General features: G+C 35.7%; 66 protein-coding genes, 1 tRNA gene and 1 pseudogene. 34 read left to right on the plus strand and 34 right to left on the minus strand.

All coding sequences use genetic code 11. The features are described from left to right. Window positions 1-370: 370 nt before the first annotated feature. From DWZ63_RS12755 to dnaA, 9 genes are all read right to left on the minus strand, one after another. A tRNA-Ser gene (locus DWZ63_RS12755) sits at window positions 371-458 on the minus strand. 133 nt (window positions 459-591) lie between these two features. Beyond that, complete coding sequence (locus DWZ63_RS12760) at window positions 592-1,125, minus strand: Fe-S-containing hydro-lyase (protein WP_055946610.1); 534 nt, start codon at window positions 1,123-1,125, stop codon at window positions 592-594. A 249-nt stretch (window positions 1,126-1,374) separates the two neighbouring features. Beyond that, window positions 1,375-2,217: a fumarate hydratase gene (locus tag DWZ63_RS12765; RefSeq protein WP_118500072.1), complete on the minus strand. Its 843-nt coding sequence runs from the start codon at window positions 2,215-2,217 to the stop codon at window positions 1,375-1,377. A gap of 81 nt (window positions 2,218-2,298) precedes the next feature. Next, window positions 2,299-4,794, minus strand: coding sequence for a DNA gyrase subunit A (gene gyrA / locus DWZ63_RS12770; RefSeq protein ID WP_118500073.1), 2,496 nt, complete (start codon window positions 4,792-4,794; stop codon window positions 2,299-2,301). Window positions 4,795-4,900: 106 nt separating this feature from the next. Beyond that, window positions 4,901-6,823: a DNA topoisomerase (ATP-hydrolyzing) subunit B gene (gene gyrB, locus DWZ63_RS12775; protein ID WP_055946620.1), complete on the minus strand. Its 1,923-nt coding sequence runs from the start codon at window positions 6,821-6,823 to the stop codon at window positions 4,901-4,903. A gap of 49 nt (window positions 6,824-6,872) precedes the next feature. Then, on the minus strand, window positions 6,873-7,958 hold the full coding sequence (gene recF / locus DWZ63_RS12780; protein ID WP_055946624.1) for a DNA replication/repair protein RecF: 1,086 nt from the start codon (window positions 7,956-7,958) through the stop codon (window positions 6,873-6,875). Window positions 7,959-7,969: 11 nt separating this feature from the next. Beyond that, window positions 7,970-8,182 carry an RNA-binding S4 domain-containing protein gene (locus tag DWZ63_RS12785; RefSeq protein ID WP_055946629.1) on the minus strand — a complete coding sequence of 71 codons (213 nt, stop codon included), beginning with the start codon at window positions 8,180-8,182 and terminating at the stop codon, window positions 7,970-7,972. A 17-nt stretch (window positions 8,183-8,199) separates the two neighbouring features. Further along, the gene (gene dnaN / locus DWZ63_RS12790; RefSeq protein ID WP_055946632.1) at window positions 8,200-9,300 is read right to left on the minus strand and encodes a DNA polymerase III subunit beta; all 1,101 of its coding nucleotides are present in this window, start codon (window positions 9,298-9,300) and stop codon (window positions 8,200-8,202) included. Between the two features lie 347 nt (window positions 9,301-9,647). Beyond that, window positions 9,648-11,027: a chromosomal replication initiator protein DnaA gene (dnaA, locus tag DWZ63_RS12795; RefSeq protein ID WP_022015502.1), complete on the minus strand. Its 1,380-nt coding sequence runs from the start codon at window positions 11,025-11,027 to the stop codon at window positions 9,648-9,650. Between the two features lie 920 nt (window positions 11,028-11,947). On the opposite strand from dnaA, the gene rpmH reads away from it, so the two are divergent. The 11 genes from rpmH (at window position 11,948) to DWZ63_RS12855 (ending at window position 22,810) form a co-directional block, all read left to right on the plus strand. After that, the gene (rpmH, locus tag DWZ63_RS12800) at window positions 11,948-12,082 is read left to right on the plus strand and encodes a 50S ribosomal protein L34 (RefSeq protein ID WP_022015501.1); all 135 of its coding nucleotides are present in this window, start codon (window positions 11,948-11,950) and stop codon (window positions 12,080-12,082) included. A 60-nt stretch (window positions 12,083-12,142) separates the two neighbouring features. Further along, on the plus strand, window positions 12,143-12,484 hold the full coding sequence (gene rnpA, locus DWZ63_RS12805) for a ribonuclease P protein component (protein ID WP_055946637.1): 342 nt from the start codon (window positions 12,143-12,145) through the stop codon (window positions 12,482-12,484). Then, window positions 12,481-12,693 carry a membrane protein insertion efficiency factor YidD gene (gene yidD / locus DWZ63_RS12810; protein WP_022015499.1) on the plus strand — a complete coding sequence of 71 codons (213 nt, stop codon included), beginning with the start codon at window positions 12,481-12,483 and terminating at the stop codon, window positions 12,691-12,693. Before rnpA ends, yidD begins: the two co-directional genes overlap by 4 nt. 38 nt (window positions 12,694-12,731) lie before the next feature. Beyond that, the gene (gene yidC, locus DWZ63_RS12815; protein WP_118500074.1) at window positions 12,732-14,057 is read left to right on the plus strand and encodes a YidC/Oxa1 family membrane protein insertase; all 1,326 of its coding nucleotides are present in this window, start codon (window positions 12,732-12,734) and stop codon (window positions 14,055-14,057) included. Window positions 14,058-14,126: 69 nt separating this feature from the next. Beyond that, window positions 14,127-14,927 carry an RNA-binding cell elongation regulator Jag/EloR gene (gene jag, locus DWZ63_RS12820; protein ID WP_055946643.1) on the plus strand — a complete coding sequence of 267 codons (801 nt, stop codon included), beginning with the start codon at window positions 14,127-14,129 and terminating at the stop codon, window positions 14,925-14,927. 81 nt (window positions 14,928-15,008) lie between these two features. Further along, window positions 15,009-16,427: a tRNA uridine-5-carboxymethylaminomethyl(34) synthesis GTPase MnmE gene (mnmE, locus tag DWZ63_RS12825; protein WP_055946646.1), complete on the plus strand. Its 1,419-nt coding sequence runs from the start codon at window positions 15,009-15,011 to the stop codon at window positions 16,425-16,427. A gap of 16 nt (window positions 16,428-16,443) precedes the next feature. After that, window positions 16,444-18,312 carry a tRNA uridine-5-carboxymethylaminomethyl(34) synthesis enzyme MnmG gene (gene mnmG, locus DWZ63_RS12830; protein ID WP_118500075.1) on the plus strand — a complete coding sequence of 623 codons (1,869 nt, stop codon included), beginning with the start codon at window positions 16,444-16,446 and terminating at the stop codon, window positions 18,310-18,312. A 252-nt stretch (window positions 18,313-18,564) separates the two neighbouring features. Beyond that, entirely contained in the window at window positions 18,565-19,284 is a 720-nt protein-coding gene (gene rsmG, locus DWZ63_RS12835) for a 16S rRNA (guanine(527)-N(7))-methyltransferase RsmG (protein WP_055946652.1), read from the plus strand. 1,268 nt (window positions 19,285-20,552) lie between these two features. After that, window positions 20,553-21,314: an AAA family ATPase gene (locus DWZ63_RS12845; protein WP_022015492.1), complete on the plus strand. Its 762-nt coding sequence runs from the start codon at window positions 20,553-20,555 to the stop codon at window positions 21,312-21,314. Between the two features lie 21 nt (window positions 21,315-21,335). Next, window positions 21,336-22,280, plus strand: a complete 945-nt coding sequence (locus DWZ63_RS12850) for a ParB/RepB/Spo0J family partition protein (protein WP_055946755.1) — start codon at window positions 21,336-21,338, stop codon at window positions 22,278-22,280. 2 nt (window positions 22,281-22,282) lie between these two features. Then, window positions 22,283-22,810 (plus strand): DUF4446 family protein, encoded by a 528-nt coding sequence (locus DWZ63_RS12855; RefSeq protein ID WP_055946655.1) that lies wholly within the window; start codon window positions 22,283-22,285, stop codon window positions 22,808-22,810. A 322-nt stretch (window positions 22,811-23,132) separates the two neighbouring features. Here the strand turns inward: DWZ63_RS12855 and DWZ63_RS12860 are convergent, their stop codons facing one another. The 6 genes from DWZ63_RS12860 to DWZ63_RS12885 all read right to left on the minus strand — a co-directional run bounded on the left by DWZ63_RS12860 (window position 23,133) and on the right by DWZ63_RS12885 (window position 33,214). Next, entirely contained in the window at window positions 23,133-23,876 is a 744-nt protein-coding gene (locus DWZ63_RS12860) for a GTP pyrophosphokinase family protein (RefSeq protein WP_022015489.1), read from the minus strand. A gap of 198 nt (window positions 23,877-24,074) precedes the next feature. Beyond that, window positions 24,075-25,091: a glycosyltransferase family 2 protein gene (locus DWZ63_RS12865; protein WP_022015488.1), complete on the minus strand. Its 1,017-nt coding sequence runs from the start codon at window positions 25,089-25,091 to the stop codon at window positions 24,075-24,077. A 187-nt stretch (window positions 25,092-25,278) separates the two neighbouring features. After that, window positions 25,279-27,402: a carboxypeptidase-like regulatory domain-containing protein gene (locus DWZ63_RS12870; RefSeq protein WP_118500076.1), complete on the minus strand. Its 2,124-nt coding sequence runs from the start codon at window positions 27,400-27,402 to the stop codon at window positions 25,279-25,281. A gap of 72 nt (window positions 27,403-27,474) precedes the next feature. Next, on the minus strand, window positions 27,475-28,896 hold the full coding sequence (locus tag DWZ63_RS12875; RefSeq protein ID WP_182431521.1) for a leucine-rich repeat domain-containing protein: 1,422 nt from the start codon (window positions 28,894-28,896) through the stop codon (window positions 27,475-27,477). A gap of 287 nt (window positions 28,897-29,183) precedes the next feature. Next, window positions 29,184-30,236, minus strand: a complete 1,053-nt coding sequence (locus DWZ63_RS12880) for a hypothetical protein (protein WP_147353234.1) — start codon at window positions 30,234-30,236, stop codon at window positions 29,184-29,186. Between the two features lie 467 nt (window positions 30,237-30,703). Beyond that, the gene (locus DWZ63_RS12885; RefSeq protein ID WP_055946666.1) at window positions 30,704-33,214 is read right to left on the minus strand and encodes a hypothetical protein; all 2,511 of its coding nucleotides are present in this window, start codon (window positions 33,212-33,214) and stop codon (window positions 30,704-30,706) included. 300 nt (window positions 33,215-33,514) lie between these two features. Here DWZ63_RS12885 and DWZ63_RS12890 point away from each other — a divergent pair, with 300 nt between their 5' ends. Further along, the gene (locus tag DWZ63_RS12890) at window positions 33,515-33,931 is read left to right on the plus strand and encodes a hypothetical protein (protein ID WP_055946669.1); all 417 of its coding nucleotides are present in this window, start codon (window positions 33,515-33,517) and stop codon (window positions 33,929-33,931) included. Here DWZ63_RS12890 and rsmI read toward each other — a convergent pair. The 11 genes and pseudogenes from rsmI to DWZ63_RS12945 form a co-directional block, all read right to left on the minus strand. Then, entirely contained in the window at window positions 33,923-34,774 is an 852-nt protein-coding gene (gene rsmI, locus DWZ63_RS12895) for a 16S rRNA (cytidine(1402)-2'-O)-methyltransferase (RefSeq protein ID WP_118500091.1), read from the minus strand. The two genes, DWZ63_RS12890 and rsmI, sit on opposite strands and share 9 nt — an antisense overlap. A 22-nt stretch (window positions 34,775-34,796) precedes the next feature. Beyond that, window positions 34,797-35,561, minus strand: a complete 765-nt coding sequence (locus tag DWZ63_RS12900) for a tRNA1(Val) (adenine(37)-N6)-methyltransferase (protein ID WP_055946675.1) — start codon at window positions 35,559-35,561, stop codon at window positions 34,797-34,799. 293 nt (window positions 35,562-35,854) lie between these two features. Then, window positions 35,855-36,775: pseudogene (locus tag DWZ63_RS12905) on the minus strand (stage 0 sporulation family protein); the annotation flags it as partial. Between the two features lie 18 nt (window positions 36,776-36,793). Continuing rightward, on the minus strand, window positions 36,794-37,783 hold the full coding sequence (gene holB / locus DWZ63_RS12910; protein WP_022015479.1) for a DNA polymerase III subunit delta': 990 nt from the start codon (window positions 37,781-37,783) through the stop codon (window positions 36,794-36,796). A 14-nt stretch (window positions 37,784-37,797) separates the two neighbouring features. Further along, window positions 37,798-38,238 (minus strand): YaaR family protein, encoded by a 441-nt coding sequence (locus DWZ63_RS12915; RefSeq protein ID WP_022015478.1) that lies wholly within the window; start codon window positions 38,236-38,238, stop codon window positions 37,798-37,800. An 87-nt stretch (window positions 38,239-38,325) separates the two neighbouring features. After that, window positions 38,326-38,955: a dTMP kinase gene (gene tmk / locus DWZ63_RS12920; protein WP_055946678.1), complete on the minus strand. Its 630-nt coding sequence runs from the start codon at window positions 38,953-38,955 to the stop codon at window positions 38,326-38,328. 35 nt (window positions 38,956-38,990) lie between these two features. Then, the gene (locus DWZ63_RS12925; RefSeq protein WP_118500077.1) at window positions 38,991-41,093 is read right to left on the minus strand and encodes a hypothetical protein; all 2,103 of its coding nucleotides are present in this window, start codon (window positions 41,091-41,093) and stop codon (window positions 38,991-38,993) included. Window positions 41,094-41,242: 149 nt separating this feature from the next. Beyond that, entirely contained in the window at window positions 41,243-42,418 is a 1,176-nt protein-coding gene (locus DWZ63_RS12930; protein WP_118500078.1) for a DnaJ domain-containing protein, read from the minus strand. Between the two features lie 40 nt (window positions 42,419-42,458). Next, window positions 42,459-43,760, minus strand: a complete 1,302-nt coding sequence (locus tag DWZ63_RS12935; RefSeq protein WP_022015474.1) for a UDP-N-acetylglucosamine 1-carboxyvinyltransferase — start codon at window positions 43,758-43,760, stop codon at window positions 42,459-42,461. 364 nt (window positions 43,761-44,124) lie between these two features. Further along, entirely contained in the window at window positions 44,125-45,984 is a 1,860-nt protein-coding gene (locus DWZ63_RS12940; protein ID WP_118500079.1) for an AAA family ATPase, read from the minus strand. A 107-nt stretch (window positions 45,985-46,091) separates the two neighbouring features. Further along, the gene (locus DWZ63_RS12945; protein ID WP_118500092.1) at window positions 46,092-46,817 is read right to left on the minus strand and encodes a flavin reductase family protein; all 726 of its coding nucleotides are present in this window, start codon (window positions 46,815-46,817) and stop codon (window positions 46,092-46,094) included. Window positions 46,818-47,183: 366 nt separating this feature from the next. Here DWZ63_RS12945 and DWZ63_RS12950 point away from each other — a divergent pair, with 366 nt between their 5' ends. Continuing rightward, window positions 47,184-47,525 carry an Ig-like domain-containing protein gene (locus DWZ63_RS12950; protein WP_022015471.1) on the plus strand — a complete coding sequence of 114 codons (342 nt, stop codon included), beginning with the start codon at window positions 47,184-47,186 and terminating at the stop codon, window positions 47,523-47,525. Between the two features lie 162 nt (window positions 47,526-47,687). Here DWZ63_RS12950 and DWZ63_RS12955 read toward each other — a convergent pair whose 3' ends face one another. Next, window positions 47,688-50,204 carry a hypothetical protein gene (locus tag DWZ63_RS12955; RefSeq protein ID WP_147353236.1) on the minus strand — a complete coding sequence of 839 codons (2,517 nt, stop codon included), beginning with the start codon at window positions 50,202-50,204 and terminating at the stop codon, window positions 47,688-47,690. Window positions 50,205-50,429: 225 nt separating this feature from the next. Between DWZ63_RS12955 and DWZ63_RS12960 the strand changes: the two genes are divergently transcribed. From DWZ63_RS12960 to DWZ63_RS12990, 7 genes are all read left to right on the plus strand, one after another. Next, a complete protein-coding gene (locus DWZ63_RS12960; RefSeq protein ID WP_118500081.1) occupies window positions 50,430-52,244 on the plus strand; it encodes a sensor histidine kinase in 1,815 nt (604 codons plus the stop codon). A gap of 178 nt (window positions 52,245-52,422) precedes the next feature. After that, a complete protein-coding gene (locus DWZ63_RS12965) occupies window positions 52,423-53,289 on the plus strand; it encodes a hypothetical protein (RefSeq protein ID WP_055946697.1) in 867 nt (288 codons plus the stop codon). Between the two features lie 367 nt (window positions 53,290-53,656). Next, entirely contained in the window at window positions 53,657-55,120 is a 1,464-nt protein-coding gene (locus DWZ63_RS12970; RefSeq protein ID WP_055946699.1) for an ABC transporter permease subunit, read from the plus strand. A gap of 14 nt (window positions 55,121-55,134) precedes the next feature. Further along, entirely contained in the window at window positions 55,135-56,100 is a 966-nt protein-coding gene (locus tag DWZ63_RS12975) for a carbohydrate ABC transporter permease (protein ID WP_082440860.1), read from the plus strand. Window positions 56,101-56,331: 231 nt separating this feature from the next. Continuing rightward, window positions 56,332-57,117, plus strand: a complete 786-nt coding sequence (locus DWZ63_RS12980) for a DUF624 domain-containing protein (RefSeq protein WP_182431523.1) — start codon at window positions 56,332-56,334, stop codon at window positions 57,115-57,117. 192 nt (window positions 57,118-57,309) lie between these two features. Then, on the plus strand, window positions 57,310-59,022 hold the full coding sequence (locus tag DWZ63_RS12985; RefSeq protein ID WP_055946707.1) for a hypothetical protein: 1,713 nt from the start codon (window positions 57,310-57,312) through the stop codon (window positions 59,020-59,022). A 244-nt stretch (window positions 59,023-59,266) separates the two neighbouring features. Next, window positions 59,267-61,096, plus strand: coding sequence for a methyl-accepting chemotaxis protein (locus tag DWZ63_RS12990; protein WP_182431524.1), 1,830 nt, complete (start codon window positions 59,267-59,269; stop codon window positions 61,094-61,096). A 392-nt stretch (window positions 61,097-61,488) separates the two neighbouring features. On the opposite strand, the gene DWZ63_RS12995 is transcribed toward DWZ63_RS12990, so the two are convergent. Then, on the minus strand, window positions 61,489-63,222 hold the full coding sequence (locus DWZ63_RS12995) for a methyl-accepting chemotaxis protein (RefSeq protein WP_118500084.1): 1,734 nt from the start codon (window positions 63,220-63,222) through the stop codon (window positions 61,489-61,491). A 418-nt stretch (window positions 63,223-63,640) separates the two neighbouring features. On the opposite strand from DWZ63_RS12995, the gene DWZ63_RS13000 reads away from it, so the two are divergent. Both DWZ63_RS13000 and DWZ63_RS13005 read left to right on the plus strand, forming a co-directional pair. Further along, complete coding sequence (locus DWZ63_RS13000; RefSeq protein WP_118500085.1) at window positions 63,641-64,609, plus strand: alpha/beta hydrolase; 969 nt, start codon at window positions 63,641-63,643, stop codon at window positions 64,607-64,609. A gap of 2 nt (window positions 64,610-64,611) precedes the next feature. Further along, entirely contained in the window at window positions 64,612-66,825 is a 2,214-nt protein-coding gene (locus tag DWZ63_RS13005) for a M56 family metallopeptidase (RefSeq protein WP_182431525.1), read from the plus strand. A gap of 105 nt (window positions 66,826-66,930) precedes the next feature. Here the strand turns inward: DWZ63_RS13005 and DWZ63_RS13010 are convergent, their stop codons facing one another. Beyond that, window positions 66,931-67,551 carry a GDSL-type esterase/lipase family protein gene (locus DWZ63_RS13010; protein ID WP_022013251.1) on the minus strand — a complete coding sequence of 207 codons (621 nt, stop codon included), beginning with the start codon at window positions 67,549-67,551 and terminating at the stop codon, window positions 66,931-66,933. A gap of 234 nt (window positions 67,552-67,785) precedes the next feature. Beyond that, window positions 67,786-68,889, minus strand: a complete 1,104-nt coding sequence (locus DWZ63_RS13015; protein WP_055946720.1) for a C40 family peptidase — start codon at window positions 68,887-68,889, stop codon at window positions 67,786-67,788. A 680-nt stretch (window positions 68,890-69,569) separates the two neighbouring features. Between DWZ63_RS13015 and DWZ63_RS13020 the strand changes: the two genes are divergently transcribed. After that, complete coding sequence (locus tag DWZ63_RS13020; RefSeq protein ID WP_182431526.1) at window positions 69,570-70,046, plus strand: DUF402 domain-containing protein; 477 nt, start codon at window positions 69,570-69,572, stop codon at window positions 70,044-70,046. Window positions 70,047-70,081: 35 nt separating this feature from the next. Here DWZ63_RS13020 and DWZ63_RS13025 read toward each other — a convergent pair whose 3' ends face one another. The 3 genes from DWZ63_RS13025 to ispE all read right to left on the minus strand — a co-directional run bounded on the left by DWZ63_RS13025 (window position 70,082) and on the right by ispE (window position 72,960). Next, complete coding sequence (locus DWZ63_RS13025) at window positions 70,082-70,927, minus strand: YitT family protein (protein ID WP_118500088.1); 846 nt, start codon at window positions 70,925-70,927, stop codon at window positions 70,082-70,084. Window positions 70,928-71,073: 146 nt separating this feature from the next. Further along, the gene (locus DWZ63_RS13030) at window positions 71,074-71,766 is read right to left on the minus strand and encodes a hypothetical protein (protein ID WP_118500089.1); all 693 of its coding nucleotides are present in this window, start codon (window positions 71,764-71,766) and stop codon (window positions 71,074-71,076) included. Window positions 71,767-72,090: 324 nt separating this feature from the next. Then, window positions 72,091-72,960 (minus strand): 4-(cytidine 5'-diphospho)-2-C-methyl-D-erythritol kinase, encoded by an 870-nt coding sequence (ispE, locus tag DWZ63_RS13035; RefSeq protein WP_118500090.1) that lies wholly within the window; start codon window positions 72,958-72,960, stop codon window positions 72,091-72,093. Window positions 72,961-73,335: 375 nt separating this feature from the next. Between ispE and DWZ63_RS13040 the strand changes: the two genes are divergently transcribed. The 11 genes from DWZ63_RS13040 to DWZ63_RS15800 all read left to right on the plus strand — a co-directional run bounded on the left by DWZ63_RS13040 (window position 73,336) and on the right by DWZ63_RS15800 (window position 82,337). Beyond that, window positions 73,336-74,004 (plus strand): F0F1 ATP synthase subunit A, encoded by a 669-nt coding sequence (locus tag DWZ63_RS13040; RefSeq protein ID WP_182431528.1) that lies wholly within the window; start codon window positions 73,336-73,338, stop codon window positions 74,002-74,004. Between the two features lie 103 nt (window positions 74,005-74,107). Continuing rightward, window positions 74,108-74,338: an ATP synthase F0 subunit C gene (atpE, locus tag DWZ63_RS13045; RefSeq protein ID WP_022013259.1), complete on the plus strand. Its 231-nt coding sequence runs from the start codon at window positions 74,108-74,110 to the stop codon at window positions 74,336-74,338. Between the two features lie 144 nt (window positions 74,339-74,482). After that, window positions 74,483-74,935, plus strand: coding sequence for a F0F1 ATP synthase subunit B (gene atpF / locus DWZ63_RS13050; protein ID WP_055946732.1), 453 nt, complete (start codon window positions 74,483-74,485; stop codon window positions 74,933-74,935). After that, entirely contained in the window at window positions 74,913-75,431 is a 519-nt protein-coding gene (gene atpH, locus DWZ63_RS13055; RefSeq protein ID WP_022013261.1) for an ATP synthase F1 subunit delta, read from the plus strand. The genes atpF and atpH overlap by 23 nt, the downstream gene beginning before the upstream one ends. After that, on the plus strand, window positions 75,428-76,936 hold the full coding sequence (gene atpA / locus DWZ63_RS13060) for a F0F1 ATP synthase subunit alpha (RefSeq protein ID WP_347474860.1): 1,509 nt from the start codon (window positions 75,428-75,430) through the stop codon (window positions 76,934-76,936). The genes atpH and atpA overlap by 4 nt, the downstream gene beginning before the upstream one ends. A 16-nt stretch (window positions 76,937-76,952) precedes the next feature. Beyond that, window positions 76,953-77,855, plus strand: coding sequence for an ATP synthase F1 subunit gamma (atpG, locus tag DWZ63_RS13065; RefSeq protein WP_022013263.1), 903 nt, complete (start codon window positions 76,953-76,955; stop codon window positions 77,853-77,855). Window positions 77,856-77,877: 22 nt separating this feature from the next. Next, entirely contained in the window at window positions 77,878-79,275 is a 1,398-nt protein-coding gene (gene atpD, locus DWZ63_RS13070; RefSeq protein WP_022013264.1) for a F0F1 ATP synthase subunit beta, read from the plus strand. 138 nt (window positions 79,276-79,413) lie between these two features. Beyond that, window positions 79,414-79,827: an ATP synthase F1 subunit epsilon gene (gene atpC / locus DWZ63_RS13075; protein WP_022013265.1), complete on the plus strand. Its 414-nt coding sequence runs from the start codon at window positions 79,414-79,416 to the stop codon at window positions 79,825-79,827. 365 nt (window positions 79,828-80,192) lie between these two features. Beyond that, window positions 80,193-81,287: an AAA family ATPase gene (locus DWZ63_RS13080; RefSeq protein ID WP_055946737.1), complete on the plus strand. Its 1,095-nt coding sequence runs from the start codon at window positions 80,193-80,195 to the stop codon at window positions 81,285-81,287. Next, a complete protein-coding gene (locus DWZ63_RS13085; RefSeq protein WP_055946741.1) occupies window positions 81,288-82,025 on the plus strand; it encodes a DUF3226 domain-containing protein in 738 nt (245 codons plus the stop codon). Window positions 82,026-82,181: 156 nt separating this feature from the next. Beyond that, a complete protein-coding gene (locus DWZ63_RS15800) occupies window positions 82,182-82,337 on the plus strand; it encodes a hypothetical protein (RefSeq protein WP_156335839.1) in 156 nt (51 codons plus the stop codon). A gap of 73 nt (window positions 82,338-82,410) precedes the next feature. On the opposite strand, the gene DWZ63_RS13090 is transcribed toward DWZ63_RS15800, so the two are convergent. Further along, on the minus strand, window positions 82,411-83,381 hold a 971-nt coding region (locus DWZ63_RS13090; RefSeq protein WP_182431527.1), incomplete at its 5' end, for a PD-(D/E)XK nuclease domain-containing protein.

Raw genomic sequence — 83,381 nt, forward strand, 5'->3', positions numbered from 1 at the left:
TTACTGTTCAATTATCAAGGTTCCAGGTCTTTATCTGACCTTTTTTACACTGACATTTCTTTATCAGTGTTACTGACTTGCTGTTTGCGTCAGCAATATATATCTTATCACTTTTGCTTTAGCTTGTCAAGAACTTTTTTATTTTATTTTTTGAAATCTTTCAAAAAATAAAATTTTGGAAATCTTTTTGATTTCCTGCTTTCGCACCAACAAGAAACTTTTTGCTTTCACGCTTTGTTTCTTATCGCTTTTTGCGACAGCGATATGTATCTTACAACATCTTTTCGACATTGTCAAGAACTTTTTTCAATCTTTTGTATCTCGTCTCACGACCGTCCAATAAATTGAAATTTAGTGGAATAAACCACAACGGAGAAAGAGGGATTTGAACCCTCGCGCCGCGTGAACGACCTACACCCTTAGCAGGGGCGCCTCTTCAGCCTCTTGAGTATTTCTCCATTCAGCGTTTTTCCGCTGAGCAATACCTAGTATATCAATTTTATGACTACTTGTCAATCACTTTTTTTATTTTTTTTATTTTTTATTTGCCCTTTTTGAGCTTATATAACATTTTACTTTACAACATGATAACTATTTATGTGACTCATACATATTATTCTTTTTATTATCTATTACAACTATTGCCGGCAGATTTTCTACTTCGAGTTTTCTTATAGCTTCTGTTCCAAGATCATCATATGCTATTACTTCCGCTTTTTTTATGCATTTTGATAATAATGCACCGGCCCCACCTATTGCTGCAAAATATACTGCATTATTCTTATACATTGATTCTATGACATTATCTGAACGCTTTCCTTTGCCAATCATTCCCTTTAATCCATGCTCAAGCAGCAATGGTGTATATTTGTCCATTCGGCTGCTTGTAGTTGGTCCTGCTGAGCCTATGACCTGTCCTTCTCTCGCCGGAGATGGTCCGAGATAATAAATTATGTTATTCTTAAGTTCAAATGGTATGTTCTCACCATTTTTTATTGCTTCATACATTCTCTTATGTGCCGCATCTCTCGCAGTATAGATTGTTCCCGTTATATATACACAATCTCCTGCTTTTAATGAATTTACAATTTCATTATCTATTGGTGCATTTATATATCTGTCCATTTTATCCCTCATTTCCTTATATTTCGTTTAATTATTTTTTCTAAAACTCAATTTTCCTGACTTTTAACATTAAAATATTTCTTGCTTTTGGCACGGTCAATCTCAAATTTCCATCCGCCATAAAAACATTTTTTGCTCAGAAACAAATTTCAAGCCCTTATATACAATACTTATGAATCACATTTTTGCAATATTTTTTGTGCATAGCATATGTAAGCCATAAATTTCAGGTGTGAAAATTTATAATTTTTACAATATTCTCTTTTTATGACGGTTTACATGACAGCACATATTTATGGCAACAGGAAGTCCCGCTATATGTGTCGGGTAAGTCTCGATATTTACACCGAGTGCCGTTATCTTACCCCCAAGTCCACCTGGTCCTATATTAAGATTGTTTATCTCGTCTAAAAGTTCATTTTCAAGTTCTGCGACATATTCTATGCTGCTTTCACTGTTTATATCTCTTGTGAGTGCTTTTTTGGCAAGCAGTGCACATTTCTCAAATGTTCCGCCTATTCCTACTCCGACCACCACAGGAGGGCACGCATTTGGTCCTGCAAGTTTTACTGTCTCTATAACGGCATTTTTAACCCCCTCTATGCCATCGGCTGGCTTTAACATACATACCCTGCTCATATTTTCGCTTCCAAATCCTTTTGGTGCCACGGTTATCTCTACTTTGTCACCCGGAATTATCTCATAATGTATTATTGCAGGTGTGTTGTCTTTTGTGTTTTCTCTTATAAGCGGGTCTTTTACTACTGACTTTCTTAAATACCCCTCTGTATATCCCTCTCTGACACCCTGATTTATGGCATCCTCAAGACTTCCGCCTGTTATATGTACTTCCTGACCGATTTTTATAAATACGACTGCCATACCTGTGTCCTGACATATTGGAATCTGCTCCCTTTCAGCAATTTCCATGTTTTCTTCAAGCTGGCTCAATATTTTTTTTCCAATTTCTGAATTTTCGACTGCTGCCGAATTTATTATTTTATTTTTTACATCATCCGAAAGTATATAGTTCGCTTCTATACACATTTCCTTAATGTTCTTTGTGATTTCATCTGTTGAAACTTCTCTCATTTTATCCCTCTTTCTTAGATTAAATCTTTTTAATATATTTCAATATAGCCCGGTCATATTAAACCGGGCTAATAAGATTTATTATTTTATTTCATCTTCCTCGATAAGACCATTCTCAACTTCTTCAGGAATTGTTTCTCTTACACGAGTCATACTTGCTACAACGACTTCTTTATTTTCCGAATCCATCTCGATCATCTTTACGCCCGATGTGATACGCCCAAGAACTGACACTTCACTTACCATAAGCTGTATGATTATACCCTCTGTATTGATAATCATAACTTCTGTATCTTCATTTACGGCTTTGGCTGCAACTACATTACCTGTCTTTTCGGTAATCTTATAGCACTTAATTCCTTTTCCGCCACGGTGCTGTACGGTAAATTCATCTATATCCGTTCTCTTGCCCATTCCGTACTCTGATACTATAAGCATATGCGTTCCCTGGGTATTTAACTGCATTGCGACTACTTCATCATCATATGAAAGATTCATACCTATAACACCCATAGATACTCGTCCTGTCGTTCTTACATCATTTTCATCAAATCTGATACACTGACCATGCTTTGTGACAAGAAAGATGTCCTTTGTGTTGTCAGTGACTTTAACTTCTATCAGATCATCGTCCTCCCTGAGGTTTATCGCCTGAAGTCCTGATTTTCTAATATTGACATATTCCATTATGGATGTTTTCTTTACAATACCTTTCTTTGTTGCCATAAAGAGATATTTATTTTCGTCATAATCACGGAGCGTTATAACCGCTGTTATCTTCTCCTCAGGCATAAGCTGAATAAGATTGATTATTGCTGTTCCTCTCGCTGTACGGCCACATTCAGGTATCTGATACACCTTAAGCCTATACATTCTTCCTTTGTTTGTAAAGAACATTATATAGTGGTGTGTCGTTGTCATAAGCATATTTTCGATATAATCATCATCTATCGTCTGCATTCCCTTTATGCCCTTACCGCCACGGTGCTGGCTCTTAAAGTTGTCTACTGACATACGCTTGATATATCCGAGTTTTGTCATTGTGATGACCGTATTTTCGTTTGGTATAAGGTCCTCCATTGATATGTCAAATTCATCATATCCGATAGATGTTCTTCTGTCATCACCGTATTTGTCACGGATTTCAATAATCTCTTTTTTGACAACACCAAGTAATACCTTGCGGTCTGCAAGGATTGCCCTGTATTCTTCAATTACTTTCTTTAATTCTGCATATTCATTTTCAAGTTTTTCTCTTTCCAGACCTGTGAGTGCACGAAGACGCATCTCGACAATGGAGTTTGCCTGCGGTTCAGACAGAGAAAATCTATCCATAAGCTTTTCTTTAGCCTCTGCTGCTGTTTTTGAGGCTCTTATAAGCTGTATTACCTCGTCTATGTTGTCGAGGGCAATAAGCAGTCCCTCTACGATATGTGCTCTTTCCTCAGCCTTGTTTAAGTCATACTGCGTCCTTCTGGTAACGACTTCCTCCTGATGTTTCAGATAATACTGAAGCATCTGCAAAAGGTTCATTACGACAGGCTCATTATTTACAAGTGCAAGCATGATAACACCAAATGTGTCCTGTAACTGGGTATGCTTATAAAGCTGGTTAAGAACTATGTTTGGATTTACATCTCGTCTAAGCTCGATACAAATACGCATACCCTCTCGGCTTGTCTCATCTCTAAGGTCTGTTATTCCGTCAACTCTCTTATCCCTGTGAAGCTCGGATATTTTTTCTATGAGTTTTGCCTTGTTTACCATGTACGGAAGTTCAGTCACAACAATTCTGTTTTTGCCGTTTTCCATAGGCTCTATGTTTGAAACAGCACGAACTCTTATCTTGCCCCTTCCTGTTCTGTAAGCCTGCTCAATGCCGCTTGTTCCAAGTATCTCTGCTCCCGTTGGGAAATCAGGTCCTTTTATTATTTTTAATAATTCTTCTATCTCAGTTTCTTTGTCTATCTCATAGTTGTCTATTATCTTTACGACACCGTCAATAACCTCACGGAGATTGTGAGGCGGAATATTTGTTGCCATACCTACTGCGATACCACTTGTTCCGTTTACAAGAAGATTCGGAAATCTTGACGGAAGTACAACAGGCTCTTTTTCAGTCTCATCGAAGTTCGGTATAAAATCAACAGTATCTTTCTTGATGTCTCTAAGCATCTCTATTGAAATCTTGCTAAGTCTTGCCTCAGTGTAACGCATGGCTGCTGCCCCATCACCGTCAACCGAGCCAAAGTTTCCATGTCCGTCAACAAGAGGGTATCTTGTAGACCAGTCCTGAGCAAGATTTACAAGTGCTCCATAAATAGAGCTGTCACCGTGTGGATGATATTTACCCATAGTATCACCGACAATACGGGCACATTTACGGTGTGGCTTGTCAGGTCCGTTATTTAATTCTATCATGGCATACATAATACGCCTTTGAACAGGCTTTAGACCGTCCCTTACATCCGGTAAAGCTCTCGCAGCTATTACCGACATTGCGTAATCTATGTATGAGGTCTCCATGGTCTTTTTAAGGTCAACTTCATTAATCTTATCAAAGATATTTTCGTCCATTTTCATCCTCATTTCTGCATTTTGCTGATTTTCATACTAATCCTGTGCTGTTTTGCACACAACAAGTTTGTGCAAAGCACAAATCCTGAATATATTGATTTTTACGCTATATATCTAAATTTCTTACATACTTAGCATTTTCCTCAATGAACTGGCGACGCGGCTCTACTTTGTCGCCCATCAATGTATTAAATACTACATTCATTTCCGCCTCAGAATCATTGTCCATGTTTACACGGAGAAGTATTCTCTTTTCAGGGTCCATTGTTGTATCCCAGAGCTGCTCTGCATCCATCTCTCCAAGACCTTTGTAACGCTGTATCTTGTTATTGCTGTCTCGTCCTATCTCTGCAAGTATCTGTGCAAGCTCATTGTCATCATAAGCATAGTGCACGACCTTGTTTCTCTCTACTTTGTAAAGAGGCGGCTGTGCAAGATATACATGTCCCTGCTTGATAAGTTCAGGCATAAATCTGTAAAGGAATGTAAGCATAAGTGTTGCAATATGAGCACCGTCTACATCGGCATCAGTCATTATGACTATTTTATCATATCTTAGCTTTGATATGTCAAAATCCTCCCCGATACCAGTACCAAATGCCGTTATCATTGCTTTTATTTCATTGTTTACAAGAATCTTGTCAAGTCTTGATTTCTCAACATTCAATATCTTACCACGAAGCGGAAGTATCGCCTGTGTTGCCCTGTTTCTTGCAGTCTTTGCACTTCCACCGGCTGAATCTCCCTCGACTATGTAAATCTCGCAATTCTTTGGGTCTTTATCACTGCAATCTGCAAGTTTTCCCGGAAGACTTGTGCTTTCAAGTGCAGTCTTTCTTCTTGTAAGATCTCTTGCCTTTCTCGCAGCATCCCTTGCTCTCTGTGCAAGTATAGCTTTGTCACAGATAATCTTTGCAATCTGAGGATTTTGCTCAAGGAAGTAGGTAAGCTGTTCACTCATTACACTCTCAACAGCACCTCTCGCCTCACTGTTTCCAAGTTTCTGTTTAGTCTGACCTTCAAACTGAGGTTCAGAAATCTTTATACTGACGATTGCTGCAAGTCCCTCTCTAATATCCTCACCGGCAAGATTAGGCTCGCTGTCTTTGAGAAGTTTGTTTGTTCTCGCATAATCGTTAAAGCACTTTGTAAGGGCATTTCTAAAGCCTGTAAGATGTGTTCCTCCCTCAGGTGTCGTGATATTATTTACAAAGCTGTATGTACTTTCTGTATATGAATCATTGTGCTGCATTGCAACTTCAACATATATGTTGTTTTTAATTCCCTCACAGTAGATAACATCATCATAGATTGGTGTCTGACTTTTATTTAAATAGTCAACATACTCCTTAATACCGCCCTCATAGTGAAAAGCTCTTATCTTAGGCTCTTCAAGTCTTTTATCTATAAGTATTATCTTTATTCCCTTTGTAAGAAATGCCATCTCACGAAGTCTCTGCCTGAGCGTATCAAAATCAAAAACAGTTTCTTCAAAAATTTCTTTGTCAGGTAAAAATACAACCTCTGTTCCTCTCTTTGTCGTATCTCCGACCACTTTGAGCGGATACATTACTTTTCCACGCTCATATCTCTGCCTATACATTTTTCCGTCCTTGTGAATTGTAACCTCAAGCCATTCCGACAAAGCATTTACAACAGATGCTCCTACACCGTGGAGACCACCTGATACTTTGTATCCACCGCCTCCGAACTTACCTCCGGCATGAAGGATTGTAAATACAACTTCTACCGCAGGCAGTCCTGCTTTTTTGTTTATACCTACAGGAATTCCACGACCATTGTCCTTTACACAGATGGAATTATCCTCATTTATTGATACCTCTATCTCCGTACAATATCCAGCCAGCGCCTCATCAACCGAATTATCTACTATCTCATAGACCAGATGATGAAGTCCTCTTACAGATGTACTTCCAATATACATACCAGGTCTTTTACGCACAGCCTCAAGTCCCTCTAATATCTGAATCTGGTCTGCACCGTATTCACCATTAACTTCTGTTCCCATCTTTTCCTCCATTTCCTGCTAACTGCATTACTTCTAAATACTCTCCACTTTATTTTTCTATCTTTACTGTACCATCTGTCACTTTAAAAATTCTGTCTAAAGCAAGACTTTTGTCTATAAATTCTTCAAGTCCGGTACAGGTAACTATCGTCTGTATGTCACTTATGCTTTCCATCAAAAAATTTTGTCTGTTCCTGTCAAGCTCTGACAACACATCATCAAGTAATAATACAGGTGTATCACCTATTATCTTTTTTACAAGTTCTATCTCCGCAAGTTTTAAAGACAAGGCACAAGTTCTTTGCTGTCCCTGTGAACCAAATCTGCGAATATCTATATCTCCATTCATGAAACATATATCATCTCTGTGAGGTCCAACACCTGTATTACAAAAATGCAAATCCTTTTTTCTTGTCTGCTTAAGCTTGTCTGCAAAATTTTCCCATGATACATCCGGCTCATAAAAAACTTCAACCCGCTCTTTTCCGCCGGTCAGCCTTGAATTGTATTTAGTCACAATCTCAGAAAGCATCTGTAAAAATTTTGTACGGGTTTTTATTATCCTGATACCATAATTTACAAGCTGTTCGTCCCATATATCAAGCGTATCAATAAGTGACGGCTCATAAATCATCTGTTTTAAAAGCTTGTTTCGCTGGTGAAGCACTTTATTGTATTCTCCAAGATCATAAAGATATACATTGTCAAGCTGTGACAATTCGAGATTTACAAATCTTCTCCTCTCTGACGGTCCATTCTTGACTATTTTTAAATCCTCCGGTGAAAAAAAGATGATATTTACCATGCCTAACAGCTCACTTGACCGTCTGATAGGTATTCCGTCAATCGCAATTCCCTTCGCCTTATTTTTTCTAAGATGCATATCTATACGGTGTGACACTCCACGCTTGGTTATAAACATACGGATATGAGCTTCGTCACAGCCTATTTTTATGAGTTCCTTATCATTACTTCCCTTATGAGATTTGGTAGTTCCGGCTACAAAGACAGATTCCAGTATGTTGGTTTTTCCCTGAGCATTGTCACCATACAAAATATTAGTATGCTCATGAAAATCAAGTCTGGCAGAATCATAATTTCTGAAATTTCCCACCTCTATTGAATCAATCTTCATAACATTCCACCTTACTCCCCGATAACAGTAACTTGCTTTCCGTCATACTCAAATACATCCTGAGGATAAAGTTTTCTTCCCCTTCTTGTATCAACTTCGCCATTAACTTTAACCTCACCATTTTGAACGACTATCTTTGCTTCAACACCTGATGATACAAGATTTGCAAGTTTAAGAGCCTGACCAAGTTTTATAAATTCATCACTAATCTGTATTGCTTCCATTTCAGCCTCCAATCATTTTAATTAAAATTAACAGGTAATATGAGATAAATATAGCTTTCATCCTTATCTCTGATAAAGCACGGAGCTTTTGGATTTATCATATAAAGCGTAATCTCCTCATCATCTATAACCCTTAATGCATCAATTAAGAATCGTGGATTAAAGCCGATAAGAATATCTTTACCTTCCTTAACTGCATCTATTTCTTCATCCATAGAACCAATAGACGAATTCATTGCAAGTCCCATACTATTGTCCTTTATATCAATAATAACAGGTTTCTTTTCAGATTCCTTCATGAGAAGAGTTGTTCTGTCAATACTGTCGAGCATTTCTTTTTTATTTACAGTAATCTTAGTTTCATAATCACTTGAAAGCATCTTATCTATTTTATAATACTCACCCTCTATAAGTCTTGAGAGAACTACTGTATTTTCAAATTCAAAAAGTATATGCTTGTCCGTAAAATAAATCTTAACAATATCATCAACACCTCCATTAAGAATCTTGTTAATCTCAATGAGCGTTTTACCTGGAATAATAACGCTGATATTGTCATAGGAGTTGTTTAACTCAACATTTCTTATAGATATTCTATGTCCATCAAGAGAAACAACCTTTAATTTATTATCAGTAATCTCAAATAATTCGCCTGTCATAACTTTAGTATTTTCATTATCAGAAATACTAAAGACAGTCTGTCTGATAATATCTTTAAGCGTAAATTGAGATATTTCTACATGTTTTTCTTTAACAATCTGTGGGAGGTATGGAAATTCATCTGTAGGTTTAGCTGCAATATTGAACTTTGCCTTTCCACATTTAATAAATAATTGATAGTTTTCATTAACATTAATCTCTACCTGCTCAGATGGTAATTTACGAATAATGTCTGAAAATACTTTTGCTCCTATAGCAACATTACCTTCTTCAACAATTTGACCTTCAATTACAGTTTCAATACCAATCTCAAGGTCATTGGCAATAAGCTTAATAATATTATTCTCAGCTTCAATAACAAGACATTCTAAGATTGCCATAGTTGATTTCCCCGGAATAGCTTTAAGAACAATATTTATACCATCGAGTAATTTACTTTTATCACAAATGATGTTCATTGTGTATAACTCCCTTCAAAACTTTTTTAGAAAAAAAATAAAAAATAATAATAGTAAATTCAGCAGTAGCAGCAGTAGGGGGTGTTGATAAGTTGAAAAGTACCTCAAACCACTGTGGATACTGAATTAGTCAGTATGGATAACTATCTTAACAAAATCTGAATTGATGTTGATAACTGATAAATTATCCACAATTACAAAAGTGAAAATTGGGAAAATGTTAATCTGTATCAACAAAAATTGTCGATATGTCAATTTTATATCAACAAACATACACAGATTACATCCATAGTCGGATATAAACTGTAAATGTTATTACTTATATAAAGTAAAACTTAATTAAAAGATCATTGAGGGTCAATTTTCTTATTCAGGACATCAAGAGTTTTTATAAGATCCTCATTGTTGTCCGGATCATTTAATTTCTTCTCTATTATTTCAATACCATGAAGTATAGTAGAATGATGTCTGTTGCCAAGTTTATTACCAATTTCTGCAAGCGGACTGCTTGTAAGCTGGCGGCATAAATACATACAGATATGACGAGGAAATGCAATATTTGAATTACGCTTAGTAGACATAAGGTCTTTAACTGTAATTCCAAAATGATCTGCAACAGTCTCGGTAATATAATCAATGGTTATTTGTCGTTTCATATTCGGATTTATCATATCTGACAAAGCTTCTTTGGCAAGTTCCATTGTGACTTCTTTACCGCATAGGTTTGAAAAAGAGATTACTTTATTTATGGCACCCTGTAACTCTCGTATGTTTGATATTATATTAGAAGCAATGTAATCTAATATAGAATCGTCTATAGCAATATTTTCCTCGATGACTTTTTTGCGGAGAATCGCCATTCTTGTCTCATAGGTAGGCGTTTTTATATCAACAGTAAGTCCCATCTCAAAACGGGAACGAAGACGTTCTTCTAGCGTAGTCATTGTAGAAGGATGTTTATCGCTGGATATGATAATTTGTTTTCCTAAACCATGAAGATGATTAAATGTATGGAAAAATTCAAGCTGCGTAGCTTCTTTTCCTTCAATAAACTGAATATCATCTATAAGGAGTACATCAACCGTTCTATATTTATTTCTAAAATCCTGACGTGCCGTGGAATGTTCATTTTTGCTGTCTCGAACGGCATCAACTATTTCGTTTGTAAAAGTTTCGCTTGTAACATAAACGACCTTTTTGGTCTTGTCGTGCTCCAAAATATAGTTGGCGATGGCGTGCATCAGATGGGTTTTACCGAGTCCGGCACCTCCATATATAAAAAGAGGGTTGTAAGTATCACCGGGTTCTTCGGCTACTTTCAAAGATGCAGCATGGGCATAGTCATTGTTGTCGCCGACAATAAAAGTGTCAAAGGTGTAGTTTGGGTTAATGGATGGGTTCAACCTCACTTTTTTTTCTTCTTTTTCAGGCATATTAGTGGAATTTTTGGCATCAAGCTCAGTTAAAGAAATGTAGGTAAGTTCATAATGAACATTAGTAACTTCTTCAATCGCAACAGAAAGAAAAGTGTTGTATTTCTGTTCAATAAACTGTTTGCTGTTGCTTCCAATGCTTGTATCATCTATTAATATGGTAATAGTATTGTCTTTTACGCCATACAAACTTAATTTTTTAATGAAAGTACGATAGGATACATCAGAAATATCAAAATCCACTTTCATCCGCTCAAGGATTTCGTCCCATCTTTCATAAAGTTCATTTTCCAAGACTTTGTACCTCATTTCTTAAAAATTTCCAAAATGTTAATAACCTATCTAAATAAAGATAAAATAGGCACTAATAACACATCATATATAATCATTTTATCTCAAAAAGGCATAAAATACAAGTTATTATCAACAAAAGTGCATAGATGTTAATAAAAACTGTTGATATGTTGTTAATAATGTTGAAAATGAAGTTAAAACTGAAATTTATAACTAATTAACAGTTATCAACACTAAATTAACAAAAATTGTGCATAACTTGTTATTTATTAGAAAAGACAAAAAAACACGAAATTTCGGCAAAAAAGTGGATAATGTTAATAACTTTGTGGATAACTGTTGAAAGTATGTTGCATAGAGGGAGAGTTATCCACAAATTGTGCACATTTTGTTCATAACTCTTGACGAACATACATTTTATCAACATTCTCAAATACAGTATTTATAGGACTTTACACTATATAAACAGCTATGTTAATGATGTTGATTATTAATGTGGAATATTAATTGTGGAAATAGAAATAAAAAAGTTTCTTCCTATTATAATATGTTATTGATACAATCAACATATAAACAATTTTTTTGATTAACAGTATTAACTTGTGAATAAAACTGTTGAAAATGTGTTAAATAATGTGATTTTAATGTTAATATTAACAGTGTTTATATTAATCGGATATATGGGTAAATATTGTTATTTTGGAATGTTTAAATTTATCATGCTATATAAATATCTGTGTACCAGCGGAGTTTATAAAACTAATAGCACTGGTTTTATTAAATTCGTAACAGTTCAGCCTTTCATTTCTTAAATTCATCTAAAATCAAGAATTTTACTTGACGAATTGCTCTTTTGCTAATATAATATGTGATATGCGTGATTATATGCGTAGAAGTAGAAATAAAGGAGGTGTTTTGTAATGAAGATGACATTTCAGCCAAAGAAAAGATCAAGATCAAAGGTTCATGGTTTTAGAAAGAGAATGCAGACAGCTAATGGAAGAAAAGTATTAGCAAGCAGAAGAGCAAAAGGAAGACATAAGTTATCCGCATAGGTCGCATTTATGTGACCTTTTCTTCTATCATAAAGATTTGCCTTTGTAGAGGGAAAAGTTGTGTTTATATCGATTTCAAAAAATTTTGAATTTTTAAATGTATATCATCATGGTAAATCCTATGCCAACAGATATTTGGTTATGTATATACTAAAAAATGGCAGCAGTAATAACAGATATGGGATTACAGTCAGTAAAAAAGTTGGAAACAGTGTTGTCAGGCATAGGGTTACCAGATTGATAAGAGAGAGTATCAGATTAAATGAAGAAAAGTTTGCCAGGGGTTATGACATTGTTATAATTGCTAGAAATACAGCTAAAGGTAAAAAGTATAGTGATATTGCAAGTGCATTTTTACATTTGGGTAAGATGCATAAAATTTTAAGAGATGATCAACTATGAAATCAATACTTGTATTTATAATAAAAATATATCGTAAATATATATCTCCCTTGAAAGGAAGACCGACGTGTATATATACACCTACTTGTTCGCAATATGCGATAGAAGCACTGGAAAAGTATGGTTTTTTTAAAGGGAGTTTTTTGGCTGTAAAAAGAATTTTGAGGTGTCATCCTTTTGCGAAGGGCGGGTACGATCCGGTTCCTTGAGATTCCCCTTTGATTTGGCACAGGAGGACTTATAATTTATGAATGTAATTTTAACAACTTACCAAGGTGCTATTTTAGGACCGATAGCGAGAGTTCTGGGTTATATTTTACAGGCATTATATGCTTTATTGGCGAATTTCGGTATTGAGAATACAGGAATTTGTATGATTTTGTTTACATTTTTGGTAAATGGTCTGATGATGCCAATGCAGATCAAACAGCAGAAATTCTCAAAAATGTCGATGATAATGAATCCTGAAATTCAGGCGATTCAGAAAAAATATAAAAATAAGAAAGATCAGGCATCACAGCAGAAGATGTCTTTAGAAACTCAGGCAGTGTATCAGAAATATGGAGTAAGTCCGGCAAGCGGATGTCTGCCTATGCTGATAACATTTCCTATATTATTTGCGTTATATCGTGTTATTTATAATATTCCGGCATATGTACCTCAAGTATATGATGTTTACAGCGGAATCGCACAGCAGATTAAAAGTGCGGGAGTAAGCGTTGAGCAGCTCTCAAAGATGGTTTCATCAAGCACATATGTTGTTACAAATGCTGTATCAGCAGCAAAAAATAGTGATAATATAAGTTATTTTGTAGATGTACTTGGACAGTTCAATACGAATGCATGGACACAGCTTGCAGCAAAGTGCCCTGATTTAAAGACAGCTATTATGGAAGTAGCAGAAAAATCAAAGCATATCAACACATTCTTAGGGTTGAATATTGCAGATACTCCGGCAATAAAGAGTGTAAGTGTTATTATTCCGATTTTATCGGTGGTGACACAGATACTCAGCACGAAGATAAGTATGGCAGGAACACAGCAGCCGGATGCATCAGACAATCCTACGGCACAGTCTATGAAGACTATGAACAATGTAATGCCATTTATTACCGGTCTGATGTGTTTTATGTTCCCAATAGGTGTTGGTATATACTGGGTTGCAGGTAATGTATTTCGTATATTCCAGGGAATTGGAATAAATGTCTATTTCTCAAAGATAGATATGGATGCCGAGATGGCAAAAAATGTTGAGAAGAATAAAAAGCGCATGGAAAAGATGGGGCTTGATCCTAATAACACAATGCAGGATATAGCTAAACAGAGGACGAGTTCCATTAACAATAAGACCACGCAGGCTAAGAGTTCAAATAAAAACAGCGGGATAAATAAAAATGCAAATACAGTCAGTAAAAAAGACTCACCTAATAATGGCGGAAACAAGAATTATAAAAAAGGCAGTATAGCGGCTTATGCAAATATGCTGGCTCGTGATACCGGTGACAAAGATAAGAAAGAATATCGTATAAATTCGCAGAGCAGCGGTAAAAGCCAGACAGGGAAGAAAAAGTAAGGTTGTTGTTTATAACACTTAGTGTGAATATCAATAATCGCATTGACTGTTATGGAAATGGAGGAGAATATGTCAGATTGGAGAGAATTTACAGGAAAAACAGTTGATGATGCATTGACAAATGCATTGGTTGAACTGGAAACTACAAGTGACAAAGTGGAATATGAAGTTTTAGAAGAAGGAAGTTCAGGAATACTTGGATTATTCAGTAAAGCTGCTGTTATCCGTGTCAAAAAGCTTGATGATATAAGAGAAACAGCGGTAGAATTCTTAAATGATGTATTCAAGGCAATGGAGATGAATGTCGATATTGAAATTGAATATAATGAAGTTGAAAATCAGATGAATATTGAACTTTCAGGAGATGAGATGGGGATGCTCATCGGTAAGAGAGGCGTTACACTTGATTCGCTTCAGTATCTTGTAAGTCTTGTGATAAACAAAAAGACAGAAGAGTATGTTAAAGTAAAGATAGATACAGAAAATTATCGTCAGAGAAGAAAGGAAACTCTTGAAAATCTTGCAAGAAATCTTGCACATAAGGTTAAGAGGATTCATAAGAGTGTTATTTTAGAGCCGATGAATCCTTATGAGAGAAGAGTGATTCATTCTACACTTCAGAATGATAAATATGTTGAAACTCACAGTGAAGGTGAGGAGCCATATAGAAAAGTTGTTATTTCTTTAAAGCCGGGCTTTGAAAAGGAATACGACAAGAAGAAAAAGTATGGTTATGGTAATAAATCAAGATACAGAAATAATGGTGGTTATAAAAAGTATAATAATTCATATAGGAAAAATTATAACAGATACGATGAAAATAAAGATGTAGTTCTTGATGAAACAAAAAATGCAACAGACGGAGAATAGTTGCTGGCAGATGGTAACTATGAATAAGGAAAGGGGCTGGTTTTCAGTCCCTTTTGCTTTATATTAAATTTGGAGGTTTTGATGCATACAAAAACTATTGCGAGTATTGCAAGTGGAATGGGCGGTGGAATAGGAGTAATAAGAATAAGCGGAGATGATGCTATGACTATCGCCGGTAAGATATTTAGAAAAAGAAGTCAGATAGACCTGTCATCAGAATGTGAGAAAGAAGATGTGCAGTCTGATGATAAATTTTTTGAAAAAACAGATACACATACGATACATTATGGATTTATCGTTGATGAGGGGAAAGTTGTAGACGAGGTTATGGTTTTGGTTATGAAAAAACCTAACAGTTATACAAGGGAAGATGTGATAGAGATTGATTCACACGGAGGGCCATTTATAGTAAAAAAGATTTTGGAAACGGTACTGAAAAACGGGGCTGCTCTTGCTGAGCCGGGTGAATTTACCAAAAGGGCATTTTTTAATGGAAGAATAGATCTTGCACAGGCTGAGGCTGTAATGAAGCTTATATCATCTGAAAATAATTATGCTTTAGACAGTGCACTGAGCCAGCTTGAAGGAAATTTATCAAAATATATTGAAGATATAAGGCAGGATATACTTTATGATATGGGATATATAGAAGCTGCACTTGACGACCCTGAACATTATGACCTTGGAAAGTTTAGGTTTGAATTAAGAGATAAACTTGAGAGGGATAAAGATAAGCTTAATGAGCTTGTTGAGCATTTTGATGATGGCAGAATGAAGTCAGAGGGGATAAATACGGTTATAGTAGGAAAACCAAATGCCGGAAAGTCTTCGCTTATGAATCTGCTTCTCGATGAGGAAAGAGCCATTGTCACAAATGTAGCAGGTACGACAAGGGACATTCTTGAGGAGCGAGTTAAGCTTGGGGATGTTATTTTAAATCTTGTGGATACGGCAGGAATACATGAAACGGATGATGTTGTAGAAAATATCGGTGTAAATAAAGCAATAGAGTATGCAGATAAATGTGATTTTATAATATATGTTGTTGATTCAAGTGAAAAACTGGATGATGCAGATTTCCAGATAATTGATATATTGCAGCAGAAAAAGGGTGTAATATTAATGAATAAGTCTGATCTTAACCCGGTTACGACTGTCAACGATATTCAAAAAAGGCTTGACTGGGAATGTATTACATTTTCTAATGAGACAAAACAGGGAATGAAAGAGTTAGAAGATTATGTTAATAATTCATTCCTTGACGGAGATATATCGTTTAACGATCAAGTACATTTGACAGGTATAAGGCATAAAGAGGCGGTTATGGCTGCAATAGAAAGCATAGATGCCGTGCTGCAGGCAATAGACGATGAAATGCCGGAGGATTTCTTTACAATAGATATGATGGATGCTTATAAGGGACTTGGTCTGATAAACGGTGAAACGGCATCAGAGGATTTAGTCAATAAAATATTTAAAGAATTTTGTATGGGAAAATAAGATGGAGGTTAAGAAAATGCCATATACTTATGAAAGTTATGATGCGGTTGTAATAGGTGCAGGTCATGCCGGCTGCGAAGCTGCTTTAGCGACAGCAAGGCTTGGCTTAAAAACGCTTATATTTACGGTTAGCGTTGACAGTATTGCAATGATGCCGTGTAATCCAAATGTAGGTGGAAGTTCAAAAGGGCATTTGGTTAGGGAGATAGATGCGCTCGGTGGCGAGATGGGAAAAAACATAGACAGGACATTTATTCAGACGAAAATGTTAAATATGTCTAAAGGTCCGGCTGTTCACTCTTTAAGGGCACAGGCTGATAAAAAAAATTACAGTAATTCAATGAGAAGAGTGCTTGAAAATACGGATAATCTCACGATAAAACAGGGTGAGGTTGCACAGGTGCTTGTGGAAGATGGAAAAGTTGCGGGGGTTAAGACAACTTCTGATGCAATTTACCCTTGCAATGTTGTTATCATGTGTACGGGAACATATTTAAAGGCAAGATGTATATATGGTGATGTAAGCCAATATACAGGTCCTAATGGACTAAGTGCGGCTAACAGTCTCAGTCAGTCGCTTTTAGACCTCGGAATAGAGCTTAGAAGATTTAAAACGGGTACACCGGCAAGAGTTGATAAGAGAACGATTGACTTTTCTAAAATGGAGGAGCAGAAAGGTGATGAAAATATAGTTCCGTTTTCATTTACAAACACACCTGAAGAGTTGGAGAGAGAGCAGGTATCGTGCTGGCTTACCTACACTAACGAAGAAACACATGAAATTATTAGAGAAAATATTGACAGGTCGCCAATGTACTCTGGAAATATAAAGGGAACGGGTCCCAGATATTGTCCGTCAATAGAGGATAAAGTTGTTAGATTTGCTGACAAAAAAAGACATCAGGTATTTTTAGAGCCTGAGGGTCTATACACAAATGAGATGTATATAGGTGGAATGTCAAGTTCACTGCCAGAGGATGTGCAGTACAGAATGTACCATACAGTTCCGGGGCTTGAACACGCAGCAATCGTGAGGAATGCTTATGCTATCGAATATGACTGTATAAATCCGTTGCAGTTAAAAGCATCATTGGAATTTAAAAATATATCAGGATTTTTCAGTGCAGGACAGGCAAATGGAAGCTCAGGATATGAGGAGGCAGCAGCCCAGGGGATAATTGCAGGAATAAATGCGGCAAGAAAGTTCTTGGGAAAAGAACCGGTCGTTTTGGACAGATCGCAGGCATATATAGGTGTACTTATAGATGATCTTGTGACAAAGGGTACAAATGAGCCGTACAGAATGATGACATCAAGAGCAGAGTACAGGCTTTTGCTAAGACAGGATAATGCAGATATGCGTCTGACGGGAATAGGTCATGAGATAGGTCTTATAGATGATGAGCGTTACGAAAAGCTGCTTGAAAAAGAAAGACTTATTGAAGAAGAAGTGGAGAGGATGAAAAAGACAACTGTAGGTGCGAGAGCAGAAGTTCAGGAACTTCTTGCAAAATATGAAAGTACACCGTTACAGTCGGGAACAACTCTTGCGGAATTATTGAAAAGACCGGAATTGTCATATGAGATAATCAAGGATATAGACAAGGACAGAAAAGAACTTCCGGAAGATGTAAAAGAACAGGTAAACATTGAACTCAAATATGAGGGCTATATAAAAAGACAGTTACGACAGGTAGAGCAGTATAAAAAACTTGAAAATAAAAAAATACCTGAAGATATTGATTATGATGATGTTTATAGCCTTAGAAAAGAAGCGGTCCAGAAACTAAAAGAATTAAGACCGGCATCGGTGGGACAGGCATCAAGAATATCGGGAGTATCACCGGCGGATATATCGGTGCTTCTTATATATCTTGGAAAGTGATTTTTGTAAACAACGGTGATATACTGCTGAGATTAGATAAGAAAGTGATTTTTTTTGATGGTATAAATCAGGTGTATTGTTAAGTGTTTGAAATAATAATTATAAAATACAGATTGTCTATGTCTGCTGGCTTGATTGCAAAATTAAAACGAGCTTTAATCGTATGGTTTAATTATAAAATAAATGTTATATTTAATTGCCTGATTTGGTTATAAAGTAAAGATTATCTTTTTTTGGAAGAGAGGTGGAATAATGGGTGAAAAGTTAAAAGAAATTCTAAAAGATGGAGCGTTGGCAGCAGATATTGATTTGACTGATAGTCAGCTTGATAAGTTTGAAAAGTTTTATGAACATTTGATAGAAAAAAATAAAGTGATGAATCTTACTGCTATTACTGATGAGAGAGATGTGGTTTATAAGCATTTTATTGACAGTATTGCATTGATTAAAAAGATTAACTTTGACGGTAAAAAAGTTATTGATGTGGGAACAGGAGCAGGGTTTCCGGGAATACCACTTGCTATCGTGACTGACAATGCAGAATTTGTTCTTATGGACTCGCTGAATAAAAGAATAAAATTTTTAAACGAAGTAATAGAAATCTGTGATTTGAAAAATGTTACAACAATTCATGCGAGGGCGGAGGAACTAGGAAGAGATACGGAGTATAGAGAAAAATTCGATTATTGTGTTTCGAGAGCTGTTGCAAATATGTCTACACTTTTGGAATATTGCATACCGTTTGTGAGAGTAGGAGGTGTATTTGTGTCATATAAATCCGGTGATGTGACAGAAGAAATTGAATTATCAAAAAATGCTCAAAAACAATTGTTTTGCAGGATAAAAGATGTTATTGGCTTTTCAATCCCAAATACAGATATAAGCAGAAGTTTTGTCGTGTTTGAAAAGAAAAAGGAATTAAATAAAAAATATCCGAGACAGGGCGGTAAGCCTAAAAAGAGTCCATTATAAAATGGTTCATTTGTATCACCCAGATGGAACTAAACAGAGAATATTAATATTTTGTGTTTTGCTGCCAGCAACAGCGGATAGTGTTAAGGACAAAAAAGAGATGGTTGTGAATATCTGTTTAGAGTAATTAACTATTTTAGATAGTTAATTACTATCCAAAAATATTGTTTGAAATATAAGTTTGATTTTTAAGTTTTAGCATTTCTGCAGAACTTTGGAAAAAGGGATAATTTGAAATTTCAAATATAGTCAATTTTTTGCTTAAAAATAGTAACAGTTCTACCATAAAAAGGTACTTAACAATACAATGAACAAGCTCATTGTATTGCCAATTATCTTTTTATGTCTGAACTGTTACTAAAAATATATAAATATTTGTGAAGGACAGTAGAAGATTATTAATAAAAATGGTATAATGTTTCACGTGAAACATTATACCGTTTTTGAATTTGAAAATCAGTGTAGTGTATCTCAGATTTTAAGTTAAACGACATAGAGTGGATTTTCGGTACGCACGGTGGAAAAATGTGCAAAAGAATGTGGCGGTTTACAGTTGACGCAATGAAGCAGATGAAAATTTATACAAATTATTTGGTGAAATATTAATGTTACATTATATCAGGGAAGGAAAGACAAAATAAATTAATGGGACAAATAACAATATTAGTTAATTATAAGGTAAAACATGAAACCAGAGAGATATTTGTTAATGAAGTAATCGAAAGTGAAATCTTAGACAAAATAAAAAAAAGAAGATGGATTTATTTCTTATGAATATTTTTATAATGTAACAAATTCTGATGGTTTACTTCTGGTAGAAAAGTGGATATCTGAAGAAAAACAACAACAGCATTTAAAAACAGAACATATGAAAAAGTTAAAAGCTATTAAGGAAAAGTATATATTAGAGACTGATGTGCAGAGTTTTAGAGAATAAATGGATAGAAGCACAGAGTTGATTTTAAAAAAAGAACTATTACTAAATAAAAAAATAAGTATTTGTATTTAAAAAAAGTTCTGTTTGTTGTAAAATAGAAAATGTCAAAAATAAAATACAGCTAGTGAAACCAAATAATATTGATAATATTATAATGTTTCACGTGAAACATTATAACATTATCAATATTACTATTTTACTGTACAGGAAAATGCTCGTAAAGTAGTGTGGCATCAACGAGAATAGCGAAACAATTCTTGGAGAGCAAAACGCTGGTTTTACTCTTTTTTACGGCTGATATTTAACAAGATAAAAGAAATGAGGTGAAAAAATGGGGAGAATAATTGCAATATCAAATCAAAAGGGTGGTGTAGGTAAAACTACTACTGCAATAAATTTATCAGCTTGTCTGGCTGAAAAAGATAAAAAAGTTTTGACGATTGATATGGATCCTCAGGGAAATACAACGAGTGGGTTGGGAATTGACAAAAATGAAGTTGAAGATACGAGTTATGAAGTCCTGTTAGGCGAGGCTAAGATAGAAAATGCTATAACTAAATCAATTATGGATGGGTTATTTGTAGTTCCGTCAGAAAGAGGCTTGGCCGGAGCTGAAATTGAACTTATTGGGAAAGTAGACAGAGAGTTTATATTAAAAAAGGAAGTTGAAAGAATAAAAGATGACTATGATTTTATTATAATTGACTGTCCACCATCATTAAATACGCTTACTGTTAATGCAATGACTACGGCTGATACGGTGATAGTACCTATTCAATGTGAGTATTATGCATTAGAAGGACTCAGCGAATTAATGTACACAATCCAGCTTGTTAAAGAGAGATTAAATAATGAACTTGAAATTGAGGGAATCGTATTCACTATGTATGATGCAAGAACTTGTTTGTCATTACAGGTTGTAGAAAATGTAAAAGAGAATATCGATAAGAAAATATATAAATCAATTATTCCAAGAAATGTAAGGCTTGCGGAGGCTCCAAGCTATGGACAGCCAATTAATTTGTATTCGCCCAGATCCGCTGGAGCGGAAGCATATAGGGCTTTAGCAGATGAGGTTATTGCAAGAAAATAAGTTATGAAAGGAAAACATATTATGGCTAAGAAAGGTCTTGGAAAAGGTATCGATGTATTGATACCGCAGGCAAAAGAAAAAACTAAGTCAGAAAAAGAAAACATAAAGACAAAAGAAGTTATCAAAGAGGTTGTTAAGGAAGTTATTAAAGAGGTTGATACCATAGATATTAATAAAATAGAACCTAATAAAAATCAGCCTAGAAAGAGTTTTGATGAAGATTCTATACATGAACTTGCTGAGTCAATTAAATTGAGGGGGATCATTCAACCACTTGTAGTGCAAAAGGGCGAAAAAGGGTTATATACAATTATTGCAGGAGAGAGAAGATGGAGGGCTGCAAAAATAGCCGGACTTAAGGATATTCCGGTAGTTGTGAAAAATTACAGCAATCAGGAAATAATGGAGATTGCACTTATTGAGAATATTCAAAGAGAAGACTTAAATCCCATTGAAGAAGCAGAGGCATATGAACAGCTTATAAAGGAATATAATCTGAGACAGGATGAAGTTGCTGAAAAAGTGTCAAAGAGCAGGGTGGCTATAACTAATTCACTCAGACTTCTCAAATTGGATGAGAGAGTAAGACGGATGGTTATTGAGGAAAAATTAAAAAGTGGTCACGCAAGAACGCTTATTCCAATAGAAGATGGGGATTTGCAATATGAAATTGCACAGAAAATTTTTGATGAAAAGTTAAGTGTAAGAGATACAGAAAAACTTGTTAAGAATATTTTGAACGGAAAGAGTAAGAAAAAAGAAAATAAAAAACAGGTAAATTCTCAGGAAGAAATAATTTATAAGAGATTTGAAGAAGATTTAAAAATGACTTTTGGAACAAAAGTTAATATTAACAGAAAATCAAAAGATAGGGGAAAAATTGAAATTGAGTATTATTCACAGAGTGAATTTGAAAGAATACTTGAATTAATTCATGGAATTAAAGACGAGAGAGAGGCAGACTAAAAATGAAATTATTTAATGAATTTGGAATTGATATTGGATATGTTGTGTTAGGTATGGCAGGGGTAATATTGCTTATGTTTATTATGCTAATTGTGACAATGGCAAAAAACAGCAGTACAAGAAAAAAATATAAAAAATTTATGGCTGGCGAAAATGGAAAAAATCTCGAAAAAGCTATTTTAGATAAGTTTTCGACAGTAGATGTGCTGGAGGCAGAAGTTCATGAACTTAGTGAGAGAGTTGAAAATGTATCTGGGCGACTTGTTTCGTCATATCAAAAAATAGGACTTGTAAAATATGATGCATTTAAGGAAATAGGTGGAAAACTTAGTTTTGTACTTGTTTTGCTTACTGAAGAGGACAATGGTTTTATTATAAATTCTATGCACAGTTCAAGAGAAGGCTGTTTTACATATGCTAAAGAAGTTGTAAACGGAGAAGCCTTTGTGATTTTATCTGAAGAAGAACAGCAGGCTCTCGAGGAGGCAAAATCAAATATCGGTCTTAAGAAGTTTTCAGATGGAGAGTAATATATATATAAATTGTTCTGGAGAGTGAAATACAATAATTTTTTAGACCGAGAGTAATATATAAAAAGTTTTTTACCGGAGAGTAATATATAAAAAGTTTTCTGTTTGAAACTGAAATAAGAATATATGAAATAAGAGTATATGAAATATATAAAAAAGGTTGCTGGAAAATTCAGCAGCCTTTTAATTTTAGTGTATATTCGTAAATATAATTTTATAAATAACATTATAAGAATATCAGGAAAATGGCTTCTGATATTCTTATAAGTAAATAAATATATGTGTTATGCTTTTTTAAAATAAATGTAGCATATATGCAGCACTATTCTGATACTACACTGCCATATAGAGATTTTAATTCTGATGGAATAGTATCAGATTTTTCTTTTGAAATATGTGCAGGCAAGTCATCTGTAACAAATGAACCGCCGTTAAAATCATCGTGATAGTGTTTTACATCTTCGTTGATAGAAAACATTTTCTGGTCAAGAAATGAGATAATATTTGCACATTCTTTAAGTTCTTCTCTGATACCATCAGGAGCTTTTCCGTCAAATTTGTAATATATCTTATGCTCAAGGCTCGCCCAAAAATCCATAGCTATTGTGCGTATCTGTATTTCAACCTTTGTATCTATTTTGTCATTAGAAAGAAAAATAGGAATAGATACTATCATATGGTAGCTTGTATATCCATTAGGTTTTGGATTGGCGATATAATCTTTGACACGCAGTACAGTTACATCGCTTTGCTTGGCTATAGCATCTGCTATACGGTATATGTCTGAAGTAAAGGTACAGATGATGCGTACCCCTGCAACATCATTTACATATCTGATAATATTTTCTACGGTAAGCTCTCTGTTGTTTATACGCATTTTACGAGCTATACTGTCAGCAGATTTAATACGCGAAGATATGTGTTCTATCGGGTTATACTGATGAGCTAGTTTAAATTCGTTATTTAATATTTCTATCTTGGTACATATTTCTTTTAATACTGCATCGTAAAGCAGTAATGCTCGCTGCCATTCTTCTTCTTCATCATAATATATTGGTACTTCCATAAAAACCCCCCTTGATATAAAATGTACTACTAACCGTTTGAAAAGTAAGTTTGGTATTAATTAGCTGAAAACAAAATAAAAAGATTTTTGTTTTGTGTTTTCAGTTTAAAATATAAACTTGATATTAGTTAATTGGAAATATCAAATTAACTAATAGTGTTTAGCTGTTTTTAATTTAAAATATAAGCCTGGTATTATTTAATTGAAACCGTAAATTTTGTTACAAAAACGATATCCAAGAATAATCACCTGTCTTCCGACTTTGCTCTTTAATTGTAATGGTCTGCCAAATTTTTTGTTTGTTATGTCTCGATACACACGCTTGCTGTTGCTTTTTAAATAATCCCAAAGTTCCTGTCTTTTTCTAAGACTTTCAGGTGTACCGTCTTTAACAAGCAGAGCAGAACTGACTATCATCATCATAGCGAGATATTTTGTCATGTATGATTGTAACTTTTTATTTTTTATTGATGAAAGATCATGAGAGTCAATCATAAGCTTGGTAACTTTAAGCTGCTGGTCGATTCTTTTTATCATAATGGCTTCATTTACAGACTGGTCTTCACGCCCGATAAAATACCTATACAGATCTACATCGAGGTAAAAGATAGTGTTTACATATGGTAGTGGAATGTAGGCGTATAAGTTATCAACATAAAATGTATGCTCAGGTAATTTGAGGCTGCAATCTCTTAAAAGTTTTGTTCTGTAAATTATGGAATGCATAAGTAAATTTTGACTCATTTTAAAATGTTTTACATCTTTCCAGCCTATAAATTCATTGCATGGAATTGCACTGTGATAATTAATAGCCTTATGTTTATGTGCACTAGGTTTTTCATATACATAATTGCTTATAAGCATATCAAGTTGTTTGGAATCAGTTACAATTTCGCGTAAAAAGTCAAGAACTTTGACAAGGCTCTCTTTATCGAACCAGTCGTCACTGTCTAAAACTTTGAAGTAAAGACCGGTGGCATTTGCAAGACCCGTATTAACAGCCGAGCCATGTCCGCCATTTTCTTTATGGATGGCACGCACGATTCCCGGATATTTTTTTTCATACTTAAGTGCTATATCAAGAGTGTTGTCCGATGAACCGTCGTCAACAACGAGAATTTCAATGTCATCCCCACCTATAAGTGCTGAGTTAATAGCTTTTTCCATGTATTCCTGTGAGTTATAACTAGGAATAGTTACGCTTAATAGTTTCATAATATCTCCAATCATTATTTATTAATTGTAATCTTCCCTGCTGAAAGTCAGGAAGAGGTTCCAACTGTTAGCTGGGTTATTTATAGTTTACTTTAACACTATTATATAATGAAATTGAATTATATTAAAGGAAATAATTCTTAATTATTTATAACATTTGTGATTTATAACTTTTTAGCAAAAAAAATTAAATACCGATGTCAAATGATTCAGAGTCAGTGTAAATAATATAGCCGGATGATGCCTGAGATAATTTTTTTTGCAATAGGGTTGAGGAGAACGATGAAAAGAATGTGCTTTTGATTTTTCCATAGCTGTCATAAGTACATAAAACGGTATTTTTATAACTGCTGTCCTGTGGAAGATTAGCTGCATTCAAAAGTATGTCGGAAAGAATTGGAAGTTGTTTTGATTTTATGTCAAATGCATTATTGTCTGAAAAAATCAGAGAGTCATCATCAAAATGCATAATGCCATTTTCAATTTTAAATGGAGCAAGAATGTCTGACAAAATTATGTTGTTAGTATAATCTAAAGCCCTAAAAACTGCATAATAAAAATTACCGTTTTTAAGATAGAGTTCTGATGAGTTTATCTTTGATGCAAAATTGGCAGGTGTGTTCTCACAAAAATTAAAATAACATAAAGGAGCCGGTATGCCAATCTGGTATAAATCAGCATGATAATAATTTATCTTTTCTAAATCAATATTACTGCCCGGATTAAGGGGCAGTAAGGATAACGGAAAAATGGTTTTGTTAGTTTGGTTTAGAGTTATATCAAATATGAGGTTGCATGAAGTAAAGTTATCAAATGAAAAATAAAATTCACAGTCAGCTTGAAGGCTTTTGTTAGCAGAACTAAAAATTTTCACATGATATTTTTTCTGATATAAAAATGGATAACTAAATGCTGGATAGTTTTTGGCTTCTATATTTTCTTTATGAGAAATATTTTTATTTGTTGAAGAAAGTGTAATAATGTCAGCATCGGACAGAAGCTTTTTTGAAGTGAGTGCATCATCCGGTGAGATAAAAAGTCCGCCTGACTCATCAGTGGTAAAAGTCTGAGGGTTGCTATAAGCATCAGCGGTTGAATTGTTTGACAAAGCGTTGGCAGTTGTATCAGATAACAAAGTATCGGCGGTTGAATTGCGTGATAAATTGTTAGAGGTTGTATCAGATGATGAAACACCAGCAGTTGCATCACATGAAGAAATTTCGAGCTTTACAGGCTGTTTATCATATGACCGTATATTAAAATATGCAGACAGTAAAAAGCTGTTTTTGTCCGAAGTTTCCTTTTTATGCATTACAATGTTTTTACAGACAGATTTTGGGATTTTCAAGTAAATATCTTTTATTGTGCGAGTATAGTAATTGTTGCATGATACAGTTAGCACAACAGTTTCAGGTTTTGGAAAACGAACATTATAATAACCGTTTTTGTCACTTGTTGTATTTACGGTAAAATTATTGTTGGATATAGTTATATTTGCATTTTCAACCGGATTTCCTCCGGGAGTCATGACAAAACCTGTTACAGACTGACCAACAAAGTGTTCTGCATAGTTAATGTTTAGTTTGCGTGAAGAAAGAGAGCAGGACATAGTATAAGTTCCATCCATTGTTCTATCACCGGGAGTAAGCTGTTTTACAGCGTCATTATCAAGTTCATAGGTGATATATCTGCCGTTAGCAGATAAATTTTTAAACTGTCCTTTTAGCTCATGTTTCTGTTTTACAAGTTGTATATAAGATGATTTAACTTCGGATGTCTGCATAATTTTTGCTGCTTTTAATTTTACGGTATAGTTTATACTGTTGACATAAGTTGATGGGAGAGAAAATGGTATTTCAGAGGTATCTTTTTTGACCGTTTTCGAAGCTTTTATTTTAACTGTTTTTTTGAGCGTAAGTTTTTGATTTTTATTAATATCAGTAACAAAAGCTTTAATGGTTACGCTGCCTTTTTTGCGTGGATATAAAATACCGGAGTTTTGATTTATTGTTGCTAATTTGTTGTTGCTGACAGCAAATTTTATTTTTGCTTTTTTAGGAGGATTGACAATATTGTATTTGTAAGTTTTTCCGATATATATAGCATTATATCTGTTTTCAAAGCTTGTTTTGGTTGTTTTTCCGTGAGAGATTATAGGGGGAAATGTCAGTAATAAAGCCAGCGAAAAAATAGCACAAAAACTCATATTAATAAATAAAAAAAATATTGCACCGTTTGCTCTCAATGTACAGTGGTTAATTGATTTAAATATTGTCGGGTGTATCGTCTTTTTATTAGTTGTTTTTCTCATATAAAGTTCTCCTTTTTATTGATTTTAAAATATAATTTAATGCCTTTTTAAGTGTAACTTTTTGGTTATGGACTAATATATTATTTCACAATCAGGCAAACTTACTTTTAATTTTTTTATGGTACTTTTAGTGACTGCAGTTTCATTAATACATAATAGCTTTAGCGTTTTTAGTTCATATAAGGCAGAGAGGTTTTTAAGTTTTTTGTTATTGGATATATCGAGGTTCTCAAGGTTTTTTAGTTCCTTTAAGGAAGTTATGTCATCAATTAAGTTTGAAGATATAACAAGTGTTTTTAGATTGAAAAGCTGTTTAAGAGAGTCGATATTTTTTATACGGTTGTCAGATAAATATAGTTCTCTGACTGATACAAATTCAGATAATCTGCTTATGTCAGAGATATTATTATTGTTCGCTGAAATAATAGTAACAGAGTTAATATCAAAGTTAATATTAAGTGTACTTTTAATACAATCTTCAGATAATAAAGTAATATTCTTGTCCTCAATATCAATTTCTTTAACAGAAGATTTATTGATGTTGTCTTTCTTAATTTTTGAGTTATCGACATTGTCATTGCAATCAATTTTTGTGGTATTAGTGTTTTTGTCATTGCAATCAATTTCTGTAGAATCAGTGTTTTTGTTACTATTATCAATTTCTGCAGAATCAGTGTTTTTGTTATTAGTTTTATTTTCTTCGATAATTGCAACAGGTTCTTTTGTCTCATAGGAGATGGATATATTTTGGATGTTGTGGGCTGCAATTTTATCGGCATTATTAGGAGTGTAAAAAATTTTATACAGACTCAGTATTGGTAAAATAACGGCTAATAAAATAGCAACAGTCATAAATGCAGGCGAGTTAATAATTTTTTGTATTGTAGGAGTAGGTTCTTCAATATGTGGTTTCACCATTGGTCTTGTTTTTGTATTATTGAAAGGGTTATTTTCTGAATTAAAACTAATATAATATTTTATTTCGGAAATATCGTATTCAGCTTTAAAAGAGAGCAGTTCAGTTTTAAAAGCATTGATAGATGGATAACGATATTCCTGGATTTCAGAGGATGCTTTATTCAAAATATCAAAAAAATATTCAGGAATGTCCGTTGTATCTTGAACCGGATGGTCTTTAGCAGAAGTGTTATATCCGTGGCAAAGACTCAGAATTGTTTTTGCAAGTGAATATTCGTCAGACAGTTCATTTATCTGTACCAAATTTTTGGAATATGCTTTAAATTCAGGAGGAGAGTAGCCTTCTGTAAAATAAATATTGCGGCGTATTTTATTATTACTTTTTTTCTGGGAAGATGAAAAGTCACCAATACAAAAAGTATTATCATCATTAAGATATATATTATTTGGTGATATATCCAGATGAAGAATATTGCTTGAGTGAAGCCTGATAATGCCGTCGCATAAGTCTAAGGCAAGGGTCAGAAGTTCATCAAAACAAAGTTTACTATAAATTATCTTATCTATAACAGACAATTTATAAGGATATACTGAAACAGTAAAATTCTGGTATTTTTCTACTGAAACCGGGGTAAGCAGGTGTGTATCATTTATATGTGAAACTGCCTTTAAAATGCAATGTTGTTTATGAACATATGGGGTTATCTTGATAATGCGGAGATTACCACTATTAGTCTGTTCAGACTTATAAACAAAACAGTCATGAGTTATGTATATCAAGTCGGTTATCGGATATTTTTTTAAAAGTTTTTTAGGTGCATTATTTAAAAACATAGTTACCTCCTTTTTTATAAAAGAATTATTTATGTAACGCGAATTGTGCATATTGCCTTTTTGCATACGGTCCTGTCTTTTATTGTAAGTGTTATAATAGCTAATCCCTTGTGGTGTGCTGTTATTTTATGTTTGTTCGTTGAGACAATATTTGTATTACTGCTTGTCCATATTATCTTGGTTTCGTTTGTTACTTTTATATTTGTTCTATATGCAAGAAATGTATTTTTAGTGCTTTTAAGTGTAATAAATTTAGTATTAAATTTTACATATTTATTATTTACATTTTGATTTTTAGTCTTATTTTTATCAGTTGTTTTATGATGTGCAATATTGTTTTTGCTCCTATTTTTATCAGTTATTTTATGATGTGCAATATTGTTTTTGCTCTTATTTTTATCAGTTGTTTTATGATGTGCAATTTTATTTTTGTTGCTTTTTTTGGCTGCTGCGTTGTTGTTTGTTTTTCTGCGTGATTTATTGTTTTGGTTATGTATATTATTTTTTTTAGGCTTGCTTTTTTGAACTGTTTTTTTGTATATTGCAGTTATGTTTTTCTTGTTTTTTGTAGTGCTTTTTTTAGTTGCGTGTGTTTTGGTATCTTCCTTATTTGCAGCTTTTTTTATTATGCGTTTTTTAGTATCTTTTTTATATGTCTTTTTTTTAGTGCTACTTTTGGTTATGCTTTTTTGTGTGTTGCGTTTGGCAATGCCTTTTTTATCAGCATTATTATTATTATTACTTTTTGGTGTCGTAATATTTTTGGTATAAATAATTTCTATATTGCTTGTTTTTCTGCTGCCTGCCGTTATATAAATACGGGTGGCAGAGGGGGCTTTTGCTAATAATTTTTTTATATCTATATAGAAATAATTTTGATGTCTTATAATATTGGTGTTTATTTCGTTGTTTGCATCATCAAAAAATTGTATTTCATTGGTGGTTAATTTACCTGATACACATTTTATACAAAATAGATTTGTGGCAGCAGGGTTGTTGATATAATAGTAATTTACTGAATTGTTTTTTATGGTATCTTTATATAATATATTTTGCTTTAGCTGTGCCGAATTTGTAAGCATATAGTGGGTTTCAGATAATGTAAGTGTTTGTTTTACGGCATCAGAACTAAACACCGTTGATATATTTGTGTTGTCAGTTTTTGTATGACAGAATGTTTGTATAGGTGGTGTTATTATAAAAAATGTGATTAACATTGTGATAAAGACGGCGGATAAATTTGCTGCCGTTTTTATATGATATTTTTTTGAACTTTTTATGTTACAAAAAAATAATATAAATGATAATTTTGAATGTGTGTGGTACATAGCTTTCCTTTCCACACATCATCTAATAAAAATAAGATGGTCATATTCTATTATATATAGTAAGAGTTTTCCAGCTTAAAATCATACAAAAAAAATATTTTTTTTTGTGAAATGTTCACAAAAAATTATTATGAGGAACATATATTCGTGGAACGACACTCTGAAAAAGCAAAGTAAAAAGCCGGTTTGAATTTCCAAATCGGCTTTTTTTTATTTGTTTTTTACATATAACTTGCAAATCTATATCCAGCATCCTTAAATGTATGCTCAGCAGAAGTTAGTGAAGTAGTATTCTTTTTGTGTGTTACAGGGTCTAACCATGTAACAGTCGATGTTGTGTAACCTGTTATGACAACTGCGTGTGAGTCGCTTAGCATACCAATCACAGGTTTACCGCTGCTTACAAAATACAATACTTCGTCAAGGGTACAGCCGGTAAGATCAGCAGGTTGTTTTATATGTGTTTTTAGCATTGACATTATCGAACTGCCTTTTAATGAACTTTCGTCTGTTTCTGACTGGGCTGCCTGCAACAGCATAAGAACTGCTGCTTTTTTGCTGTCTGCGGTGTCAGGATATGACATACCGGATACTTCTTTTGATATGAACTTTCCACCTCTTTCCCAGACAACATGGGACCTGTTATCCATTACGACCCCCATCTGCTCATCAGCCTTTTGAATTGCTTTTGCAGGGGTTGTAAAGCTTGCTGTAACTTCTCCGTAGGCATATATATAATATTTAAATGAGCTGCTGCTCTCGTCAGCGAGATGAAGAGTGGTGTTTTCTGTCACCATTACATGTTTTGCCTTTTGTATTTCAGGTGTTTTTTTCATTTTGTAACCTGACGGCAGGCATATATATTTTTCGGCGAGTGACTGTTTTGTAATTCTTGATGCAACATGAACAGTCTTTTTTGTCGCTTTTTTCTGGTTCAATATACTATCAGGATTTGTCGGTTTAAAACCGTTGCCTGTTTTTCTGACTCTTTTTAAGGTTATTACATTATTCTCAACGGTTGCCGAAATAACATAAATATTTTTGTTTTTATATTCACGCATGATATTTCCGTTGCAATCGGAAATGACGAGTTTGTATGCAGGTTGTGTGGTTTCTCCGTTTGAGCCTTCATAAATGTCTTTATTTTTGACAAAGCCGTAAACCACATTTGCATCAATAGTTCCGAGGACTACGATACTTTGATTTTCCGGTGCGGTTACTTCAAGTTTATTTGCCGTATCAAGATTTAATATTGTAATCTTTTGCGAGTAATCCGACTTTGACGCATTAGACCAGACAAAGCATTTTGCATCTTCCATCATTGAAAAATTATCTTTTGCTATATTTTTGGTAAGCAGTTCGTATTTTTTTGATGAAATGTTATATGCATACATGACATTGTTCATTGAGAAGTAGAAAATATTTTGTTTATTAACATAGCAATATTTTCCAAAATCCTCTTTTAACTGCTGATATGTTGTCTCAAGCGGAATATATACACGCTCTGTAATAAGATTTTTGGCAGGGTCGTAATTGTAAAGTATTACAGCAACACGCCCCTCATAATCACCGCAGTTCATATAACCATAGACAACAAAATTGATTGTATTATTGTCATCAAAATTAAGGATTTTTATATTGTGCTGGTCATAGGTGTCTCTTAAGTAATCAGTTTTTTTCTGTGCAAAAGAAAATACTTCGTGGAGATTGTCTTTATCCATGTCGTAGTACCAGAGTGAACCATTGCGGACAAATGCAAGCTCATTTGCCCTATCGTTTAAAGTCAACTGAAAGTTGCTTTCATTGGATACACCTATTTTAAACTGGCTTTTTCTGACGGAAGTAAGTTTTGGATTAAAGACTGCTTCCATCGTACGCCTGAAATTTAACAGATAAAGTCTGCTGCCAGAATAGCGTACACGATAAAATTCTTTTACAAGAAAAGTTTCGCTGCCGGATGAAGTTTTAGCCCTTACATAATAAACATATTGTATTGCGGCTGTCTCAACATTTACCTCCTTTATTGTAGGAATTGTCTCGGAGAGAAGTTTTGGCTTTAATTTGCCCCATGTAACGAGCTCAGGAGAGGAATTAATCCCTACATTGGCATACGATTTGTTTGTTGATGTATTGCTTTCAAGGTATTTTGCGTATTTAAAGGATTTGCCGGGATTAAATGTCGCATTATGAAAGCCTGTAACAAATTCGAGTTTCTGTTTAAGGAAGAAATCAGTATCGTAATATTTTATTCGTGTATAGTAATGGATTTTTTTGCTTAAATTGGTCGTAAGTACAATATCCATTCCATATTCGGTACTTGTATCAATACTTTCCGACAACTTTATTTTAAGCGTTTTAAGTCCTTTTTTATTATCAAAAGCAGTAAGAGTGTCTGACTCGATTACTTTATTGTTTGTAATATCTTTGAGATTGAAAGTAAGTTTTTTTACTTTTGTCTGATTTTCTTTAAATTTAACAATAAATGATTTGTCAGCTTCAAGAGGTGTAATACATTCTCTTACATTGGAACTGTTTAATTCGCTGCTGTAACCGTGCAAAGTGTTTACGGTATATCCATTGCCTATTTCAAGGTACATTATTGGAAATGTTGCTGTCTGAAGCGTTGTGGCACTTGATGTGCCCGCTGAAGCCTCCGGTATCATTTTTCTAAATAAAAAAATTGAAAGACCAAATATTAAAAATAATGCAAAAAATTTATATATATGTTTCAAAATATACCTCCTGATTTTTATTATTTATATGAGTAAGCAGCGAAACGAATTGTTAATATCCATGGCACTTACTGTGTGAATAGTAATTTTATTTATATTTTTTTTTGTGAAACTGCTTAATATAAAAAAAGAAAGTAAGCTGTTCCGTACAATAAATTAGTATAGTGTTTTTTGAGCAAAAAGGCAATGAACTTAATGAAAACTTAAGCATATAATATGTTAAAAAATGTTTTTTATGTTATGGTGTGATAATAATTTTCATATTATATGTAAAAAATGCCAGCGGAAATGAGGTTTATTGTGAAAGAAAACATAATAAGAGGGATGTATGATAATGGAAATCTGATGATATATGCAGCAGCAGACGGTGTGAAAGATAATAAAAATTCCTATGTTTGTTCGGAGTGTGTTTCGGAAAAAGGCGAAAAAAAGTATGACTATCTTATGCCTGTCAATCTTAGAATAATACTTATGTATGTCAATAATGAATGTGATAAATATGAGTATGATGGAAGCCCAATGTTTGATGAGCTGCCTGATAAGAGATTTATTGACGGAATTGTTGAAAGAGTTTTAAAAGATTATAAGAATAATGAGAAAGATAACATAAATTTTGTGGATAAAAACCCTGATTTGTTAATCTATGCACTTTTGTCAGGCGTGATTGTTTATAGAAAAAACAGACACGCCTGCATATCAAATAATAAATTATTTTAAGAGGGTATTATATACTTCTCTTTTTGGGATGCCTCTGTCGAGTGCGACCTGTTTCATGGATGATTTTTTATCCATTCCCTGTGAAAGATAAATATCCATATGTTCCTGTATGGTGATTTTTTCCCATTCCTGTATCGACTGTTTTTCCAGTTCTTTATGGGAGATACCTTCGATAACCATGACATATTCGCCTTTTGGCGGAGTCTGCCCGTAATATTCGATTGCCTGACTTAAGGTCATTTGCTGTACAGTTTCGTGCAATTTTGTGAGTTCTTTACAAAATGTTATCTTGCGGTCACCAAGATATGAGTAAAGTTCTGAAAGTGTTGCTTTCAAATGGTGCGGTGCTTCATATATTATAATGGTGCGTGTTTCTTTTTTTAAGGAGTCGAGTATTGCACGGCGTTCTTTTTTGTCAACAGGAAGAAATGCTTCAAAACAGAATCGCCTTGTTGAGAGACCGGAAAGTGTGAGAGCAGTAACGCAGGCACAGGCTCCGGGTAAGGAAGTGACTGTTAAGCCGGCTTCATATGCCTGTTTGACGAGTTCTTCTCCGGGGTCGGATATACCCGGTGTTCCGGCATCTGTAACGAGTGCAATATCTGTTCCGTTTGTTATTTTTTCGACAAGATATTTTGCTTTTTTAATTTTATTGTATTCGTGGTAACTTGTCATTGGAGTTTTTATCTCAAAATGATTTAACAGTTTTATCGTATTTCTTGTGTCTTCGGCGGCAATAAGGTCTACTTTTTTTAGTGTTTTAAGAACTCTGAATGTTATGTCTTCAAGATTGCCTATAGGTGTTGCACAGAGATAAAGTGTGCCGGGAGTGGTGGTATTCATATCAGTTTTCCTTTCATTTGATTTAAGGTGTATGCTGCTGCAAACCATATATCTCTAATAATTGTTCAGTGTATTTTCCAGGTGTTTCATAAACTATTATCGGAGGTTCAAATTTGACAAAAGGTTTTCCGTTTTTTACAGCTTCGATAAGCAGCATATTAGGCTCTTTTGATACAAAAGGATGAACCATGCAGATGCGTTTTGTTTCAAGCTTATATTTAGCTAATGTACAAATTATCTCGGTCATTCTGAACGGGCGGTGTACCATATAGAAACGCCCCTGTGTCTTTAAAAGTTTTGAGCTTTCTCTTGCAATGTCATCGAGATTGCATAATATTTCATGTCGTGCTATTGCTTTTGGAATATCCGGATTTTTAATGCCGTGATTGTCATTCATATATGGGGGATTTGTTGTGACAGCATCAAAAACAGCCGCACCGAAATTTAGTGAAGCTGTTTTAATATCGCCATGAATAATATCTATTTTTTCGTCAAGACCGTTTAAGTTTACACTTCTTTTTGCCATATCAACGCTTTCATCCTGAATTTCAAGAGCACTGATATGTGCCGGCTCAGCTTTTGCGGATAGGAGTATCGGAATGATACCTGTACCGGTACCTAAATCAAGAACTTTGTCTTTCTTTCGTATGGTTTTGGCACAAAATGATGACAGCAGAACCGCATCCATGCCAAAGCAGAATTTTTCGGGATTCTGTATTATGTGTAAACCGTTTAGCTGGAGATCATCAAGGCGTTCTCCGTTCTTTAAATAATTTTCTTTTTCCATATTAACCCTCATTGTATTTCTTATTCAGGTTTAATGTTGTTGTAGCCATTACCATAACCGCCGTTTCCGCCGGATGATTTGTGATAATTTTTGCGTGGCTGATTATTGTTATTATTGTTGTTGTGACGATAGTTATTGTTATCACGCTCACGGTTATAGTGTTTACCTTTTTTTCCTGAAAAATTTTCAGCCGGTTTATTTTTTGTATCCGGATATTTAGGGCGTTTATTGAAATTCTTTTTCTGGTAGTGATTGTTTTTGTACTTTTTATTCTGTTCTTCTTCTTCGGTCATATCTTCAATATCGCCTTTTTCCATCTGCTCAAGTTCTTTTAAGGCATTTTCGTCTAATTCCTCATCGGGTAAAGCTTGTCCCGGCGATACGGAAGTTCTTGAAGCTGATTTCTCAAATTTAAGGTCGTCAACATGATATTCACGGACTTCTTTTTCGTCATTGTCTTTTGTGATAATTACTTTTACAAGCTGTTTTAATACACTTACGCTCTGCACAATACCGTTGTAACCGTCTATGGTTTTTACATCTTCATTTATGTGAGGGAGTTTTGCATTGAGATATTCGTAGGCTTCTTCCTCGTTTTTCAGACAACACATAAGTCTTCCGCATACACCTGATATTTTGCTTGGATTAAGCGAAAGATTTTGTTCCTTTGCCATTTTGATAGACACAGGGGCGAAATCTGAAAGATATGTGTGGCAGCAGAGTGGTCTTCCGCATATACCTATGCCACCTATAAGTTTTGTCTCATCACGAACACCAATCTGACGAAGTTCTATTCTTGTTCTGAAAATAGAAGCAAGGTCTTTTACAAGTTCTCTGAAATCTATTCTGCCATCTGCCGTAAAGTAAAATAGAAGCTTGTTTTTATCAAAGGTGTATTCACAGTCGATAAGTTTCATCTGAAGTTCATGCTTTGCTATTTTTTCAAGGCATATTTTATATGCTTCTTTTTCTTTTTCTTCGTTCTCAGCGTGTATTTCATAATCACTCTCTGTTGCTATTCTGATAACATCTTTTAATGGCTGGACAACTTTGTCATCAGTGACTTCTTTTTGACCGAGAACAACAAGTCCGTATTCTATTCCTCGTGCCGTTTCAACTATGACATGATCGCCTTTTTTTATATCAAGTCCGTTTGGGGCAAAATAGTACACTTTGCCGGATTTACGGAACCTTACTCCAATAATTAAAATCATTTTTTCCTCCATATACAATTAATCTTTCATTGCAAGAATCATTAATTCTATTGTCACATCAAAGTTTACATTTGCTTTGAGACGAACTTTTGCCTTGTCAATGGCAGCAATAATGTTTTCAATATTTTCATAATCGCGTTTTGTTGCCTGCTCGGAAATGGCAGAATATTCATCGCTGTATAATAAAAGATTTGCATCTTTTGTAACTTTAAACATAAGTACATCGCGATACCATAAAAGCATAAGGTCAAGATAATCATTTATATCATTTTTGTGCGTTGAAAATTCTTTAATTGTATCTATTATTGAAGCAATATCCATTGAGTCGAGATTTTTAAGTAATTTTAATACCTGATTTTTCATCTCTATAAAATCACTTGAACTTGCAAAACGGATTGCTTTTCCTATATTTCCCTGACAATAATTTGCTGCTATCTGTGCCTGTTCGGGTTCTAATTGAAATTTATTTTCAAGGTAGGTGCATATTTTGTCTTTTTCTACAGGATTCATCGTGAGAGTGACACAACGCGATCTTATTGTTGGTAAAAGACTGTCGCAATTTTCCGTGAGCAATATAATAATTGCATACACGGGTGGTTCTTCTATTGTTTTTAAAAGTGCGTTCTGTGCCTGCTCAGTCATTTTATTTGCATCAGGTATAATGTAAATCTTATATTCGCTGCTGTATGGTTTAATGGAAATATCGTTGTTGAGCTGCTCTCGAATATCATTTACACTTATGCTGGTCTTGTCATGAGTGATATATTTAATATCAGGGTGATTGTGCGATTCAGCCTGTTTGCATGATGTGCACACTCCGCAGGCATCAGTATCGTCTGTTTTTGACTGGCACTGAATTGTCTTTGCGAGTGCAGAAGCAATAGTCTGCCGTCCTGAACCGTATTCTCCGTTGATTATATATGCGTGTGACAGATTGCCTGTTTTGATAGCTGTCTGCAAATGTTTTTTTATACTTTCCTGGCCAATAATGTCTTTAAAGTTTGCCATAACTAAACCTCCAATTATGTGATAATATCAAGTATCAGACCTCGAATCTCATCAATTTTTCCAAGTATCGCCAAGTGGTCTTTTTCTTCTTTGAGAAGTTCTGCGGCCAGTTCGTCTAAGGTCTGATTTATCTGCTTTACAATACCATATACACGGTGGCGGCCTTTTTTGTCGAGAAAATTTTCGCGGCTGAATTCATGTGTATGTGAGGCTATCTCGTTCATAAATTCTTTGATGAGCCTGCGGTAGTTTTTCATATCTCTTATGTCCATGCGTTTGCCGAGTTTGTCACCCTGCTGGGTTATCTCCTCCATCATGGTAAAAAGGGTAGCCTGAAGTTCCTGCTCTTCTATGGTACTAAGCAGAGTAAAGCGAAAGGAACCATCTGATTCGTTTGTTTTTGCAGCCTGTTCAATTTGCTGTAACTGCTGCATAGGTGTTATTTTAAGATCCAAACAGGTGCCTCCTTTCATTTTTATGTATATTATTGTACCACAAATTTATATGAGGTAGCAATCTTTGGAAGATATATAAGTATTTTCTTATTTGTAAAAATGAGCGACTTTATCCCAGATCTCAGCAGAAATATCTTCTATTGAATTGTTTCCATCAATAACAATAATATTTTCTGTTTCTTTTAATTTTTCTATCAGTTCGAGATAACGGTTTCTTACTTCTGTAAGTCTTTTTTTGTTTTCAAAGAGCTCCGTTTGGAAACGGCCGTTTTGCATACGGTCGAGTGTTATCTCAGGGTCTACATCAATATATATGTGACAGTCAGGGCGGAGAGTATCAAGTGATATGCGGTTTAACTCCATCACCCATTCGAGCGGGGCTTTCACGCTCTGGTATGCATAGTTTGAGAGCACAAATCTGTCAGATATTATGGATATGCCCTCATCAATTTTTGATTTCAGACCGTTTACGGAGTTGTTAATATGGTCAAGTCTGTCTGCAGCAAAAAGTGCTGCCAGAGCCGCTTCGTCCATCTTCATTCGTCCGGTAAGGCACTGGCGGATCATGACACCGACAGGACCATCTGATGGCTCACGGGTTTCTAAACATTTTGTCCCCGTGTTCTCAATTTTTTGTTTGAGGAGATTTATCTGTGTGGTTTTGCCACTCCCGTCAATTCCCTCAAATACAATAAATTTTCCCTTTTTTGATGCCATGTCCGTTTTCCTCCGTGTGTTTAATTTGATGTTTTTTACTCTTTTAATCCTAATGTAACAGTGTAATTTTTGCTTGTGCCATCTTCAAAAGTTACTGTAAACAGCCATGTTTTGTTGTCTTTTGTTGCAGGCTCAGTAATATGTTTCACTGCTATATTTGCGTTAGGTGTGTTTACCGCATTGTAAGTTTTTTGTGTTACGGTGCAGGTTACATTTGTGAGATCGCTCAGTGCGACAGGGTTTACGGCAGTATTACTGTATTCTGTTGCACCGGCTGCAATGTACTGTGCGGCAGTAAATGTTGTTTCAAATGATGAATCTGCGGCTTTTATATCTGTTATCCGGTTTGTCGTTGTTCCGAGTTTGACAACGATATTGTCAATAATTGTGCTTGTGTCAAGCTGTGACGGTGATAATGTAACCGGTACATTTACAAGTGTGTGGTCTGTGTCACCGAGATCAATGGTGAATGTCCAGTTCATGCCACCGTCAATTGTCTCAACATTTGTAACCTTGTATTTTGATTTTTTGAGTACATATGTAAAGCTGCCGGCTGTAAGACTTGAAAAATCAGTACCATAGTCAATATATCCGCCATAGCTGTCATAGAAACTGCATGATAATGAGTTGGTATTTACAACACCATTTATTGTTTTATCATTGTGTGTGTAAGCAATGCTTCTAAAAATCTGGCTTGCTTTGAGTGTATCAAGGTCAGGAAGATCACTTGTATCTTCTTTTACTGTTACTTTAAAGCTTCCGATTTTTGTTTTATCTGACTCACCGGAAACAGTTTCGTAAACTGATATTGAAGTTATTCCAACCTTGAGTGGTGATATAACAAGATAATCCTGATCCTGTTTGTCCCCACCTGTCGTGACAGTACAGATTGATGTGTTGGCAGATTCATAATGATACAGTTTTGTATGGTTACGGCAGTCAACAGGGTAATCACCGTAAACATCACCGTCAACCATTGTTGTAAAACCGTTTAGTGAAAGTGATTTCTTTATTGATGCAGTAGTAACCGTTACCTGAACTGTCTCAGGAAGAGTGGTTATCTGGTTGTTATAATATTCTTTTACTTCAACGGTGGTGGTTCCGTAATTAACGGCAACCATATCATTTGATATTATATTTGTATCTTTAGGTGTGAAGAAATAAGACGCACCGGCACGAGGGTTTGTAATGCTTATTCCTTCGTAATCAGATGCCTGGATGGTTGAACCAAGCCCTACTGTTATACTCTGGTCTGAAGCAGATATAAATGGCTCGTTTGTGAGTTCAACTTTAAATGTTCCGAGAACTCTTTTAATGCCGTCGGGAGTTGTCTCGGTAAGCGTGATATTGCTGGTCTGGACAGTGTTGCCGGTTGTGGTTGATATAACTCCACTGTCATTTAGCTCAAAAAGCTCCGGATGGTCTGAAGTAAAGCTGTATGTAGCTGTGCTGTCAATATTTTCTACAATGTCATCGATTGGAAGCTGTTTTAAATATGCGAGTTTAAATGAGTCAGCACGAAGAGAAGCTCCCATTACAGTAAGTTCCATATGACCTATAGTGCGGCTTTTTTTGTTGTAAACTTCGTGGATTGACAGATTTGTATAACCTGCTTTCAAACAGGTTATAGCACCGCTTGTCACGGCACTGGCAACTTTTGAGGATGTGTTTGTAAAAAGATATTCAGCCGATTTGTTTACGCTGTTTAGATAATCAGACGGCTGGAATACATCACCTACAGTAGCAGTGAATTTTTTGTAGCTGCTTTTTAATGACGCTTTTTTGACAGTTACCTTAAATGTACCTACAGACTTAAATTCTTTTTTATATTTGTATCTTACGCTTATTTTCGCCGTACCTTTACCGCATCCGGTAATAGAACCTTTTGCAGATACTTTGGCTATTGATGTTTTGTTTGAAGTATAAAAATAAGTAGCATTTTTAAGTTTGTTTTTAAGTGAGATAGTGTATTTTCCGTTTACATATATTGTTGCTGATTTTGTTTTTAAAGTTGTTTTTTTTGTAGCTGCCGATGACTCTGACGGAAGGTAAAGAGCAGCGGCGGCTATTATTAAAATACTTAAAACGGCTATTTTAAATATTTTATTTGTCGTTCTTTTTGCAGTAGTCATATTCATACTTAGTCCCCCTTATTTATGTGATGTACTCTAGGTATCTTCTTAAACCGGGTCATTTCGGATGCTTTTCCGATATACTGTTTCAATTTTCTCGTTGTATATCGAAAATCCATCTCGAAATTCTTCGTTCAGAAGATTCAGAGAGTACATTATGTATTGTTCATTTTTATCGTGTTCTGCTGTTTACTGACATTCGACGATATGGTAAAAACGGTATCTTCAAGAGAATGAATCCGGTTGTATTGCAATATTCCTGCATTTACGGTGAAAGGCTCGCTCTGCCGTATTTTTATTGACTTTAAAAATTTATTTACGGCTGCTTCTGCCTGTTTTTCATTTGTCTCGGCAAAAAGACATACTATCTGCTTATTTCCGAGACGGCCTATAATGTCATTTATACGACATTCCGTTTTTAAAATACTTGCACATTGGCAAAGACAGTAGATTTCACGCTCCGGTCTGTAGCAGTCTATCTGAAAGACGGCAAAACTGACCGGATTATGGTAGCGTTTATGTCGTTCTATCTCTTTAAATGAATCGTCATAAAAGCCTTTTTCACTTAGCAGTCCGGTAAGTGGGTCTGTTCTTGATACAGCATTATTATAAATCATAATCGGGTCATAATTTTGTCTTCTTGATGCCATCAGCTTAAATTTTAATGTTGCTTGTTTAAGAGAGTGCATACCGAGACATACTTTCCATGAATTTCCGTCATATGCAACATATTTGTGAGACATATTTTGGGAAGTCTGTGAAAGCTGAAGGTCGGTATCAGTTATCGTGACTGCAAATTCCTTTACAAAAGGATATACGGTACCTTCAATGCGGCATTTGCTATAATTTTTATAAAAAGAAATTCTGTAATCCTGCATCTCAAAACATGAATTTACTGCATCTTTCCAGGCAGAAAATTCGTCAAGGGTAAAGTGTTCCTGGTCCTCAAGAGTGAGACAGGCATAAGCGTTTTTCCAGTTTTTTGTAAGAAGTGCATGAAAAAATCTGTCAAGTACATCCTTTGCCGATATGTCTGATAAAGATGCATTAAAAGCAGAAGCGGGGTGAACCTGTCTTGAGCGGTCTGTACGGTTTTGAAGCCAGAGTTTATGATAGGTTGTCCGTTTGTCAGGATTTGAAAGTATGCTGTAGGCTTCGTTTATATCGAGCATTCTTTTGTCTTCATTTGGGTTGTGGCTGGTATCAGGATGATACAGGGTACAGAGCTTGCGATAAGCTGCTTTAATGACATCAGGAGAAGCGTCATAATGCACCTGTAAAATCTGATAATAATCTTTAAATAAATGCCTGATTTTAATACACCCCCTCATTATAAGCAAGGGCAAGCGTGATGCTTGCCCTTATATAGGTTTAACCGACTTTTAATTTAAATTTCATCACGGCACGTTCATCATCAACCGGAATCTTTTCCATGGACGCACCTAGAGCGGTTATTTTTCCCTCAAAGTTTTCGTAACCGCGTTCGATAAAGTGTATTGAATCAATAGTAGTGTAGCCTTCTGCAACAAGACCGGCAACGACGAGTGCAGCACCGGCACGAAGGTCAGGGGCAGAAATAGCCGCACCTGTAAAGCCCTCAACACCCTCGATAATGGCAACATTGCCCTCAACTTTTATTGAAGCTCCCATACGGGCAAGTTCATCAACATATTTAAAACGGTTTTCAAATATGCTTTCCGTAACCGTACTTGTACCCTCTGAAAGAGCGAGAAGAGTGGCAATCTGTGGCTGCATATCCGTAGGAAATCCAGGATATGGGAGAGTCTTTACCTGAGTGTGACCGAGACGGTGGTCGGCAGATACACGGACTGCATCATCGTATTCCTCAACGGTTGCACCGATTTCGATAAGTTTAACGGAAATTGCCTCTAAATGTTTAGGGATAACATTTTTGATAAGGACATCACCGTGAGTTGCGGCAGCAGCGACCATAAAAGTACCAGCTTCAATCTGGTCGGGAATTATAGAATACTCGCTCGAATGAAGTTTGCTCACGCCATTTATACGGATTTTGTCTGTACCGGCACCTTTGATGTCTGCACCCATACTGTTTAAGAAGTTTGCAACATCAACGATATGTGGCTCCTTTGCAGCATTTTCAATGACTGTACGGCCTTCTGCCATACATGAAGCAAGCATAATGTTTATCGTTGCACCTACTGATACAACATCGAGGAATATATGATTTCCAACGAGTGAGTCAGCAAATGTGTTTATCATGCCATGTTCAATGGTAACTGTTGCACCAAGTGCCCTAAAGCCCTTTAAATGCTGGTCAATAGGGCGACTTCCTATGTCACAGCCGCCAGGGAGAGCTACCTGTGCTTTGTTGTATTTTCCGAGTAACGCACCTAAAAGATAGTAGGATGCACGGATTTTTCTGATTGAATCATAATCTATGGTGATATTACCTATGGTACTACCGTTAATCTTGACAGTGTGAGAGTTGATACGCTGAACTGTTGCACCGATTCCCTCTATTGCCTGTAATAATACATTTATGTCACGGACATCAGGCAGATTTTCGATAGTTACTGTTTCGTCTGTCATAATAGCAGCGGCAAGAATACCTAATGCTGCATTTTTTGCACCTCCGATTGTTACCTCACCTTTGAGAGGGGTGCCACCTTTTATAATATACTGATTTTCCATTTTACACCTCATTAGAACGGATTTTTATTTATTTTTCTATCTATATTAAGTCTGTTATATTCAAGTAAATCTTTTTTTATACATATCTGTACTTTTGTAAAAATATAGCTGCCAAACACACATAAGTGTGAGCAGTATATATATGTGTTGGTAAAATGCCCTGAAAAACAGTGATTTAATCACAATAGGCAGAGTTCAACACATAAAACTATTATAGTCAAATGTACAGTTATGTCAACCTAAATTTTATTAAGAAAAGTTTAAGTCTTTGTAACAGTTCAGCACAAAAAAGATAATTGGCAATAAATAAGCTTGCTTATTTTATTGTTTATTATCTTTTTAGGTAGAACTGTTACAAAGTATTTTATTTCTTTCTGTTTTCAAAATAAACAAAAGCATCTATAGCATCAAATATATCTTTAAAGGTGTCTCTTGGTGCAACATCAATATATTTTTGTAATATTTCCTGTTCTGCCGTTCCATGATACCTGCCGTAAAATATATCGAAAAGATTATGACCGCGTACATAAATTTTTATGTTTTCAATGTTGTCTTTTATGTCTTGTTTTGTCTTTATGTGTTTGCCGATGACACGCTGCATTTTTTTGACACTTGTAAGCTTATACAGATAGTCCTTATACTTTTTGAAAAGTATGTTATAAAAATCTTCTTCTGATTTTATTACTCCTATCCTTGACATTATTTTTGGGTCGAGAAAATAATTTTCAAAGGAATAATATTTTAATATAAGAACATTTTTTGGCTCTACTCTCGGCAGGTTTCCAACATCTTCTTTTGCACGCTGTGTGTAGTAACTGCACAACTGTTTTTTTAGATATTTTGGATTTTTGCCGTCGCTGTCCCTTATCATAAGGAACTGGTCTTTAAGGTAAAGTTTGTTTATATATTTAAGGTTTGCGTAAGTTTTTATATTGGTGCAACTGTTTGTCGGAATTATTGTAATCCTCTGCAACTGCCCGTTTTCGTCATAAATCTCAGAGTAATATTTTTTGAGCAGGAGAGGCAGACGGTTGCTGTCCTGTTTGCCCTCAACGATAAATACAAAACTGACATTCATAAGGTCGTTTGCCGTATATCCGAGGTCATTGAGTATCATGTCAATGTCAGTATTTTTTCTTATATCAGTATAATATTCTTCATTTAATATAACTTCCCGTATCTGTTTTGTTGAGAAGTTGAATATCAGGTTTGGTGAGTGAGTTGAGAAGATAACCTGATTTTTCTTTGAAAGGTTATATAAGATTTCACTCGCCACTTTCTGAAGCTGAGGATGAAGATAAATCTCAGGGTCTTCCATAAGTATTATGCATGGGAGAGTGTCTTTCTCATCAATATATGCCTCAAGTAATGAGAGTGTGTAGATGCTTTTTAGTCCCTCACCGAGTACATTGAGTGAGCCGATTATCTTTTCTCTTTCTTTATTGTAGACTTTTGTTTCTACCTTGAGGAGATTGTCGATATTTGAATTTAATTCGTAGCGTATTTCCTGTGACGGACTGCCGTTAGCACGAAAATATTCATTGACTTTATGCTCAAACGCACTGAGGTTTGTGTGGAAAAGTTTGAACTGAAGCAGGCGTATAGTCTCAAAAAGCGTCAGCTCCTCAGGTGTTTTTTTGTTGATGAGTCCTATACACTGGAAACAGCGGTTACATTTCCTTTTTGGGTCAAAGGTACACTCATTGTCTTTAAGTTTCTGAAAAGATTCCTTGTCATAAAAACTAAACACATCATTTTGTAATGCATCGAGATTGCGTGTCTGGTCGATGTGGTAAATGCGTGGAAATATCTTTTCGATATAAGGATTGTGTTTGCTGAAACCGTCACTGTAGCGTGTTGCACCGTTTGGGGTATTGTGGAAAGTAAAAGATACAATTCCATTATTATAAGAAGGTATCTTTTCTTTGAATTCTTCAAACCACTTTTCAAAATTATTTGCCTTGCACAAAATTCCTCTTGAATAATAATAATTAAGATCATCTTCGGTAAACTCTATCTGCATGGAAATCTCGATGGGTTTGTTTATATCGAGAAACTCATGTTCTGATGCAGCTTTTAAGTTTGATGCCAAAAGTATAGCATCTATTATGGAGGTTTTACCTGTATTGTTCTTACCGACAAGGATAAGTGCATTTTCAATGTCGTTTATTTCAAGTTCTGATATTGATTTAAAATTTTTGATTTTTATATAAATTATTTTCATACGGCTGCCTTCTCTCTTTGTATAATAATTTTATGTTTTGAGGTACTGTTTTGTTACCGGCTATAATGTTTAAACGGTAAGTTTTGTCTTATATTTTGTAAGTGCTTTTATTTATGTTTTTTTATTCGTTTGTTTTTTACAGTTGTTTTGCTGTGTTTTATGTTTTGCTTTGCCATTACTTTTTGAGACATACTCTTTTTTTCTTTAACAATTCGTTTTTTGTCCGTGTGTGACTTTTTTTCAGCTTTTTGTGAACTCTTTGCCGCTGCCTTCTTTTTTCGGATAGAGTAGCCGAAGGTTCCCAGTTCATTTCCAAGTCCAAAATAGGAACCGTGTGAGTAGGCGAGCAGGTTTGAATCATTTAGGTGGAATGAATTGTTTTTATCCATATAACTCTCATCGACATGGACGGCGGTTACATCGGCGATAAACATATGGTGAGAGCCAAGTTCTTTTATCTCAGTCACTTTGCACTCAATGTTTACCGGGGACTCGGCAATAAGAGGACATTTTACAGTGTCGGATTTTTCTTTTGTGAGATTACATTTGAGCCATTTATCTACATCCCTGCCGGAGCGTACACCACAAAAATCGGTGGCTTTTATAAGCTGTTCGGTTGTGAGATTTATCACAAATTCACCTGATTTTTTAATCATGTCATAGGAATATCTCTCAGGACGGACTGATATATATGCCATCGGCGGATTAGTACATATGGTGCCTGTCCATGCAACAGTGAGGATATTTGACTCTGTTTCAATATCACCACATGAAACCATGACCGCAGGAAGCGGATATATCATGTTGCCTGGTTTAAAATTTATCTTGCTCATTCTTTTTCCTTTCTTCATCTACATATAGATATTTGCGGAACTCTTGTAATCTGCTAGTTAAACGGATATTCGTAATCCGCTCTGCTGCTTGCTCATAACACTATCCAAAAGAATTTATCTGATAGTGTTACAAGTGTGCAATTATCACAGCATATAGTTAGCTTCGCAATTACCTAACCATATTATATATAGTATAACAAATCTTGTGTTCAAAAACACTATTCAAAAGAAAATAATTGTGATAGAATTGTAATAGAAATTGCGAGATATATCTAAATTGGAAAAATACTTCATGTGGAGCATGAAGCCTTATAAGATAAAAATAAAATTATTTTAATATACATAATGAAAGGCAGGGGATAAGGTATGGCAAACTATTTGGAGTTTGAGTCCATGAGTGCAGGTATGGAAAATAAGGTAAAGCAGGATCTCAAGTTTAAGACAGGCAATTTTGTATGGAAGATTAAGTTTAATGTTCCACTTGATCCTAAGACGGTAAATAATGTAAATCTTTATGTTACATCATTAAATCTTTCGCCGTTAAAGACTGCTATAAGATATAATTCACTTGAAAATGAGATAGAAATAGAGCCTATGGAGGCATACGCACAGAATGAATCTTATATTTTAAACATTACGACAAATGTAAAGTCTTTAAACGGAAAACCACTTAAAGAGCCGATACAGGTTCAGTTTAAGATTGATTAATCTGTGAAGTGTTGTTAATATCAATTAAATAATATAAAAGCAAAACATTAAAATTAAAGCGAAGCATTTATATAAGTGCTTCGCTTTAATTTAGGTATTTTATTGTTTGTTTCGCTGCAGACTGATGCCGTGTATTGCAGCATTTTAGAAAGCGGCATCAGTTTACTTTAATATCGCCTTAAGTTTGAGTGCGAGGATACGATCCATATGATTAAGTGCGAGTGAACCCGGAAGACCTGATTCAAAGTTTACATATAAATATGCACCGTTTATGGCGATTCCCTCATTTAATGCAGGCATTGTTATCTTTTTTAGTCTCTTGCCAAGACGCATGGAAGTTGTTCCCGGTTTTGCCGGTTTGTAAATGTCAAGCTCATTTGTATATCCGTATGCTCTTGAAACGATAAGCTTTCCGCCGGTTGCAAAAGTGATACCCTGAACTGCAGGAGGGATGGTTACGCTTGAACGCTCTTTTAATGTTGTATTTTCTGAATTTGGATTGAGAATAGTGTAACTTCTGAGTGTTCCATTTTTTGTATATTCAAAGTTACCTGTCCAAATCTGCTTCTTATAATATGTAAGGAATGAACACTTATAGTTTGTTGCAAGTGTTTTAGTATATTCAACTTCTTTGTAGGCAAGTTTTTTGGATGCCGCACAGTTTATGTCAGTAAAAGCAACACCGCTTATCTTTTGACCGTTTGTAACCCATACGGTCTTGCCGTCATAACATATGCCGCCGCCATGTGTCTTGTTTGGAAGTACGATAACCGTAAGCAGTTTTCTGTTGTATTTGTTCATTACATATATTACTGATTTTTCTTCTGAGTAAGTGTCATATGCTGTTATAAGCAGATATTTTCCGGCAAATGTAATTGCCTGAGGACACATTTTTGTACTCTCAAATCCGGCAACATTTGTTGAACGGATACCGGGGATGGTTATGCATTTTTTGTAATTAGCATATTTTTTAACATAAGGAACTTTGCTCCACGCATAACTTGAAGTCAGTGCTTTCTTTGTGGAGTAGTAACTTGGTGTTGTAAGTGTTTTCTTTGTTTTTACCGGTTTTACGGTTGTTACAACAGAATTCTGACCGATAAATTTCTGACTGAATGCATTTCTATAAGCAGTTACTTTATATTTGTAGGAAGTGCCTATAGTCATACTTTCGTAAACTTTAGATACATTTGATTTGCCCTCTAAGGTATCTATGAGTTCGTAACTGCCAGCTTTAAGCTGATAAATATAGTAACCGCTCGCACCTGTGGTGGCAGTCCATGAAAGCCTGAGTTTTCCGTAGCCGGCTTTTCCTTTTACCGTAAGTCTTGCAGGTAAAGTAGAAGTTTTTATTTCATTAGAATAGCTTAAACTTGGATGCTGTTCGGTATCTGCATATGCAAGAAGTTTATATCTGTAATTTGAACCTGATGCAAGGGAAGTGTCTGTATATGATGTCTCAGTCGTGCTTGTGAGATATACATATGAACCGGCCCCCTTTTTTCTATATATAATATATCCTGTAGCAGAGGTATTTTGCTCCCAGTTAAAAGAGATGGTCGTAGCAGTGCTTTTTTCTATAGCTGCACCTGTTACGGCAGTTGGGCGTGATGCACAACGCAAAACACTGGTTAATGTACTCTCAAGTCCTGTAGTTGTGTTTACGACAGAAATCTGATATGAGCAGACAGTTCCGGGTTCCAGATTCGTGTCCGAATAGGATGTCTGTTCAGTCTGTAAAAGAAATTCTGCAGGTCCGTCATTGACACTTCTGTATATTTTGTAGTAATTACCGCTTGTATTTTCGTCCCATGAAAGGTCAATCTGTGTTTCCGTTTCCGAGTCAGCAGAAAAACCATATACTGTGTAAGGGAGCGTTGTAACGGAAATAACATCTGAGGCTTTGCCAACATTGTCCGGTGAAAGACAATATGCCTGAACATAAAAATCATAGTTTTCAGATGCTTTAAGCTGTGATATAACGAGTGAATTGGTTGTTGCAGTTCCGGCTAAAGTATAGTCAGAAGCATTTTTTTGTTTGTAGTAAACATTGTAAAGAGCGTTGCTCATGGCATCCCAGCTCAAAGTAACCTGACCGTTATCTTCTAAAGGTGAAGTCCTATCTGTAAGTGTCAATCCGGTGACTTTTGTCACGGAAGAACTTGTGGAAAACTCTGCAGATGGAGAACTGTAAACTTTTTGACCTAAAATTGTCTTATAAAAGCTCAGATGATAAGAAATAACTGTTGCAGGTGACAAATCTGTTATATTGTAAGTGTTTTCAGTAGTTTCGATTGTAGTTGTATTGTTGTTATATGTAAGGGTGAGACTGTAACCCTCGGCATCTTCGACTGGTGTCCATTCTATAGACACGGCAGAAGTCGTGGCGGATGTGGTGTGAGATTCCGTAACTGTACCCTCGAGGGCTGCAGGAATCGTAGGTTCCGGGGTGGCTTCAGGTGTCACATCGGTTGTGTTGTCTGATGGTGAGCCGTTTGATGATGAATTATCCGAAAATGTTTCCGAGAAAATGCTGATAAATTTATTAGGTAAGCTGTCGGCAGAGTCGGTTGATGAGGCGTGTGCCTTTATCATACGGGCTGCAAAACAGCATATTGAAAGTGCAAGTGCGGCTTCAAAAAAAATAAATATTTTCTTCTTCTTTTTCTTATTAAACATATAAAACTCCATTCTGCCCCCAAAAAGGCTTTTACCCAAATTATTATACTTAGGTGGAAAACTAAAAATACCATTAGTTAAAACACCTTACAAAAATATATATAAGTATAAAATAAAATTCAAATAATGGCAAATTTTTTCTATAAATAATAGTATAAATATGGTAAAATAAAAAAATGGCAATAATAGGTCATACATAAAAATAAAAGTTAAGGAAATATAGCAATGGGATTAAAACAAAAAATTAAGAATAAAGTTAAAGGCGGACTGAGACTGCATAACAGGATGATTCTTATATATATTATAGGTGGAATGCTCCCTTTTATAGCTGCAAGTTTATATACAAATGCAAAAAATCAATCTAACATGATAAAATTAAATAAAAATACTCAGGAAAGTGAGATTGAAATACTAAAACGACAGATTTCAGAGTCAATGACTGTGGCCGTTGATGTGTTAAATCAATTATATGTAAGTTCGGCAGTCAATGATGTTACAAGAAAAACTTACGACAGCATATCTGATTTTGAAAACGAGTGCAATGCAAGACTTGGGATTATTGACCGCTATCTGTCTTATTATAAAAGAGATATATCTGATATAAAGATATTTGTTGATAATAAGCCGATAAGTGCAAATAAGTATTTCTTTTATCTGGGTGATGCCGTAAAGACAGAGAACTGGTATAAGCCGACGATTGAAAGAAACGGAGATGTATGCTGGAATTATGGCGTTGGACGAACTACCAGACAGAAACATATCCAGGTAACAAGGGCGATGAAGGACAAATATGGAAAGATTATAGCGGTATTGTGTGTGCAGTTACAAAATGATTTTATTATAGATACCATTTCAGACCGTTCTATGCATACGGTGCTTTTATATAATGATAGTGAAATAATATATACAAATTATGCCATGGATGATGATACACCGTTTTTGGCAGAACGGCTTAAAAAAAAGAAGCAGCATGAGTATGCAGGACAGATTACGGTCGGAGTTGAAGACTATCTTCTTGTTTACAATAAGATATATCCACGGATAAAGGGATATGAGTATGAAGACCCGCCGCATTTTACAATTACAACGATAGAGAGAGTTCAGGATCTTACATCAAGTATAAATATTAACAGCCTGAAAAGTTATACTGCTGTTATCGTAGGGCTTTTTGCGTCAGTTATTCTGATACTTGTGTTTTCCAAAATGTATTCAAACAGAATGGAGCTTTTGCGTAAACAGATGCATTATGTTGCTATTGGAGAATATGATAAGGTTACGCCTATTGAGGGGACTGACGAGATTGCTGAACTTTATAGGGAAGTTGAAAAGATGCGTGATGACAATCGTGAACTTATGCAAAAAATTGTTGAGGAACAGGTTCAGAAAGAAAAGATTCATACGAAACAAAGAGAAGTGGAATTTAAGATGCTTGCCAGTCAGATAAACCCGCATTTCCTTTACAACACACTCGAAACAATAAGAATGAAAGCAAAAATAAACAAGGAGCCTGAAATAGAGGAACTTGTAAAGATGCTTGCAAAGATAATGAGAAGAAATATTCAGGTAAGCGACAAAAAGGTCACTCTTAAATCGGAAGTCCAGCTTATAGAATATTATTTAAAAATACAAAATTACAGGTTTGGAGACAGGATACATTCGCAGGTTATCGTTGATGATGATGTGGAGCAGGATGCAAAAGTTCTTCCTCTTATAATACAGCCGTTTGTTGAAAATGCCTTTGTGCATGGTCTGGAGTCAAGTGAGGATGGCGGAAATCTTACAGTGCATGTGAGACGTGATGTGGGAGTCATCGTCGTGACAATAGAGGATGACGGTGTCGGAATGGACTACTATCAGCTTGGAAAATTGAGATATGCCATAAATTCAGGTGAGGCGGCAGAAAAAGGTCATATAGGTGTAAGCAATGTAAATCAAAGACTTAAGCTGCAATATGGAGAGCAGTTTGGAGTTACGGTAGACAGCACTCTTGGAAAAGGAACAAAAATAACAATAATGATGCCGTTTGTTTTTGGGGAGTAATGTTGCTTAAAATCAAATAATTTAACTAATTCTAGGGGTAAATATGTCAAAAAAGTATGGTTTTATTTTACGGTATTTACCCCTAGAATTATGTTAAGATATTGGAAATGTGGTGGCTATATGATTATCAGGTAAAAGTAAGGTCACCGGACAAAAAAGTATAGGAGGAAGATTTACTATGAGAAAATCTTTAAGAAAAATTTCAGCAGCAATCGCAGGATGTGCTCTCGCAATGGCACTTACGGTTGGTGCAGTACCAAATGCAGCAAATGCGGCAGTAAAACCACAGTGTACAAAAGACGGTGAAAAAGCAGGTAAAGCAAAATTTAATCCTGATGGAACATATCATGCATACTTCGGACTTCAGCAGCAGAATACATGGATTTTCCGTGATCAGTGGTTCAGCCCTACATTAGGTGTAAAGGGAACTGACCTTGCAGGAAATGATTATGCAAGTATTCTTCAGTCAAAAGATGGAAAAGTATTAAAGAAGGACGGAACCGTTACTGATGCCGAGATTACAGGAAACGGTACTTACACTATCGGTGTAACAGGTCTTAACGGTTGTATCGACACAGACCTTGATGCAAACCCTATATCAATGATTTACGCATCAACAGATATTCCTATCAGTGCTATCAAAGACGGCACAGTTAAGATTTCAGATGTAAAGATGTCTATCGACGGCAGAGAGGCATTCTCAGGAGAGCCTTATACAAACGAGGATACAGAGCTTGTTAAACTTTACCAGTTTGACTGCACAAATACATACAAAAAGGATCAGTTTGAAAATCCTTCAATCCTTTGCCCATCTGATTCTATCCAGATTACATTTACTATAAGCGGATTTACAAATGACAATCCTAATGCAGTTGCAGCTACTCCTACACCGGCAGCAGACTCAAGTGCATCATCATCAACTTCATCAACAAGCAGTACTGAAAGTAATGGAGGTACAAACACAACAGCAGTTGCAGTAGTTGTAGTTGTTGCAGTAGTAGTTGTCGCAGGTGTTATAGTATTCGTTAAGAAAAAGAAAAACTAATCAGAAATAAAAACATATGACCTTTAGTTAGGATTTATTATAAGGATAATAAATGTTTAAATAAAACTGCCGTATCGTGCTGATGCGGCAGTTTTTTTGATGTGTATCTGCGGTGTAGGTGCTTAAAGGAAAATGTATATATCAGTAAATATACAGGTTATTGAAATATATTAAAAATACATTCAAAAAATAAACTAATATTAAACTTGTATGAAAAATAAATGTATTTTCGGTCAATAATTTGTGGTAGTATTTTACACCCCAAATTTATATAATTAAATCAAGAAGAAGGTCAGATAAAAGATAAATGGTTATAAAAGATTTATATAGCCAAAAAGATTATCCAATCATAACTTAGGAGGTCATTATGAAAGAAGAAAAAAAAGAAGGGAGAGGCAAGCTAGACTATGTTTATATAGTTCAGAGACTTGTTACTATTTTAGCCATAGTTGCAGCGTTCTTTCCTGCATTTAGTCCATCAAGAATTACAAAATTGATCGACGACACGATTTCATTGTTTACATCAGGTGTTTCATACTCAAGTCTTACAGACGGTGCAAGCAGAGCACTTCGTATGGAATGGGTTGATGAAACTGTATTTGTTGTAGTATTTATCGGTTCACTTATATTGATGCTCGGTATTTGTCTTGCGATTGCAGGGGGATGTATGTCATTAGGAAATCTCAGATTACAGAGACTTGGACTTAAGTTTTCTTTTGGCGGTTCGTTAGCTGAGATTGTCGGTGTTGTCTTTTGTTATATAAGTTACAACATGATTCAGAACAGTGAAAATGTAAAACGCGTAAAACCTGTATTCCCTAATGGAATGATTTTATATGCAGTATTTGCAATTATACTTCTTGTTACAACACTTATCCTTATGGCGGGTATGCCTAAGGCAGACAAGAATGAGAAATTTGAAATGGAATCAAAATATAAGCTCTTCCTTATGTTCCTTCCATTTGCAGCACTTGCTTTCGTATTCTGCTACTTACCACTTTGGGGCTGGAGATATGCATTCTTCGATTACAAAGCCGGTGGAACTTTATCAATGAGCAATTTTGTAGGTTTTAAGTGGTTTACATATTTATTTAAGAATGAAGCTACAAGGCGTGACCTTATAAATGTTATTAAAAATACACTTGGTCTTAGTATGTTAAATGTATTGACAAGCTGGATTCCTATGATGTTCGCTGTATTTCTCTGCGAGATTAAGAGTCTCAGATTCCGTCGTTTTGTACAGACATTTACAACAATCCCTAACTTCATAAGCTGGGTACTTGTATATGCTATAGCTATAGCTATCTTCTCTACAGATGGTTTCATCAATACATTCATGAAAGAGTTTGGAATGTTAGCACAGAATGCACAGGGTAAGAACTATCTGATGGCTGACTCACATATGTGGATTAAGATGTGGGCGTGGGGCACATGGAAAGGTGTCGGCTGGAGTGCCATCATCTATATAGCAGGTATTTCAGGTATCGACCAGAGTCTTTATGAGGCGGCGACGGTTGATGGTGCCGGAAGATTCCAGAAGATGTGGCATGTTACACTTCCGGGACTTCTGCCAACATTCTTTGTACTTTTACTTATGTCAATCGCAAACATCCTTACAAACGGTCTTGACCAGTATCTCTGCTTCACAAACGCACAGAACGCACAGTCAATCAGAGTTCTTGACCTTTATGTTTACCAGTTAGGTATGGGAAGCAGCGGAAGTATTCCGTTGTCAACGGTTGTAGGTATGTTTAAATCAGTAATATCCGTAGTATTGTTGTTTGTTGCCAATGGAGCATCTAAGCTGCTTCGTGGTGAGAGTATCATATAGGAGGTGAGTACGATATGGCAAAGACAAAACAGGAAAAAGAAGATGCTAAGAGAGAAAGAGAGTATGAAAAGAAGCATAAAAGAAAATATCGTCTTACACCTGGTGATATAGTATTTTATATTTTTAACTATTTGTTCTTTACTTTGTTTACAGTTACATGTATATTCCCATTCTGGTATCTGTTTGTAAATACAGTATCAAGGAATGATTATGTTCAGAGAGGTATCGTAAACTTCTGGCCAAAGGGATTTAATATTCAAAATTACCTTGCACTTAAAGAGGTTAGTGACCTTGGTTCAGCATTTATCATATCAGTATCAAGAACACTTATTGGTACTGCACTTATGGTAATTGCATCAGCATTTATCGGTTATCTTGTTACAAAACAGGAAATGTGGCACAGAAGTTTCTGGTATCGTTTCCTTGTTATTACAATGTATTTTAATGCAGGTCTTATTCCATGGTACATGAACTTTGCAATGCTCGGTATGACAAATCATTACTCAGCATATATTATACCTGCTATTGTGGCTCCGTATAATATCATTCTGGTAAAGACATACATAGAGTCGATTCCGGCGGAACTTGAGGAAAGTGCATTTATTGATGGTGCTTCATATATGATGGTATTTAGGAAACTTATATGGCCTCTTAGTAAACCAATCCTTGCGACAATCGCAATTTTCGGTGCGGTAGGTCATTGGAACTCATTCCAGGATTCTTTAATACTTATGAGTGATTCAAAACTCTTTACATTGCAGCATAGACTTTACATTTACCTGAACCAGTCATCAAACCTCGGTACATTGATGGACAGTGCAGATTCATCTACAGCTAAGAATGCAATGGAACAGGCTATGAACTCAAAGGTTATTAAGTACACTATCTCAATGATATCAGTTATTCCTATCCTTTGCGTATATCCGTTTATGCAGAGATACTTCGAGAAAGGTATCATGCTTGGTGCGGTTAAGGGTTGATGCTGTAAGGTATTGCAATTTAACTCAAGATTTGATAATCTGATTATAGTTTTTATAAATGGGTGATTGTGTAAACAGTCACCCATTAAAAAATTTACAGTCAGATAGGGGGGATAGTGTGAAAAATCCATATATGCAAGATTTTTCGCACACAAGATTTGTGTCTGAGCACACTTGACACAAACTTAATATGCACAAAAAACGTGTGCAGAAATGAGGGATAATATTTATATGTTCAAAAATGGTTTCTTTGAAAGCCCGTTATACAAATTTGGCACAAGACTTGTGGATGTGCTCGAACTCAATTTTTTATGGCTCTTTTGCAGTCTGCCGCTTTTGCTGGCACTTGCTTTTCCGAAGTGGCTTGGATTGTTTTGGATACCATGTGGTATCATAGGTGCATTTACTATGGGAGCTGCATCGGTGGCGGCATTTTCGATTACGCTTAAAATGGTGGATGACGAGGAGGGTTATATATTTAAACCTTTCTTTAAAGAGTTTAAAGCGAGTTTTTTTAAGGGCGGAATAGCAGGTATAATACAGACATTTGCAGTATATGCACTGTATCTTGATTTCCAGCTTTTTAATAATGTCAAAGATTCAAATATAATGTTTCTTATAGTCTTTATACTGGGTCTGATATTATTATTTACGCATTATGTTTATGCGTATGCACTTATGGGAAGATATGAGAATACTGTTATAAATACGCTTAGAAATTCATTTACGATTTCTCTCAGATATTTTAAGAAAACAATACTTATATTTTTAGTTGTCGCATTTGAAATCCTGTTGTTTGTATGGTCGGGAACAACAGAGTTTATTGGACTTATTATTGGACCGGTATGTATAATGTTTACGATAAGCGGAATGGCAAAACCAATATTCCTCCGGATTGAAAAAGATAACAGCGGTTCTGATGATGAGGAAGAAGAAACCGAAGAAGATGTAGATGTGTCTGAATATGAGACTATAGATTATGAAAAACTTGCTAAAAAAGCAAAAAAGAATGAATAAACTATATGTAAACAAAAAATGTAGAAATAATAATATAAAGTTTCAAAAAAAGTGAGGGTAATAAAAGTGCTTAAAAATATTGCACATTTGTCCTTGAAAATGTAAAATATATACATAAGACAAATGAATTTGTGCTGTGTTGTGCACAAATTTATATGAGATTTATTATACAACACAGAAAAGAGGAAAATTATGAGAAAAGGTGCATTTAGTAAAAAAATGCTTTCTGTATTGCTTGCAGGCAGTATGGTTGTAGGTTCTGCGTCAGTGCTTTCCGGATGTGGTACTAAAAAGAAAAACGGCGTCGTTAAATTAGATGTTTACAGCCAGTTGGCTAACACACAGGGTATGCAGACAGGATGGGGAGCAGATGTGCTTAAAGAAAAGTTCAATGTTGAGCTTAATATTATTCCTGATGCAGATGGTGTTTACCAGACACGTGCCCAGAAAGGTGACCTTGGAGACATCGTTATCTGGGGAAGTGATTCAAAGGATTATGTAGATGCTGTTAAGAACAACCTTCTCCTCGACTGGAACGAAGATGATCTTCTTACAGACTGCGGACCATATATTAAGAAACATATGTCAGATGCTCTTAAGAAGAACAGTGGTCTTACAAAGACGATTACAGATGGCGAAAGAGATACTACTTATGGTCTTGGACACAGTATAGCAACCAGCAGTAAGGATCATGATGCATTCTTCTATACATGGGATACTCGTTGGGATTTATATAAGAAGATGGGTTACCCGAAGGTTAAAAATCTTGATGAATTCAAGAATATGCTTATTAAGATGCACGAAATTTGTCCTAAGGATGATAACGGAAATCCTACATATGCCGTTTCACTCTGGTCTGACTGGGATGACGGAATGGTTATGTATGTTAAGTCTACAGTTACAGCTTACTATGGTTATGATGAGATGGGTATCGGATTATATGATCCTCAGACAGGTAAGTTCCATGACGCACTTGAGGATAACGGACCATACCTCCAGATGCTTAAGTTCTACAATGACTTATATCGTGCAGGTCTTGTAGATCCTGATTCGATGACACAGACATATGATCAGATGAGTGCTAAGGTTAAGAGTGGTGGTGTATTATTCTCAATCTTCAACTACTCAGGCTCACTTGGATTTAACACAGACGCACATCTTAAAGCAGGTAAGTATATGTACTGTATGAAACCTGACGAAGCTAAACCTATCGTTTATGGTATGAATACACAGGGTGGCGACCGTGTTACAACAATCGGTGCTAAGACAGAGTACCCTGATTTATGTATGGAAATTATCAACTACTTTGCAACTCCGGAAGGTCGTATGGTATATCAGTATGGTCCTAAGGGTGAAACATGGAATTACGATAAGGATGGTAACACATACTTTACAGAGCTTGGTAAAAAGACTCATGCCGATGGTAAGACAAAGATGGAGAAGCATAAGGGATCATTCCAGGATGGAAGTATCCAGGCAGCATTCTCTACATGGGCTAACGATGCAGAGAACCCTGATTCAAACGGTGAAACATACAACAGTGATAACTGGAAATCTAATGTTCAGACTCCTGAGTATAAGATTCAGCAGGATTGGGTCAACAAGACAGGATGTAAGAACCTTAACGAGTACATGGAAAAGGGTGGAAACTATGTAGTTGCACCTGCAACATCTTACTCAGCAAGTGCTAAGGATGATGAGTTAAAGACAACATGGGCACAGGTTACAACATCTATCAAAGAGAACTCTTGGAAAGCGATTTATGCTAAGACAGATGCTGAGTACAATAAGTGTGTTCAGAAGATGAAGAAAGATACAGCAGCATATGGTTACGATAAGTGCCTTAAGTGGTGTGAGAACGAAGCTGCAACTCGTCGTTCATTAGAAAAAGCATTGACTAACTAAACAAAATTTAAAGTTAAACCTTATATGGATATTTATCCTCTCCGTCACAACAGGCGGAGGGGATTTTTGTGTTGGTGAAGTTGAATAAATAGTCTTAAGGATAATTGCTTAAAAATATTGAAATTTTGTGCAGTTTGTTATAAAATAAGGGCTAAAGAACGAAGTTGTTTGGATGAAATGCATTATTATAGGCACGATACTCATGGTGTCTGCCGTGAGAAACATATAGATGGAGGGGATAATCATGAAAAAAATCTTAAAAATGACATTAAAAGAAAATAAGGTAAAAAAGAAAACAGAGTCATTTACAAAGACAAATGAAAATCCGACTGAAAAGAATGTGGTGGAAAATAAAAAACAGAAATCCGGGATAAAGAAGTCAAGATCAATAGTTACGAGGATTGCATCTCTTGTATATATCAGCATATTTGCTACAGTTATACTTATTGCATTGTTGGTAGTTCCGTATGTGAGTAAAACATTGCAAAGCAATACAAAATCGACGATGAGTGATGTTGTCAAAACTTTAGGAGAATCTTTTGACAAGCAGATTGACAGAAGTGGCAAGAATGTCGTACTTACAAAGGTTGCATTGCGAAATGCTTTGAAAGGAGCCAGGATAGAGGGATTGTCAACATCATATATGTATATTATTGATTCTGACAAAAATTATGCATGGCATCCGGATGAGAATAAAATTGGTTCAAAAGTTGATGTGCCGGTTATTGAAGGTATTGTAGATAAGATGCTCAATAAAGGCGGTGGCAGTAAAAATTGTGGATTTGTTGATTACAAATATAAAGGGAGAAATAAAACTGCCTCATACCTTACAAGCAATACCGGTGCATTTACATTGGTATTATGTTGCGACAAATCTGAAATAAATGCACCGGTAAGAAAAGTGTATGCAAGATCTGCGATTGCTATAATTATTGTAGTTGTGATTATGGGAAGTCTGGCAATAATTATACCGAAGAGAATAGCAGCACCTATAAAGGATGTAGTATTTTCAATGAACCGTATGGCAGAACTTGATCTGGCACACAGGGACATAAATGTGCATAAGGTTGCAAAGTACAATGACGAGATGGGTATGCTGGCAAGGTCGGCATTGGTTCTTAAAGAAGAACTTTCAACAATGGCAAAGGCTTTGATGGACAATAGTTCTAAGCTTGATGATGCATCAGTGTCATTAAAGGACAGTATAGAAAAAGTTGATGATACGGTTTCAAGTATAGAACAAGCTGTTACAGGAATTGCAGATGGGGCAGGAAGTCAGGCATCTGATACCCAGAGTGCAAATGAAAGTGTTATAAACATTGGTGCAGATATAGACAGATGTACTGATACGATGAATAACCTCTCAGAGTCAGTTGAGAAGATGAAAAATATGAGTGGGGAGACAATGGCAGTATTAAAAGAGCTTGTTAAGATAAGTGAAAATACTTCAGATGAGATTTCAGTGCTTAAAGAAGAAACATCTAAAACAAATGTTTCGGCGGAAGCTATAAGGAGTGCAGTTGAGCTGATACAGTCGATAGCTGACCAGACAAGTCTTCTCTCGCTTAATGCTTCTATAGAAGCTGCACGAGCCGGAGAACACGGAAAAGGCTTTGCAGTAGTGGCAGATGAGATAAGAAGCCTTTCTGAGAGCAGTATGAACAGTGCAGACGAGATAGAGAGGATTGTGTCAGAGCTATTGGAAAACTCCAATGTAAGCGTTGAGAGAATGGCAACAGTAAGTGATGATGTTTCAATACAGATTGACAAACTTGGAAATACAAGAAAATCATTTAAGGGGCTTACAAACGAAACTGACAAGGTTATAGAACTTACAGATAGTATTTCAAAGCAGATAAATGAGATAAACAATGCAAAGAATAATGTAAGTTCGGTTCTTGAAAGCCTTTCAGCAATAGCTGAACAAAATGCAGCAAGCACAGAAGAAACATCCGCATCAGTTCAGGAGATTGGAGCTTCGATTGATGTTATAGGAGATAGTGCAAATGATTTGCAAAATCTTGCAGCGGATATGAGTGATTACATAAAGAAGTTCAGATTGTATGAGGACTAAAGTTTGAATGTGGGTTGCGAATATCTGCTTAACTAAAAAATAAAATCAGGCATCAAAGTGAATATAATAAAAAGAAGCGGCAAGGTTTTGCTGCTTCTTTTTGTGTTATATTGTAACAGTTCAGCCATAAAAAGGTGATTGGCAATACAACGAGCTTGTTCTTTGTATTGTTAAGTACCTTTTTATGGTAGAATAGCCTTTCATTTCTGAAATGAAATAAACATAAGCTGCAAAGCAGCGACTGACAGCTCGCTGGCAGGTTTATGAATGTAAGAAATGAAAGGCTGAACTGTTACATTATATAGTATAAGTGATACATTGCAAGTTGGTAATTGAATTATAAGTGTCAACACTAAAATAAATATTGCAATGTAAAGTTGGCTTATAGGGGATTAGAGAGAAACAAATCTGTCTGCCTCGTCCTTTAATTCATTTGCAATCTGCTCATTTTCATGCATCTCATTTGAGATAGCCTCAATGCCGGATACAAGGTCTGTTGTGTTTGTTGCAACATTTGTAATTCCGTTTGTGCTTTCTTCAACGGCTGTAGATATACCATTTAAAGACTCTGAAACATTTGACATGGCTTCTTTAATAGATGATGCCATAGTGTTAAACTTAGTTACTATTTCGGTGACATGCTCAGCATCATCACTGTACTGGTGTCCTGATTTGACAAATCCGACATAATCTTCCAAAACATTGTTTGTTATGTAGTCTATCATTTGGTTTGAATTTTGAGTAAGTTCTTTAACGGCTATAATAACCATACTGTTGATATTTTGGATATTGTTTGCTGCTTCACGGCTTGAATCTGCAAGCTGGCGGATTTCATCAGCTACAACAGCAAAGCCCTTTCCGGCTTCACCTGCTCTTGCAGCTTCGATAGAAGCATTTAACGCAAGAAGATTTGTCTGGTTGGATATGTCTAATATGTCTTTTGTAAGGTCATTGACCTTATCAACACTCTTGCTTTCTTCAATAGCTTTTTCAAGACTTTGAACGATTCCGCTTATAATTTCATTGGCGGTATTTCCGTTGTCTACAGCTGTTTTTTCAAGTGCATTTGCACGCTCTTTCATTTCATTTACATAATCAAGAAGCTTAACAGACTCGTCTGAGAGGTCTGTGACATTTGAATCTACATCATTTGTGTTATCGTTTACCGAGATAACAGTGGCAGACACTTCTTCCATTGCAGATGAAAGTTCTTCCATAACTGCTGATATATCACATGAATTATCATTGGCTTTGACAACCTTGTTAGATACGGTACCGACAATATTTTCAAGCTTGTTAGTATTGCTGATGATTTTTTTCATAATCTCCTGTAAAGTTTCAATAAACTTATTTATATCATCACCTATTATACCAATCTCGTCTTTTGCTCTGATGTTGAGTCGTTTTGTAAGATCGCCATTGCCGGCATTTATGTTTTCTATAATTTCAGCAAGTGCTTTGTTCATACCTGCAACGGGACGACATATAGACATATAGCAGATATAGAGTACACTAAAACCAAGTATTAAACCAATGACAAGAAGTGTAATGCCTGTTATCTGGCTTGCACTATGTACACTTTTTTGTTTTGCAACACCTGCATCCATTGCTTTCTGATTCGCATCCTGCATTTCAGTTATATTATCTTCAATTTTTTGTGACTGTGTGAAGAGTGCGTTATTTGCCATTTCAGCAGCTAAAGTACCCTGACCTGCGGTACTGGCATTAAGTGCAGTGTTAAAATCTTTGAGGTACTTATCATAATTTGATTTAAATTCATTGAAGTTGTCTTCTTCCTGACCTGCATCAAGTGTTTTCTCAAACTGGGTACAGAGATTTGAAATCTCTTTTGTTCTCGTTTTGTAGTTTTGGACAAGGCTTGATTTTACGCTGTCGTCAGTAGATATGCAATGTTTATAGATTATGCTGTTTAATGACTCAAATTTCTCTGATATATCACCGAGCAATACAAGGCTTTTGGAATAATTGTCAGAAATTTCAGTACCGACATTTAGCATATTGTTGGCTATGCTAATAGAGGTTAAACTTGATAATGCAAGAAGAACCACTATCACAGCGACAGGAAGCATAATTTTGATTTTTATGCTTGTGTTTTTTAGTTTCATAATAAATTTCTCCCTTCATCGTCCATAATATATTTTTATGTATCTTAGACATAAAAATTGGGCAAAAAAATGCCCTGACATTAGTATATAAAACCGCAATACATATGTATTTATTTTACAACATTTTAGATTTATTTTAAATATAATTTTTAGGATAAATATAGTAATAATTTGGCATTTTTTTACAGTGATTTTTTGTGATTTTGAGGAAAAATAAAGATAATGAAAATGAGAAGTAAAATGAAATTAAGTGTAAAAATATAATTTGAAGTTATATAATATTTTTTGCGTGTCTGTTGCGAAGTATGGTAAAATAGAGGTAAGTAATAATGGTATGAGATATGACGGTATTTTAAAATTGTCAGGCGGGTAGCAGAGCGGATTGCGAATATCTGTCTATGAAGGAGGTGTAGGAAGTATGGAGTATTTTAAGGATAATGATTTTTTTGAAAAAATGGAAAAGGTGGCAGTTCCAAAGCTGGATGCGGCAAGGACAAGCGGATATTATACTGCATATGATGGAATAAAAATATATTATGATAAATTTAAAAATAAAAATGAGAAAGCAATAATTGTAATTTCTCATGGATTTTGTGAATTTGCGGAAAAATTTGAGGAAGTCATATATTATTTTTTGTGCAAGGGATACTCGGTATATATTCCGGAGCACAGAGGGCATGGCAATTCTGACAGGGAGACTGATGATCTGTCAAAGGTATATGTAGATGGTTTTGATAAATATGTAAATGATTTTTACGGGTTTGTGAGAGACATTGTAAGAAATGAAAATCCGGGCAAAAAAATGGTACTGTATGCACATTCGATGGGAGGTGCGATAGGTGCACTCGTGCTTGAGCAATATCCTGAACTGTTTGATTGTGCAGTGCTTACTTCTCCTATGTTAAAAATGAAATTTAATGGTATTCCTGAATTTGTTGCAAATCTTTTGAGAATTTATGCGGCAATTTTCCCGGTAAAATTAAAATATGTACCCGGTCAGAGTGCATTTGATGGCGTTAGAGATGAAAAATTTGGCTGCTGTACATCAGGTGAGAGATATGAGTATATATTCAGAAAGCGTGAAAAGAATGACAGGTACCATATGAATGGTGCGACTTACGGCTGGAGTATAAGTGCGATGAAAGCGACAAAAAAGCTCCAAAGAGAAGCAGAGAAGGTGAAAATACCGGTATTGCTTTTTCAGGCATCGGATGATGACTTAGTGGATAATAGAGGACAGAACAGGTTTGCAGAGAAAAATAAAAATGTTATCCTGATACAGATACCAAACTCAAAGCATGAGATATACGGTTCAACTTATAATACAATAAAATGGTATTATGAGGTTATATGGAAATTTTTAGATAAACATTTAGGAGGAAAGTGACATTGAAATTGTTGTATGGTTTATTTTATACTTCTTTTTCACTGGCAGTTGTGTCGGCATTTGCTCTTGTGGTTGTTTTGCTGATAAGATTTATAATAGTTAAAGTACCTAAAAAGTATTTTATGTGTCTGTGGTGGCTTTTTTTGATAAGGAGCATATGTCCGGTGTCATTGTCAAGTATATATTCACTGTCACCAGGAATAAATAGAAAATTTCATATATTTCTTGAGTTGATAGGACTTTCATTTGATGAACAGGGCGGAGTGCTGACAGGCTGGCAGAGTGTTTTTGTGCGGCAGTTTACGGTAAATACAAATTTTAGATTTTGCAGTATCATGTGGGCCGCAGGTGTTTTGTTCATATGGATATACACATTAGTAAAGCAGACCGGGATAAGAAAGTGGCTTCAAAAGGCTGAAAGACTGGATGGAAGTATATATCAGCATGAGAAACTTAATATTCCGGTAATGACAGGTGTTTTCAGATTAAAGAAATATCTTCCGGGCAAGATGAATGTTTCCGAGGCAAAATATGTGTTAAGGCATATGGAGATACATGAGGAGAGACATGACGGTGTGCTAAGGGCAGCAGCTTTTATTGTGTTGTCGCTGCAATGGTTTAATCCGTTTATGTGGCTTGCTCATTATTTTATCTTAAGAGATATTGAGACAGCGGCAGACGAGGATACGCTTAGTTATTTTGGATACGATGACAGGGCGAAATATGCACAGGAAATACTGAATATGAACAAGGGGAAAAAAGTTATAAGACCATCTCTTGTGACTTTTCAGGAAAACCGTATTGACGACCGTGCATCAAAGATGCTTTATCAGAATAAGATAAAGAAAAAAGACAGACAGGTAGTAGTGCTTGTTGTCCTAATATTCTTTATCTGGTGGTTTATGTTAAGACCGCTATATATGTTGTGGGAGGGCAGTTTAGACACAACGGTAGACAACAGCATTTCGCAGACAGAAGAACCGTTATTTGATAAAACAAAACAGGTTGTCGTTGCACAGACTAATGTTAAGAGTGCAGACGGCTTGTCAAAGGTCATAAAGATAGTAATGACGGATGGGCAGCAGGAAGATTCAGGTTATGATGGTGAGTTTAAGCTTGTTTTGGAGGACACGGAGGGAAATAAGCTTGCCGAGGAAAATTTAAACGGACAGTTTGGTGAGAATAAGAATGATAAGCTGCACTTTGAAAAGAATGTTGCATTGCATATATCAGATTATAACAGCGATAAGGTAAATGAAGTTGCGATAGGTCAGGATATAGAATTTACTGATGAAAATCTTAACGCTTTGCTTGGCAGAGAGCCAAAGAAGAAAGAGAAAAATAAAATAAAGAGTATTCAGAAGTATTATATCTGGAATATCGAGGCTGACAAGCTGCAATGTGTGTCTGAGCCGATTTATACGGCAGACAAGACGGGTGCGGAGGCTAATTCCTGTGAATTTAAGATACCAAAGGGAACTAATGGAGTTATAAAAGTAAAAGTTTTAAAAAACAAGTTTTATTATGTATGGGATGGTACTAATGAAATGTTTGTAAGAAAAGAACTTACAAAAAAACAGCTCAAAAAATATAAAAAAGACAGCGACAAAACCGATGAAAGCGGAGAAAAGAGCGTTCATTCCTTAAAGAATGACAGTGACAGGGAGAGTGTAAGAGTTGTAACTCAAAAGGACTCAACCGGTTCAGAGGAAATAAAAAATATTGTTATATCTCCAAACGGTGCATCAAAGAAAATAAGTAATATTAAAGGATATTATTGTGAACTTCAGTGGGTGCAGACAACGGATAATGAGGAAAACAGGTATGCTGTGCTTACATACAATGGCATAAAGTCACAGACATTTGTTGTATTTGATACAAAGCTGAAAGAGATATATTATAAACAGGAGGACGGAAACAGTGCGTTAAGCAGTGTGTTTGACCGTTACAATGGAAATCAGAATGACATTGCGTTTAACAAAGATGATTTGGTTGTATATACTCTGCAGGAAAAGGAAAACGATGTGTTAAAAATCGGATTTGCCGCCAATGCAAAGGATAATGTGGTCGTAAAGGGAAGTTATAAGTATGATGTCGAAAAGAAAAATCAATACGACTTCAATTATTCGCAGACTTCAGCAGCAAATGCAGGCAGTGGTAACAACGATACGGGAGCATCAGCGACAGAAAGCCCGACGGCTTCAGCAAGTCAATAAGATGATGAAAGAGTTAAAAACAGGCTTTTTGTTATTATTAAAAATAGCGGAAAGCCTGTTTTGGCATATGTAAAATTTTATCAATAAAAAGGAACTGTCTGTTTTTTAAGCAAAAAGACCAAGATCAAGGATTGCATCGGCGAGGTGTCTGTGGCCGGATGCATCCATATGTTCCATATCATCAGTGCTGTAGGAAGATACATCAGATGCAGCTAGAAAGTGGCAGCCGTATTTGTCGGCTATCTTTTTATATACATCTTTAAGTTTGTGTGATGTTTTTACAGAGTTTTTGTTAAACTCAGGGTCAAACTCGGGCTTCCAGACATCATCACCAAGTACGATAGGTGACATGAGCAGTATGTCTAAAGACGAATCATACTTTTTAATCTGTGATATAAGCTTTTCAATACCTTTGCCGATAAGACCGGCAGAGGCATTATAATATGTCTTGCAGTCGTTTGTGCCAAGCATAAGTATTACATAATCTATAGGTGAGTGTGATTCAAGGAGTGCCGGAAGCATATCTATACCGCGTCTGTTGTCACGAAGCTCATCTTCAAAGATGGTAGTGCGTCCACAGAGTCCTTCTTCAACTATTTTATATCCGTTAGGGAAAAGTGCCGACTCAAGAATACCGGTCCAGCGTGTGCTGCGGTCAAATCTTGATGTTGTACCCGGTATAAGACCATAAGTATTTGAATCTCCAAAACATAATATCTCTTTCATGACAAACCCTCCTAATTTCTTAAATCATACTATTCATACTAAGCTGATAGGATATATATGATTATAAGGGTGGAGTTATGATTTGTCAAGGAAAAAATATAATAAAAAGAAATGAGAGGCTGAACTGTTACAATGGATTGAAGATATAGGATTGAAATGGGTAAAATAAAAAACACCGCTTATGCGGTGTTTTTAAGAAAGAGATTTATGAAAAGAATAATATTATAACAAATATTATTTCTTATAAACAATTCGTCTTGCACATTTAGGTCTAGAGTAATTGTATTTTGAAATCTTGATACCTGTCCTTGGATTGCTTGCATGAACGATGCGTCCACTTCCAATATACATAGCAACATGATTTACTCTGCCTGTACCGTGTGTGTAGAAAAGAAGATCTCCCGGTCTGAGATTTGAAAAACTTACTCTCTTTCCGTATGTTGACTGTTCACGAGAAGTTCTAGGAATTCTGTAACCGAACTTTCTGTAAACACTCATTGTAAATCCTGAACAGTCAGTTCCGTGTGTAAGGCTTGTTCCTCCCCATACATAACGATTGCCTACAAATCGCTGTGCATAAACAGAAGCCTGATAGCCTTTAAGTGAACCATATCTTCTTGCTCTAACACCGTTAAGAGTGAGAGCGTTGCTGAATTTATAATAAGCTGTCATAGATGAAAGACTGTCTGTAAAACCTGTCTTTTTACCTGACTTAACTTTTACCCATCCGTTATTGTAAGTCTTAACTAATTTATAACTCTTTCCTGCTTTAAGGCTTGTAAGAGTTTTTGCTGAAGAACTTTTTGATTTCTTTAAGGAAACTTTTTTTGCTGACTTGTTTACTTTTACATATGCAGTACCATATTTGTTTGCAACCTTAGCTGCCTTTGCACCTATTGCAAAATATTTTTTGCATACATAACCTGAAACTCGTCCGGATTTAACCTTGAGCCAGCTTTTGTTTGTAGAACCGATGATGTTGACTTTATATCCTTTATAAAGTCTTCCGACAACCTTAGTCTTTGTACCGGCACCTTTGTTTACATTAACAAATCCAGTCTTTTTAGTAACAATACCAAGTTTATTGAAATTTGTTGTAACCTTTATAGCTGAACCAGTTACTACATCAGTAGTGTTGTTATCATTATTGTTATTGTCGTCTACATCAGTAGTATTATCACCATTATTAATCTCGTCGCTTAAAAAAGACATACCGGGAATTGTTGCTGCTTTTGTTTCAGCAGGTGATGTACTAAACGAAGTAAGTACACAGGCAACAGACAATGTAAGTGCTGTTCCAAGTGATAATGCCTTTTTTGTCAAGCCTTCCTTAAACATATTATCCTCCATAATTTTTTGATATTATAATAATTTGTGTGTATTTTCAAAAGAATATGTAATGAATTATTTAAGTTTGTTACAAAAATATTACATCACGATTTTTATTGTAACAACTTAATATGTATTTGTCAACACAAATTAAGGAAAAATTACTATTAGGTTAAGAATTAGGTGTATGTTTTTGGTGATTTTTTCATATTTTGGAGTTAATCTTTTACAATATTGTAACATTCTAAGTATGATTTTATACATTTGGTGAATGAGTTTCTTCTATATATAATGGTTGTGTAATTGAAAATATTTTGCGACGGTAAAATGTATTGGTTCAACTGTATATATTTGGGCTTAATTGTTGCAGCATAACAGTTCAGCCTTCCATTTATTACATTCATAAACCTGCCAGTAAACTGTCAGTTGCTGCTACGCAGCTTATGTTTACCTCATATAATAAATGAAAGGCTATTCTACCATAAAAATATAATCAGCAATACAATGAGCAAGCTCAGATATTACCGATTATATTTTTATGGCTGAACTGTTACATTACAACACAGAATGACGGATTTTTTTCTTTACAAGCTAAACTGCGGATATTATAATTAGACTTAACAATGTTTTGGTTGCGGTTTACGGCTCAGATGCTAACTGTAACAAATTTGAAGATACAGGGGGAGAATATGGACAAAATACAGCTTTTCCGAAGAAGATATATCCCAGATGAAATCAAGGAACTTAAAGACGATATAGTGTTGTCTGTCACAGATGATATGATACTTACAAAATGGAATGTTTTAAAACCGAGAAAAGACATTGCAAGAGGTGTGTCTGCTTATTTTATTGACAAGGGTATAAAAGTGAGCAAGGTATATGACAGTGAGGACAATCTTGTCTATTGGTATTGTGATATTGTGGAGACGGTTCATGAAAAGGACAGTCAGAAATATGTGTTTAATGATCTTCTTATAGATGTTTTGGTTTACCCTGACGGATTTGTTAAAGTGGTAGATATAGACGAGTTTGCTGATATAATGGATGAGAAAAGACTTGATAATGCTGTTATCGCAAAGGCTTTGAGGAGTGCGGACGCATTGCTCAAGGTGATATATGCCGGGCAATTTGAGAGATATACAAAGATTATAGATGATGCTGAATAGGAGAAGTTTGGCTATAGGCAGATAGCAGTTTTGAGTTAGACGGTTTTTTTAATGTGTTTGCCTATTATTTCGGAAACATCAGTTATTGAAACAAATGCGGATGTATCAATGGAATTGATTATATTTGTAAGTTCTCTTACTTCAAAGCGTGTAATGACACAGTAGAGAACTACTTTTTTTCCGCTGACAAGCCCCTCTCCTTCCATAAGGGTAACGGTTCTGCCGAGTGTCTGGTATATTTTATCTGATATTTCTTTAGCATCATCAGTGATTATGGTTGCTGCTTTAGCCGTGTTTACACCGTTTTCAACAACATCAAGTACCTTTGATGTGATAAAATATGTCAAAAGGCTGTACATGGCTCTGTCAGGACCAAAAAGAATACCGGCAATGGAATAGATGACAAGGTTCATTATGAGAACCATTTGTCCGACGGCAAGACCGAATTTTCGGTTTAAGATTATTGCAACGGTTTCCGTACCGTCAAGACAGCCGCCAAATTTTATGATAAGACCGACACCTATTCCGAGAATGACACCGCCATAGCAGACGGCGAGAAAGGTTTCATCGGTTGCATTTGTCCACGGAGCAAAGAGTGATACAAAAAGAGAAAATATTATCATGCAGTATGCTGCTTTTATAATAAATATCTTGCCAAGTTTGTGCAGACCAAAGAGCAGAAAAGGTATGTTTAGTATAATGGTAAGCATACTGAGTGGGAGTTTGGTAAGATTGTTTATCATTATGCCGATGCCGATGACTCCACCGTCAAGTATAGTGTTCGGTACGAGAAATTCCTCGATGGCGAAAGCTGCGATTATTGAGCCTATGGTGAGCATAAAAAATTCTATCAAAATCTGAAATCTGTTTTTATTTGTCATTTAACCCCTCATTTCGTTTTATTTTATTATGATTTGTTGTTGTTATCTTATGTGGTGTTGTATGGTAAAAGTTTTTTATCTTATAAAAAAGGACAAAGTATGTCTTTTGGGAGACACCTTTGTCCTTTGTGTTTGAAATATCTTGCCTACTGGAGATCTGAATAATCTTTTGCTGTAGTCTTGCCGTTTTTCCAGTCATCCATTTTCTGCTTTGTTGCTTCAAGTGTGTCTTTGCAAATGTCAGGAAGGTCTTTGCCCCAGGCTGCTGTTGCTCTGTCGTAACCTTTTTGGATAGCTGACATCATTTCATCTGCTTTGTCTGTATCTCCACCTGAAAGTGCAATAGCCATACTTACAAGACGGTCAGAAGTCTTGTTTACACCCCAGTAGCCATCCTCTGAAATACTTTCCTGTGCAGCTTTAATGGTTTCGGGATCTGCATTTTTAGCTGCGGCTTCAAATGTAGCAGAAAGATTGAGGCCTGAAACATCATCCTTTTTCATAAGGCTGGCAAGGTCAAAAGTACCTTTTTGCTTATTTAAAAGTTTCTCTACAAGATTTTGCATAGACTGTAAGCGTGATTGCTGGTCTGCCTTAAGCTTTGAGATAATAGCATCTTTGTTGTAAATCTGGTTTGCACTGTCGGTCTTTTTGTCAGTTGTCTTGTCGAAAACAACACCGTTTTCTTTTGAAGTATCAGTAGAAGCTGCTTTGTCTGCTGATGATGTATTTTTCGTTGATGCGGCAACGGCTGCTTCTGTTTCTTTTGTGCTGTCAGCCTTTTTGGTATCAACTTTGCTGTATGTGTTTATTGATGATGAAATTGCATCTAAACTCATGATTAACCTCTTTTCTGCACACATTTTTTTTGCGTATAGTGCGAAAGTTTTTATCTTTCATACATAAGATTTGTATCAAGTGTGCACAAACACAAATCTTGTGTGTGAAACCTTCATTTTTCACACTGAAACCTTCATTTTCAAAAGTATAAGTGCTCATTTCTTTGAAACACTGCTAAATTGTTTAAATTATCGTTATTAGTTATTATTTTGGTCGTATGCAAAAACTTATTTGGATAGCAAATTGTTTCTTCTGATAATTATATCGTCAGGAATATGCCGTAATATAATAGGAAAGTTTACAACCTTTTAATAATTCTCACCCTACATAGTCCGACACAACACCACATCAAAATCAGGGTAATCAGCTTTTGCTTTTTCGTATGCTTTTTTTGCAGTTTCCATATTTTTAAATATACCAAATGTTGTTGGACCGCTTCCACTCATAAGTGAGCCTATTGCACCAATTTCGGTGAGATAGCGTTTAAGTTCGGCGATTATCGGATTTTCGGGTATGGTTACTGTCTCTAGTACATTTGAAAGTGAAGCTGCTATTTTTTTTATGTTTTTATCCTTTATATATGAGATTACGGCTTTGTTATCCGGATGATAATCGAGTTCGTTTAGTTTGAGGTGTTTGTAAACATACGGTGTGCTTATTGATATGTTTGGTTTTATAAGAAGTACGGGTATGCCTGTAAGCGATGTGAGGGGTGTGAGTATCTCACCAATGCCCTCGGCAAGCATTGTACCTTTTCTTATGCAAAATGGTACATCAGCTCCGAGTTTTACACCTATCTCGCAAAGTTTTTCAATGTCAAGACCAAGCCCGCACAATTCGTTTATTCCGATAAGTGTGGCGGCACAGTCGGAACTTCCGCCGGCGAGTCCGGCAGCGGCAGGTATATTTTTGGTGAGGTGTATCTTAAATCCACCATCAATCTTAAAAGTGTCTTTCATAAGTTTTGCAGCTTTATATACAAGATTTTTCTCAGCAGGTATCTTGTCTGGAAGCTCTTTATTCATTGAAAAAAGAATTGTTTCATCTGCAGTTTTTTCAAAAGAGAGTTCGTCGCATACATCTATGCTCTGCATTATCATAGACAATGTATGATAACCGTTTTCAAGTTTTCCCGTCACATCAAGTGTCAGATTTATTTTTGCAGGTGTTTTTTTTATTAAAATATTTCCCATAATTTTGCTCCTCTAAATCTAGAATTTTTTGTGTATTTATTGTCTTAGTTTTAACAGATAAACGCAGCTCAATGCGTGAAAATTCAGTCTTTAAGCCGAGTTTACAAAAAATTAACATATAATAATAATAGCATATTATGGTAAAATTTAGTATATAAAAATTGTATAACCATTATGTCAAAAATACTTTTTACATATCTTAACAGCAGTAGTTATAATATCAGTCGTTGAAAGGAAGTTGACACAAAAATATCACAGATGCCGATTGATATTCAGCAGGCAGATGATTTCCTGCGTATAGGTATTTTGATTTTTATGTTTTCCTTAAAAAATAAGATGGAGGTGAATATTGTGGATACTCTGGTAGAGAGTTTGATGGAAGAACTGAACTGTAAAACAGTATTTAAGATTCCAATATTCGGCGGCATACCTATTTATGAGTCTGTTGTCGTTACATGGATAATAATGCTTGTAGTTCTGGTCTTGTGTGTTCTGCTTGTCAAAAACCTGAGTATAGAAAATCCCAGTCGTAAACAGCTTGTTTTAGAAACAGCGGTGAGTGGATTGTACAATTTCTTTAAAGGTACAGTCGGCGAAAACGGTATTGCATACATACCGTATCTTGCATCGGTGGCTATTTACATAGGAATAGCAAACCTTATCGGTCTTTTGGGATTTAAACCACCGACAAAGGATATGAATGTCACCATAGCACTTGCACTGATGAGTATTATTCTGATAGAGGTTTCAGGTATTCGTCAGAAAGGTACAAAGGGATGGCTTAAGAGTTTTGCAGAACCGATGCCTATAATATTACCAATTAATATATTGGAAATATTTATCAGGCCACTTTCATTGTGTATGCGACTATTTGGAAATGTACTTGGTTCATTCGTTGTTATGGAGCTTCTAAAACTTGTGGTTCCGGCAGTATTACCGGCGTTTTGCAGTATGTACTTTGATATATTTGACGGTCTTATCCAAGCATATGTCTTTGTATTCTTAACTGCATTGTTTATAAAAGAAGCGACAGAAACGGAATAGTATAATAAGGATTTTTGAAAACAGAAATATTTTTGCTGGGCATAGTTCAGCAAGATTAAATTAAAGAAAAGATTTAAATGAAACAGAAAAGGAGATTAATATTATGTCAGCAACATTATTAGTAGCAATCGGAGCAGGAATCGCAGTTTTAACAGGAATCGGAGCAGGTCTTGGTATTGGTAAAGCAACATCTTCAGCAGTAGACGCTATCGCAAGACAGCCTGAAGCATCAGGAAAGATTAGCAGTTCACTTCTTTTAGGTTGTGCACTTGCCGAGGCAACAGCTATTTACGGTTTCGTTATCGCACTTCTTATCATCTTGCTTCTTAAATAATCAACCCGTCTGAGGATAAACATTTAGGAAAGTATGATAATTAATTATTGACGGAGTGTTGTCGTATATAAAATGTGGAAATAACAGCCGGATTGTTGATACGGCAGCAGTTTTTTTGATGGATTGTTGAAAGAAGGACAATATATGTTAAGTATAAACCCGTGGAATATTTTATGGACAGTCGTAAATCTGCTTGTCATATATGCGATATTCAGAAAGTTTTTGTTCCAGCCGGTTATGAATGTTATCAACGCACGAGAGAAAATGATAAATAATCAGTTCAAGAGTGCTAAGGATGCAGAGGACGAGGCAGACAAACTTAAGAAAGAATATCACGATAAGATTAAGACAGCAAAGACAGAGGCTGACCAGATATTAGCAGATGCTAAGGAGCGTGCTGATGAGGCTTATAATTCCCAGATGGAAGACATCAGAGTTGAGACAGAACGCTTGAAAGAAAAAGCCAAGAAAGACATCGAGGCTCAGCATGAAAAAGCAATGCAGGCAACACAGGCAGAGATTGCAAAACTCGCCGTTGTCGCAGCAAGAAAAATTTTAGAGACAGGTGATAGCCGTGACGCAGACAGCAGTAAATAGTGCAAAGGTTTTGTACGATCTGTCGGTTGACAGAAAAGATGTAAATGATGCTGAGGATATATTGTCACTTACACCTGTTCTGAAAGAGGTTTTGGAATGTCCTGTTGTCAGTCTTGACAAGAAGGAAAAAGTGATTGATGATATTTTCCAAAAAGCAAAACTTTCGTCCGTAATCGCAAATTTCATAAAGGAAATGTGCAAGGTCGGTAATGCCGATGAACTTAGTGATATTTTTAAGGCTTACCATGAATACTGGGACGAAAAAAATCATATTCTTCGTGCTACAGTAACAAGTGCAAAAGAGATGTCACAGGATGAGATAAAGAGTATAAAAGATGATATTAAAAAGAAATATCCGGATTATACCGTTGAATTATCTGAGAATGTGGATGATTCGTTACTTGGCGGATATGTAGTTAAGACAAAGATGGAAGAATATGATAAGAGTTTCACATGGCGGTTGAGCCAGTTGGAACGAAAAATGACTGGGAGGTGAATTTGTTGGGAGCTATTAGCGCAACAGATATCATATCTATAATTAAAAAAGAGATAGAAGATTTTGATTGGGACGATTCGGCAAGAGAAACCGGAGAGGTTATCTGGGTCGGTGACGGAATCGCAACAATATATGGTATAGACCATGCAATGTATGGTGAAATCGTAACTTTTGAAAACGGTGTCAAGGGAATGGTTCAGGATATAAGACAGAATGAAATAGGATGTATTCTTTTTGGCAGTGATCTCGGTATCAAAGAGGGAACAAAAGTTGTAAGAACAAAGAAAAAGGCAGGTATTCCTGTCGGAGATGCATTCCTTGGCAGAGTTGTAAATGCATTAGGTGAGCCTATCGACGGTGAAGGAGATATAAAGGAAGACGATTATTTCCCTGTTGAGCAGGAAGCACCAAGTATTGTGGATAGAAAGTCGGTTGATACTCCGCTTGAGACAGGTATTCTCTCGATTGACTCTATGTTCCCTATAGGAAGAGGTCAGCGTGAGCTTATCATCGGTGACAGACAGACAGGTAAGACTTCTATAGCTACAGATACTATTATCAACCAGAGAGGCAAGGATGTTATTTGTGTATATGTCGCAATAGGACAGAAAGCTTCAACGGTTGCAAAAATCGTAAATACATTAAAGAAACATGATGCAATGGATTATTCTATCGTAGTTTCATCGACGGCAAGTGATCCGGCGTCATTACAGTATATTGCTCCATATGCAGGAACAGCACTTGCAGAGTATTTTATGCATAAAGGAAAAGATGTTTTGATAGTTTATGATGATCTTTCAAAACACGCTGTTGCATACAGAGCAATCTCACTTCTGCTTGAGCGTTCACCAGGTCGTGAGGCTTATCCAGGTGATGTATTTTATCTTCATTCAAGACTTCTTGAAAGATCGAGCAGACTTAGCGATGAACTTGGCGGAGGTTCTATAACAGCACTTCCTATCATAGAGACACAGGCAGGAGATGTATCAGCTTACATTCCTACAAATGTTATTTCTATCACAGACGGACAGATATTCCTTGAGAGTAATCTTTTCTTCTCAGGTATGCGTCCTGCCGTAAATGTCGGCTTATCAGTATCCCGTGTAGGTGGTGCGGCACAGACAAAGGCAATGAAGAAAGTTGCCGGAAGTATCCGTATTGACCTTGCACAGTACAGGGAAATGGAAGTGTTCACACAGTTTTCTTCTGACCTTGATAGTGCTACAAAGGCGCAGCTTGATCATGGTGAAGCACTTATGGAGCTTCTTAAGCAGCCGCTTTGCAGCCAGCTCAGTCTTCATGAGCAGGTTATCACACTCTGTCTTGCAAATGCAGGTGTGTTTGACAAAGTCGGAAAGAAGAATGTAAAGAAACTTCAGATGGATATTTTAGGACAGTTTGATACAAAACATTCTGAGATTGGAAAAGAGATAGATGATAAAAAAGTTATTTCTGACGAGATGATAAATAAGATCGTTGAGTTAGGAAAGGAAATGTCTAAATAGAACCGGAGGAATATTTATGGCAAATATTAAAGAGATTCAGGATAGAATGAGAAGTATTCAGGATACATTAAAAATCACAAATGCCATGTATATGATCTCCACATCTAAACTCAAAAAGTCAAAGAAAATGCTTGCAGATACAGAGCCGTATTTCTTTGCTTTACAGTCAGAGATGAGTCGTATTTTAAGACATTTGCCTGAATTTGAAGATATATATTTTGAATCCGATTCAGCCGTAGAAAAGAAGCCTGAGGAAAAGCGTGTAGGCTATATTGTAATTACAGCGGACAAAGGTCTTGCAGGTTCATACAATCACAATATCATGAAAGCAGCCTATGAGCATCTTCAGACTCATCCAAACAATAAACTTTTTGTTCTCGGAGAACTTGGAAGACATTATTTTGAACAGCAGGGTGTGCGTATTGACAAGCAGTTTCACTATACTGTTCAAAATCCTTCTCTTAACAGAGCAAGAAACATATCAGAGGAACTTTTGCAGCAGTACCATGAGGGAAAACTTGATGAGATATACATCATTTATACTGCAATGGTAAATGCGGTTGCGGAGGAAGTCGAGATAAAGCAGCTTCTTCCACTCAAGAGAGCTGATTTTGCTGCAATGCATATTCCGGTGGATGCACCGAGAGAGGAACTTGCACTTGTTCCGTCAGCAGAAGCGGTAATGGACAGAATAGTTCCTGATTATCTGGTAGGTTTCGTGTACGGTGCACTTGTTGAGGCATTTTCGTGTGAGCAGAATGCCAGAATGATGGCGATGGAAAATGCGACAAACAGTGCAAAGGATATGCTGCATGAATTGGATATTTTATATAATCGTGCCAGACAGGCAGCTATTACACAGGAGATAACAGAAGTAATAGCGGGTGCAAAGGCACAGAAACGCAAAAAGAAGAGATAGAAAGATAAATTGGGAGGCAGAGATGAATACAGGAAAAATCGTACAGGTTTCAGGACCTGTTGTGGATGTTGAGTTTGAAAATGATGACCTGCCGGCAATCAGAGATGCATTGGAAGTAATGAATGGCGATAAGAAATGCGTTATGGAAGTTGCACAGCATATAGGTAATCACATTGTACGCTGTATCATGCTGGCAGCCAGTGAGGGTCTTTGCAGAGATATGGAAGTTGTAGCAACGGGAAGCGGAATCAAAGTTCCTGTTGGTGAGGATACACTTGGCCGTCTTTTCAATGTACTTGGACAGACAATTGACGGAGATAAGCAGCCTGAGGGCGAAGCAAACTGGGAGATTCACAGAGAACCTCCTACATTTGAGGAACAGAATCCTGCTGAGCAGATTCTTGAAACAGGTATCAAGGTAATCGACTTACTTGCACCATATGCAAAAGGTGGAAAGATTGGTCTTTTCGGTGGTGCCGGTGTTGGTAAGACTGTACTTATTCAGGAACTTATCAGAAATATCGCAACTGAGCACGGCGGATATTCAATATTTACCGGTGTTGGTGAGCGTTCCCGTGAGGGTAATGATCTTTGGACAGAAATGAGAGAATCAGGCGTTCTTAAAAAGACAGCGTTAGTGTTTGGGCAGATGAATGAGCCACCTGGAGCGCGTATGCGTGTTGCTGAGACAGGACTTACAATGGCTGAGTATTTTAGAGATGAGAAACAGAAAGATGTGCTTTTATTTATTGATAATATCTTCCGTTTTACACAGGCCGGTTCAGAGGTTTCAGCACTTCTTGGCCGTATGCCTTCAGCCGTAGGTTATCAGCCAACACTTGCAACTGAGATGGGTGAACTTCAGGAGAGAATCGCATCAACAAAGAACGGTTCCGTAACATCAGTACAGGCTGTATATGTACCTGCCGATGACCTTACAGACCCGGCTCCTGCAACAACATTTGCACATCTTGATGCGACAACAGTATTATCAAGAAAGATTGTTGAACAGGGTATCTACCCGGCCGTAGACCCACTTGAGTCATCATCAAGAATACTTGAGGCAGACATAGTAGGCGAGGAGCATTATAATGTGGCAAGAGAAGTTCAGGGAATTTTGCAGAAGTATAAAGAATTGCAGGATATTATTGCAATCCTCGGTATGGAAGAACTTGCAGACGAGGATAAGACGGTAGTATTCAGAGCAAGAAAAATACAGAAATTCCTTTCACAGCCATTCCATGTAGCTGAAAACTTTACAGGTATCAAAGGTGTTTATGTGCCGGTAGAGGAGACAATCCGTGGATTTAAGGCAATTCTCTCAGGAGAGATGGACGAATATCCTGAAAATGCTTTCTTCAATGTCGGAACGATAGAAGATGTTAAAAAGAAAGCAGAGACTATGAAAGACGCAGAGTAAAGATGATTTTCGTGTGAGACTTAAAAGTGAAGATTTATTGCAGGGTTATATCGGTGATGAAAAATATACTTGATATTATTAAAATTGACTTGCACGAAGTCTTGGATTTTAAGAGTTTTTGCACAGAAATGAGGTAATATGGCTAATTCGTTTTATTTAAAAGTTATATCTGCAAACAGAATATTTTTCTCGGGAAAATGCGAGTCAGTAGTAGTGCCTGAATTTGACGGAGAAAAAGAAATCCTTGCTCACCATGAAAATATGGTAATCGCCATCAACCGTGGGGATATGCGTTTTAAACCGGAGGGCGAGAGTGAGTGGCAGGAAGCTGTTGTAGGAATGGGACTTGTCGAGATAATGAATAACCGTGTGACTCTGCTTGTGGAAACAGCAGAGCATCCGGAGGAAATAGATATGGCGAGAGCAAAAGAAGCGAAAGAGAGAGCCGAGGAACAGATGCGTCAGAAACAGAGTATTCGTGAGTATTATCATTCCAGAGCTTCACTTGCAAGAGCGATGGCGCGTATCAAGGCGGCAAGTGCGAAGAAATAAAGACATAAAAAACATTATGCCGCATATAATGTTGTATGTGGATAACGAAAATATGAATAAATAGTGGCAGCAGGAAATGAGATGTCAGACCAAAGTTTTGGGGTACACTGAAAATGTGAACTCTGATGACAAAATGGGAGACATCTCATTTTTGAGTTTAGGAATTTGTTGAAAATGACCTATATTTTAACACTATCAGGGAAGTAACATACTTCTATTGCGAGTATCCGTTTAACAGCAGATATAAATAGTAATGCTTGCATTTATAATGGTGGTAAGATATTATTATTTTATTGCAACAGTGTATATAATATAAATAGTAAGTTATATGATAACAATAAAATTTTATTAAAAGAGGAAAAAATATGCTATCGGAGTTGAATATAGAAAAATATCGAGGTATAGATAGTTTAAAATTGGAAGATTTAGGCAGAGTAAATGTGATAGCCGGTGAAAATAATACGGGCAAAACAAGTATTTTGGAGGTTATAGAAAGTTTAGAGCGTCCAAATGATTTAAGAGCGTGGCGTTTGATTGGGCGTAGAGAGGGAAATTCAATGCGTATCTCTACTACCAGCTATGACACAATGAAGTCATTGTTTCCAATAAATAATGAAAATAAAAAAACAAGCATTGTTTATTCGGGAGAGTATAATAATAAGCTTTTTACTGTTGAGTTGACAGGAGAGTTTTCAGATACCATTTTAAATGATGAACAGTTAGAGAAAATCAGAGGTTATAGACATGATTATGGAACAACGGAATATGAGCATAATGAATATGAAGTATCGCTTCTTGACATATATTATAAGATAAATGGTGAAAATTTTGGCTCGGATAAAATTTATAATGTTCAAAGAGGCTTTGCAACATCGACGGACATAATTGCAAGCATAGTCGAAAATGTTGTATATGTGTCACCTACTCAACACGCAAATAACTCATTTTACTTAAACGCATTGATGACAGACCCAAAATTATATGAACAGTTTGTAGAGATTATGAAAGAATTTGATCCGGATTTTGTTTCGATTAATTCTGTAGAAGATGAGATGACTCGTTCAAGAAAATATGTTGTATTGTCAAAAAAATTTAATGAGGGTCTTCTGTTAAACGCATATGGAGATGGCATGAAAAAAGCAATGTTGCTTTTGAGTGCTTTACTTAAGGCAAAAGATGGCATTTTATTGTTGGATGAATTTGAGACAGCAATTCATGTTTCTGTCATGGGGAAAGTGTTTAAGTGGATAATAGAAAATGCAGCAAAATTAAATGTGCAGATATTTATGACATCCCATAGTCTGGAAGCAATAAATTCAGTTTTAAAATGTTGCCCGGATATGCAAAAAGATATTAGAATGATTACTTTAGTTAATACGGAAGATGGTGTAAAAGCACGCAATGTTGATGCGTTAAAAGCTATACAGTTGATGGACGAATATGGATTGGAGTTGAGATAGATGAAAGCTGTCGTATTTTGTGAAGGGACAACAGATTTATTGATGATACAATTTGTATTACAATATAAATATGGCTGGAAATATGATGGATTTGTGGAGAACACAGTGTCTAACAGACTGATGAAAAGAATTCTTGTGAAAGATGGAGCTAAAATAGAGATAAGAAGCTGTGGAGGAATTACGAATATACCAGACGAAATGAGAAGATTTCAGGAACAGATGGAGTATTCAACTAAAAAAGAAGAATTATTTGATAAAGTCATTATTTTGATAGACCACGATACTGTTGATAGTAATAAAATATTTGTAGATAAACTTAATGAAAAGCTACAGACAAATTTTAATGAGAGAGATATAAATGTTGACATAAAATGGAAAACAGACAATCTTGTATTTAAGGAAATTGAACTTGATTTTTATATTAGTTGTCTCCCGGAGGAGGAAACAGGTGCAATTGAAAGTGTTATGCTTGAGGCTTTAGTAACGGATGATATTGAGGAAAATTTAGTCAATAACAGCGAAAAATTTATTTTGTATATTAGAGAAAATCAGGACAGATATTTGCAGAGAAAGTCATTGATAGCAAAGGCAGTTTTTAATACATATTTTGCGATAAGAACACCGGAAGAAAAATGTGGTGAAAGATCCAGAGTTCTAAGAGCATATGATTGGAAAAATAATGAAGTATTAAATAAAAGCTTTGGCTTTTTGGATATTTATGATAATGATAATAAATAACCTGGTTTTAAAACAACCACACTAAACACTCCCAGTAGGAGCAGGCAGCTTTTTAGTATTTTTGAAGAGCGAGTTGCCAATATCTACTTGACTTAAACATAATGTACACTCTTTAGACAGTGCTATGTAAGGTCTTTAATACTGGGAAGTGGTGTGATGTATATAGAAGATAATTCGATACAGGCTGAACCTGATGAGGAGCCGGAGGCATATACAGGCTTTACAAAGATTTATGTAAAAAGACCTGATATATCCATATCAGATAATGCGTTTATTAATGGAGATAAAGTTAAGGTTATCATAGAGCAATAAATAAAGTGGGTGAGGAAAAGAGAGATTTCCGGTTTAACTTCATTTTAAACAAGAGAATTTTGTAGCTGTTATATCAGGAATTTCTCCACTCCTCAATCACACAGGTATGGTGTTTTTTGTTTGACCCATCCGTATTATAATTGATACCCACTAAAAGAATTTTGTTACTGTATCCGGATAATGCGCCATGATATTTTTTCTCTTTTATCTGCTTAATAGCGGTTTCGGCAGACTGATTATATTTAAGTTCAACAATCATTGCGGGTCTGAAACCTGCATTTGCTCTCGGAATAAAAGCAAAATCGGCAAGTCCTTTGCCCGCAGGCATCTCACGGACGATATTGTAATATCCCGGTGCTGTAAAATATGCCATTGTGAGGACGCAGCTTAATGAGTTTTCATCGTTGTACTTAAGAACGGATGTGTAGGTGTCATGAGCCTGTTCTATCAGTTCGGCAACTCTTATGGCGTTTCCATCTATTGTTTCGTCAAGCAGTTCGTCACAAGTTGAAATCGCTTTTGCTATCTCAGACCACTCACCGGTCTGCAAAGCAAGTTCAAATGCGGTTGCCACTTCGTAGTTTGGAATAAATGATTTTTTTCTATCCGCATCATAGCCTAAATAACCCAAATGAATAAGTGCAGTCAAAGCATCATCCTTTGATGCGATAGTTGAAAAATCATTTTTAAATGTATATGGATTTACTCTGATTTTTCCGCCTGCAAGCATTGTCATAATGTCATCTTTAAGACCTGCATAATTCATTGTAATAAATGTATTGATGGAGGAAAAAGAAGAAGTGTTTCTCCAGTAAGAGTCACAGTCCTGGTCTATCATTGCTTGTGTAACTGAATTTGGGTTATACATATGGATGCCGTCTATCAGATAACCATTATACCATGCTTTAACTGAGTCAAAATCCATATCATATTTTTTACACAATTCTTTGACTTCTTCCTCTGTAAAACCATAATATTTTGTTATGGGCTTTGATTTTAACATTGTATATTCACGGAAATTGTTAAGAGCTGACTCGTCCTTAA

Source organism: Clostridium sp. AF34-13 (assembly GCF_003477845.1).
GTDB lineage: Bacteria > Bacillota > Clostridia > Lachnospirales > Lachnospiraceae > Butyribacter > Butyribacter intestini.

What these genes read in the sequence shown, in the direction of transcription:
- DWZ63_RS12760 (WP_055946610.1), bottom strand. Translation starts at nt 1,125, where the DNA reads ATGGACAGATATATAAATGCACCAATAGATAATGAAATTGTAAATTCA.
- DWZ63_RS12765 (WP_118500072.1), bottom strand. Translation starts at nt 2,217, where the DNA reads ATGAGAGAAGTTTCAACAGATGAAATCACAAAGAACATTAAGGAAATG.
- gyrA (WP_118500073.1), bottom strand. Translation starts at nt 4,794, where the DNA reads ATGGACGAAAATATCTTTGATAAGATTAATGAAGTTGACCTTAAAAAG.
- gyrB (WP_055946620.1), bottom strand. Translation starts at nt 6,823, where the DNA reads ATGGGAACAGAAGTTAATGGTGAATACGGTGCAGACCAGATTCAGATA.
- recF (WP_055946624.1), bottom strand. Translation starts at nt 7,958, where the DNA reads ATGAAGATTGATTCAATAGAGGTGGGAAATTTCAGAAATTATGATTCT.
- DWZ63_RS12785 (WP_055946629.1), bottom strand. Translation starts at nt 8,182, where the DNA reads ATGGAAGCAATACAGATTAGTGATGAATTTATAAAACTTGGTCAGGCT.
- dnaN (WP_055946632.1), bottom strand. Translation starts at nt 9,300, where the DNA reads ATGAACATCATTTGTGATAAAAGTAAATTACTCGATGGTATAAATATT.
- rpmH (WP_022015501.1), top strand. Translation starts at nt 11,948, where the DNA reads ATGAAGATGACATTTCAGCCAAAGAAAAGATCAAGATCAAAGGTTCAT.
- yidD (WP_022015499.1), top strand. Translation starts at nt 12,481, where the DNA reads ATGAAATCAATACTTGTATTTATAATAAAAATATATCGTAAATATATA.
- yidC (WP_118500074.1), top strand. Translation starts at nt 12,732, where the DNA reads ATGAATGTAATTTTAACAACTTACCAAGGTGCTATTTTAGGACCGATA.
- jag (WP_055946643.1), top strand. Translation starts at nt 14,127, where the DNA reads ATGTCAGATTGGAGAGAATTTACAGGAAAAACAGTTGATGATGCATTG.
- mnmE (WP_055946646.1), top strand. Translation starts at nt 15,009, where the DNA reads ATGCATACAAAAACTATTGCGAGTATTGCAAGTGGAATGGGCGGTGGA.
- mnmG (WP_118500075.1), top strand. Translation starts at nt 16,444, where the DNA reads ATGCCATATACTTATGAAAGTTATGATGCGGTTGTAATAGGTGCAGGT.
- rsmG (WP_055946652.1), top strand. Translation starts at nt 18,565, where the DNA reads ATGGGTGAAAAGTTAAAAGAAATTCTAAAAGATGGAGCGTTGGCAGCA.
- DWZ63_RS12845 (WP_022015492.1), top strand. Translation starts at nt 20,553, where the DNA reads ATGGGGAGAATAATTGCAATATCAAATCAAAAGGGTGGTGTAGGTAAA.
- DWZ63_RS12850 (WP_055946755.1), top strand. Translation starts at nt 21,336, where the DNA reads ATGGCTAAGAAAGGTCTTGGAAAAGGTATCGATGTATTGATACCGCAG.
- DWZ63_RS12855 (WP_055946655.1), top strand. Translation starts at nt 22,283, where the DNA reads ATGAAATTATTTAATGAATTTGGAATTGATATTGGATATGTTGTGTTA.
- DWZ63_RS12860 (WP_022015489.1), bottom strand. Translation starts at nt 23,876, where the DNA reads ATGGAAGTACCAATATATTATGATGAAGAAGAAGAATGGCAGCGAGCA.
- DWZ63_RS12865 (WP_022015488.1), bottom strand. Translation starts at nt 25,091, where the DNA reads ATGAAACTATTAAGCGTAACTATTCCTAGTTATAACTCACAGGAATAC.
- DWZ63_RS12870 (WP_118500076.1), bottom strand. Translation starts at nt 27,402, where the DNA reads ATGAGAAAAACAACTAATAAAAAGACGATACACCCGACAATATTTAAA.
- DWZ63_RS12880 (WP_147353234.1), bottom strand. Translation starts at nt 30,236, where the DNA reads ATGCTTACAAATTCGGCACAGCTAAAGCAAAATATATTATATAAAGAT.
- rsmI (WP_118500091.1), bottom strand. Translation starts at nt 34,774, where the DNA reads ATGAATACCACCACTCCCGGCACACTTTATCTCTGTGCAACACCTATA.
- DWZ63_RS12900 (WP_055946675.1), bottom strand. Translation starts at nt 35,561, where the DNA reads ATGGAAAAAGAAAATTATTTAAAGAACGGAGAACGCCTTGATGATCTC.
- holB (WP_022015479.1), bottom strand. Translation starts at nt 37,783, where the DNA reads ATGGCAAACTTTAAAGACATTATTGGCCAGGAAAGTATAAAAAAACAT.
- tmk (WP_055946678.1), bottom strand. Translation starts at nt 38,955, where the DNA reads ATGGCATCAAAAAAGGGAAAATTTATTGTATTTGAGGGAATTGACGGG.
- DWZ63_RS12925 (WP_118500077.1), bottom strand. Translation starts at nt 41,093, where the DNA reads ATGAATATGACTACTGCAAAAAGAACGACAAATAAAATATTTAAAATA.
- DWZ63_RS12930 (WP_118500078.1), bottom strand. Translation starts at nt 42,418, where the DNA reads ATGAGGGGGTGTATTAAAATCAGGCATTTATTTAAAGATTATTATCAG.
- DWZ63_RS12935 (WP_022015474.1), bottom strand. Translation starts at nt 43,760, where the DNA reads ATGGAAAATCAGTATATTATAAAAGGTGGCACCCCTCTCAAAGGTGAG.
- DWZ63_RS12940 (WP_118500079.1), bottom strand. Translation starts at nt 45,984, where the DNA reads ATGAAAATAATTTATATAAAAATCAAAAATTTTAAATCAATATCAGAA.
- DWZ63_RS12945 (WP_118500092.1), bottom strand. Translation starts at nt 46,817, where the DNA reads ATGAGCAAGATAAATTTTAAACCAGGCAACATGATATATCCGCTTCCT.
- DWZ63_RS12950 (WP_022015471.1), top strand. Translation starts at nt 47,184, where the DNA reads ATGGCAAACTATTTGGAGTTTGAGTCCATGAGTGCAGGTATGGAAAAT.
- DWZ63_RS12955 (WP_147353236.1), bottom strand. Translation starts at nt 50,204, where the DNA reads ATGTTTAATAAGAAAAAGAAGAAGAAAATATTTATTTTTTTTGAAGCC.
- DWZ63_RS12960 (WP_118500081.1), top strand. Translation starts at nt 50,430, where the DNA reads ATGGGATTAAAACAAAAAATTAAGAATAAAGTTAAAGGCGGACTGAGA.
- DWZ63_RS12965 (WP_055946697.1), top strand. Translation starts at nt 52,423, where the DNA reads ATGAGAAAATCTTTAAGAAAAATTTCAGCAGCAATCGCAGGATGTGCT.
- DWZ63_RS12970 (WP_055946699.1), top strand. Translation starts at nt 53,657, where the DNA reads ATGAAAGAAGAAAAAAAAGAAGGGAGAGGCAAGCTAGACTATGTTTAT.
- DWZ63_RS12975 (WP_082440860.1), top strand. Translation starts at nt 55,135, where the DNA reads ATGGCAAAGACAAAACAGGAAAAAGAAGATGCTAAGAGAGAAAGAGAG.
- DWZ63_RS12980 (WP_182431523.1), top strand. Translation starts at nt 56,332, where the DNA reads ATGTTCAAAAATGGTTTCTTTGAAAGCCCGTTATACAAATTTGGCACA.
- DWZ63_RS12985 (WP_055946707.1), top strand. Translation starts at nt 57,310, where the DNA reads ATGAGAAAAGGTGCATTTAGTAAAAAAATGCTTTCTGTATTGCTTGCA.
- DWZ63_RS12990 (WP_182431524.1), top strand. Translation starts at nt 59,267, where the DNA reads ATGAAAAAAATCTTAAAAATGACATTAAAAGAAAATAAGGTAAAAAAG.
- DWZ63_RS12995 (WP_118500084.1), bottom strand. Translation starts at nt 63,222, where the DNA reads ATGAAACTAAAAAACACAAGCATAAAAATCAAAATTATGCTTCCTGTC.
- DWZ63_RS13000 (WP_118500085.1), top strand. Translation starts at nt 63,641, where the DNA reads ATGGAGTATTTTAAGGATAATGATTTTTTTGAAAAAATGGAAAAGGTG.
- DWZ63_RS13010 (WP_022013251.1), bottom strand. Translation starts at nt 67,551, where the DNA reads ATGAAAGAGATATTATGTTTTGGAGATTCAAATACTTATGGTCTTATA.
- DWZ63_RS13015 (WP_055946720.1), bottom strand. Translation starts at nt 68,889, where the DNA reads ATGTTTAAGGAAGGCTTGACAAAAAAGGCATTATCACTTGGAACAGCA.
- DWZ63_RS13020 (WP_182431526.1), top strand. Translation starts at nt 69,570, where the DNA reads ATGGACAAAATACAGCTTTTCCGAAGAAGATATATCCCAGATGAAATC.
- DWZ63_RS13025 (WP_118500088.1), bottom strand. Translation starts at nt 70,927, where the DNA reads ATGACAAATAAAAACAGATTTCAGATTTTGATAGAATTTTTTATGCTC.
- DWZ63_RS13030 (WP_118500089.1), bottom strand. Translation starts at nt 71,766, where the DNA reads ATGAGTTTAGATGCAATTTCATCATCAATAAACACATACAGCAAAGTT.
- ispE (WP_118500090.1), bottom strand. Translation starts at nt 72,960, where the DNA reads ATGGGAAATATTTTAATAAAAAAAACACCTGCAAAAATAAATCTGACA.
- DWZ63_RS13040 (WP_182431528.1), top strand. Translation starts at nt 73,336, where the DNA reads ATGGAAGAACTGAACTGTAAAACAGTATTTAAGATTCCAATATTCGGC.
- atpE (WP_022013259.1), top strand. Translation starts at nt 74,108, where the DNA reads ATGTCAGCAACATTATTAGTAGCAATCGGAGCAGGAATCGCAGTTTTA.
- atpF (WP_055946732.1), top strand. Translation starts at nt 74,483, where the DNA reads ATGTTAAGTATAAACCCGTGGAATATTTTATGGACAGTCGTAAATCTG.
- atpG (WP_022013263.1), top strand. Translation starts at nt 76,953, where the DNA reads ATGGCAAATATTAAAGAGATTCAGGATAGAATGAGAAGTATTCAGGAT.
- atpD (WP_022013264.1), top strand. Translation starts at nt 77,878, where the DNA reads ATGAATACAGGAAAAATCGTACAGGTTTCAGGACCTGTTGTGGATGTT.
- atpC (WP_022013265.1), top strand. Translation starts at nt 79,414, where the DNA reads ATGGCTAATTCGTTTTATTTAAAAGTTATATCTGCAAACAGAATATTT.
- DWZ63_RS13080 (WP_055946737.1), top strand. Translation starts at nt 80,193, where the DNA reads ATGCTATCGGAGTTGAATATAGAAAAATATCGAGGTATAGATAGTTTA.
- DWZ63_RS13085 (WP_055946741.1), top strand. Translation starts at nt 81,288, where the DNA reads ATGAAAGCTGTCGTATTTTGTGAAGGGACAACAGATTTATTGATGATA.
- DWZ63_RS15800 (WP_156335839.1), top strand. Translation starts at nt 82,182, where the DNA reads ATGTATATAGAAGATAATTCGATACAGGCTGAACCTGATGAGGAGCCG.